Origin of the sequence: Microbacterium sp. MM2322 (assembly GCF_964186585.1) — a bacterium.
Classification (GTDB): domain Bacteria; phylum Actinomycetota; class Actinomycetes; order Actinomycetales; family Microbacteriaceae; genus Microbacterium.
The window spans coordinates 1868095-1983437 of record NZ_OZ075067.1; the positions used below are offsets into that span (position 1 = coordinate 1868095).

Annotated in this window: 100 protein-coding genes and 1 tRNA gene (2 of these 101 only partly in view); 58 read left to right on the forward strand and 43 right to left on the reverse strand. The window is 70.4% G+C overall.

Annotation, left to right across the window (positions count from 1 at the left end; genetic code table 11):
• The 3 genes from ABQ271_RS09180 to ABQ271_RS09190 all read right to left on the reverse strand — a co-directional run.
• Positions 1–141 carry the 5' end (the start) of a ribose-phosphate diphosphokinase gene (locus ABQ271_RS09180; protein ID WP_349308469.1) on the reverse strand. 897 nt of this gene lie to the left of the window's left edge, so only the first 141 of its 1038 coding nucleotides appear in the window; it begins with the start codon at positions 139–141; its stop codon lies beyond the left edge, outside the window.
• Positions 113–1588, reverse strand: a complete 1476-nt coding sequence (glmU, locus tag ABQ271_RS09185; RefSeq protein WP_349308470.1) for a bifunctional UDP-N-acetylglucosamine diphosphorylase/glucosamine-1-phosphate N-acetyltransferase GlmU — start codon at positions 1586–1588, stop codon at positions 113–115. Before glmU ends, ABQ271_RS09180 begins: the two co-directional genes overlap by 29 nt.
• A gap of 1 nt (position 1589) precedes the next feature.
• Positions 1590–1661 (reverse strand) — tRNA-Gln (locus tag ABQ271_RS09190).
• A gap of 81 nt (positions 1662–1742) precedes the next feature.
• Here ABQ271_RS09190 and ABQ271_RS09195 point away from each other — a divergent pair.
• Positions 1743–2240: a MarR family transcriptional regulator gene (locus ABQ271_RS09195; protein ID WP_349308471.1), complete on the forward strand. Its 498-nt coding sequence runs from the start codon at positions 1743–1745 to the stop codon at positions 2238–2240.
• Between the two features lie 13 nt (positions 2241–2253).
• Complete coding sequence (locus ABQ271_RS09200) at positions 2254–3168, forward strand: pseudouridine synthase (RefSeq protein WP_349310884.1); 915 nt, start codon at positions 2254–2256, stop codon at positions 3166–3168.
• Positions 3169–3186: 18 nt separating this feature from the next.
• Here the strand turns inward: ABQ271_RS09200 and ABQ271_RS09205 are convergent, their stop codons facing one another.
• The 6 genes from ABQ271_RS09205 to mgrA are packed head-to-tail and all read right to left on the reverse strand — an operon-like array spanning position 3187 to position 9250.
• On the reverse strand, positions 3187–4995 hold the full coding sequence (locus ABQ271_RS09205; RefSeq protein ID WP_349308472.1) for an ABC-F family ATP-binding cassette domain-containing protein: 1809 nt from the start codon (positions 4993–4995) through the stop codon (positions 3187–3189).
• A gap of 57 nt (positions 4996–5052) precedes the next feature.
• Complete coding sequence (locus tag ABQ271_RS09210) at positions 5053–5568, reverse strand: hypothetical protein (RefSeq protein ID WP_349308473.1); 516 nt, start codon at positions 5566–5568, stop codon at positions 5053–5055.
• A 19-nt stretch (positions 5569–5587) separates the two neighbouring features.
• Positions 5588–5902, reverse strand: coding sequence for a hypothetical protein (locus ABQ271_RS09215; protein ID WP_349308474.1), 315 nt, complete (start codon positions 5900–5902; stop codon positions 5588–5590).
• 2 nt (positions 5903–5904) lie between these two features.
• Positions 5905–7215, reverse strand: coding sequence for a GNAT family N-acetyltransferase (locus ABQ271_RS09220; RefSeq protein WP_349308475.1), 1311 nt, complete (start codon positions 7213–7215; stop codon positions 5905–5907).
• A 38-nt stretch (positions 7216–7253) separates the two neighbouring features.
• Entirely contained in the window at positions 7254–8180 is a 927-nt protein-coding gene (locus ABQ271_RS09225) for a 4-(cytidine 5'-diphospho)-2-C-methyl-D-erythritol kinase (protein ID WP_349308476.1), read from the reverse strand.
• Positions 8177–9250 (reverse strand): L-glyceraldehyde 3-phosphate reductase, encoded by a 1074-nt coding sequence (gene mgrA / locus ABQ271_RS09230; RefSeq protein ID WP_349308477.1) that lies wholly within the window; start codon positions 9248–9250, stop codon positions 8177–8179. Before mgrA ends, ABQ271_RS09225 begins: the two co-directional genes overlap by 4 nt.
• Positions 9251–9344: 94 nt before the next feature.
• Here mgrA and ABQ271_RS09235 point away from each other — a divergent pair, with 94 nt between their 5' ends.
• Positions 9345–10913 (forward strand): stealth conserved region 3 domain-containing protein, encoded by a 1569-nt coding sequence (locus tag ABQ271_RS09235; RefSeq protein WP_349308478.1) that lies wholly within the window; start codon positions 9345–9347, stop codon positions 10911–10913.
• On the opposite strand, the gene ABQ271_RS09240 is transcribed toward ABQ271_RS09235, so the two are convergent.
• The 10 genes from ABQ271_RS09240 to hemE all read right to left on the reverse strand — a co-directional run bounded on the left by ABQ271_RS09240 (position 10873) and on the right by hemE (position 21398).
• On the reverse strand, positions 10873–11787 hold the full coding sequence (locus ABQ271_RS09240; protein WP_349308479.1) for a phosphodiesterase: 915 nt from the start codon (positions 11785–11787) through the stop codon (positions 10873–10875). The two genes, ABQ271_RS09235 and ABQ271_RS09240, sit on opposite strands and share 41 nt — an antisense overlap.
• Positions 11788–12051: 264 nt before the next feature.
• Complete coding sequence (gene rsmA, locus ABQ271_RS09245; protein ID WP_349308480.1) at positions 12052–12891, reverse strand: 16S rRNA (adenine(1518)-N(6)/adenine(1519)-N(6))-dimethyltransferase RsmA; 840 nt, start codon at positions 12889–12891, stop codon at positions 12052–12054.
• A gap of 166 nt (positions 12892–13057) precedes the next feature.
• Positions 13058–14365 carry a glutamate-1-semialdehyde 2,1-aminomutase gene (hemL, locus tag ABQ271_RS09250; RefSeq protein ID WP_349308481.1) on the reverse strand — a complete coding sequence of 436 codons (1308 nt, stop codon included), beginning with the start codon at positions 14363–14365 and terminating at the stop codon, positions 13058–13060.
• A complete protein-coding gene (gene hemB / locus ABQ271_RS09255) occupies positions 14362–15357 on the reverse strand; it encodes a porphobilinogen synthase (RefSeq protein ID WP_349308482.1) in 996 nt (331 codons plus the stop codon). Before hemB ends, hemL begins: the two co-directional genes overlap by 4 nt.
• Entirely contained in the window at positions 15354–16061 is a 708-nt protein-coding gene (locus ABQ271_RS09260) for a uroporphyrinogen-III synthase (RefSeq protein ID WP_349308483.1), read from the reverse strand. The genes hemB and ABQ271_RS09260 overlap by 4 nt, the downstream gene beginning before the upstream one ends.
• 62 nt (positions 16062–16123) lie before the next feature.
• Positions 16124–17038, reverse strand: coding sequence for a hydroxymethylbilane synthase (gene hemC, locus ABQ271_RS09265; RefSeq protein ID WP_349308484.1), 915 nt, complete (start codon positions 17036–17038; stop codon positions 16124–16126).
• Positions 17035–18264: a ferrochelatase gene (locus ABQ271_RS09270; protein ID WP_349308485.1), complete on the reverse strand. Its 1230-nt coding sequence runs from the start codon at positions 18262–18264 to the stop codon at positions 17035–17037. The genes hemC and ABQ271_RS09270 overlap by 4 nt, the downstream gene beginning before the upstream one ends.
• Complete coding sequence (gene hemQ, locus ABQ271_RS09275; RefSeq protein ID WP_349308486.1) at positions 18261–18944, reverse strand: hydrogen peroxide-dependent heme synthase; 684 nt, start codon at positions 18942–18944, stop codon at positions 18261–18263. The genes ABQ271_RS09270 and hemQ overlap by 4 nt, the downstream gene beginning before the upstream one ends.
• Positions 18934–20295, reverse strand: a complete 1362-nt coding sequence (locus ABQ271_RS09280; protein WP_349308487.1) for an FAD-dependent oxidoreductase — start codon at positions 20293–20295, stop codon at positions 18934–18936. Before ABQ271_RS09280 ends, hemQ begins: the two co-directional genes overlap by 11 nt.
• Positions 20280–21398 (reverse strand): uroporphyrinogen decarboxylase, encoded by a 1119-nt coding sequence (gene hemE, locus ABQ271_RS09285; RefSeq protein WP_349310885.1) that lies wholly within the window; start codon positions 21396–21398, stop codon positions 20280–20282. The genes ABQ271_RS09280 and hemE overlap by 16 nt, the downstream gene beginning before the upstream one ends.
• A gap of 62 nt (positions 21399–21460) precedes the next feature.
• Between hemE and ABQ271_RS09290 the strand changes: the two genes are divergently transcribed.
• Together ABQ271_RS09290 and ABQ271_RS09295 are read left to right on the forward strand one after the other, a co-directional pair.
• A complete protein-coding gene (locus tag ABQ271_RS09290; protein WP_349308488.1) occupies positions 21461–22732 on the forward strand; it encodes a glutamyl-tRNA reductase in 1272 nt (423 codons plus the stop codon).
• The gene (locus ABQ271_RS09295; RefSeq protein ID WP_349308489.1) at positions 22729–23766 is read left to right on the forward strand and encodes a LacI family DNA-binding transcriptional regulator; all 1038 of its coding nucleotides are present in this window, start codon (positions 22729–22731) and stop codon (positions 23764–23766) included. The genes ABQ271_RS09290 and ABQ271_RS09295 overlap by 4 nt, the downstream gene beginning before the upstream one ends.
• On the opposite strand, the gene ABQ271_RS09300 is transcribed toward ABQ271_RS09295, so the two are convergent.
• The 3 genes from ABQ271_RS09300 to ABQ271_RS09310 are packed head-to-tail and all read right to left on the reverse strand — an operon-like array spanning position 23745 to position 27267.
• Positions 23745–24638, reverse strand: coding sequence for a TatD family hydrolase (locus ABQ271_RS09300; RefSeq protein ID WP_349308490.1), 894 nt, complete (start codon positions 24636–24638; stop codon positions 23745–23747). The genes ABQ271_RS09295 and ABQ271_RS09300 overlap by 22 nt on opposite strands.
• Positions 24635–26203: a methionine--tRNA ligase gene (gene metG / locus ABQ271_RS09305; RefSeq protein WP_349308491.1), complete on the reverse strand. Its 1569-nt coding sequence runs from the start codon at positions 26201–26203 to the stop codon at positions 24635–24637. The genes ABQ271_RS09300 and metG overlap by 4 nt, the downstream gene beginning before the upstream one ends.
• 50 nt (positions 26204–26253) lie before the next feature.
• Positions 26254–27267 carry a LacI family DNA-binding transcriptional regulator gene (locus tag ABQ271_RS09310; RefSeq protein ID WP_349308492.1) on the reverse strand — a complete coding sequence of 338 codons (1014 nt, stop codon included), beginning with the start codon at positions 27265–27267 and terminating at the stop codon, positions 26254–26256.
• A 183-nt stretch (positions 27268–27450) separates the two neighbouring features.
• Here ABQ271_RS09310 and ABQ271_RS09315 point away from each other — a divergent pair, with 183 nt between their 5' ends.
• From ABQ271_RS09315 to ABQ271_RS09330, 4 genes are all read left to right on the forward strand, one after another.
• Positions 27451–29472, forward strand: a complete 2022-nt coding sequence (locus tag ABQ271_RS09315; protein ID WP_349308493.1) for a beta-galactosidase — start codon at positions 27451–27453, stop codon at positions 29470–29472.
• A gap of 142 nt (positions 29473–29614) precedes the next feature.
• Complete coding sequence (locus ABQ271_RS09320) at positions 29615–30862, forward strand: maltose ABC transporter substrate-binding protein (protein WP_349308494.1); 1248 nt, start codon at positions 29615–29617, stop codon at positions 30860–30862.
• Between the two features lie 65 nt (positions 30863–30927).
• Complete coding sequence (locus ABQ271_RS09325) at positions 30928–32535, forward strand: ABC transporter permease subunit (RefSeq protein WP_349308495.1); 1608 nt, start codon at positions 30928–30930, stop codon at positions 32533–32535.
• Positions 32535–33467, forward strand: coding sequence for a sugar ABC transporter permease (locus ABQ271_RS09330; protein WP_349308496.1), 933 nt, complete (start codon positions 32535–32537; stop codon positions 33465–33467). The genes ABQ271_RS09325 and ABQ271_RS09330 overlap by 1 nt, the downstream gene beginning before the upstream one ends.
• Here the strand turns inward: ABQ271_RS09330 and rsmI are convergent.
• Positions 33457–34287, reverse strand: coding sequence for a 16S rRNA (cytidine(1402)-2'-O)-methyltransferase (gene rsmI, locus ABQ271_RS09335; protein ID WP_349308497.1), 831 nt, complete (start codon positions 34285–34287; stop codon positions 33457–33459). The two genes, ABQ271_RS09330 and rsmI, sit on opposite strands and share 11 nt — an antisense overlap.
• A gap of 23 nt (positions 34288–34310) precedes the next feature.
• Between rsmI and ABQ271_RS09340 the strand changes: the two genes are divergently transcribed.
• From ABQ271_RS09340 to hrpA, 12 genes are read left to right on the forward strand one after another with little or no spacing between them, the layout of a single operon-like run.
• Entirely contained in the window at positions 34311–35903 is a 1593-nt protein-coding gene (locus tag ABQ271_RS09340) for a phospholipid carrier-dependent glycosyltransferase (RefSeq protein ID WP_349308498.1), read from the forward strand.
• A gap of 26 nt (positions 35904–35929) precedes the next feature.
• Complete coding sequence (locus ABQ271_RS09345; protein WP_349308499.1) at positions 35930–37033, forward strand: FHA domain-containing protein; 1104 nt, start codon at positions 35930–35932, stop codon at positions 37031–37033.
• Positions 37030–38187, forward strand: coding sequence for a serine/threonine-protein kinase (locus ABQ271_RS09350; RefSeq protein WP_349308500.1), 1158 nt, complete (start codon positions 37030–37032; stop codon positions 38185–38187). Before ABQ271_RS09345 ends, ABQ271_RS09350 begins: the two co-directional genes overlap by 4 nt.
• Complete coding sequence (locus ABQ271_RS09355; RefSeq protein ID WP_349308501.1) at positions 38188–44133, forward strand: Ig-like domain-containing protein; 5946 nt, start codon at positions 38188–38190, stop codon at positions 44131–44133. It begins immediately after the preceding gene.
• A 39-nt stretch (positions 44134–44172) separates the two neighbouring features.
• Positions 44173–45165 (forward strand): MoxR family ATPase, encoded by a 993-nt coding sequence (locus tag ABQ271_RS09360; RefSeq protein ID WP_349308502.1) that lies wholly within the window; start codon positions 44173–44175, stop codon positions 45163–45165.
• The gene (locus tag ABQ271_RS09365; protein WP_349308503.1) at positions 45162–46511 is read left to right on the forward strand and encodes a DUF58 domain-containing protein; all 1350 of its coding nucleotides are present in this window, start codon (positions 45162–45164) and stop codon (positions 46509–46511) included. The genes ABQ271_RS09360 and ABQ271_RS09365 overlap by 4 nt, the downstream gene beginning before the upstream one ends.
• Positions 46508–48991 (forward strand): transglutaminase domain-containing protein, encoded by a 2484-nt coding sequence (locus ABQ271_RS09370; RefSeq protein WP_349308504.1) that lies wholly within the window; start codon positions 46508–46510, stop codon positions 48989–48991. Before ABQ271_RS09365 ends, ABQ271_RS09370 begins: the two co-directional genes overlap by 4 nt.
• 57 nt (positions 48992–49048) lie before the next feature.
• A complete protein-coding gene (locus tag ABQ271_RS09375; protein ID WP_349308505.1) occupies positions 49049–50245 on the forward strand; it encodes a DUF5684 domain-containing protein in 1197 nt (398 codons plus the stop codon).
• Positions 50242–51093 carry a protein phosphatase 2C domain-containing protein gene (locus ABQ271_RS09380; protein WP_349308506.1) on the forward strand — a complete coding sequence of 284 codons (852 nt, stop codon included), beginning with the start codon at positions 50242–50244 and terminating at the stop codon, positions 51091–51093. The genes ABQ271_RS09375 and ABQ271_RS09380 overlap by 4 nt, the downstream gene beginning before the upstream one ends.
• The gene (locus tag ABQ271_RS09385) at positions 51086–51523 is read left to right on the forward strand and encodes a hypothetical protein (protein ID WP_349308507.1); all 438 of its coding nucleotides are present in this window, start codon (positions 51086–51088) and stop codon (positions 51521–51523) included. Before ABQ271_RS09380 ends, ABQ271_RS09385 begins: the two co-directional genes overlap by 8 nt.
• Positions 51523–52269: a hypothetical protein gene (locus ABQ271_RS09390; protein ID WP_349308508.1), complete on the forward strand. Its 747-nt coding sequence runs from the start codon at positions 51523–51525 to the stop codon at positions 52267–52269. Before ABQ271_RS09385 ends, ABQ271_RS09390 begins: the two co-directional genes overlap by 1 nt.
• 60 nt (positions 52270–52329) lie before the next feature.
• A complete protein-coding gene (hrpA, locus tag ABQ271_RS09395) occupies positions 52330–56202 on the forward strand; it encodes an ATP-dependent RNA helicase HrpA (protein WP_349308509.1) in 3873 nt (1290 codons plus the stop codon).
• Position 56203: 1 nt separating this feature from the next.
• On the opposite strand, the gene ABQ271_RS09400 is transcribed toward hrpA, so the two are convergent.
• Positions 56204–57547, reverse strand: a complete 1344-nt coding sequence (locus tag ABQ271_RS09400) for a M20/M25/M40 family metallo-hydrolase (RefSeq protein WP_349308510.1) — start codon at positions 57545–57547, stop codon at positions 56204–56206.
• A 48-nt stretch (positions 57548–57595) separates the two neighbouring features.
• On the opposite strand from ABQ271_RS09400, the gene ABQ271_RS09405 reads away from it, so the two are divergent.
• Positions 57596–58576: a Gfo/Idh/MocA family oxidoreductase gene (locus ABQ271_RS09405; protein ID WP_349308511.1), complete on the forward strand. Its 981-nt coding sequence runs from the start codon at positions 57596–57598 to the stop codon at positions 58574–58576.
• Between the two features lie 21 nt (positions 58577–58597).
• On the opposite strand, the gene ABQ271_RS09410 is transcribed toward ABQ271_RS09405, so the two are convergent.
• Positions 58598–58960, reverse strand: coding sequence for a PLD nuclease N-terminal domain-containing protein (locus ABQ271_RS09410; RefSeq protein WP_349308512.1), 363 nt, complete (start codon positions 58958–58960; stop codon positions 58598–58600).
• 105 nt (positions 58961–59065) lie between these two features.
• On the opposite strand from ABQ271_RS09410, the gene ABQ271_RS09415 reads away from it, so the two are divergent.
• The 8 genes from ABQ271_RS09415 to ABQ271_RS09450 all read left to right on the forward strand — a co-directional run bounded on the left by ABQ271_RS09415 (position 59066) and on the right by ABQ271_RS09450 (position 67648).
• Complete coding sequence (locus tag ABQ271_RS09415; protein WP_349308513.1) at positions 59066–59932, forward strand: NYN domain-containing protein; 867 nt, start codon at positions 59066–59068, stop codon at positions 59930–59932.
• A 56-nt stretch (positions 59933–59988) separates the two neighbouring features.
• Positions 59989–61170: an ROK family transcriptional regulator gene (locus tag ABQ271_RS09420; protein ID WP_349308514.1), complete on the forward strand. Its 1182-nt coding sequence runs from the start codon at positions 59989–59991 to the stop codon at positions 61168–61170.
• Positions 61167–62219 carry a substrate-binding domain-containing protein gene (locus ABQ271_RS09425; protein ID WP_349308515.1) on the forward strand — a complete coding sequence of 351 codons (1053 nt, stop codon included), beginning with the start codon at positions 61167–61169 and terminating at the stop codon, positions 62217–62219. The genes ABQ271_RS09420 and ABQ271_RS09425 overlap by 4 nt, the downstream gene beginning before the upstream one ends.
• Positions 62220–62230: 11 nt before the next feature.
• Positions 62231–63070 (forward strand): ATP-binding cassette domain-containing protein, encoded by an 840-nt coding sequence (locus ABQ271_RS09430; protein ID WP_349308516.1) that lies wholly within the window; start codon positions 62231–62233, stop codon positions 63068–63070.
• The gene (locus tag ABQ271_RS09435) at positions 63067–64254 is read left to right on the forward strand and encodes an ABC transporter permease subunit (RefSeq protein ID WP_349308517.1); all 1188 of its coding nucleotides are present in this window, start codon (positions 63067–63069) and stop codon (positions 64252–64254) included. The genes ABQ271_RS09430 and ABQ271_RS09435 overlap by 4 nt, the downstream gene beginning before the upstream one ends.
• A 161-nt stretch (positions 64255–64415) precedes the next feature.
• Positions 64416–65507, forward strand: coding sequence for a substrate-binding domain-containing protein (locus ABQ271_RS09440; protein WP_349308518.1), 1092 nt, complete (start codon positions 64416–64418; stop codon positions 65505–65507).
• Between the two features lie 87 nt (positions 65508–65594).
• Positions 65595–66383, forward strand: coding sequence for an ATP-binding cassette domain-containing protein (locus ABQ271_RS09445; RefSeq protein ID WP_349308519.1), 789 nt, complete (start codon positions 65595–65597; stop codon positions 66381–66383).
• The gene (locus tag ABQ271_RS09450; protein WP_349308520.1) at positions 66380–67648 is read left to right on the forward strand and encodes an ABC transporter permease subunit; all 1269 of its coding nucleotides are present in this window, start codon (positions 66380–66382) and stop codon (positions 67646–67648) included. The genes ABQ271_RS09445 and ABQ271_RS09450 overlap by 4 nt, the downstream gene beginning before the upstream one ends.
• Positions 67649–67714: 66 nt before the next feature.
• Here the strand turns inward: ABQ271_RS09450 and ABQ271_RS09455 are convergent, their stop codons facing one another.
• Entirely contained in the window at positions 67715–68095 is a 381-nt protein-coding gene (locus tag ABQ271_RS09455) for a hypothetical protein (RefSeq protein ID WP_349308521.1), read from the reverse strand.
• A gap of 60 nt (positions 68096–68155) precedes the next feature.
• On the opposite strand from ABQ271_RS09455, the gene ABQ271_RS09460 reads away from it, so the two are divergent.
• Positions 68156–69286, forward strand: a complete 1131-nt coding sequence (locus tag ABQ271_RS09460) for a methyltransferase (protein WP_349308522.1) — start codon at positions 68156–68158, stop codon at positions 69284–69286.
• A gap of 3 nt (positions 69287–69289) precedes the next feature.
• Here ABQ271_RS09460 and ABQ271_RS09465 read toward each other — a convergent pair whose 3' ends face one another.
• Genes ABQ271_RS09465 through ABQ271_RS09475 form a run of 3 tightly spaced genes read right to left on the reverse strand, consistent with a single transcriptional unit; the run spans position 69290 to position 70625 of the window.
• On the reverse strand, positions 69290–69751 hold the full coding sequence (locus tag ABQ271_RS09465) for a DUF3817 domain-containing protein (RefSeq protein WP_349308523.1): 462 nt from the start codon (positions 69749–69751) through the stop codon (positions 69290–69292).
• 35 nt (positions 69752–69786) lie between these two features.
• A complete protein-coding gene (locus ABQ271_RS09470) occupies positions 69787–70170 on the reverse strand; it encodes a hypothetical protein (protein ID WP_349308524.1) in 384 nt (127 codons plus the stop codon).
• Between the two features lie 29 nt (positions 70171–70199).
• The gene (locus ABQ271_RS09475; RefSeq protein ID WP_349308525.1) at positions 70200–70625 is read right to left on the reverse strand and encodes a MarR family transcriptional regulator; all 426 of its coding nucleotides are present in this window, start codon (positions 70623–70625) and stop codon (positions 70200–70202) included.
• Positions 70626–70769: 144 nt separating this feature from the next.
• Here ABQ271_RS09475 and ABQ271_RS09480 point away from each other — a divergent pair, with 144 nt between their 5' ends.
• The 4 genes from ABQ271_RS09480 (at position 70770) to ABQ271_RS09495 (ending at position 74701) form a co-directional block, all read left to right on the forward strand.
• The gene (locus tag ABQ271_RS09480; protein WP_349308526.1) at positions 70770–72017 is read left to right on the forward strand and encodes a hypothetical protein; all 1248 of its coding nucleotides are present in this window, start codon (positions 70770–70772) and stop codon (positions 72015–72017) included.
• On the forward strand, positions 72017–72499 hold the full coding sequence (locus ABQ271_RS09485; protein WP_349308527.1) for a hypothetical protein: 483 nt from the start codon (positions 72017–72019) through the stop codon (positions 72497–72499). Before ABQ271_RS09480 ends, ABQ271_RS09485 begins: the two co-directional genes overlap by 1 nt.
• Positions 72500–72600: 101 nt before the next feature.
• Entirely contained in the window at positions 72601–73716 is a 1116-nt protein-coding gene (locus ABQ271_RS09490) for an aromatic ring-hydroxylating dioxygenase subunit alpha (protein WP_349308528.1), read from the forward strand.
• Between the two features lies 1 nt (position 73717).
• Entirely contained in the window at positions 73718–74701 is a 984-nt protein-coding gene (locus ABQ271_RS09495) for a PDR/VanB family oxidoreductase (RefSeq protein ID WP_349308529.1), read from the forward strand.
• Here ABQ271_RS09495 and ABQ271_RS09500 read toward each other — a convergent pair.
• The 3 genes from ABQ271_RS09500 to ABQ271_RS09510 form a co-directional block, all read right to left on the reverse strand.
• Positions 74694–75263 carry a PadR family transcriptional regulator gene (locus ABQ271_RS09500; RefSeq protein ID WP_349308530.1) on the reverse strand — a complete coding sequence of 190 codons (570 nt, stop codon included), beginning with the start codon at positions 75261–75263 and terminating at the stop codon, positions 74694–74696. The genes ABQ271_RS09495 and ABQ271_RS09500 overlap by 8 nt on opposite strands.
• 46 nt (positions 75264–75309) lie before the next feature.
• Positions 75310–75996 (reverse strand): helix-turn-helix domain-containing protein, encoded by a 687-nt coding sequence (locus ABQ271_RS09505; protein WP_349308531.1) that lies wholly within the window; start codon positions 75994–75996, stop codon positions 75310–75312.
• Positions 75997–76086: 90 nt separating this feature from the next.
• Positions 76087–76860, reverse strand: coding sequence for an SDR family NAD(P)-dependent oxidoreductase (locus ABQ271_RS09510; RefSeq protein WP_349308532.1), 774 nt, complete (start codon positions 76858–76860; stop codon positions 76087–76089).
• Between the two features lie 220 nt (positions 76861–77080).
• Between ABQ271_RS09510 and ABQ271_RS09515 the strand changes: the two genes are divergently transcribed.
• Genes ABQ271_RS09515 through ABQ271_RS09550 form a run of 8 tightly spaced genes read left to right on the forward strand, consistent with a single transcriptional unit; the run spans position 77081 to position 88669 of the window.
• Complete coding sequence (locus ABQ271_RS09515) at positions 77081–77524, forward strand: DUF3237 domain-containing protein (RefSeq protein WP_349308533.1); 444 nt, start codon at positions 77081–77083, stop codon at positions 77522–77524.
• Between the two features lie 39 nt (positions 77525–77563).
• A complete protein-coding gene (locus tag ABQ271_RS09520) occupies positions 77564–79123 on the forward strand; it encodes an ABC transporter substrate-binding protein (protein ID WP_349308534.1) in 1560 nt (519 codons plus the stop codon).
• A gap of 20 nt (positions 79124–79143) precedes the next feature.
• On the forward strand, positions 79144–80571 hold the full coding sequence (locus ABQ271_RS09525) for an amidase (RefSeq protein ID WP_349308535.1): 1428 nt from the start codon (positions 79144–79146) through the stop codon (positions 80569–80571).
• Positions 80571–81590: an ABC transporter permease gene (locus ABQ271_RS09530; protein ID WP_349308536.1), complete on the forward strand. Its 1020-nt coding sequence runs from the start codon at positions 80571–80573 to the stop codon at positions 81588–81590. Before ABQ271_RS09525 ends, ABQ271_RS09530 begins: the two co-directional genes overlap by 1 nt.
• Complete coding sequence (locus tag ABQ271_RS09535) at positions 81583–83265, forward strand: dipeptide/oligopeptide/nickel ABC transporter permease/ATP-binding protein (RefSeq protein WP_349308537.1); 1683 nt, start codon at positions 81583–81585, stop codon at positions 83263–83265. The genes ABQ271_RS09530 and ABQ271_RS09535 overlap by 8 nt, the downstream gene beginning before the upstream one ends.
• Positions 83258–84097 (forward strand): ATP-binding cassette domain-containing protein, encoded by an 840-nt coding sequence (locus ABQ271_RS09540; RefSeq protein WP_349308538.1) that lies wholly within the window; start codon positions 83258–83260, stop codon positions 84095–84097. The genes ABQ271_RS09535 and ABQ271_RS09540 overlap by 8 nt, the downstream gene beginning before the upstream one ends.
• A 41-nt stretch (positions 84098–84138) precedes the next feature.
• Positions 84139–87009, forward strand: a complete 2871-nt coding sequence (locus ABQ271_RS09545) for an aminotransferase (protein ID WP_349308539.1) — start codon at positions 84139–84141, stop codon at positions 87007–87009.
• Positions 87010–87049: 40 nt separating this feature from the next.
• Positions 87050–88669 (forward strand): amidohydrolase, encoded by a 1620-nt coding sequence (locus ABQ271_RS09550; protein WP_349308540.1) that lies wholly within the window; start codon positions 87050–87052, stop codon positions 88667–88669.
• Here the strand turns inward: ABQ271_RS09550 and ABQ271_RS09555 are convergent.
• On the reverse strand, positions 88656–89126 hold the full coding sequence (locus ABQ271_RS09555) for a MarR family winged helix-turn-helix transcriptional regulator (protein ID WP_349308541.1): 471 nt from the start codon (positions 89124–89126) through the stop codon (positions 88656–88658). The two genes, ABQ271_RS09550 and ABQ271_RS09555, sit on opposite strands and share 14 nt — an antisense overlap.
• A gap of 88 nt (positions 89127–89214) precedes the next feature.
• Here ABQ271_RS09555 and ABQ271_RS09560 point away from each other — a divergent pair, with 88 nt between their 5' ends.
• The 4 genes from ABQ271_RS09560 (at position 89215) to ABQ271_RS09575 (ending at position 93141) form a co-directional block, all read left to right on the forward strand.
• On the forward strand, positions 89215–90144 hold the full coding sequence (locus tag ABQ271_RS09560; RefSeq protein WP_349308542.1) for an SDR family NAD(P)-dependent oxidoreductase: 930 nt from the start codon (positions 89215–89217) through the stop codon (positions 90142–90144).
• Positions 90145–90149: 5 nt separating this feature from the next.
• Positions 90150–91055 (forward strand): amidohydrolase family protein, encoded by a 906-nt coding sequence (locus ABQ271_RS09565; protein WP_349308543.1) that lies wholly within the window; start codon positions 90150–90152, stop codon positions 91053–91055.
• A complete protein-coding gene (locus tag ABQ271_RS09570) occupies positions 91052–91504 on the forward strand; it encodes a MaoC family dehydratase (RefSeq protein ID WP_076708053.1) in 453 nt (150 codons plus the stop codon). The genes ABQ271_RS09565 and ABQ271_RS09570 overlap by 4 nt, the downstream gene beginning before the upstream one ends.
• 107 nt (positions 91505–91611) lie before the next feature.
• Entirely contained in the window at positions 91612–93141 is a 1530-nt protein-coding gene (locus ABQ271_RS09575; RefSeq protein WP_349308544.1) for a long-chain fatty acid--CoA ligase, read from the forward strand.
• On the opposite strand, the gene ABQ271_RS09580 is transcribed toward ABQ271_RS09575, so the two are convergent.
• A complete protein-coding gene (locus tag ABQ271_RS09580; RefSeq protein ID WP_349308545.1) occupies positions 93107–94405 on the reverse strand; it encodes an MFS transporter in 1299 nt (432 codons plus the stop codon). The two genes, ABQ271_RS09575 and ABQ271_RS09580, sit on opposite strands and share 35 nt — an antisense overlap.
• A gap of 331 nt (positions 94406–94736) precedes the next feature.
• On the opposite strand from ABQ271_RS09580, the gene ABQ271_RS09585 reads away from it, so the two are divergent.
• Positions 94737–95252 (forward strand): hypothetical protein, encoded by a 516-nt coding sequence (locus tag ABQ271_RS09585; protein WP_349308546.1) that lies wholly within the window; start codon positions 94737–94739, stop codon positions 95250–95252.
• A 136-nt stretch (positions 95253–95388) separates the two neighbouring features.
• Here the strand turns inward: ABQ271_RS09585 and nrdF are convergent, their stop codons facing one another.
• Genes nrdF through ABQ271_RS09605 form a run of 4 tightly spaced genes read right to left on the reverse strand, consistent with a single transcriptional unit; the run spans position 95389 to position 99209 of the window.
• On the reverse strand, positions 95389–96366 hold the full coding sequence (nrdF, locus tag ABQ271_RS09590) for a class 1b ribonucleoside-diphosphate reductase subunit beta (protein WP_060915403.1): 978 nt from the start codon (positions 96364–96366) through the stop codon (positions 95389–95391).
• A 30-nt stretch (positions 96367–96396) separates the two neighbouring features.
• The gene (gene nrdE, locus ABQ271_RS09595) at positions 96397–98496 is read right to left on the reverse strand and encodes a class 1b ribonucleoside-diphosphate reductase subunit alpha (RefSeq protein WP_336126391.1); all 2100 of its coding nucleotides are present in this window, start codon (positions 98494–98496) and stop codon (positions 96397–96399) included.
• Positions 98497–98534: 38 nt separating this feature from the next.
• Positions 98535–98972: a class Ib ribonucleoside-diphosphate reductase assembly flavoprotein NrdI gene (gene nrdI, locus ABQ271_RS09600; protein WP_349308547.1), complete on the reverse strand. Its 438-nt coding sequence runs from the start codon at positions 98970–98972 to the stop codon at positions 98535–98537.
• Positions 98973–98975: 3 nt separating this feature from the next.
• Positions 98976–99209, reverse strand: coding sequence for a redoxin NrdH (locus tag ABQ271_RS09605; protein WP_036312128.1), 234 nt, complete (start codon positions 99207–99209; stop codon positions 98976–98978).
• 455 nt (positions 99210–99664) lie between these two features.
• On the opposite strand from ABQ271_RS09605, the gene ABQ271_RS09610 reads away from it, so the two are divergent.
• On the forward strand, positions 99665–100870 hold the full coding sequence (locus ABQ271_RS09610; protein ID WP_349308548.1) for an MFS transporter: 1206 nt from the start codon (positions 99665–99667) through the stop codon (positions 100868–100870).
• A 15-nt stretch (positions 100871–100885) separates the two neighbouring features.
• Here the strand turns inward: ABQ271_RS09610 and ABQ271_RS09615 are convergent, their stop codons facing one another.
• Complete coding sequence (locus ABQ271_RS09615; RefSeq protein ID WP_349308549.1) at positions 100886–101290, reverse strand: pilus assembly protein CpaE; 405 nt, start codon at positions 101288–101290, stop codon at positions 100886–100888.
• Positions 101291–101342: 52 nt separating this feature from the next.
• Here ABQ271_RS09615 and ABQ271_RS09620 point away from each other — a divergent pair, with 52 nt between their 5' ends.
• From ABQ271_RS09620 to ABQ271_RS09640, 5 genes are read left to right on the forward strand one after another with little or no spacing between them, the layout of a single operon-like run.
• Positions 101343–102116: an alpha/beta hydrolase gene (locus tag ABQ271_RS09620; protein ID WP_349308550.1), complete on the forward strand. Its 774-nt coding sequence runs from the start codon at positions 101343–101345 to the stop codon at positions 102114–102116.
• A complete protein-coding gene (locus tag ABQ271_RS09625; RefSeq protein ID WP_349308551.1) occupies positions 102098–103270 on the forward strand; it encodes an acyl-CoA dehydrogenase family protein in 1173 nt (390 codons plus the stop codon). The genes ABQ271_RS09620 and ABQ271_RS09625 overlap by 19 nt, the downstream gene beginning before the upstream one ends.
• A 41-nt stretch (positions 103271–103311) precedes the next feature.
• Positions 103312–104583, forward strand: a complete 1272-nt coding sequence (locus ABQ271_RS09630) for a DUF445 domain-containing protein (protein ID WP_349308552.1) — start codon at positions 103312–103314, stop codon at positions 104581–104583.
• Between the two features lies 1 nt (position 104584).
• Positions 104585–105463 (forward strand): arginase family protein, encoded by an 879-nt coding sequence (locus tag ABQ271_RS09635; protein WP_349308553.1) that lies wholly within the window; start codon positions 104585–104587, stop codon positions 105461–105463.
• Positions 105460–105942: a histidine phosphatase family protein gene (locus ABQ271_RS09640; protein WP_349308554.1), complete on the forward strand. Its 483-nt coding sequence runs from the start codon at positions 105460–105462 to the stop codon at positions 105940–105942. Before ABQ271_RS09635 ends, ABQ271_RS09640 begins: the two co-directional genes overlap by 4 nt.
• Here ABQ271_RS09640 and hutI read toward each other — a convergent pair.
• From hutI to hutH, 3 genes are read right to left on the reverse strand one after another with little or no spacing between them, the layout of a single operon-like run.
• Complete coding sequence (gene hutI, locus ABQ271_RS09645; protein ID WP_349308555.1) at positions 105929–107089, reverse strand: imidazolonepropionase; 1161 nt, start codon at positions 107087–107089, stop codon at positions 105929–105931. The genes ABQ271_RS09640 and hutI overlap by 14 nt on opposite strands.
• A gap of 1 nt (position 107090) precedes the next feature.
• Positions 107091–108800 (reverse strand): urocanate hydratase, encoded by a 1710-nt coding sequence (gene hutU / locus ABQ271_RS09650; RefSeq protein ID WP_349308556.1) that lies wholly within the window; start codon positions 108798–108800, stop codon positions 107091–107093.
• Positions 108797–110350, reverse strand: a complete 1554-nt coding sequence (hutH, locus tag ABQ271_RS09655) for a histidine ammonia-lyase (RefSeq protein ID WP_349308557.1) — start codon at positions 110348–110350, stop codon at positions 108797–108799. The genes hutU and hutH overlap by 4 nt, the downstream gene beginning before the upstream one ends.
• A 52-nt stretch (positions 110351–110402) precedes the next feature.
• Between hutH and ABQ271_RS09660 the strand changes: the two genes are divergently transcribed.
• The 4 genes from ABQ271_RS09660 (at position 110403) to ABQ271_RS09675 (ending at position 115203) form a co-directional block, all read left to right on the forward strand.
• Positions 110403–111176 carry an IclR family transcriptional regulator gene (locus ABQ271_RS09660; protein WP_349308558.1) on the forward strand — a complete coding sequence of 258 codons (774 nt, stop codon included), beginning with the start codon at positions 110403–110405 and terminating at the stop codon, positions 111174–111176.
• 170 nt (positions 111177–111346) lie between these two features.
• On the forward strand, positions 111347–113179 hold the full coding sequence (nhaA, locus tag ABQ271_RS09665) for a Na+/H+ antiporter NhaA (protein ID WP_349308559.1): 1833 nt from the start codon (positions 111347–111349) through the stop codon (positions 113177–113179).
• 9 nt (positions 113180–113188) lie between these two features.
• Positions 113189–114835 (forward strand): FAD-dependent oxidoreductase, encoded by a 1647-nt coding sequence (locus tag ABQ271_RS09670; protein WP_349308560.1) that lies wholly within the window; start codon positions 113189–113191, stop codon positions 114833–114835.
• A gap of 23 nt (positions 114836–114858) precedes the next feature.
• Positions 114859–115203: a UBP-type zinc finger domain-containing protein gene (locus ABQ271_RS09675; RefSeq protein ID WP_349308561.1), complete on the forward strand. Its 345-nt coding sequence runs from the start codon at positions 114859–114861 to the stop codon at positions 115201–115203.
• A 4-nt stretch (positions 115204–115207) separates the two neighbouring features.
• On the opposite strand, the gene ABQ271_RS09680 is transcribed toward ABQ271_RS09675, so the two are convergent.
• On the reverse strand, positions 115208–115343 hold the end of the coding sequence (locus tag ABQ271_RS09680) for a YbaK/EbsC family protein (RefSeq protein ID WP_349308562.1). The gene runs 341 nt beyond the window's last position; the window shows 136 of its 477 coding nt (coding positions 342–477); the start codon falls outside the window, past its right edge; the stop codon is at positions 115208–115210.

Below are 115343 nucleotides of genomic sequence, written 5' to 3' on the forward strand. Positions count from 1 at the left end.
GGAGATAGCGACGTCTCCGGAGAGCTCTTCGTGCGAGCGGCCCGACGCGACGACGAGGCGCTTCTTGGTCTTGGCCACCAGTCCCGGCGCGATTCCGCGCTCGGTGTCGAGGTCAACCGTGTGCTGCTTCTTGCGACCCATCGCCAGCTTCCTGTGCGGACCGGGCGCGAGCGGCGGCTTCTGCCGCTCCCGTTCCCGGTCGATTGTTCTCGACCCACCCCGCGACGTTCCGCTGGGGGGCGATGCTGAGTGCGAGGGCGCCGGCCGGAACATCCTTGCGGATCACGGCTCCCGCACCCGTCTTCGCGCCCTCACCGATCCTAACGGGCGCGACGAACACGTTGTGCGAGCCGGCGTGGACCTCGTCGGCGATCTCGGTGCGGTGTTTGGTGATGTCGTCGTAGTTGGCGGTGATCGCCCCCGCGCCCAGGTTGACGTTTCGCCCGATCGACGTGTCGCCGATGTACGAGAGATGCGGCACCTTGCTGCCCTCGCCGATCGTCGAGTTCTTGGTCTCGACGAAGGTGCCGATCTTGCCGCGTGCGCCCAGTTCGGTGCCCGGGCGCACGTACGCGAAGGGTCCGACGGTGGCACGGGCACCGATGACGGCGAGCGTCGCGTCGGTGCGGGTGACGGTCGCACCGACTCCCACTTCGCAGTCGACCAGGCTCGTGTCGGGCCCGATCGTGGCGCCCTCGGCGACGGTCGTGGAACGCAGGATGTGGGTGTTCGGGAGCACGGTGACGTCGGGCGCGAGCGTTGCGGTCACGTCGATCCAGGTCGTCGCGGGATCGAGGACGGTGACGCCCTCGAGCTGCCACCGACGGACGGTGCGGGCGTTCAGCAAGCGGCCGACCTCGGACAGCTGCACCCGGTCGTTGACGCCGTAGGTCACCGTGACGTCCTTGGCGACGGATGCCGCGACCCGCCCGTCCGTGCGACGCACGAGCGCGACGATGTCGGTGAGGTACTTCTCGTTCTGGGCGTTGTCGTTTCCGACCTGCGGCAGATGCTCCCGGAGGATCGCGGCCGTGAAGACGTACATGCCGGCGTTGACCTCGGACACGGCTGCCTCGTCGGGCGAGGCATCCTTCTGTTCGACGATGCGGGCGACGCTGCCGTCGCTCTCGCGGATGATGCGGCCGTAACCGGTCGGGTCGTCCAGCACCGCCGTCATGAGCGTCGCCTCGGCCTGGGCAGCCCGGTGTCCCGCGACGAAAGCGTCGAGCGTATCGAAGTCGGCGAGCGGGCTGTCGCCGCTCAGGACGAGGACGTCGCCGTCGAAGCTGCCGAGCGCGTCGAGCGCGACCTCGACGGCGCGACCGGTGCCGGGAACCTCGTCCTGATCGACCACGACGACCTCGGGCGCGATGCCGAGGACGGCATCGGCGACCAGGTCGCGCTCGTGGCGGACGACGACGACGACGTGCGCGGGAGCGAGGTCGCGGGCGGTGTCGAGCACGTGGCCGACGAGCGGGCGTCCGCCGATGCGGTGCAGCACCTTGGGGAGGGAGGACTTCATCCGCGTTCCCTGGCCTGCGGCGAGGATGACGACGGCGAGGCGGGAGTCGAGCGCGTTCTCGGTCATGCTCCGCCGCCAGGATTCGAACCTAGACCTCACAGCTCCAAAGGCTGTCGTGCTGCCATTACACCACGGCGGACCGCGGCCGTCCGGGGTCCGGCAGCCGCCCGACAAGTCTGCCATGCGGTCGACGCTCCGCTCGCTCTGCGATGATGAGGAGATGGCCCCCGAACACGATGAGGTCGACCGGATCGTGAGCGCGTGGATCGCGCAGCGGCCCGATCTGGACTTCTCCCCCCTCGAGGTGCTCTCGCGCGTGGACCGGCTGTCCCGCCACCTCGATCGCGCCCGTCGGGAGGCGTTCCACCGCAGCGACCTGGAGCCGTGGGAGTGGGACGTCCTCTCCGCGCTTCGTCGCGCCGGCGAGCCGTACACGCTCAGCCCCAAGCAGTTGCTGCAACAGACACTCGTCTCGAGCGGCACCATGACGAATCGGATCGACCGGCTCGTCGAACGGCGCCTCGTCGTGCGTGCGGCGGATCCCGGCGACGGCCGAGGGGTGCTCGTGACCCTGACCGAGGAGGGGCGGAACCGCGTGGATGCCGCCATCACCCGATTGGTGGATGCCGAGGCGGAACTCCTCAGCCAATTGTCCCGAGCCGACCGCGACCGGCTCGCCGGGCTGCTGCGCAAGCTCAGCCTCGGCTTCGACGTCTGAGCCCGAGATGGCGATGCGCGCCCCCCTGCCCGTCCGCGACGGGGTCGGACCCACGCGGCTCCGCGTGCCGCGGACGGGTCCGTGGGCGACGATCGCGGACTATGTGACCGGGCGATTCGATCACATCGACCCGGAGATCCTTCTCAGCCGCTTCGACCGAGCCGAGGTCGTCGCGTTCGACGGCACGCCCCTCACGCGCGAGACCGCGCTGGGTGCCGAGGATTTCATCTGGTACTACCGGGAGCCCCCCGACGAACCCGACATCCCGTACGAGGTCACGGTGCGCCACGTCGATGACGACCTCCTCGTCGTCGACAAACCGCACTTCCTTCCGACGACTCCCGGAGGCGGATTCCTCCGCAACTCCGCGCTCGTGCGGCTCCGTCAGCGGTTCGACAATCCCGATCTCACGCCCATCCACCGCCTCGACCGCGCGACCGCCGGGCTCGTGATGTTCTCCGTCCGCCCGGCGACCCGTGGGGCGTACCAGAAGCTGTTCGCCGACCGCGTGGTCGACAAGGTCTACGAGGCGGTCACGTCGATCCCCGGGGCTGGGATGCCGGAGCTCCCCCTCACCGTGCGCTCGCATCTCACGAGCACACGTGGGAGCCTCCGCGCCGTCGTGCACGAGGACCGGGAGCCGAACGCTGAGACGCGCGTCGAGGCGATCCGCATCGGGGCGACAACCGCGCATCTGCGGCTGCACCCGCGGACCGGACGGATGCACCAGCTGCGCTCCCACCTCGCGGGGATCGGTCTCGGCATCCTGGGCGACCGCTTCTACCCCGACCTGCTCGACGAGGCACCGGACGACCCGGACCGCCCCCTGCAGCTGCTGGCACGCGAACTGCGCTTCGTCGACCCGCTGAGCGGGCGACCGCGCGAGTTCACGACCGGGCTGGAGTTGCGCGAAGCCGCTCGGGTCTGAGAGGTCAGGCGCCTCGGATCAGCTGAGCTGCTCGCTGAGCTCGAACCAGCGGTCCTCGGCCTCGGAGACCTCGGTCTCCATCGCCGTGATCCGCTGCATCTTCTCGCCGAGTCCCACGTAGTCGTTCTGATCGTGTTCAGCCAGCGCCGCCCGCGCGGTCGCGATCTGGTCGCTCAGCTTCCTGATGCGGCGCTCCAGGCTCGAGACCTCCTTCTCGGCCGTGCGGCGATCGGCTCCGGAGAGAGCGGATGCCGTCGGTGCCGCGGCATCCGTCGTCTGACCGACTCGGGCCGTCGCCCCGGTCGCCTGCGGGTGGGCTGCGCGGAGGCGGAGGTACTCCTCGATGCCGCCGGGGAGGTGGCGGAGCCCGCCGCCCATGACGGCGTACTGCTGGTCGGTCACGCGCTCCATGAAGTAGCGGTCGTGGGAGACGACGATGAGCGTGCCCGCCCAGGAGTCGAGGAGGTCCTCGATCGCGGCGAGCATGTCGGTGTCGAGGTCGTTCGTCGGCTCGTCGAGGATGAGGACGTTCGGCTGGTCGAGGAGGATCAGCAGTAGCTGGAGGCGGCGCTTCTGCCCGCCGGAGAGGTCCTTCACGGGAGTGGAGAGCTGGGCCGAGGCAAAGCCCATCCGCTCGAGGAGCTGACCCGGGGTGAGCTCCTGCGCCTTGGATCCGGCGCCGAACGTGTACGTCGTCCGGAGCCCCGACACGACGACGCGCACCGGCTCGTTCAGGTGCGGATCGAGCTCGTCCATGCGCTGCGTGAGGGTTGCGACCTTGACGGTCTTGCCGTGCTTCACCCGACCGCTCGTGGGTTGCACGGCGCCGGAGACGAGGCCGAGGAGCGTGGACTTGCCGGCGCCGTTGACGCCGAGGATGCCGGTGCGCTCCCCCGGTGCGATGCGCCACTCGACGTCGCGCAGGATCTCACGGCCGTCGTAGGCGACCCCCGCGTCGAGGAGGTCGACGACGTCCTTGCCGAGGCGGGCGACGGCGAGAGACTGCAGCGAGACGCGGTCGCGGATCTCGGGGACGTCGGCGATGAGCTCGTTCGCGGCATCGATGCGGAACTTCGGCTTGGTCGTCCGCGCGGGGGCGCCGCGGCGCAGCCACGCGAGCTCCTTGCGAGCGAGGTTCTGGCGACGCGCCTCGATGGTGGCGGCCTGCCGGTCGCGCTCGACGCGCTGCAGGATGTAGGCGGCGTACCCGCCGTCGAAGGGCTCGACGATGCGGTCGTGGACCTCCCACGTCTTCGTGCACACCTCGTCGAGGAACCACCGGTCGTGGGTGACGATCATGAGTGCGCCGGAGGACGCGGCCCAGCGACGCTTGAGGTGCTCGGCGAGCCACGAAATGCCCTCGACGTCGAGGTGGTTGGTGGGCTCATCGAGGGCGAGGACGTCCCAATCGCCGGCGAGCAACTGTGCGAGCGCGACGCGGCGGCGCTGGCCACCGGAGAGCGTGCCGATGGCGGCATCCCAGTCGAGGTCCGACAGCAGCCCCGACAGGACGTCGCGGATCCGGGGGTCGCGAGCCCACTCGTGCTCGGGGCCGTCGCCGACGACGGCGCGTCCGACGGTGAGGTCGTCGGGGAGGACGTCGGTCTGCTCGAGCACGCCGATCGTCACGCCACCGCGAACGGTCACGCGCCCCGAATCGGGTTCGCGTCGGCCCGCGAGCATCGCCATGAGACTCGACTTGCCGTCGCCGTTGCGTCCGACGATGCCGATGCGATCGCCTTCGTCGACGCCGAGCGAGACGCCCTCGAAGACGACTTTGGTCGGGTATTCCAGGTGCAGGGCTTCAGCCCCGAGAAGATGTGCCATCGTCTCCAGGCTACGCGGCGACCGGACACCCCCTGTGCCGCCGGTGAGGACCAGAGATCATCGACGCATCCAGATGCGCCGGAATGGCGGCGCGAAAGCGAGGACGGCGACGAGGACCGCCGCCGCAACCAGCGTGAACGACCCTGCCTCGGGCGCCCAGGGCGAATCGGCAGTGATGCCGAGTCCGACGACCAACCACGCACCGAGCGTCCCCACCGTCAGAAGGACTCCGATCGTCGTGGTCGCGGCGGCGCCGCGCGGCGAGACATTCCCGCGCAGGACCACCGCCACCGCGGCGACCGCGCACAGCATGACGAGCATCAGCCCGAGGAAGGCAACGCCGAAAAGCACCCCGACGCCATCGACCTCGCCGCTCTCGCCGTTGCTGTTTCCCCCGCCGAACAGCGTGCCGAGCTGGAAGAGCGTGATGACCTCGTCGTCCTTCTGGAAGGACCGGACGGTCACGAACGGGAGAAAGAGCGACACGATCAGCAGAGCCTCCGCGGCGAGCGCGGGCAACAGGAGCACGGCCTTCTCGACCGTCGCGATGCGTTCGTCGATGCGACGGAGCACACCTGTCAGGTTCGGATCCTCAGGCACTGTGTCCCCTCTCGATATCGGCACGGCCGACGCGCCGGTTGTGATGCGCGATGGCAAGGAAGCCGGCTACGGCCACCGCCAGGGGCAGCACCACGATCCAGGGGCCGTGCTGCGTGCTCAAGAGTACGGCCGAGAGCACGGACATGCCCGCGCCGATCGCCCGGGAGAGGATCGAGCCCCGAGGCACGACCTCCGTGTCACGGTTGCAGGGAACCGTCCGATCCGAATTGGCCCGGAGGGTCGCCCACAACGACCACACCAGCAAAGCGGCGCCGACGCCGAGGGCGACCCACCCGAGAATCACCACGATCAGTACCAGAAGCTCAGTCGGGGCGACGTGGTCGAGGCGAACACCCGCGCGATGCGGTGCGGGTCGTCGGTCTCGATCCGCCCGGCGCGGGCGAGAGTGACCGGCGAGACACCGCCGAGGATCATCGCCGACAGTTCGGCCACCCCCACGCGGACGAGCGGAATCCCGAGCGGAGGCTCATCGACGACGTCGACGCCGGGGGCTCCCCCGGCCGACAGGACGAAGGTGCCGTCGGCGATGCCGAGCGGGTCGGTCACTTCGAGCGCGATCACGTCGTCGACGTCGTACCGGCGTGCTTCGAGGGTCGCCGGGACATCGAGGATGCGGAGGTAGTGGTGATCCTTGGTGTGGATGCGGGCGGCCCGCTTGTTGTCGAGCATCCACCAGAGCGGCTCGTCGAGCGAAAGCTCGCTGGCGCGGACGGTCCCGACGAGGTCCAGGGACAGCAGGAACCGCCAGAGCCCGGCGTAGGCCGCATCCGTCGCCGCGACGACCCGCGAGACCGTCGCGGTCGAGGCGGACCAGTCGTCGTCGTCCTCGGCGATGCTGTAGATCGCGACGCCCTCGACCTCGCCTTCCGGAGAGCGGTACTGCACGACGCGCAGCTTGTCGGCCTTCTCGGCATCCGGTCGCGTTCCGAATGTACGGTCCCAGTGCCCGCCGGGCATGGCGATCTCGCCGGGAGTGGTCAGTCGGATGCGCTCGTGCAGCGCTGTCGCGGCATCCCGTCCCTGCTCGCGGGTGATGTAGTCGATGCGCCCCGGCGCCTCGGGTCCGACCCAGCCGGTGCGGCGGGTGGCGATCTCCCACGAGGTGGCGGCGACGGCGGGGGCGAAACCGAATCGGCCGTAGATCCCCGACTCGCTGACCGTGAGGCCCGCGATCGGGAAGCCGAGGGCGGCGGCCGTCCGCAGTTCGCCGCGCATGAGAGTGCTCAGGATGCCGCGGCGCCGGTGCGTCGGCGCGACGGTCACCGCGCTGATGGCGCACATCGGCACCGCCGCGTCGACCGCCAGGGTCACCTCGGTCCCCCACGACGCGAAGGTCGCGACGGGAACCTCCGCCTGCACTCCGGCGGGGTCGTACACGCCCACCTTGCGGCGGTAGCCGCTGCGCGCGAACGACTCGGTGTACTGCGTCTCGGTGGGCTCCCCGTCGAGGAACCCGCGCGCGACGGCATCCTGCCATCGATGCGCACCGTCGCGGTCGTCGTCACCCACGCGGGCGGCCCGGAGTCCGCGGGCCTCGAACGCCGCGGTCAGGTTCTCGTCGAGCGCGGCCGAATGGAACTGGTCAGCAAGAGAGCTCATTCCTCCAGGCTATGGGGATGTGCCGACACTCCGCGAGGTCAGATGACGCGGGCGCCGGCAACCGGCCCGGTGACCGCGTGAACCTGGTGGCCGGATGCGGCCAGGCGCTCCGCGATCCGCCGGGCGTGCCCGTCGTCGGTGGCGAGGAACGCCGTCGTCGGTCCGGAGCCCGACACGAGCCCGCCGAGTGCTCCGGCCGAGGCCCCCTCATCGAGCAGGATCGCAAGGTCCGGCCGGAGATGGACGGCTGCGAGCTGCAGGTCGTTGCGGATGGCGGCGCCGAGGGCCGCGGCATCCCCCGACCGAAGAGCCCACAGGATGGCCGGATCAACCGATGGCAGCGTGCGGTCGGGAGCGATGTCGGCCTCGGCGCGGAGGTGATCGAGGGTGCCGTAGACCTCCGGGGTCGACAGTCCCCCGCCATCCGAGACCAAGACCCACGAGAACGATCCGCGGCCGAGCGCCGGAGCGAGCTCGTCGCCTCGGCCGGTGCCGACCGCCGTGCCGCCGAGGAGCGCGAACGGGACGTCGGCGCCCAACTGGGCCGCGAGCGCGTGCAGGTCGGATGCGGTGAGACCGCCGTCGACGAGTTCGTTGACCGCGACGAGGGCTGCGGCAGCGTCAGCCGAGCCACCGCCCATCCCGCCCGCGACCGGCACTCCCTTATGGATCTCGAGACGGATGCCGCCTTCCCAGCCGACGGCATCGGTCACCAGTCGGGCGGCGCGCAGCGCGAGGTTCGATTCGTCGAGCGGAACCCCCGACACGTCGACGTCTCCGCTGACCGAGAGAGTGGTGATCTCAGCGTGCGACGCCCAGACATCCTCGAACAGCGACACCGCCTGATAGACGGAGGCGACGTCGTGGTAGCCGTCGTCGCCGACGGGACCGACCTCGAAGAAGAGGTTGATCTTGCCCGGCGCGCGCACGTGCACGCGCCGGGACGTGTCGAGGGGAAGACTCACGCGTTGGCCGAATCGGCCCACAGGTCGACGTCGATCGCACCGGACAGCTGATCGATCCGGGCCAGCTCGTCGTCGTCGAACGGGGCACCGTCGACGGCTGCCAGGTTCTGGTCGAGCTGCTCGGGGCGGGATGCGCCGATGAGAGCCGAGGTCACGACCTCGTCTCGGAGCACCCACTGGATCGCCATCTGCGCGAGCGTCTGACCGCGCTCTTTCGCGATGTCGTTCAGCGAGCGCAGCGTGTCGAGGGCCTTCTCGCTGAGCCGGCCGTCGGGCAGCGAGAAGCGACTCTGCGCGCGGTCGGCGCGGCCATCGCCGAGGTATTTGTCGGTGAGGAGGCCCTGCGCGAGCGGCGTGAAGGCGATCGCGCCCATCCCAGCCGTCCGGAGCGAGTCGGTGAGACCGTCTTCGACCCAGCGGTTGAGGATCGAGTAAGAGGGCTGGTGGATGATGAGGGGCGTTCCGAGGCTCTTCGCCACGGCTACCGCCTCCTCCGTGCGCTCCGCGCTGTAGGAGGAGATGCCGACGTAGAGCGCCTTGCCCTGACGAACGAGGGTGTCGAGGGCTCCGATGGTCTCCTCGATCGGCGTCACCGGGTCAGCGCGGTGCGAGTAGAAGATGTCGACGTAGTCGACGCTCATGCGCGTCAGCGACTGCTCGGCGCTTGCGATCAGGTACTTACGGGAACCGTAGTTTCCGTACGGCCCCGGCCACATGTCGTAACCGGCTTTCGACGAAAGGATGAGCTCGTCCCGGTAGGGAGAGAAATCCTCCCGCATCATGCGACCGAAGTTGACCTCAGCCGACCCGAACGGCGGGCCGTAGTTGTTGGCCAGGTCGAAATGGGTGACGCCCCGGTCGAAGGCGTGCCGGAGCAGAGTACGCTGGTTGTCGAAGGGGATGTTGTCCCCGAAGTTCCACCAGAGTCCCAGCGAGATCGCCGGCAGATACAGGCCGCTCGAGCCGACCTGGCGGAAAGCCCCCGCATCGTAGCGGGAGGACGCCGCCTGATAGGGGCGGTGGGTGTCGCCATTGCGCGATGGGGGGAAACGGTCGGCGTAATCGGTCATCCTCCCAGGCTAGCGATCGCAGACACCGGAAACGTCGGCGAAACGACCGACGCTTATTCTTGCTCGACCGAAGACGCACATCGAAGGAGAACATATGGCGCGACTGACTGCATTGCCGTCCGAGGGTGGTTCCTGGACCGCGCTCCTCGAACGCGAGGACATCGTCCTCATCGGAGGCATGCTGCATCTGCGCCATGACGACACCACTCCCGAGCAGGCTCGCATCGCCGACCTGCTGCTGATCGCCGATTCGCTGTCGGATGCCGGCATCCCGCATCTCCTCATCCGTCACTCCGGCTCCGTCCCCGGTCTCGTGGTCGACCTCGTCCACCGCAGCCGTGCTCTTACCGCGCTCGCGGATCAGGCCGTCACGGAGCCGCTCTACGCGAAGGCGAAGGGCGGCACGCCCGTGCCGTTCGGCGAGCTGCGCCTGCGCGCCTCGGGCCCCGCCTCGGTGCGCGTGTTCCGTCCCCGCATCGCGGGCGAGCTCCGCTACGGCGCCGGCAACGGCGTCCGCGTCGAGTTCTGGCGCTTCGGCGAAGAGCTCGTCGAGGCTCCGCACGCGAACGACCTGACTCGGCGCGTGTTCGCCGCCGAGGACATCGAACCGGGCACCGTTGAGCGGTACGGTCGCACCTGGCAGACCGTGCAGGGCATGTTCGACCCGCACCCGGCCGAGATCACCCACGAGATCGACATGGTCTTCTCATGGGTCGACGGCTCCTCCTCCGAGTTCCAGCGTCAGCGGGCAGCGCAGCTGTCCGAGTACGTCGTCGGCGACGGCGACGACGGCCCGGCGCGTTTCCGTCACGTCGACGAGCTGCGCTACGCGCTCCGGAGCGTTCACATGTACGCGCCGTGGGTTCGCCGCATCTTCATCGCGACCGACTCCCCCGCCCCGGCGTGGCTGCTCGACCACCCGAAGGTCACGATCGTCCGGAGCGAGGAGTTCTTCGAGGACACCTCGGTCCTGCCGACGCACAACTCGCACGCCGTCGAAGCACAGCTTCACCGCATCGAGGGTTTGTCGGAGCACTTCCTCTACTCGAACGACGACATGTTCTTCGGTCGTCCGCTGTCCCCCGAACTGTTCTTCTCCCCCGCGGGCGTCTCGTCGTTCGTGGAGTGCGAGGTCCGCATCGGCACCGGTCCCCGTCGCGTCGCGCGGAGCGGGCACGACAACGCGCTGCGCCACAACCGCGAGCTTCTCCGAGAGCGCTTCGGACGAACGATCGTCCGCGACCTCGAGCACTGCGCGGCGCCGTTGCGCAAGAGCGTCATGTTCGAACTCGAGCAGGAGTTCCCCGAGGAGATCCGGCGGACCGCGGCATCCCGCTTCCGCTCCGCGACCGACGTGTCGGTGACCAACTGCCTATACCACTACTACGCGCAGTTCACGGGGCGTGCGATCGCGTCGACCGCGCCGCGTGTGCGGTACTTCCAGACGACGCAGGCCGCGTCGCTGCGACGGATGGAGCGCCTCGCCGAGCGCGGCGACGTCGACATGTTCTGCCTCAACGACGGCGGTGACCTCGAGGTCCCCGAGGCCGTGCGCGTGCGGGCCGTGACGGGCCTCCTGGAGCGCCTCTTCCCGATCCGCGCCCCCTGGGAAGACCCCGCCGTCAGTGCAGCGCCGGCACGCTCGATCGAGCTGCACGCGTGACCGAGCCGGTGACGCCTGCCTTGCGCAGGCGTCGCTGAGCCTCATCCGGGTCGATGTACTCGAGCGGGCGCGGCACGTCGATCGGAACGACCGAGTGGACGACCGTGTCGTCGTAGACGTGGACGAGGTTGTACGCCTGCGCGCCGTCCTGCGGACGCGTGCCGCCGACCGGAACGGTGAGGTCCTGGGCGTAGCAGGTCGATGATGCGACGGAGACGGGGATTCCCGCGAACGTCGCGAACGTCGAGTAGTGCAGGTGTCCGGCGATGATCGCGCGCACATCGCTGCCGCGGAGGACGTCGGCCAGCCGACGCTGATCGCGCAGCTCGACGCTGGCCGCCAGCGGCAGGACGCTCGGAACCGGCGGGTGGTGCATGGCGAGCACGGTCCCCAGCGGTGCCGGAGTCGCCAGCACGCCGCGCAGCCAGTCGAGCTGAGCGTCGGACAGCTCGCCGTGGTGGTGGCCGGGGACGCTGGTGTCCAGCGTCACGATGCGGAGGCCGTCGAGCTCGTCGACGCGGTCGAACGGCGCCGTCGGGTCTGCGGGCGCCTCATCGAGCAGGTGCGCTCGGAACGCACCGCGATCGTCGTGGTTGCCCATGACCCACATCAGGCGCGCCCCGAGTCGCTCGGCGAACGGCTCGACGAGTGCGCGGATCGCGTCGTAGGCGGCGGCCTCCCCCAGGTCGACGAGGTCGCCCGTGAAAACGATCGCATCGGGAGCGACGCCGCTCGTCTCGATCGCGTCGAGTGCTGCGGTCAACGACGCTTCGCCGTCGACGCTGTTGAAGAGACGGGGTCCTGGACCGCGCAGATGCGTGTCACTCAGGTGGAGCAGGATCCGTTCGGCGGCCGGGTGCTCGGCGCGGCGCATGGTCACTTCTTCCGTCAGTGCAAGGGCTCGGGTGCCCTCGCCTTGCATCCAAATGTTACCGGCATGTTTCTGGAACGGGTGATGAACGACGCGCGAACTCGCTGAAAACCGCTGCGACGGCGTACGAGGGGGCGGTTCGCGAGGAGATGACGGATGCCGAGGGCCGAATCTCGGCATCCGCTCCTCTGGAGGCGTCATCTCCTCGGGAAGCTCCGCGCGTGGCCGGCTGGTGGGGCGGACGGCGCGACGGCGGATGCCGACGATTCAGACGCGGGCGATGCGGACGAAATCCTCGATCGTCAGTTCCTCGCCGCGGGCCGTCGGCGCGACCCCGGCACGCTCGAGGATGTCGCTCGCGGAAGCGGACGAGCCGCCGAGCACGGTGGACAGCGCCTGGCGGAGCATTTTGCGGCGCTGCTGGAACGCGGCGTCGACGATCGCGAAGGTGCGGAGGCGCTCCGCTTCGGTGCCGCGGGGCTCACCACCCCGCTGGAATCCGACGAGCACGCTGTCGACGTTGGGGACGGGCCAGAAGACTTGACGAGAGACAGTGCCGGTCAGTCGCCACGCGCCGTACCAGGCGGCCTTGACGCTCGGGGAGCCGTAGATCTTCGAGCCCGACGGAGCGGCCAGCCGCTCGCCGACCTCGGCCTGCACCATGACCACGCCGCGTTGGATCGATGGAAAGTGCTCCATGAAGTGCAGGAGGACGGGGACGCTGACGTTGTACGGCAGGTTCGCGACGAGGACGTCGGGGTCACCGGGGAGCTCCGTGACGCGCAGCGCGTCCTCTGCGACGACGGTGAGCGCGCCGTCGGGCACGCCGTGGGCGGCAGCCGTCGCGGGCAGCCGCTCCGCGAGCCGGTGATCGATCTCGACCGCGGTGACCGGTGCGCCCGTCTCGAGGATCGCAAGGGTGAGCGACCCCAGGCCGGGACCGACCTCCACGACACGATCGGCCGCAGTGACGCGCGCGGCGGCGACGATCTTCCGGACCGTGTTCGCGTCGACAACGAAGTTCTGCCCGAGCTTCTTGGTCGGAGTGACGTCGAGGTCGGCAGCGAGAGCGCGGATCTCGGAGGCTCCGAGGAGGGTGACGGGCATGAGTTCCAGCCTAGTTGCGCAGGACGCGGCCGCCCGCGGGCTGCGCCGGGGCATGCCGCATGCACGATCGGTGGTGCGGAACGCACCTCGTGGGGCCTCTGAGGCGGGACCGGCCGAGTCGGTCGTGCGACTGCACCCGCCCCGGGCGGCACCGGCACCCGGCGGGCTAGCTCCCCCGCGCCGCCTCCGCCGCCGCGGGCAGGGCGTCGACGATGCGGGCGATCGCCGCATCATCGTGGGCCGCCGTGACGAACCATGCCTCGAATGCCGACGGCGGCAGCGAGACGCCGGCCTCGAGCATCGCGTGGAAGAAGCGGCCGTAGGCGTCGGCATCCTGCGAGGTCGCGGTCGCGTAGTCGGGCACGCCACCGACGACACTCTCGCCGAAGAAGATGCTGAACAGCGTCCCCGCCCACTGCACGACGTGGGGCACGCCCGCCTCGGTGAGCGCAGCGGATGCCGCGTCCGCGACGGTGTGCGCGACCGAATCAAGCGTGCGGTACACCGCGTCGTCGGCGTGCGTGAGGGTCGCGAGACCCGCGGCGACGGCGACCGGGTTCCCCGACAGCGTGCCGGCCTGGTAGACGGGACCGGTCGGGGCGAGGAGGTCCATGATCTCGGCGCGTCCGGCGACGGCGGCGACGGGGAGCCCGCCGCCGATGACCTTGCCGAACGCGATGAGATCGGGGACCACGTGTTCGCCGGCGGCATCCAGGACGCCGGCGTAGCCCGACCGCGAGGAGCGGAAGCCGGTGAGGACCTCATCGCTGATGAGAAGTGCGCCGTTCCGGTGCGCGATGTCTGACAGGAACGCGGTAAAGCCCGGCGCCGGCGGCACGACACCCATGTTCGCGCCGGCGGCCTCGGTGATGATCGCGGCGATCTTGCCCTCGTGGGCGCGGAACAGCTCCTCCACAGCGGCGCGGTCGTTGTACCCGATGACGAGCGTCTGCGCGGCGATCGGCGCGGGGACACCGGCCGATCCGGGCAGCGCGAGCGTCGCGAGACCCGAGCCGGCCTGAGCCAGCAGGCCGTCGGAGTGGCCGTGGTAGTGCCCGGCGAACTTCACGAGCAGGTCGCGCCCGGTGGCCGCGCGCGCGAGGCGGATCGCGGTCATCGTCGCCTCCGTGCCGGTGGAGACGAGACGGATCTTCTCGGCAGCCGGAACGCGCGAGCGGATCTCCTCGGCGAGCTCCGTTTCGGCCGCCGTCGGCGCGCCGAACGAGAGCCCGCGGCGGGCGGCCTCGACGACCGCCTCGATCACGGCGGGGTGCGCGTGCCCGAGGAGGGCGGGCCCCCAGCTGGCGACGAGGTCGACGTAGTCGCGGCCGTCGGCATCGGTCACATACGCGCCCTGCGCGGACACCATGAACCGCGGCGTCCCGCCGACCGACCCGTAGGCCCGGACGGGCGAGTCGACGCCGCCGGGGATCACTCCGCGGGCGCGGTCGAACAACTCCTGGTTACGGCTCATGCGAGTTCCCTTCCGGCGCGCAGCCAGTGCGCGACCTCGATGGCCCAGTAGGTGAGGATGACGTCGGCCCCGGCCCGGCGGATGCCGACGAGGCTCTCGCCGATGGCCCGCTCGCGGTCGATGAGGCCGGCCGCGGCGGCGTGCTCGATCATCGCGTACTCCCCCGACACCTGATATGCCCACACCGGCACGTTCGAGCGGTCCGAGACGCGGGCGAGCACGTCGAGGTAGGGCATGGCGGGCTTCACCATGACGACGTCGGCGCCCTCGGCGATGTCGACGAGGGCCTCTTCGACTCCCTCGCGTGCGTTCGCCGGGTCCATCTGGTAGGTCCGGCGGTCGCCCTGCAGGGTCGACTCGACGGCGTCGCGGAAGGGGCCGTAGAAGGCGGAGGCGTATTTGGCCGAGTAGGCGAGGATCGCGACGTGCGCGAAGCCGGCGGCATCCAGCCCTGCGCGGACCGCGGCGACCTGGCCGTCCATCATTCCGGACAGTCCCAGCACGTCCGCGCCGGCGCGCGCCTGGGCGACACCCATCTCGGCGTACACCTCGAGCGTCGCGTCGTTGTCGACCGAGCCGTCGGCGGCGAGCAGGCCGCAGTGGCCGTGATCGGTGAACTCGTCGAGGCAGAGGTCCGCCTGCACCGTGAGGCGTCCTGCAGCGGCGCGAGCGGCGACCGCGATCGCACGGTTGAGGATGCCGTCGGGATCGGTCGCGCCGCTGCCGACCGCGTCGCGGACCGCGGGCACGCCGAAGAGCATGATCCCGCCGATGCCCGCCGCGGCCGCCTCGTCGACGACGTCGGCGATCGCGTCGAGCGGATGCTGCGACACCCCCGGCATGCTCGCGATCGGCTGCGAGGAGGTGATGCCCTCCTTCACGAACACCGGCAGCACGAGCTGCGAGGGGACGAGGTGATGCTCGGCGGCCAGGCGGCGGAGTGCGGGCGTGCCGCGCAAGCGGCGAAGGCGACGTGTGGGGAACGAGGTCATGAGTGCTTCTCCAAGGGAACGCGGGCGTCGAGCTCGGCGATCAGCGCGTCGATGCTCTGGGTCTGGGCGGTGTGGCCGACGGCGAAACCGAGGACCGCGGCATCGCGCGTCGTCCCCGGTCCGATCGAGGCGACGAGGGTGGATGCCGGGAGCTGTCCCACCTGGCGGCGGAGCTCGCGCCCCACGCTCAACGAGGTGAGGAGCACGACGTCGATGTCCCCCGACCGGAGGCCCTCGACGACGGCGGGGTCGAGATCGACGCCCACGGTGCGATAGGCGATGCAGACGTCGACGGCGAACCCGCGGACCTCGAGTTCATCGCTCACGACGGCCTGGGCGAGATCACTCCGGACGACGAGGGCGCGGCCGGTCGCGGCGGGAACGCGGTCGGCGCACCACTGCGTGACGAGGGCCGTCGCCGACGACGCGCCAGCCGGGACGAAGTCGACCTCCCACCCGGCATCGGCGACGGCGCGGGCGGTCGCGCGGCCGACGGCGGCGATACGAGTGGTGGCGGGGATCGCGACGTCGTGCTGACGGAGCTGCTCGACGCTCGCGGCACTCGTGACGAACAGCCACGCATACGCACCGTCGGCGAGGGCGGCGAACGCGCGGTCGCGCGCCGCGGTGTCGCGCGGCGCTGCAGACGAGATGAGCGGTGCGAGGACTGCCTCGGCGCCGCGGGAGTTCAGGTCGGCGCGCACGCGCTCCCCCCATCCCCCGGCGCGGGGAACGAGCACTCGGGCACCGCGCAAGCCACCGCCGGTCATCGCGACGACCCGGCGAGATCGGCGAGGTCGGCGGCACCGCCCTCGAGGAGCTCGGCGACGACGTCGGCCGCAGCGGCATCGATGTCGACGTGCACGTCGAGCTGGCGGGACGCACCGACGGATCGCCCACCGTCTTCGGCGTAGACCTGCGCCACCAGCGTGACGACGTCGCCGTGACGCTCGGCGTCGATCGCGACGGGAGCGGCGCAGCCGGCTTCGAGGCGGCGGAGTACGGCCCGCTCGAGGTTCGCGGCGAGGGCCGTGTCGGCGTCTTCGACGAGGCGCACGGCGGCGGCGACCTCGGCATCCCCGTCGCGCACCTCGACGGCCAGAGCGCCCTGCGCGGCGGAGGTGGGCCAGTCGAGCACCTGGGTGATCGCGGCGTCGCGCCCGATGCGGCGGAGCCCGGCTTCGGCGAGGACGATCGCGTCGTACTGGCCGTCGGCGACCTTCCGGAGCCGGCTGTCGACGTTGCCGCGAATGCCCTCCACCACCAGGTCGGGGCGACGCGCGAGCACCTGCGCGACGCGACGCGGCGACCCCGTGCCGACGCGCGCGCCCGAGGGCAGCTCGTCGAGCGTCAGGCCCTCGCGGGAGTGCAGGATGTCGCGCTGCGAGGCGCGAACGGGCACAGCCCCGACGACGATCCCCTCGAACGGAGCCGTCGGCAGATCCTTCATCGAGTGCACGAGGAAATCGCACTCGTTCCGCAGCAACGCGTCGCGGAGAGCCGTGGCGAACACACCCGTCCCACCCATCTGCGCGAGCGGACCGGTGAGGATGTCGCCGTCGCTCGTGATCGGAACGAGTTCGACCTCACGACCGGATGCCGCGGCCACGGCATCCGCCACGTGCTGCGACTGGGTCGTCGCCAGCAGGCTCGCCCGCGTTCCGAGGCGCAACGCGGTCACGGTGCGACGCCCGAGAGCGCCGGCTGGAAGCCGAGACGCTTGTTCTCGCAGCAGCCGGGGCGACACACGTCGTACCAGGGTCCCAGGTCGGTCACGGCGGGGCGGTCGGCTGCGGGCGTGCCCTTCAGCCGCTCCTCGACGAGGTCGACGAGACCGGCGACGTAGGTCGGGTGGGTGCTGGGGGTCGCGGTGCGGACGGCGATGAGACCGAGCTCCTCCGCCGTCTCCATGGCCTCCGTGTCGAGGTCCCACATGACCTCCATGTGGTCGCTCACGAACCCGAGCGGCACGATGAGGACGGCCTTGCGCCCGCGGCCGGGCAGATCCTGCATCGCGTCGTTGATGTCGGGCTCGAGCCACGGCACCTGCGGCGGGCCGGAGCGGCTCTGGAAGACGAGTTGCCACGCGCCGGGGAAGCCCAGACGCGACACGATCTCCTGGCCGACGGCGAGGTGCTGGGCGACGTACGCGCCGCCCGGTCCGAAGCCGCGCTCCGGCGGGCCCGAACGGTCGGCGTCGGAAGTGGGGATCGAGTGCGTCGAGAAGAGGATCTCGACCTCGCTCTCGAGGTCGGTGACGCCACGCTCGGCGAGCTCGGCGATGCCCGCGCGGATGCCGTCGACGAACGGGGCCACGAACCCGGGGTGGTCGAAGAACTGCCGGACCTTGTCGATCTGGATGTCGGTCTGGTGGCCGGTAGCCTCAACGGCGTCCGCGAGGTCTTCGCGGTACTGGCGGCACGACGAGTACGAGCTGTACGCGCTCGTCGCGATGGCGAGGAGCTTGCGCCGCCCGTCGGCGAAGGCGGAATCGATCGCGTCGGTGACGTACGGCATCCAGTTGCGATTGCCCCAGTAGACGGGCAGCTCGAGCCCTCGAGCCGCGAGTTCGGCGTCGAGCGCCGCCTTCAGCTCGCGGTTGTGCTCGTTGATGGGCGACACCCCGCCGAAGTGACGGTAGTGATGCGCGACCTCTTCGAGTCGCTCGTCCGGGATGCCGCGGCCCGACGTGACGTTGCGGAGGAACGGGATGACGTCGTCCTGGCCCTCGGGCCCACCAAAGCCGAGGAGGAGGATGCCGTCATAGGCGACGGGGATCGTGGCGTGCGGGTCCCCCGCCTGCGCTCCCTCGGTGGCGTTCGGGATGACGGCGCCCTCGGCCACGACCGTGCGCGTCGCGCGCGGCGGCTTGGGACGGAACTCTCCGCCGATGTTCTCTGCACTCATGACAGCACCTCCGCCAGTTCGTCGATCTCGATCCGTCGTCCCGTGTAGAACGGAACCTCCTCGCGCACGTGGCGACGGGCATCCGTCGCCCGGAGCTCGCGCATCATGTCGACGAGACTGATGGGGTCGTCGCTCTCGAGGGGCAGCAGCCACTCGTAGTCGCTGAGGCCGAAGGTCGACACCGTGTTCGCGACGACGTCGCGGAAGACGGCGCCCTTGCGGCCGTGCTCGGCGAGCATGCGCGAGCGGTCCTCTTCGGGGAGCAGATACCACTCGTAGCTGCGGACGAACGGGTACAGGCAGAGCCACCCGCGGGCGTGCTCGCCGCGGAGGTAACCGGGGACGTGACGCTTGTTGAACTCCGCCTCGCGGTGCACGCCCATCGCGCTCCACACGTTGGTGAAGGAGGCGAGCGCCGCGGTCCGGCGCAGCTGGCGGAGCGCCTTCTGCAGGGCGGCGGGGTCTTCGCCGTGCAGCCAGATCATGAGGTCGGCCTCGGCGCGCATGCCGGTCACGTCGTAGAACCCGCGGAGCGTGACACCGTCGGCGGCGAACCCGTCGGCGACATCCCGGACGGCCTCCAGGTCTGCCGGTGACGGCGTTCCGGTGCGCGGCCGGGGACCCGCGAGGATCGCGAACAGGGTGTAGCCGAGGCCGGGGACAGTCTCGTCAGCGGACATGACGTGCTCCTTCGGAGGGGGTCGGATGGGAGAGGAGATCGGAGGCGAGTGCACGCGCGTGCGGCACGACCGAGGCGAGCCCGGTTCCTGCCGCGACGGCTCCCGCGAGTCGGATGCCGTGGGTCGCCGCAGCCTCTTCGACCGCCGCACGGACAGGCGGCGTCGCGACGGCGTCGGGCCACGCGACGGGGACGATGCGGCGGATATCGGCCGGCGAGACCCGCACCCCGGTGAGGGTGCGGACGGCGGTCGCGACACCGGCGGCATCCGTCAGCTCGTCGTGGCGGCCGTCGTGCGCGGACAACCGCACGAGGTGCGTGCCGGCGGGGAGGGCGGCGGACGCCCACTCCCACTTCGCGTCGACGTGCGTGAGGGCTTTCGCCGCGCTGTCGACGTCGGGCGCGGCGATGACGCCCGAGCCGATCGGGAAGGCGTCGAGACCGTCGGCGACGATCTCGGTGACGACGAGCCCGACGGGCGGGGCCGGGGCGACCTCGACCTGCAGCAGCCGGGCGGCGGCGGTCGGTCCCGTCGCGATCACGACAGCCGCGGCCGACAGCGCCTCGTCGTCGAGTTCGACGCTCGTGCCGGTCACCGCACGGACGGGCGTGCCGGTGCGGATGACGGCGCCCGCTCGGAGGGCGGCTGCCTCGAGTTCGGCCGCGAGACGCCAGAGTCCGCCCTCGACGCCGCGGACGGCGGAACCGGCGCGGACAGCCGGGGCCAGGGCGCCGACGGCGTCGGTCAATGAGCCGAGCGCCTGGGCCTTCTCCCAGAGCACGGGGTGGAGCGCGGACAGGCGCACGGAGTCCGCGCTCTGCGAGTACACGCTCCGGCAGAGCGGCTCGACGAGGCGGGCGGTGACCCGCGGTCCGAACCGGGTGGTCGCCAGCTCCGCGAGGGAGGGCTCGTCTCCCGCGGACAGGGGAATCAGCCGCTCCCGCGCTGCGCGACGGGCGCCGCTGCGGCCGAGGATCCGGACGACATCGGGGGCGAGGGGGTCGGCGGGCAGGCCGACGAGCGCGCGACGCGGCAGCGGGGCACGGTCGACCCGGCCGGAGCGGCGGCGGAAGGCGACGTGCGCCCCCGCCGGTGCAGGCTCGACGAGCTGGACGGGCAGACGCGCGTCGGCGACGAGGTCGGCGACACCCGTGGTCCGCGTGGCGAAGGATTCGGCGCCCAGGTCGGCGTCGACGCCGGCGACAGTGCCGCGGCGCAGCATCCCCCCGGCGCACTCCGACGCCTCGACGAGGACGACGTCACGTCCCGCGCGAGCCAGCTCCCACGCGATCGTCAGGCCGGCGATGCCGCCGCCGACGATCACGACGTCGTGGCTCACGGCGCCCGCCACTCGTGGACGGTGCGGACCACCGCCGAGAGCGCGTCGGGGTCGGTCTCCATGGGAACGCCGTGGCCGAGGTTGAAGACGTGGGCGCGGGCGGCGAGCCCATCCTCGAGGATCCGCTGGACCTCGAGGGTCCGCACCTCCTCGGGGGCGAACAGCATCGCCGGGTCGAGGTTTCCCTGCAGGGTCAGGTCGCGGCCGATGCGGCGGTGCGCGTCGCCGAGGCGGACGCGGTAGTCCACCCCGAGCGCATCGATATCGGGCGTCGCCATGTCGGCGAGGATCTCGCCGGTGCCGACGCCGAAGTGCACGAGCGGCAGGCGGTCGACGCCTTCGGGAAGCGGCAGCGACCGCGCGTGATCGAGCGCGGCAACGGATGCCGGGAGCACCGACGCGCGGTAGTCGTCGGGGTTCAGCCCGCCCGCCCACGAGTCGAAGAGCTGACCGGCGCTCGCCCCCGCCTCGATCTGCAGGGCGAGGAAGCGACCGGTGACCTCGGCGAGCCACATCGTGAGGTCGCGCCAGGCGGCCGGGTCCTCGTGGATGAGGCGCCGCGCCGCGAGGTGGTCCTTGGACGGCCCGCCCTCGACGAGGTAGGCCGCGAGAGTGAAGGGGGCACCGGCGAAGCCGATGAGCGGCAGCGGCTCACCGCGTTTTTCCGACTGATCGGCGAGCATCGCGGTGGTTCGGCCCACGGCATCCGCGATCGCCTCGCCGCGCTCGGTCACGAGTGCCGGGTCGATCGCGACGGTGCGCGCGATGTCGGCGGCGGTCCGCAGCGGCTGCGAGAACACCGGACCGCGGCCCGCCGCGATCTCGACGTCGATGTCCAGGAGCGCGAGCGGCACGATGATGTCGCTGAAGAAGATGGCCGCATCGACGCCGTGACGGCGCACCGGCTGCATCGTGATCTCGCTCGCCAGAGCGGGATCGAGGCACGCCTCGAGCATGGTGCCCTGCGAGCGGAGCGCACGGTACTCCGGCAACGAACGACCCGCCTGGCGCATGAACCAGACGGGGGTGATGTCGGGGCGATCGCCCAGGAGTGCACGGACGAGTCGGGACTCGCGAGTGCGTGCGGCGACGAGAGGGTGGCTGAGGCCGGGAATGATGAACTCCTCGAATCGGTTAATCGATATACTAGTCGCGATCCAAGGGGGTTCTCCGCACCGTGCTCGTCTGCCTCACCGCGCATCAGCGCTCCACGCCGTTCGATTCTCTCGAGCGGCTCTCGACGGTCGGCGACGACCTCGCTGAGCGGCTTTCCGCGGTGCACGATTCGGTCCGCGGGGCTGTCGTCCTCGCCACCTGCAACCGGTTCGAGGCGTACTTCGACCTCGCTGAAGAGGCCGACCTCGCCTCCCCCGTCCCAGCGATGGATGCCGCCATGGAGGCGATCGCGGGAGCCGCCGACATGGACTACCGCTCGCTCCGTGAGAACGTCGACTTCGCCCACGGCAACCAGGTCGCCCACCATCTCTTCACCGTCGCTTCCGGTCTCGACTCCGTCGCGGTCGGCGAAGACGAGATCGCCGGTCAGGTGCGTCGCGCTCTCGAAGCAGCACGCGGTCGTGGTCTGACGACCGCGTCGCTCGAGCACCTCTTCCAGCGCGCGACCGAAACCTCCCGCGCCGTGAAGAACACGACGCGCCTCGGCGAGTCCGGCCGCTCGCTCGTACGCCTGGCCGTCGACCTCGTGAGCTCCCGCGTCGACTGGGCGACCGCCCGCGTGCTCCTCGTCGGCACCGGTCGCTACGCCGCCGCAGCCCTCGCCGCCCTCCGCGCCGTCGGCGCCGTCGACATCCGCGTGCACTCCCGCTCCGGCCGGCAGCGCTTCGCCAACCGCGAGCACCTCGTGCACGTCAGCGCCGACGACTACGCCGCCGAGGCCGCCGCCGCCGACATCGTCGTCACCTGCACGGCGACGACCGACACCTTCGCACTCGACGCCTTCTCGCACGCGACGGCGCGGGCGGGCAGCACGCAGGCGCAGGTGGTCATCGACCTGGGGCTCCCCCGCAACGTCGACCCGGAGATCGCGCTCCTGCCCGGTGTCGAGCTCCTCGACCTCGAGACGATCCGCCTCCACGCCCCCGTCGACGAAGCCGAAACCGTCGGTCAGGCGCGCGAGATCGTCCAGGCCGCGGCCCAGCGGCACGCGGCCGCGCGGCGCGTGCACGAGGTCGCGCCGTCGGTCGTCGACCTCCGCGGATTCGTCCACGGCGTCCTCGACGAGGAACTCACCCGCGCCCGCCGCCGCGGCGACTCCCCCGAGGTCGAAACCGCTCTCCGCCACTTCTCCGGCGTCCTCCTCCACCAGCTCATCGCCCGCGGGCACACGCTCGCCTCGTCGGGTGCGGGGACCGAGTGGGCCGATGCGATCCGCACGGTGCTGCCGGGTGCGGGCGTGGGCGTCTCTCCGGACCGAGGCGAGCAGCCGTGAGTCCGAGCGTCACGCTGAAGGACATCGCGCGCGCCGCAGGCGTGTCGACGGCGGCCATCAGCCAGGCGCTCAACGACCGCGGCAGCATGCGACCCGAGACGCGCGAGCGCATCAAGGCGATCGCCGCCGAACTCGGCTACGTGCCCAACCGTCATGCTGCCGCCCTCCGGAGCGGGCGGACCATGACGGTCGGCTTCGTCATGGTCGACGACCCCGAGAGCGACCGGCGCGGCGAGCTGCAGCGGGCGCGCAAGCTCATCTCCCTCGTCCGGGCATCCGCGGCGCACGGTTTCACCGTCACCGTCCTCCCCGACTCCAACCCTGACCTCATCTCGGGAACGACCCTCGATGCCCTCTACGTCCCCGATGCCCGCGGGAACCAGCCGCTCCTCCACGCAGCCATCGCCCGCGGCATCCCGATCGTCGCGGACGACCAGTTCGTCGACGGATCGCGCGGTCTCAGCATCCGCACGGGTTACGACGCCGCCGTCCGAGCAGGCCTCGACGAACTCGAACGTTCCGGCGCGCAGCGCATCGTCTTCCTCACCGAGGAGGGCGGCGCGCCCCGCGACGAGATCGGCCGCGCCGCGTACGAGATCTGGAGCTCGGTGCGGGGCCGCGAACCGCTCGTGCGGACGGTCGACGCGTCGCGCCGCAGGCTCCCCCGCCTGCTCACCGAAGCCGTCGCCGGCGGCGCGGACGCGATCTTCGCCGGCGCCGAGGACGGCCCGGACGTCTACCTGCAGCTCGAGGAGATGCGCCTCGTCATCCCGCGCGACGTGCAGCTCGTCGCCCTCTGCACGACGGACTGCGCCGTGAACCGCCGCCTCGGCGTGACGCACGTGTGCATCCGTCCGGATCTCGCCGCCGAGGCGATGTTCGAGACCCTGCCCGCAGCACTCCTCGACGACGGCCCCCGTGTGGTCGACCTGCCGTGGGAGCTCGTCCCCGGCTCCACGACGCGCCCCCCGCTGACGATCGGATCACCGAGAAAAGCACGGCCCCGGAAGACTCAGTCGCTGAAGGCGCCGTAGACCTCAAGCGTGTTCGCCGCGAGCTGGGCGCAGAGTTCGTCGAGCGCGATGCCGAGTTCGGCCGCCATGAACCGGACCGTGACCGGCACCAGGTACGGCGCGTTGGGACGACCGCGATGCGGTGTCGGCGTGAGGAACGGCGCGTCGGTCTCGACGAGGATCCGCTCCCGCGGCGTCACCGCCAGGGCATCACGGAGATTCTGCGCGTTCTTGAACGTGACGTTGCCCGCGAAACTCAGCCAGTAGCCACGCTCCGCGCTGTACCGCGCCATGTCGGCGTCGCCCGAGAAGCAGTGGAAAACGGTCTGCTCCGGGGCGCCGACGCGCTCGAGGGTCTCGAGCACGGCGTCGTGCGCGTCGCGGTCGTGGATCTGCATCGCGATGCCGTGACGCTTGGCGATGTCGATGTGCGCCTCGAAGCTCTCCACCTGAGCGGGGATGCCGGCCTCATCGGTCCGGAAGAAGTCGAGACCGGTCTCCCCCACCGCCCGCACGCGGGGCTCGGCGGCGAGCTCGTCGATGACGGCGATCGCCTCGTCGAGGCGGCCGGCTTCTTTGTAGGCCGGCGCTTCGTTCGGGTGGATCGCGACGGCGGCCAGCACGGCAGGGTGGGATGCCGCGGCCCAGGCCGACCAGCGGGAGGAGTCGATGTCGCCGCCGGCTTGCACCACGCCGATCACCCCGACCTCGGCCGCTCGGGCGAGCTGCTCGTCGAGACCGCGCGGCTCGTCGCCGTCTTCGATCTCGAGGTGCGCGTGGTTGTCGTAGACGGCGACGGGCAGCGGCTCGGGCGCATCCGGCCAGCGGACGTCTCGCGCGGACTGCTCGCGCTGGCGGACGTAGCCGCTCGGGTCAGCGGGGCCGGTCGTCATGCGGTCTGCTCGACGCGCGGGAAGAGCGGCGCAAGCGTGCCGACCCTGCTCCCGGCGGGGAGCTGACCCCACGTGCCCGCCTCGCGGAGCGGCTGCGCGGTGAGCTCACCGGGAGCGCCGAGAGCGTCCCAGAGCGTCGCGGTCGACTTCGGCATGACCGGCGAGAGGAGGACCGCGAGGGCCCGGAGGCCCTCCGCCGCCGTGTAGAGGACGGTCGAGAGCCGTTCGCGGTTCGCCTCATCCTTGGCGAGCGCCCACGGCTCGTTCTCGGTGATGTAGCCGTTCAGCTCGTCGACGATCCGCCAGATCGCGGCGATGGCCTCGTCGGGGCGGAAGGCGGTCATCGCGGCATCCGCTGCCGTCGCGGCGTCCGCCACCGTCCGCTGCACGCGGAGGTCGATGTCGGTGGGCGAGCCTGCGGCCGGCACGACGCCGTCGAAGTAGCGCCCGATCATCGCGACCGTGCGAGAGGCGAGGTTGCCGAAACCGTTGGCGAGCTCGGCCTGGTAGCGCGCGGAGAGGTCCTCCCACGAGAACGAACCGTCCTGGCCGAAGGCGATCGCCGACAGGAAGTAGAACCGATACGCGTCGGAGCCGAACACGTCGGTGATCTCGGTGGGAGCGATGCCGGTGAGCTTCGACTTCGACATCTTCTCGCCGCCGACGAGCAACCAGCCGTGGGCGAAGATGCCCTTCGGCACCTCGAGCCCGGCGGCCATCAGCATGGCGGGCCAGATGACGGCGTGGAAGCGGAGGATGTCCTTGCCGACCACGTGGTACGCCGGCCAGCGGCGCTCGAACTCGGCCTGGTCCTCGCCGTACCCGACGGCGGTCGCGTAGTTGAGGAGGGCGTCGACCCAGACGTAGATGACGTGGGAGTCGTCCCACGGCACGCGGATGCCCCAGTCGAACGCCGAGCGGGAGATCGAGAGGTCCTTGAGCCCGGACCGGACGAAGGAGATGACCTCGTTGCGCGCGGAGTCGGGACGGACGAAATCGGGCTGCGTCTTGTACAGCTCGAGCAGCCGGTCCTGGAACTCGCTGAGCTTGAAGAAGTAGTTCTTCTCCTGCAGGAGCTCGAGCGGCTTCGAGTGGATGGCGCAGACCTTGAGCCCTTCGAACGGGCCGGTGCCGTCGACGATCTCGGCCTCGGGCTTGAACTCCTCACAGCCCACGCAGTAGAGCGCTTCGTACTCGCCCGCGTAGATGTAACCGCTGTCGTAGAGCGCCTGCACGAACTTCTTGACGCGCTCCTCGTGACGCGGCTGCGTCGTCCGGATGAAGTCGTCGTTGGCGACGTCGAGGGTCTTCAGGAGCGGGAACCAGGACTCCTCGACGAGCTTGTCGACCCACTCCTGCGGGGTGACGCCGTTCGCCGTGGCGGCACGGAGCATCTTCTGGCCGTGCTCGTCGGTACCGGTCAGCATCCAGGTGTCGTCCCCCGACTGGCGGTGCCAGCGCGCGAGAGTGTCCACCGCCACCGACGTGTACCCGTGCCCGATGTGGGGCAGATCGCTCGGGTAGTAGATGGGGGTGGTGATGTAGAAGGAGCCGCCGGAAGTCACCTGGCGATTCTACGGGCGACGAAGCGGGCCCTGCCGTTCATGACGAGCGCTCAGGCGCTCCCGCGCCGGACGAAGGTCGTCGGCAGCACGATCGACTCGCCCGGACCGCCGTCGACGACGTCCAGCAGCACCTCGACCATGCGCCGGGAGATCTCCGACCACGGCTGCCGCATCGTCGTCAGCGGTGGATCCGCCGTGGCCGCAAGCCCCGAATCGTCGAAGCCCGCGACGGCGACATCTTCGGGGACCCGTCTCCCGGCCTTTCGGAGAGCGGCGATCGCCCCCACCGCCATGACGTCGGATGCCGCGAACACGGCGTCGATGTCGGGGGCCCGCTCGAGAAGACGAGACATGGCGGCCTCGCCCGCTTCGCTCGAGTAGACGTCCTGTTCGACGAGCGCGGGGTCGAAGTGCTCGCCCATCTCGTCACGGAAACCGACCAGGCGGTACCGCCCGCCCGGGGTGTCGTCGGGGCCGGTGATCACGGCGATGCGTTCGTAGCCGCGACCGAGGAGATGGCGGGTCATCTCGCGCGCCGACGCCACCTCGTCGACGGACACGGTCGGAACGTGCGCGCGGTCGCCGAGGGGCACCCCGGAGCAGACCGTGGGGACGCCCGCCGAGGTGAGCGCGGCGAGGAGCGGATTGGACTCGTGCGACGAGATGAGCAGCACGCCGTCGACGTGGCCCGCACGGACGTAGCGCTCGATGTTCTCGTACTGCGACGGATGCTCGGCGATGAGGAGCACGAGGGTCATGTCGCGCGCGGCAAGAGCCTCGGTGGCCCCGCGGAGCAGGAGGGCGAACGTCGGGTCGGCGAACAGCAGATGCTGGGGTTCCGTCAGCAGGAACGCGACCGAATTGGCACGACCGGTGGCGAGTGAGCGCGCCGCATGGCTGACGGTGTACCCGGTGGCCTGGATCGCCTGCTCCACGGCGACCCGGGAGTCCTCCGAGACCCATCGACCGCCGTTGATGACCCGCGAAACGGTGCCGTGCGACACGCCCGCGACCTCCGCGACATCGCGGATGGTGGGGCGCCTGCGCTCGGAGGGGAGGACCACGCGCTGACTCTATACCTCCGGTGCAGTGGCTCAGGACCAGACCTGGGACCGGTCACAGTTCGATAACAGGCGCGACCCGCGGCGCCGCATCCTGCGTAGAGTCGACACCAACCTGTTACCGGTCCCAGCCGTCATCGCACGCGTCATGGGACCCCGCCCGATCAATGAGGATGGCACCGCAGCATGACGACCCCCGCCTGGCCGCGACTGGACGGCATCGCCTATGGCGGTGACTACAACCCCGAGCAGTGGCCCCGCGAGGTGTGGGACGAGGACGTGCGCCTCATGCGCGAGGCCGGCGTCACCATGGTGAGCATCGGCATCTTCTCGTGGGGCCTCCTCGAGATTCGCGAGGGCGAGTTCGACTTCGCCTGGCTCGACGACATCATCGCCCTCCTCCACGAGAACGGCGTGGCCGTCGACCTCGGCACCCCCACGGCCTCTCCCCCGGCGTGGTTCTTCGCGCAGTACCCCGATGCTCGCGCCGTCACGAAGGACGGCGTGCCGATGGGCTTCGGCGCGCGCGGCATGGTGTCGCACTCGGCGCCCGAGTATCGCGCCGCGATCGCCCGGATCGCCGGCGCCCTCGCCGAACGCTACGGCGACCACCCGGCCGTCGTCCTCTGGCACATCCACAACGAATACGGCGTTCCCGTCGGTGAGGACTTCTCCCCCCACTCCGTCCGCGCCTGGCGTCTCTGGCTGCAGGTGAAGTACGGCTCCGTCGCCGGCCTCAACGCCGCATGGGGCACGGCCTTCTGGGGTCAGCACTACGAGGAGTGGGACCACGTGGGCGCCCCTGCCGCAGCCCCCTCGACGATCAACCCCGCGCAGAAGCTCGACTGGGCCCGGTTCACCGACGAGATGCTGCGCGAGTGCTTCCGCATCGAGAAGGCCGCGATCCGTCAGCACGCGACGCAGCCCATCACGACGAACTTCATGGCCAACCAGCACCACGGTGTCGACCTCTGGGCCTGGGCCGACGAGGTCGACGTCGTGTCGGACGACCACTACCTGTGGGCAGCCGACGTGGAGGGTGAGATCGGTCTCGCGATCGCTGCCGACCTCAGCCGTTCCGTCGGCGGCGGCAAGCCCTGGATCCTGATGGAGCACTCGACGTCGGCCGTCAACTGGCAGCCGCGGAACGTCGCGAAGCGCCCGGGCGAGATGGCCCGGAACTCCCTGAGCCACTTCGGCCGGGGGGCCGACGGCATCCTCTTCTTCCAATGGCGGGCCGGACGCTCGGGCGCGGAGAAGTTCCACTCCGCGATGCTCCCCCACGCCGGCACCGAATCACGCGTGTTCCGCGAGGTCGTGGACCTCGGCGACAAGCTCGGCCGCCTGGCCGAGGTACAGGGGTCGCGCGTGGAGGCCGATGTCGCGGTCCTGTGGGACTTCGAGTCGTTCTGGGCGCAGGACCTCGAGTGGCGCCCTTCCGAGGACGTCAGCCACGACGAGCGCATCCGTGCGTTCTACGAGCGCCTCTGGCGCGACGACGTCACCGTCGACTTCGCGCTCCCCGGCCACGACCTCTCGCGCTACCGCCTGGTGCTCGTCCCGTCGCAGTACCTCCTGAGCGCTGCGGACGCCGCGAACCTGACCGCCTACGTCGCGCAGGGCGGGACGCTCGTCGTCTCGTTCTTCTCCGCGATCGTCGACGAGAACGACGCCGTCCACCCCGGTGGGTACGGTGCGCTGCTGCAGGACGCCCTCGGCGTCCGCGTCGAGGAGCACCTCCCGCTCCGACACGGCGACGTCGCCGGCATCGCGCTGGGCGACGAGCGGTTCCCCGCCGATGTCTGGCAGGAGGATCTCGTCGTCACCACCGCCGACGTCCGTGCGGTCTACACCGGTGGCCCCGCCGACGGCCTTCCCGCCGTGACCCGCAACGTGCACGGCGACGGTGTCGGCTGGTACATCAGCACACGACCGGATGCCGACGGCCTCCGCGCGATCATGCGCGAGGTGTACGCGGATGCGGGCATCGACCTCCCGGCGACGCCCGACGGAGTCGAGACGATCATCCGCCGCAGCCCTGACGCGGACTACCTCGTCGCCATAAACCACGGCACCGAACAGGTGTCGCTCGAAACCTCCGGAACCGACCTGCTGACGCAGGCCGACATCCGGGACACGCTGGTGTTGGCAGGAGGCGACGTAGCCGTCGTCCGCCTGGCGCACACAGCCCACCGAGGCGATCGATGACCGATCACTTCGCGACGGGACACCGTCGAACGCACTGAGAGAAAACCGTCGCAGCCACCCGGCCGCGGCGATCACACACCGGTCGTGACGGCGCGACCTCCCAGAGGCCCCGCCGGATCGACCACACCCGGAAGGAAGATCCATGCGCAAGATGGGTATCGGCATCGCCGCACTGGCGGCCGGCTCCCTGCTGCTGGCCGGTTGCGCCGGCGGCAGCGGCAACAACACCCCGGCTCCGGCGGAGTCTGAAGGTCCGATCGACGCGAGCGGCGTGACCCTCACCGTCTGGACCGACGCGAACCGCGAGCCCGCGATCGAAGCGGCGGCGAAAACGTTCGAAGACGAGACCGGCGCGAAGATCGAACTCGTCCAGAAGAACTTCGACGACATCCGCACCGACTTCACCAACCAGGTGCCCACCGGGGAGGGTCCTGACATCACGATCGGTGCGCACGACTGGCTGGGCGGCCTCGTGCAGGCCGGTGTCGTCTCGACGGTCGACCTCGGCGAGGCCGCATCGAACTTCGAGAAGGTCGCGACCGACGCATTCACCTACGACGGTCAGAGCTATGGTCTGCCGTACTCGCTCGAGAGCATCGCGCTCATCCAGAACACCGATCTCGTCGGGGAGGACGCGCCTGCCACGTTCGACGACATGATCGCCGCGGGTAAGAAGTCGGGCGCAGAGCGTCCGTTCGTCATCAACACCGCCGGACCGACCGGCGACGCGTACACGATGTACGGCCTGCAGACCTCCTTCGGTGCGCCGGTGTTCGTGCAGGACTCGTCGGGCTCCTACACGAAGGAGATCGGCATGGGCGGCGAGGCGGGCACCGCCTTCGCCACGTGGCTCGGAGAGCACGGCGAGAAGGGCTCGGGCGAGATCTCGACCACGATCGACTACGACACCAACAACGAGCTGTTCGCCTCGGGCAAGGCCGCGTACACGATCCAGGGCCCGTGGGCGGTCAAGGTGCTGACCGATCAGGGCGCGAAGATCAAGGTGAACCCGATCCCCTCCGCCGGCGGCGAGACGGCATCCCCGTTCGTCGGCGTGCAAGGCTTCTACATCAGCGCCGAGAGCAAGAACGCCCTCGTCGCCCAGGAGTTCCTGACGAAGTACCTCGCCACCTACGACGCGCAGAAGGCCCTCTACGAGGCCGACCCGCGCATCCCGGCCTGGACGGATCTCGCCGAGGAGGTCTCGTCCGACCCCGTGATCGCCGGCTTCGCCGCCTCTGCCAAGAACGGCGTGCCCATGCCGAGCATCCCTGAGATGGGATCGGTCTGGGACCTCTGGAACGCCGCTCAGGTGCAGGTCATCAAGGGCGCGGACCCCTCCGGGACGTGGACCAAGATGGTCGCCGACCTCGAGAAGACCATCGGCTGACCGACTTCCGGGGGTGAGGCGTCTCGCCTCGCCCCCGGAAACCATCTTCTCGAGAGGAAGACGACATGACGGCTCTGCAGAGCCCCACCCTGCCGGAAGAGGCACCCCCGCCCACCGAGTCCCATGCCCGCCGCTGGTCGGGTCTCGGGTGGGGATTCATCGTCAAGCTGGTCCTGATGGGCCTCGTCAACGCGGTGGGCCTGCTCGGCATCGTCGCCGCGTTCCAGGCGGAATCCTGGATCGTGTTCGGCGTCGCCGTCGCGCTGCTGCTGGCGGCGGACGTCGTCTACTTCACGAAACGCGCGCTCCCGCTGAAGTACCTGCTGCCGGGCCTGTCGTTCCTGCTCATCTTCCAGATCTTCATCTTCCTGTACACGGGCTACATAGCCTTCACGAACTACGGCGCCGGCCACATCGGCTCGCAGGAGCAGGCCGTCGCGGCATCCCTCGCCCAGGGCGAGCGTCGCGTCGAGGGCGCACCGACGCTCCCCCTCACCGTCGTCGAACGCGGCGGCGAGCTCGGCTTCGCGGTCGTCGAAGACGGCGAACTGCTCGCGGGATCCGCGGATGAGCCGCTGAGCGTCGTCGGCCCCGCCCCGGCATCCGGTGCAGCCACCGACGTCCCGGGCTGGACCGTCGTCCCCCGCAACCAGATCATCGGCGACCAGGCGACTCAGCAGGCGGTCGTCGACCTGCGCGTGCCCGTCTCGGACGACCCCAACGACGGCTCCATCCGCACCCGCGACGGGTCGAGCGGTGCGGTGTACCTCTCGACCATGACGTGGGATGCCGAGGCGCAGACCATCACCGACAGCGCGACCGGCCTCGTCTACACCGCCAGCCCCACCGGCAACTTCGTCGCGGACGACGGAACCGCTCTTCCCACCGGCTGGGTCGTCAACGTCGGCTTCGACAACTTCGTGAAGCTGTTCACCGACCCGACGATCCTCGAGACCTTGGGAGTCGTCACCGGGTGGACGTTCGTCTGGGCGGTCCTGTCGGTCCTCATCCCCTTCGCGATGGGATTGATCTTCGCCCTCATCTTCAACGACCCGCGGGTGCGGGGGCGGAAGGTGCTGCGGACGCTGTTCATCCTCCCGTACGCCTTCCCCGCGTTCATGTCGGCGCTGCTGTTCCGCGGCATGTTCAACGCGGAGTTCGGCGTCATCAACGAGTTCTTCTTCGGAGGGGCGAACATCGACTGGCTCGGCGACCCGTGGCTCGCCCGCGGCGCCGTCCTGTTCGTCAACGTGTGGCTGACGTACCCGTATTACTTCCTCGTCTGCACGGGCGCCCTCCAGGCGCTGCCGCAAGACGCGCTCGAGGCGGCTTCCATCGACGGCGCGGGCCGGTTCCGCCAGCTCCGCGCCATCATCCTGCCGCTCGTCCTGGTCTCGACGGCGCCGCTGTTGATCTCGTCGTTCGCGTTCAGTTTCAACAACTTCACGATCATCTACATGTTCAACAACGGTGGGCCGGCGATACCCGGGGCGCCCTACGCGCTCGGCTATTCGGACATCCTCATCTCGGCGATCTACGACATCTCCGGGGTATCGGGCGGTAAGGCCGATTACGGCCTCGCCAGTGCGCTGTCGATCCTCGTGTTCCTCGTCGTGGGCATCGTCTCCGCCCTCGCGTTCCGTCAGACCAAGAAGCTCGAGGAGTACCAGTGATGTCCGCTCCCTCCACCCCGGTCACGACCCGGACGATCACGACGGGCTCTGCGCGCGCCGACCGCACCTCCACGCGGCGGCCCGCTCAGCGCAAGCGCTGGCTGCTGGAGGTCGGCTGGAAGTACCTCGTGGCCGCCGGTCTCCTGTTCTACGCGATGTTCCCGCTCGTGTACGTCCTGTCGGCCTCGTTCAACCCGGGCGGCTCGCTGTCCGCGGCGAACGCGCTCTTCTCCGTCATCGACATCGGCAACTACACGGCGCTCGGTGAGACGAGCTATTGGGCCTGGTACGCCAACACGCTCATCGTGGGCGGCGCATCGGCCGCGGGCGCTGTCCTGATGGGCGCCGCCGCCGCATACGCGTTCTCGCGGTTCCGGTTCGCCGGGCGACGCATGAGCCTGACGGCGCTCCTGATCGTGCAGATGTTCCCGCAGGCGCTCGCGTTCGTCGCGATCTTCCTGATGCTGCTGGCCCTCGGCGAGGTGTCCCCCGTCCTGGGCCTGAACTCCAAGATCGCCCTCATCTGCGTCTATCTCGGCGGCGCGCTGGGAGTGAACACGTTCCTCATGTACGGGTTCTTCAACACGATCCCGATGGAGATCGACGAATCGGCGAAGATCGACGGCGCGACCCACGCGCAGATCTTCTGGCGCCTCATCATGCCCCTCGTCACCCCGATCCTCGCGGTCGTGGGGCTCCTGGCGTTCATCGCGGCGTTCGGCGACTACATCATCGCGAAGATCGTGCTCGTCTCGGAGGACAACTGGACCCTCGCCGTCGGGATGTTCCAGTGGGTCTCGAACCAGCTGGCCAGCAACTGGGGATTGTTCGCCGCCGGGGCGATCCTCGCGGCGGCGCCGGTGCTCGCGCTGTTCCTGTCGTTGCAGCGCTACATCGTCGGCGGCTTGACCGCCGGGTCCGTCAAGGGCTGAGCGGCTTCTTCGCCGCGACAGCCGCACGGTAGAGGTCTCGCGAGGGCAGTCCGGTCTCTCGCGAGACCTCACCGGCGGCATCCTTCAACCGCACGCCCGACGCCACGAGGGCCTGCACCTGGGCGACGGCATCCTCCTCGCTGACGGCTCGGACGCTCGCCCCCTCGACCACCACGACGATCTCGCCGCGGACGCCCGGTGCGGCCCAGGTCGCGAGCTCGCCGAGCGGGCCGCGGACGACCTCCTCGTGCAGCTTCGTGAGCTCGCGGCAGACGGCCGCGCGGCGGTCGGCACCGAACGCCTCCGCCATCGCGGCGAGAGTCTCCGCCAGGCGCGACGGAGCCTCGAAGAAGACCATCGTCCGCGCTTCCGAGGCCAGTGAGCCGAACACCGTCCGCCGGTCCCCCGCCTTTCGAGGGGCGAAACCCTCGAACGTGAACCGGTCGGTCGGCAGGCCGGCGAGCGCGAGCGCCGTGATGACCGCGCTCGGTCCGGGGAGCGCCGTCACGTCGACACCGCGCTCGACGGCCTCGGCGACCACCGCATAGCCCGGATCGCTGACCGTCGGCATCCCGGCGTCGCTGAGAAGGAGGACGTCTTCCTCGGCGGCGAGCGCGACGAGCTCGGCGGCCCGCTGCTTCTCGTTGTGGTCGTGGAGCGCGATCAGGCGCGGCCGGTTCGCGATTCCCAGCGCCTGCAGGAGGCGCTGCGTGGTCCGGGTGTCCTCGGCGGCGACGATCGTCGCCTGTTCGAGGGCGGTGCGGAGGCGACCCGTCGCGTCGCCCAGATTTCCGATCGGAGTCGCGGCGAGGATCAGCACCGCCCCAGCATAGGCTGGTCGCCGTGAGCTCGACCGTGGAACCGCTGCTGCCCGCGGTTGCGCCACGGCCCCGTCTCGACGCTCGCATCGATGCCTGGCGGAGCCGGATCGTCGCCGTCCCCGCGACGTCCTGGGTCGCCCCGCTCCTCGTGACGCTCCTCGCCGGCATCCTGCGGTTCTGGAACGTCGGCCATCCGCACGCGATCGTCTTCGACGAGACGTACTACGTGAAGGATGCCTGGAGCCAGTGGAACCTCGGCTACGCCGCCACGTGGCCCGATGAGGCGGACCAACGCTTCGCGGCGGGCGAGACCGACATCTACACGCGCGAGCCGAGCTTCGCCGTCCACCCGCCGCTCGGGAAGTACCTGATCGGCGCGGGCATGGCCCTGTTCGGACCGACGTCGTCCTTCGGATGGCGCTTCGCCGTTGCGCTCGCCGGTACGCTCACCGTCCTCGTCCTCTATCTCATCGCGTGGCAGCTGACCCGTTCCGTCGCCTTCAGCACCGTCGCGGGGGGGCTCCTCGCCATCGACGGGCTCGCGATCGTCATGAGCCGGGTGGCGATCCTCGACATCCTCCTCACCTTCTTCGTGCTGCTCTCGGTCTGGTTCGCCCTGCTCGATCGGCGGCGTCACCTCGACCGCCTCGCCCGAGCCATGCTGCGCCGGGATGCCGCGGGCCGTGTCCCGTGGTGGGGCGCGGTGCTGTGGTGGCGGCCGTGGCTGTTCGCCGCGGGCATCGCGGGCGGGGCGGCGTGCGGCGTCAAGTGGTCGGGTGCGTGGGTGCTCGCCGCTCTCGGGCTCTACGCCGTCGTCAGCGACGCCCTCGCCCGTCGCCGCCTCGGCGTCTTCTTCTGGCCGGCGGATGCCGTCCGCCAGGGCGCGGTGTCGTTCGTGCTGCTCGTGCCGGGCGCCGTCCTCGTCTACCTGTCCTCGTGGATCGGGTGGCTGACGACCGACGGCGGCTACGGACGGCACGCGGTGGACGGCACCCCCGCACAGGGATTCTGGTCGTGGGTGCCCCTGCCACTCCAGAACCTCTGGCACTACCACGAGTCGATCTACACCGCGACGGCGGAGATCACGTCATCCCACCCCTACGCGAGTCCCGCCTGGCAGTGGCCGCTGCTGCTCCGGCCCACCTCCATGTACGTCGGCAACACCGCGGACGGGACCGACGGCTGCGCGAGCGCGCGAGGCTGCATCGAGATCCTGTATTCGATGCCGAACCCGCTGCTCTGGTGGCTCGGCGTGATAGCCGTCCTGTGGCTGGCCGTTCACGGCGCCCGCACCCGCGACTGGCGAGCCGGGATCGTCCTCGTCGGCGTCGCAGCGACATATGTGCCGTGGCTCTTCTACCCGAGCCGAACGATCTTCCAGTTCTACACGGTCCTGACTCTGCCCTTCATGGTGCTCGCGTTGACGTTCGCGCTGCGGGCGCTCTGGGGTTCGGGGCGCGTCGAGACGCCGCGTCGGATCGCGGGACGGCGGGGCGTGCTCGGCATCCTGGCACTGATCGTGGCGCTGTCGGTGTTCTGGTACCCCCTGTGGGCGGCCATCAGCGTGCCGTGGGAGTTCTATTGGCTGCACAACTGGCTCCGCGGATGGGTCTGAGCACCGCCCGTCAGTAGGCTGAACACGTGTTCCGATACCCCACCCCGACGCTCGCCGCCGAGGCGGGGTATGCCATCGCCGGCGACCGGTTCGCCATCCTGCTCGGTCCCGGCGTCGCCGAGGGCGTCATCGCCCGCCTGTGGAACGCCGCGGCCGCCGAGACCGCCGTGCTCGAAGACGTCCTGAGCGTGCTCGTGGCCGGCGGCATCCACGACCTGCCCGACTTCGCCGTCGCCGAGTTCCCCGACGACGACACCCAGCCGGTGCGCGTCGCCGTCCGCGGCACCGCCGTGGTCGAGACCTCCGACCGCACGCGGGTGTCGGGCGCCGACGCGCGGACCTGGATCGAGACGGCGCTCGCGGGGGCCGTCGGCATCCGCCTCGTCCTTGAAACGGGAAGTCCCGGAGGCGACCTGCTCCCCCTCGGGCTCGGTGCCACGCGGGCCGACGAGCTCTCGTGGGGACGGCCCTTCCCGGCCGGCCGCGAGCCGGAGGCCGACGTCACCCCCGCCGCCGAGGGCGAGGCTCCGCCGGGAACGCTCGCCCCCGTGACCGTCGCCGTGCCGGTCGTCGCACCCTCCGTCGCCCCCGCGCCGGCGCCGTCGACCCTCCGCGGCGAGGAGATCGACGTCCTCGAGACCATCTCCGTCGACCGCAGCCTGTTCGCTCGTCCCTATGACGACGACGAGGAACTCGAGCTTCCCGACTTCCTGCGCGAGGACGACGTCCACGAGGTACCCGACGACCGCACCCTCTTCGGCTCGCGCCGCTCGAGCGCCGTCGCGGCCTACGGCCTCCGCCTCCCCGGCGGGCGGACCGTGCCGCTCGACCGGCCCGTCGTCCTCGGCCGCGGCCCCCGACCCGGAAAGCACCCCGGTGCGCGGATCGAGCAGGTGGCCTCGCCGCACAAGGAGATCTCGGGAACGCACCTCGAAGCCGTCCTCGACGGAGCGACGCTCGTCGTCCGAGACCTCGATTCGACCAACGGCACGATCGTCCGGCCTCCGACGGGCGCGGCGGCGCTCCTTCGCAGCGGCGCTGCCTCTCGTGTGCCGCTCGGGACCGAGCTCGACCTCGGCGACGGTGTGACGGCCGTCTTCGACACGCTCGATTCCCCGACGGCGGGATGACCGTCCGCGTGTCCAGCAGGCTCCCCTCCACGCCACCCGGACTCTCCGGGTTCACCTATGTCCGTCCCCTGGGTGCGGGCGGCTTCGCGGACGTGTTCCTCTTCGAGCAGAACCTCCCCCGACGCCCCGTCGCCGTGAAGGTCCTCCTCGAGGACGTCGTCGACGAGAACGTCCTCCGCATGTTCAACGCGGAAGCCGACGTCATGGCCCGGCTGAGCGCGCACCCGTCGATCCTCACGATCCACGAAGCATCCGTCTCCGCCGACGGACGGCCGTACCTCGTCATGGAGTACTGCCCGACCTCCTTCACCCACCGCTACCGCCGCGAGGAGATCCCCGTCGCGGAAGTGCTGCAACTCGGGGTGAAGATCGGTTCGGCCCTCGAGACCGCGCATCGAGCCGGGCTCCTGCACCGCGACATCAAGCCCTCCAACATCCTGGTCACCGCCTTCGGGTCGCCCGTCCTCTCGGACTTCGGCATCGCCACGGCCGTCGAGGCCCGCCCCGACACCGAGGAGGTGTTCGCGATGTCGGTGCCCTGGTCGGCGCCCGAGATCGTCGACGAGCGGGTGTCAGGATCGATCGCAGCGGAAGTCTGGAGCCTCGGCGCCACCGTCTACTCGCTCCTCGCCGGCCGCAGCCCGTTCGAGCGCCCCGGCCGCGGCCAGAACACGCGCGAACAGTTGAAGGCCCGCATCCGCAAAGCGGCGTACACCCCCATCGGTCGCGCCGACGTCCCGACCGAACTGGATGCCGTCCTCGCCCGCGCCCTGCACCGGGACCCGTCCGCGCGCCACCCCTCGGCCGCCGCGTTCGCCCACGACCTGCAGCTGATCCAGCACCGCATGGGCGTCCCCCACACTCCCCTCGAGGTCGCCGTGGACGAGTGGGCGGCAGCGGGAGCGGCCGTCGACTTCGCCGACGACCGGCCGCGCGGTCCCGTCCGCCCCGCGCTCGCGTACGCATCCGCACGCCCCGAGCGGCGCCGGCCGGCACCGCAGCGCCGTCCCGATGAGGGAACGATCCTGGCGGGGGCGGAGCAGGAGTCCCGGATGACGCGCGGCGCGATCATCGCGCTGACGGTCGGCGCGGGGGCGCTGGTGGCTCTCGCCGGAGCGGTGACGACGTTCTTCCTCCTCGGCGGGGCGGGCTGAATGGCGCGCGGCACCGGAGAGACGCCCCGGGTACGACGGTCGACGTGGATCGGCGCAGGCGCCGTGACCGCCGTCATCGCCGTCGTCGGGACGCTCGCGGTCGTCTGGCCCGGCTACGACGCGCAGCAGACACCCGTCGACGACCCGACGGTCTGGGCGCTGCAGACCGGCTCCGGGAGCGGCTACGCCCGCGTCAATCTCGACCTCGGCGAGGTCGACACGGTCAAGCAGGTCGTCAACGGCACGCAGGTCGCCCAGACCGCCGACCGGTTGTTCGTGTTCAGCGAGGGCGGGTCGGCGTTCTCCGACGTCGACCTCGCCCAGCCCGCCGACCTCACCGGTGAGGACGAGGATGCCTCGGCTCCGACGCCCGCGGGAACCGTCGAGATCGTTTCGGCCGGCGACGCCATCGTGTACCGCACCGAAGGGGGCGGGGTCTTCGGCGCGACCCTGTCGAGCGGAGGCGCGGCATCCCCCATCGACCCGTACGCCGAGATCGAACGCACCTCGGACGAGCAGGCGCCGCGGTTCTCGGCATCCGCCGTGGCCGTCGACGCGGACGGCATCGTGTACGCCTACTCCGCCGCCGAGAAGGTGATCGTCCGCGCCGACGCGGCCACGGGGCGCATCCTCGACCAGGAGGAGACACCCATCGCCCCCGTCGATGCGCAGCTCAGCGCGGTCGGAGGGCGGTGGGTCCTCTACGACGTCGCGACGGGCGATGTCGCGATCGCGGATCGCGACGACGTCGTGCCGACGACGCCGACGACCGGCGCCCTGCTGCAACGCGCCGCGACGGGCGGGGACGGCGTCATCATCGCCGATCCGAGCGGCATCACCCGGGTACCGCTGGACTCCGGCGGCGCCGAGCGGCCGCTCGATTCCGCCGGTCTCGGCACCCCCGCCGTCCCGATGCCGGCGGGGAGCACGGTCCACGCCGCGTGGCTCGGCGACGGCCTCGGCGGAGGGACTCTCTGGTCGAGCGCACGCCCCGGCGAACGGACGCCGCTCGACTACGCCGGCGCGGACATCGGTGACGCCGTCGATCCGGTCTTCGTCGGCAACGGCTCGCGCCTGGCCCTGAACGACCGCGGGTCCGGCTGGGTCTGGCGCGTCCCCGACGGCGCGCTCATCCCGTCGTCGCAGCAGTGGCGACCCGAGGACACGAGCGAGGCCGCGCCCGACACCGACGACACCGTCGAGCGGGTGCTCGAGCCCCAGCCTCCCGTCGCCGTCGACGACGAGTTCGGGGTGCGCGCCGGATCCGTCGCGCTCCTGCCCGTCCTCCTCAACGACCACGACCCCAATGAGGACGTCCTCAGCATCGACGTCGGCGGATTCGACGGGGTGGATGCCGCCTTCGGCACCGCGACCGTGACGGGAGCCGAGCAGCAGGTCGCACTCAACGTCGCACCGGACGCCACCGGCACGACGACATTCCGCTACCGCGTCACCGACGGCACATCCGCCGGTGGGCGCCTGTCGGAGTTCGCGACGGTCACGGTCCGGGTCGTGCCCGAGGAGGACAACGCGGCCCCGGTCTGGTGCGGAGTCCCCGGATGCCTCGCCACGTGGCCGGCCCTCTCGGTCGCTCCCGGCGGCACCGTATCGGCGGACCTCCTGCGCGGCTGGGTGGACCCCGACGGCGACCCCGTCTACCTCGCCGGCATCGAGGGCGCTCCCTCCGTGGGGACCGCGACGACCTCTCCCGAGGGCGAGTTCACCTACCAGCACCCCGACCCGAGCGCGACGGAGGCTGCCAGCATCCCCGTTCCCGTCATCGTCTCCGACGCCCGGGGCGCGACGACGACGCAGGCGGTGACGGTGCAGGTCACCCCCAGCCCCGAGCTCGCCGCCGAGTCGTTCGCCGTGACGGGCGTCGTCGGCGAACCCCTCGACGTGGACTTCACCCCGTACGTGACGGGCGCGGCGGGACCGCTCACCCTCGGGTCGCTCGTCGCGCTCGATGCGGACCGCGCGACCGTCACACCGAACCCCTCGACTCTTCGCATGAGCTTCGTTGCGAGCGAAGCGGGGTCCTACGTGGTGCAGTACTCCGTCCGCGACGGCGTGGGCGAGGCATCCGCCATCGTCCGTGTCACCGTCCGCGATCCGGAGGACACGGTCGTGACGACGCCGCCGTTGACCGCGTTCGTCCGCCCCGGCGAGGATGCGACGATCGACGTGGCATCGGCCGCCGCGAACCCCGCGGGGCTCGTGCTCCTGCTCGACGACATCCGTCCCGACAGCGACCCGACCGCGTCTCTCAGCGTCGACCTGGTCGGGCAGAGCCTGCTCCGTGTCAGCGGTACCACCGACGACGGCACCCCGGGACGCCTCGGCGTCGTGCGGTACCGGCTCACCGACGGCGGTCAGGATGCGGCGGGCGCAGAGGGCGAGGTGACCGTCATCCTCCTCCCCGCGGGCTCGGCGGAGCAGCCGATCGCGGTCGACGACGCCGTCACCGTTCGCGGCGGGACCCAGGTCGACATCCCCGTCCTCGACAACGACCGCACCCCGACCGGAGCGCTCATCGCGCTCGACCCGTCGTCGATCGTGAACGAGACGGGCGGCGGGCTCGCCTTCGCATCGGGACGTGTCCTCCGGTATCTGGCGCCGCGCGACGCGGGAACCTATGCCCTGACCTACACGATCTACCGGCTGGGCTTTCCCGAAGTGACCGACACCGCTCGGGTGACGATCACCGTCACGGGTGGCGACGACAACCGCGACCCGATCCCCCGCACCCTCGTCGGACGGGTCGTGGCGGGGCAGTCGGTGACCATCGGCTTCGATCGCTACGCGGTCGATCCCGACGGCGACGACGTCTCGCTCGACACCATCACGACGCAGCCCGCGCAAGGCTCGGCGACCATCTCGGCGGATGGGCAGTCGATCGTGTACTCGAGCCGCGAGGGCGTGTCGGGTCAGGTGCGCTTCGGCTATCAGGTGAAGGATGCCCGTGGCCGGACGGGCGTCGGCGAGGTCCGCATCGGCGTCATCGCCCGCCAGAGCGATCCGAGCCCGGTCACGTTCAGCGACTACGTCCAGGTGCAGGCCGGGACCGACAGCACGGTCGTCGTCCGCCCCACCGACAACGACGTCGACCCGTTCGGCAGCCCGCTCGAGCTCACCGATCTCGTTCCGAACGCCCCCGAAGCGAGCCCCGAGTTCGCGGCGCTGGCCGATCGCGTCACCGTCCAGGACGACAGGGTGACCATCGTGGCGGGGACCGCGCTCGGTACCTTCTCGTACTCGTACGAAGTCGCCAACGGGGACGGCGACACGGCTATCGGCCTGCTCGTCGTGAAGGTGGTCCGCGACCCCGTCCCCGACCATCCGGTCGTCGCCGACACCGTCCTGACGATCGAGGACCGCGACCGGTTCCCCGCCGGGGTGGACGTCCTCAGCGGGAACGTCGCGTGGGACGCGGGCGACCCCTCCGCACTCACCCTCCGCCTCTGGGGCGACCCGGGGGACCTCCGTGTCTCGGGGTGGAAGGTCTCGGGCGAGCTTCCGAAGAAGACCCGCCTCATCCCGTTCGAGGTGACCGGCACCGCCTACGACGGCACGGAGGTGACGACCTACGGCTTCCTCCGCGTGCCGGGGACGGACGAGATCCGGCTCACTCTCCGCGCCGGTATCGAGCCGCTCCGGGTCGCGGAGGGCGAGAGCGTCGACGCCGACCTCTCCGATCTGGTCGTCCTCCCCGACGACGCGACCCTCGTCGTGGATCGCAGCGGCACCAAGGCCGGCGGCGCGCGGAAGGATGCCTCGTGCCGGGTCGTGTCGGGAAGCACCATCCGCTACTCGGCGGGCCGAGGGGCGCCCTGGTCCGATTCGTGCATCGTCGCGGCACGGCTCGCCGGCCAGGAAGAACCCACCTTCCTGACGCTCGGCGTCGCGGTCGACGCCGAGACGCCGCAGCCGTCGTTGCGGAGCGCCTCGCTCGGAGTCCGTCCCGGCCAGACCCAGACCTACGACCTGACCCGCATGGTGCGCTGGGCGGGAGTCGCCGACGAAGAGTCCCTCCGATTCGACATCGCCTACACCGGCGACCAGTTCGAGGTCACCGCGAAGGGCTCCGTCGTGACCGTGTCGGCGAGGGATGAGGCGCGTCCCGGACGCGAGGAGCAGGTGAGCGTGTCGCTCCCGAGCCACCCCGACGCGAGCGCGACGAGCCTCGTGCTCACGGTGGGGCCGTCGCCCTCCGTCCTCCCCCGCGGCGGGTCGGCGGTGAAGACCTGCTCGCAGTCAGATGGTCAGTCCTCCTGCACCATCGGGGTCGTCGGAGCGGACGGCGAAGTCAACCCGCTCCCGGGTACGCCCCTGCGGGTCGTGCGGGCGGCGAGCGCGGGCAACTGCGCGGGAGTCCGATTCACGCCGGCCGGCGACCGCGCCGTCCGTGCCAGCTGGAGCTCGGACGCCGAAGGCGCGGCACGCTGCGCGGCGACGTTCGTGGTCGAGGATGCGCAGGGCCGGCAATCCAGCGGCGACCGCAACGGCTCGATCGTCCTCGACCTGCGCGGTCTGCCCGCGAACCCCACGCGTCTCGAGTGGACGTCGTACACCGAGAACTCCGTGAGCCTGCGGGTGACCTCGGATGCGGGTTCCTACCCGACGGTCCAGGGATACCGGATCACGTCGGGCGGGCGCGAGGTCGCGACCTGCCCTGCCTCGGGCGTCTGCGCGCCGATCTCCGCGCCCGTCGGCGAACAGCGCGTCTACGAGGCTCGCGCCGTCAACGACGTCGGCTCCTCGCGGGGCGTCGTCCGCACCCAGGCGTGGGCGTACCGGCCGCCGTCCCGCCCTGCCGCTGCGAGCTTCGTGCCCGTGCCGAACGGACGCGACGGCGGGCTGGCCACCATCACCGTGACGGGGCTCGACGACACGACCGGGAGTGTCCGCCTGTCGGGCGGTGTCGCGGGGAGCGAGACGCAGCCGGTGCGCGGCGGCTCCGCGACGTTCACGGGATACCGCGTGGGGTCGAACACCCCCCAGAACCTCACCGCCACACCGCTCACCGAGTTCGACCTGCCGCGGATCGCCGGCGGTTCCAGCGAGGGCAGGTCGCTCGACGTGCGTGCCCACGGCGTCGGCGCTCCCGGCATCGAGCTGACGCAGACGACGACGTCCGATTCGATGACGGTGACCGCGCGGGTGACCGCGGAAAGCGCCGACACGGCGGCGCTGTTCGGCTTCAGCGATGCGTCGGCGGATCGCTGCACGCCCGACTCGCGCGACGCGCAACGGACCTTCCCCGCGGAGGCGTTCCAGGAGAAGACGGTGTACGTCTGCGTGACGAGCACGTACGACGGGCAGGACGGGTTCGGGGTCACGACCGACCAGATCACCGCCCGTCCGACCGGCGCCGTCGCGGCTCCGCAAGAGCTCACCTACACGGTGTCCCCCACCCCGACTCCTCGCCCGGGAGGCGGATTCGTCTACAGCGCGAGCGATCACAGCGACCCGGGCCGGCCTCCGTTCGAGGGTGCGCGTCTGCAGTACCTCCTGAACGGCGACGTCGTCCGCTCCTTCACCCCCCGCGCCAACGAGGCGCAAGACCGGTGGAGCGCGAGATGGTGCGACACCTTCCTCGGCCTCCCCGGCGAGTGCTCCGACCCCACCCCGATCGTCCCTGCCCGAGGGAGCGCCGCCTGGCCCGTGGCCGTGGCGACGGACGATCTGCCCGCATGCCGGTCCGACGAGGCGGCGCCGGACTGGTTCCCCCGCGGAATCGGCACCGATGTGGCATCCGTCGACACGAACGTCACCGAGGGATCCCTCGGACCGGAGCGCGTCGACTACACCATCCGGTGGATGGGCGAACTGCGCGAACTCGACCCGCTCACCGTCGGGGTCGATTGTCGACAGGTCGAGCCGACCCCCACGCCGACGCCGACCCCCACGCCCACCCCGACGGAAACCACCCCGCCGGCACCCTGAGTGTCGCCGCCCGAGCACCCGTCCCCCGAGAGGAACACGATGACGATCACCCAGGAGCAGAGCGCCTGGTTCGCCGAGACCTTCACCACGCTCGTCGACAATGTGGAGCAGGTCGTGCTCGGTAAACGCCACGTGATCGAGCTGGCCTTCACGACGATGGTGTCCGAGGGGCACCTCTTGCTCGAGGACTACCCGGGAACAGGGAAGACCTCGCTGGCCCGCGCGATGGGGCGCTCGGTTCAGGGGACGAGCTCCCGCATCCAGTTCACCCCCGATCTGCTTCCCGGCGATGTCACCGGTATCACCGTGTACGACCAGCGCCGCGGGGAGTTCGAGTTCCACCAGGGTCCGATCTTCGCGAACGTCGTCCTCGCGGACGAGATCAATCGCGCCTCGCCGAAGACGCAGTCCGCCCTCCTCGAGGTCATGGAGGAAGGGCACGTCACGGTCGACGGCATCACGCGGGATGTCGGGGTTCCGTTCCTCGTCGTCGCGACCCAGAACCCGGTCGAGCAGGCCGGCACCTATCGGCTTCCCGAAGCCCAGCTCGACCGCTTCCTCCTGAAGACATCGCTCGGCTACCCCGACCACGCCGCCACCATCCGGATCCTCGAGGGATCGGGCGAGGCGCCGCGCGAAGTCACCCCGGTCATCACGCCGCAGGGCGTGGTGAGCATGGCCGACATCGCGCGCGGCGGCTACCTGCATCCGCTGGTCCTCGACTACATCGCGCGCCTCGTCGACGCCACGCGTCGCGCTCGCGAAGTACGCCTGGGAGTCAGCGTGCGAGGGGCGCTCGCCCTGACGAAGGCGGCGCGCACCTGGGCCCTCGCGCACGGGCGCACCTACGTCACACCCGACGACGTCAAGGCACTCGCCGTCCCCGTGCTCGCGCACCGCCTGATCCTCGACCCCGAGGCCGAGTTCGACGGCGTGACCGCCGAGGCGGTCATCGGGCAGGTCCTCCTCGACGTCGTCCCACCCTCGCAGCAGGAGCGCATGAGCGAACGCGGTCAGCGAGAGAACGTGTGAGCTCGTCCACCGAGTCCCGCCTCACCCGTACGTCGGCAGCGACGGGGTACACCCGCACGAGCATCGGCTCGGCGCGCTCCACGACGGTCCTCGCCGTCCGCGGCGTGCAGGGATGGCGGCGTCTTCGGCGAGCCGGCGCCCGGGCGGTGCGCGGCGTCGCCGACACCGTCTCGCCGGCCGGATGGATCGTCGTCGGCATCCTGGTCGTCGGTCTCGCGTGCGGACTCGGATTCGGCTGGCTGGAGTTCGCGGTCGCCGGGGGTGCGGCCCTCCTCCTGCTCGCCCTGTCGGTCCCGTTCCTGTTCGGTGCCCGCGCCTACCAGGTCGCCCTCCGGCTCGACCACGACCGCGTCGTGGCCGGAACGCCGGTCGAAGGCGCGCTCGTCGTCACGAACGTCGGTCGCCGCACAGCGCTCCCCGGCCGGGTCGACCTGCCCGTCGGCGACGGGCTCGTCGACGTGAACGTTCCCCTCCTTCGCCCCGGCCACGAGATGTCCGAGACGGTGGTGATCCCGACGCTCCGGCGCGGCATCATCACGGTGGGCCCCGCCCGCACCGTCCGCGGGGACCCCCTCGGCATCCTGACCCGCGAAGCGACGTGGCAGGAGACCCACACCCTGTACGTGCACCCGGTGACGACAGCGCTCCGGAGCACCGCGACGGGTCTCATCCGCGACCTCGAGGGCAGCCCGTCCCGGACGATCGTCGACGCGGACTTCTCCTTCCACGCCCTCCGCCCCTACGTTCCGGGCGACTCGATGCGACAGGTCCACTGGAAGTCGACGGCGAAGACCGGCGCGATGATGGTCCGCCAGTACGAAGAGACGCGTCGGTCGCGCATGATCCTCGCTCTCGGACTCGGCGGCGGTGAGTACGCCGACGACGACGAGTTCGAGCTCGCCGTCAGCGCCACCGCATCCATCGGCGTCCGCGGCATCCGCGACGGGCGGGACGTCGACGTCGTCGCCGGAGCCGAGATCCCCGAGTTCGAGCGCGGGCGGATGCGGACGCTCCGCACCCTGGCGACGGTCTCCGCCCGGACGCTCCTCGACGACCTGGCCGGCATCCAGCGGGGCGAGAACCCGAGCCCGCTGCGCGACGTGGCGACGCTCGCCTCGGGACGTCACGCGGATGCCTCGATCGCCTTTCTCGTCTGCGGGTCGACGCTGACCCCCGCTCAGCTGCAGAGCGCGGCTCTCGCCTTCGGCAGCGAGGTCGCCGTCGTCGCCCTCGTCTGCGCGCCGACGGCGACCCTCGGCATCCGTCGGCTGGGGAGCATGACCGTCGTCTCGATCGGTCTGCTGGAGGACCTCCGCCAGCTTCTCGCCAGAGGGGGCCAGTCGTGACGCTTCCCGCTCCTCGCCGCCGCGACCTGCGCGGCCGCCGCGCCGCGCCATCGCGTGCCGGCTTCTTCCTCGGTCAGGCGATCGTCGTCGATCTGATCCTCGCCGTCGGAGCCGTCGCTGCGTGGCCGATCTACCGGAGCGCGGCGTTCGTCGTCGCCGTGTCGGCCGGCATCGCCGCGGGCCACGTCGTCGCGGCCGTGGGTACCCGGTGGCGATGGTCGGGATGGTGGGTCGCGCTCACCGCGCTCGGCGCGTACGTGGCCCTCGGGGTCCCCGTCGCCGCGACCGGGTCGGTGACGTCCGCCGACGCCGCCCTTCGCGCCCTCGTCGACGTCGCGACGGCACCGGTCACCGGGTGGAAGGACCTGCTGACCCTCGAGCTCCCCCTCGGCAGCTACCAGGCGACCCTGGCCCCCACGCTCCTCCTCTTCGTCGCGTGCACCGTCGCCGCGCTGTCGATCGCGTGGCGCAGCACGAGATGGTGGATGCCGGCGGTCCCCGTCGCGCTCCTTCCCACCGTGTTCGGGGTCGTCTTCGGCGCACGCTCACTCGCCGCACCCCTCGCGCTCGGGCCCGTGACCATTCGGCCCGAGACCCTCGTCGGGGTGGCGGCGGTCGCCGGGGCTCTCATCGCGGTCGTCTGGCGGAGCGCGCACGATCGCCGCCGCGCGCTCGCGACGGCCGCCGCGGCGACGGGTCTGCTCCGGAGCGCCGGCGGGAGGCGTCGGGGCGCGATCGCCCGCGCGGCCACCGCGGCGGGGATGGTCGTCGTCGCGACCGCCGCGGCCGCGGTGTGGGGGCCGTGGGCCCTCGCCGACCAGCCGCGCGAGGTGGCCCGGAGCGTCGTCGCGCCCGTGCTCGAACTCGAACGCGCGCCCAGCCCGCTCGCGGCCTACCGCGCCTGGTTCACCGACGAACGCTACGACGAGACGCTCTTCACCGTCACCGCTCCCCCCGGCATCGAACGCGTCCGGCTGGCGACCCTCCCGTTCTACGACGGGCGGACGGTGCGCGCGATCGATCCGGATGCCGGCCCCGCCGACCCGGCCACGGCCTTCACGCGCGTGCCCTCGAGCCTGGGGGACGGCACCGGGTCGATCGTCTCGGTTCGCATGGGCTCGGGCGCGGGGATCTGGGTCCCGACGGTCGGCGAGCTGCGCGCCATCTCCTTCGCGGGTCCCCGTGCGGCGGACCTCTCCGACGGGTTCTTCCACAACGCCGCGACGGGGGCCGCGATCGAGCTCGCCGATCCCGGGCTCGCCGAGGGCGACGCCTACGAGCTCAGCGTCGTGCCGACCGGGGCTGCCGAGCCGGTGGCATCCCTCACCCCCGCCCGGAGCGGTCCATCCTTGCCCGCCAGTGTCGTCCCCGCGTCGCTCACCGAATGGATCGAGACCCAGGACGCCGGAGCCGGGGGTGCGGCCCTCGAGACCCTGGTCGACCGGCTGCGCTCCCGCGGCTACCTGAGTCACGCGCTGCAACTGGCGGCGGGCGACACCCCTCCCTGGCTGCAGGGACTCGGCGACGGCGGCTTCCAGCCCTCCCGCGCGGGTCACTCCGCCGACCGGATCGGCACCCTCTTCGCCCAGCTGATCACCCGGCAGGCGGACACCCCCGGCGGATCCGACGCCGATCTCGTCGCGGCCGTCGGCGATGACGAGCAGTTCGCCGTCGCGGCGATGCTCGTCGCCGACCAGCTCGGGTTCGACGCCCGCGTCGTCGTCGGCACCCGCCTCGCCTCTGCCGAGGACCTCTCCGTCTGCGAAGAGGGCGTCTGCCGCGGCGGCGACCTCGCCGCGTGGATCGAGGTGCGGGATGCCGCGGGCCGATGGGTCCCGATCGACGTGACCCCGCAGCACGACAGCTTCCCGTCACCCGACCTCGAACAGCGCCGGGATCCGGAGAACCCGACCGACGTCCGCCGCGAGGAGGCGGAGCCGGTGCTCCCGGCCGACGCGTCTCCGGCCGACGGCGAGCGTCCGGAGTCGGGTGCCGTCGACGAGGAGACCGACCTGTCCGCCGTCTGGGCCGCGGTCCGCCTAGGCGGCGTCTCGCTGCTCGCCGTGATCGTCCTGGTCGGGCCGCTCGTCACGATCCTCGCCGTGAAGGCCCTGCGCCGTCGCGGACGCCGTCGGCGCGGCGACGTCGTCGATCGGTTCACCGGCGGGTGGGAGGAGTACGTCGACACGGCGATCGACCACGGATACGCCGCTCCCGCGCACCTCACGCGACAGGAGCTCGCTCAGGTGTTCGCCGCCGGCGAGGGCTCCGCCGCGGCGTCAGGGACGCGGTTGGCGACGTGGGCCGACCGGTCGGTCTTCGACGCGTCCCCTCCCCGCGCGGCCGAGATCGACGAGTTCTGGCGGATCGTCGCCGACGAGCGTTCCCGGTTCGCCGCCGAGAAGGGGTTCTGGGCGCGAGTGCGCGCACGGCTGTCGCTCCGCTCGTTGCTGCCGCGCCTACGGGCTTCGCGCAGATAGGGTGTGCGATGCGGGATCGAAGGAATCGATGACAGAGGACGTGGACTGATGCAGAGCGTGACGACGGAGAACACTCTCCTGGCCCCCGCAGGTGACGCGGCCGGAGCCCTCGCGGGCGTCGCCGCCGTGTCGGTGGTCGCTCTCCTCGTGCAGCTGCTCGCCGTCGCAGGCCTCTACGTCTGGACCTCCCTCGCGCTCGCCGCCGTCTTCCGCAAAGCGGATCGACCCGCCGGCCGCGCCTGGGTGCCGGTACTGAACCTGTGGACCCTGTTCGAGCTGGCAGGAATGAAGGGCTGGTGGGCCGCCGTGCTGGTGGGGGGCGGCATCCTCACCCTGATCATCGCCTCGGTGTCGACGACGCTTCTCGCGCAGTCCGCTCAGAACGTCGCCTTCGGTGGGGGCGGCGATGCATCCGCTGCGCTCCTGGCGGCGTCCGTCGTTCCGCTCCTGCTCTTCCTCGCCTTCTTCGCCGCCGTCCTCATCCTGATGCTGCGGATGATGGGGCCCCTCTCCCGCGGATTCGGGCGCGGCGGCGGATTCGCGGCCCTCGGCGCGATCCTCCTCCCCGTCTGGGCGTCGATCATCGGGTGGGGCTCCGCCCGCTGGCAGGGCGTCCCCCGCGGAGGACTTCCCCCGACGCCCTTCGCGGCGGAGCCGGCGACGGGCGATCCCGTCGCGGTTCCTGTGGACACGACGACGTTCGCCCCGCCGCCGCCGGCGTCCCCGGTGTCCATCCCCGCCGCGGCTCCTGCGTCTCCTGCGCCAGCGCCCGCCGCCGCATCGCCCGTCATCTCGCCGTGGTCCCCGCCCTCGGTGGCCCCCTCGGCGCCGATGGCTCCCCCTGTGTTCCCGCCGGCCGCGGCACCCACCCCGCCCCCCGTGGCGGACGCCGAGGTCGACGAACACACCGTCCTCGCCGCTCATCGCCGACCCGCCGCGACCCTGCGCCTGCCGACGGGACAGACGGTCGGGCTCTCGGCCGACGCCGCCGTCCTCGGCCGCCACCCCGCTCCTCCCGTCGACGCGCCCGACGCGCAGACCATCGCGGTCGACGACGCCACCCGCACGGTCTCCAAGACCCATGCCCTGCTCCGCCGCACGAACGATTCGTGGACGATCACCGACCTCTCCTCGACCAACGGCGTCATCGTCGGGGACGGCGACACCGAGATCGCCGTCGGCACTCCCGTCACCGTGACCGGTCGGTTCCTGCTCGGCGACGCGGAGTTCACTCTCGACGCGGGATCGCGATGACCGCTTCCGCCGAGCCGCTCCATCCGTTCGACGTCATCAGCGGCGCGCTCACCGACACGGGACTTCGTCGTCGCGTGAACGAGGACTCGCACCTCGCCAGCTTCCCGGTCTTCGTCGTCGCCGACGGAATGGGCGGTCACGAAGCCGGCGACCTGGCGTCGGCCGCCGTCGTCGACGCGTTCCGGGACTTCGTGGGCCGCAGCGACGTCACCCCCGAAGAGGTCGCCGACGCGGTCCGCTCCGCGCATGCGGCCGTGGGCGCGATCTCCCGCGGGACCACGCGCGGCGCGGGGTCGACCCTCACCGGCGTCGTCGCCGTGCAGCAGAACGGCGAGAACCGGTGGCTCGTCGTCAATGTCGGCGACTCGCGGGTCTATCGCCTGCTCTCGGAGCGCCTGGAACAGCTCACCGTCGACCACTCCATCGCGCAGGAGATGGTGGATGCCGGCCGTCTCGCGCGCGAGGACATGTCGACGTTCGAGGGGCGGAACGTCATCACTCGGGCCGTCGGCGGCGAGCACAGCCCCGCCGACTTCTGGCTCCTCCCGGTCGTCACCGGCGAGCGCCTCCTGGTGTGCTCGGACGGTCTGTCGGGAGAGATCACCGACGAAGCGATCCGCGCGGGCCTGCTCTCCGGCGCCTCCCCGTCGCAGACGACGGGAGCCCTCGTCGCGCAGGCGCTGGCGCACGGCGGGCGGGACAATGTGACGGCGATCGTGATCGACGTGGTGGGCGGCGGCATCCACCCCCGCCTCGAAGACACGACCGGGGGGTTCGTCTCGAGCGAACCGGCGACCGGAACGATCGAGGTCGAAACCGTGCCGTCGCGTCGGAGACGTCATGACTGACCCACTCGACGACCTCACGCGCCGCGTGCCGCGGAGCGCCGACCCCGACGACGAGACGCGCCTCGCCGGCCACCGGGCACCCGACGACGAGACGCTGATCGCCGATCGCCGGACGGACGAAGGCACGCGCGTGACCGAGCGTCGCGTCGCGAGGCATGCCCCGTCGACAGCGATCGCCCACGGGCGAGCCGATACGCCCCGCACCGCATCGGCACCCGGGGTACGGGTCTCGCAGTCCGTATACGTGCCGCGGACCGCCGCGGCGGCACCGCCCGTCCGGCGCGCTCCGGTGCCTCCGCCCGCGGCGACCCCGCGCGCACCGAGGCGACGCGCCCGCCGCGGCGGAATCGCGGTGGCCGCACTCGCGGGTGCGGTGGTCGTCGCGGGCGCCGCGTGGGGCATCTTCGTGATCTTTCAAGGGGGAATGTGATGGCAGAGGACATCGAACTGACGGCCGAGACCGAGGCCGCCGAGCTCGGAATCGAGTTCTGCGGGGAGTGGTTCCACCCGACACCGGGCGAAACCTTCTCCATCGGACGCGACGCCGACCTCGTGATCGACACGAACCCGTACCTCCATCGCCGGTTGCTCGAGATCGAATCGGGCCAGGGCTTGTGGTGGCTCACCAACACGGGACGATCGATCTCGGTCGCCCTCGCGACCGCCGACGGGGCCTACCAGGCGATGCTGGGCCCGGGAACGCGCGTCCCGCTCGTCTTCCCCGAGCTCGTCGTCATGTTCACGGCCGGGGCGTACACCTACGAGTTCACGATCCGCAACGGGGCGGCCAGGTTCACCGGTCGTGGATCCGCGGCCGACGAGGACGGCACCGATGGCGGCACGACGATCGGAGCCGTCCCACTGACCGCCACCCAGCGCCTCCTGCTCATCGCGCTCTGCGAACCGATCCTCCGCGGCGGGATGATGGGCTCGAGCCAGATCCCGTCGTCGGCGAAGGCGGCCGAACGTCTCGGCTGGCCGCTCACGACCTTCAACCGCAAGCTCGACAACGTGTGCGACAAGTTCGACCGTGAGGGCGTCCAGGGCCTTCGCGGCGCTGCCGGCAAGCTCGCGACGAATCGTCGTGCGCGCCTCGTCGAGCATGCCGTGCTCTCACGCCTGGTGACAGCGGCGGATCTTCCGCTGCTGGATGCCGCGCAGACCGCCGACCGCTGACCGCCCCCGCCTGACGCACGGGGGCCGCCGGCATCCGCCTGCGCGATAGCATCGAAGGCTGTGTCCGCACCCGCCCCCGTCATCTCGTATCCCCCGGAGCTGCCCGTCAGCGCCGCTCGGGAGGAGATCTCGCGCGCCATCGCGGAGAACCAGGTCGTCATCGTCGCCGGCGCGACGGGCTCGGGCAAGACGACGCAGCTGCCCAAGATGTGCCTCGAGCTGGGGCGCACCCGCATCGCCCACACCCAGCCGCGACGGATCGCTGCGCGATCGATCGCCGAGCGCCTCGCGCACGAGGTACAGGTGCCCCTCGGCGGGGCGATCGGCTACAAGGTCCGCTTCACCGACGAGGTGACGGAGGCCACGCAGGTCACGCTGATGACCGACGGCATCCTGCTGAACGAGATCCACCGCGACCGGCTGCTGCGGCGCTACGACACGATCATCGTCGACGAGGCCCATGAGCGCTCGCTCAACGTGGACTTCCTCCTCGGCTACCTCGCCCGCATCCTCCCGGAACGCCCCGACCTCAAGGTGATCATCACCTCGGCGACGATCGACCCGCAGAGCTTCGCCGCCCACTTCGCGGCGACGGCCCCCGACGGCGAACGCGTGCCCGCCCCGGTCATCGAGGTGTCGGGACGCACGTATCCCGTCGAGATCCGCTACCGCGCACACGACGACGAGTCCGAGGACGACGTCGACGGCCTGCTCGCCGCGCTCCGCGAGCTCGACCGCGAGCCCGACGGCGACGTGCTCGTCTTCCTTCCCGGCGAGGCCGAGATCCGCGATGCGATGGATGCCGTCCGCGGCCTCTACGCGAAGGATGCCCGTCCCACCGAGGTCCTGCCCCTGTTCGGACGGCTGTCGTCGGCGGAACAGCACCGCGTATTCGAGCCGTCGCACGTGGCGGGGGTCCGCCGCAGGATCATCCTCGCGACGAACGTCGCCGAGACGAGCCTCACGGTTCCCGGCATCCGCTACGTGGTCGACACGGGCACGGCGCGCATCTCGCGGTACAGCGTGCGGTCGAAGATCCAGCGCCTGCCGATCGAGGCGATCTCGCAGGCGTCGGCGCAGCAGCGTTCCGGGCGTGCCGGGCGCACATCGGCGGGCATCGCGATACGGCTCTACGCCGAGGACGATTTCACGGCGCGGCCCGAGTTCACCGAGCCCGAGATCCTCCGCACCTCGCTGGCGTCGGTCATCCTGCAGATGCTGTCGCTGGGCTTCGGCGACGTCACCGAGTTCCCGTTCCTCACGAAGCCCGACAGCCGCGGCGTGAAGGCCGCGGTCGAACTCCTCACCGAGCTCCGCGCCGTGGGCGGCCGCACCGGCGCGCTGCGTCTGACGAGCCTCGGTCGTCGCATCGCGCGACTGCCGATCGACCCCCGCTTCGCGCGGATGCTGCTCGAGGCCGAGAAGCTCGGCGTCTCGCGCGACGTGCTCGCGATCGTGTCGGGCCTGTCGATCCAGGACGTCCGCGAGCGCCCCGAGGAGCGCCGCGAGGAAGCCGACCGTCTGCACGCCCGCTTCGTCGACCCGACGAGCGACTTCCTCACGCTGCTGAACCTCTGGAACCACCTGCGCGAGCAGCAGCGCGAGCTCGGCTCGAGCGCGTTCCGCCGGCTCTGCCGCAGCGAGCACCTCAACTACGTGCGTGTCCGTGAGTGGTTCGACGTTCATCGTCAGCTCTCGACCCTCTCGCGCTCGGGTGCGCCGAAGGATGCCCCGCGCCAAGAAGCCGGAGCGGCCGATCCCGACGCGCTGCACCGCGCGGTCCTGTCGGGACTCCTCTCGCACATCGGCATCCTCGACACCCGCTCGGTCACGACCGATCCCGCGAAGAAGAACGCGCGCAAGCCCTTGCCGCAGTACCGCGGTGCGCGCGGCGCGTCGTTCGCCGTCTTCCCCGGCTCGGGGCTGCGCAAAGCCTCGCCCGACGCGGTCATGGCCGCCGAACTCGTCGAGACCTCGCGGCTGTTCGGCCGCACCGTTGCCGCGATCGACCCGGCGTGGGCGGAGGACCTCGCCGGCGACCTCGCGAACCGCAGTCTCAGCGACCCGCACTGGTCGAAGGATGCCGGCGCTGCCGTCGCGGCCGAGAAGGTGACGCTCTTCGGCGTCGAGATCATCCCGCGCCGTCGCGTCCAGCTCGCCCGTCGCGACCGCGACCTGGCGCGGGAGCTGTTCCTACGTCACGCGCTCGTCGAGGGCGAGTGGAACAGCCAGCACCTCGACAAGCGCCTCACCGCGTTCGAGCGTCGCAACGGTGAACTCCGCCGCCAGCTGGAGCGCATCGAGGAACGGGAGCGGCGCCGCGACATCCTCGTCGGCGACGAGGCCGTGTACGCGTTCTACGACGCCCGCATCCCCCACGACGTGTTCGACGTCCGCTCGTTCGAGACGTGGTGGCGCGAGACGCAGCCGCGGACGCCGAAGCTCCTCGACATGACCGAGGCCGACCTGCTCGGCGAGTCCGCCCGCACCGACGAGCGCGACTTCCCGACGCGCTGGCGTCAGGGAGACCAGGTGCTCTCGCTCGCCTACCGTTTCGAGCCGGGCGCTCCCGACGACGGCGTCAGCGTCGTCATCCCGCTCGCCCTGCTCGCGCAGGTGCGCCCCGACGGGTTCGACTGGCAGGTTCCCGGGATGCGGGACGAACTCGTCACGGGGCTCATCAAGGCCCTCCCCAAGGCCATCCGCCGCCACGTCGTGCCCGCGGCCGACTGGGCGACGACCCTCGGCGACGAGATCCGCGGGTCCGGCCCGGAGGACACCGACGGGCTCCCGGCATCCACTCTCCGTGCGGCCCTGGCCGCCCGGATCCAGCGCGTCGCGCACCAGCCTGTCACCGAGCGCGACTTCGACCTCGAGCGCGTCCCCGCCCACCTGACCGTCTCGTTCCGCGCCGTCGACCAGCGGGGACGCACCGTGGGGTCGTCCCGTGACCTCCGCGAGCTGCAGGACCGCCTCGCCGGCCGGGCGCGGGAGTCGGTGGCCCGCTCACTGGCGCCGCGGCGCGAGGCGACACCGACGGCATCCCCCGCCCGTGCCGTCGCCGCCGCGAGCGCTCCCCTCGAACGCACCGGCATCACGACGTGGGACGTGGGAGATCTTCCCGAGGTCGTCGACACGAAGGTGGCCGGCGGCGTCGTCCGCGGCTACCCCGCCCTCGCCGACGCGAAGGACGCCGTCACCCTCCGGATCGAGGCGACCCCGGAGCGCGCTGCGGAGCTCACCCGCGCGGGTGCCCGTCGGCTGCTGCTCCTCGCCGTCGCCTCCCCCACCGCCTACGTCATGGATCATCTGACGGCGCCCGAGAAGCTCGCTCTCGCCGCCTCGCCGTACCCGTCCGCGAAAGCCCTGATCGAGGACGCCCGCGTCGCCGTCGCCGACGCCGTCATGGGCGATGCCGTCATCCGCACCGAGGCCGCCTTCACGGCCTCGCGCGACGCCTTCTCCGCCCGGATCGTCGACGAGCTCTTCCAGACCGTCTCCCTCGCCGCCCGCATCCTCACCCTGCAGCGCGACGTCGAACGCGCCGTGAAGCAGCAGAACTCGATGACCCTGCTTGCCGCCCTCGGCGATGTGAAGGGACAGCTCGCGGGTCTCGTCCACCCGGGCTTCCTCTCGCGGACCGGCGTGGCTCGCCTCGCACACCTGCCCCGCTACCTGCAGGGGGCGAAGGAGCGCGTCGACGCCCTCTCCGACAACCCCGGCCGGGACCGGCAGCGGATGACCGAGTACGAGCGCGCTGCCGCGCTGTTCACGGATGCCGGGGGCACCCTCCCGCTCGCCGCGAACGCGCCCGCGCACCTGGTCCACGCGCGCTGGCTCCTCGAGGAGTTCCGCATCAGCCTGTTCGCGCAGCGACTCGGCACGGCGGAGCCGGTCTCGCTCCAGCGGATCTCGAAGGCCCTCGCGGGCTGAGTCAGCTCGCGCGCACGAGGTCGCGGTAGAACTCGATGCCGCGCAGCCACGATCCGACGCGGATCCGCTCGTTGTGCGAGTGGAGCGCTTCGCGCTCGCCCCGGGTCAGATGGAACGGCGTGAAGCGGTAGACGTGATCGCTGATCTCGGTGAACCACCGGCTGTCGCTCGCCCCGAGCTGGATGTACGGCGTCGGGAGGACGTCCGGACCGAGCGCCGACCGTGTCGCCGCCACGAGCCGCTCCCACGCCGCACCCGACCACGCCGAAACGGGCGAGGGCTCGGATGCCGAGACCACGTCGACCTCGACGAGCGGGTCGCCGACGACCTTCCGGATGCGGCGGACCGCCGACGCGGCCGTGTCGCCCGGCAGCAGTCTCACGTTGACGCTCGCCCGCGCCGACGTCGCCAGCACGTTGGCCCCGGTCGCACCCGTGAGCTCGGTGACCACCGCGGTCGTCCGGACGAGCGCGTTGAGCTCGGGGCCGAGGCGGGGGAAGACCTTCACCAGCACGCGCCCGGTCACCCCGATGCTCGCGAAGACGTGGCGGAGGGGGCCGGCGGTGTACGGGGCGACCGTCTCGAACATCGCGCGGACGGGTGCCACGAGACGCGTCGGGAAGGGTCGCCGGTGCAGCCGCAGCACCGCGCGGGCCAGCCGCGCGGTGGCCGGGTCGCGCGGGGGCGTCGACGCGTGCCCGCCGAGCTCGCGGGCGGTCAGGTGCACGGTCATGACCCCGCGCTCCGCGACCCCGATGACGGCGGTCGGGACCGCCACCCGCGGCAGAGCGCCCTCGACGACCGCGCCACCCTCATCGAGCACGAGCGAGGGCCGCACGCCACGGGCACGGAGCACCTCGACGATGGCCTGTGCGCCGTCTCCGGCGACCTCTTCGTTGTGCCCGAAGGCGAGGTACACGTCGCGCGTCGGGGTGAACCCCTCGGCGACGAGCGACTCGATCGCCTCCAGGATCGCGACGAGCGATCCCTTGTCGTCGACGGCACCGCGCGCGTGGACCTCGGCGGCATCGCCCGTGCCGACGAGCTCGGCGCCGAACGGGTCGTGGTCCCACTCCGCCGGGACGACGGGGACGACGTCGATGTGCGCCATGAGGACGAGCGGGGATGCAGCATCCGTCCCGCGCCAGCGGTACAGCAGCGAGTAGCCGGCGACCACCTCTCGATCGAGGGAGGCGTGCACGGCCGGGTACAGGCTCGCGAGCGTGTCACGGAATCGGACGAATGCGCTGCCGTCCGCCTCGGGATCGTCCGGGTCGAGGGACACCGTCGGGATCCGGAGGAGCTCGCGGAAGCGGCCGAGGGCGGAGTCGGGGGTGCGGGCCACGATCCGACTCTAGATCCGGTCGACGCGCGCCGCCGATAGGCTCGGGACATGACCGCTCTTCGATGGGGAATCCTGGCCACCGGTGGCATCGCGCACGCCTTCACCGCCGATCTGAACACCGCCGGCCTCACCGTCAGCGCGGTCGGATCCCGCCGGCTGGAGTCGGCGCAGGAATTCGCCACGACCTACGGCATCCCGCGGGCTCACGGCTCGTACGAGGAGCTCGTCGCCGACCCCGAGGTCGACATCGTCTACATCGCGACGCCGCACAGTCACCACCTGCCGGCCGCGGCCCTGGCCCTCGAGCACGGCAAGCACGTCCTGATCGAGAAGCCGCTCACCCTCGACGCGGACCAGGCGGTCGCGATCCGCGATCTGGCGGCGGACCACGGCCTCCTCGCGATGGAGGCGATGTGGACCCGGTACCTGCCGCACATGGTGCGCCTGCGCGAGATCCTCGCCGCCGGCATCATCGGCGAGGTGCGCGTCCTGAGCGCCGATCACACCCAGAATCTCCCGACCGACCCGGCCCACCGCTTGAACGACCTGTCGCTCGGCGGTGGCGCACTCCTCGACCTCGGCATCTACCCCGTGTCGTTCGCGTGGGACATCCTCGGCGAGCCCGACGAGATCCGCGCGTCGGGCCGGCTCGGTGAGACCGGGGCCGACACCGACGTGGCGATCTCGGTCCGCCACGCCTCGGGCGGAGTCTCCTCCCTCCTGACGTCCATGCGAGGTGCCGGCGCCAACGCCGCCCAGATCGTCGGGACGACGGGGCGCATCGAGATCGACGGCGTGTTCTACGCACCGACCTCGTTCCGCGTGTTCGACCTCGACGGCACGCTCGTCGAGGAGTTCCGCACCGAGATCGAGGGTCGGGGCATGCAATTCCAGGCCCTCTACGCCGAGAAGCTCATCGCCGAGGGGCGCACCGACAGCGACCTCCTGCCGATCGCCGAGAGCATTGCGATCATGGGGACCCTCGACGAGATCCGTCGTCAGATCGGGGTCATCTACCCCCGGTCGTGACCTCGAGGGTCCATCCGGACCTCAGGCCGTGCCGCCCTGTTCGCGACGCCGCCGCGCGAGCTCGGCGCGCAGCCGCTCCTCTTCGATCTCTCGCTCGAGGTCGGCGAGCTGCTCTTCCGTCGACCGCGCGTCCCGACGGTGCATGGGCGGTGCCGCCGGCTCCGTCGCCCAGGGTGCGAACTGCGGGGGTCGACGGACCTCCCGCTGCGGGTACTCGCGCCCGATGGCGAACCACAGCACCGTCCCGAGGAACGGCAAGAGGATGACGACGAACAGCCACACCGTCTTCGGCATGTGCTTCACAAGGCTCTGATCCCTCGTGATGATGTCGATGAGCGCGAAGATCATGCCCGCGAGCACGAGGAACGAGATCAGGTACGGCATGCGCCAGAGTCTATGAGTCAGCGGTGAAACGCCGCATCCCTTTTCCACCCCGCCGAGCGGGCGTTCCGGGAACACCTCGAGGGCACAAGCTGTAAGACTGGGGGGATGCCGGATTCCTCCATCCCCCGTGTCGCGGTCTACCTCGACTTCGACAACATCGTCATGAGTTGGTACGACCGGGTGCACGGGCGCAACAGCTATTCACGGGACCGGCAGCGGATCGCAGCCGACCCCGACGAGCAGGAGATCGCCGGCCGCCTCGCCGCGGCGATGATCGACGTGGGCGCGATCATGGACTACGCGGCATCCTTCGGCACCCTGGTCCTCACCCGGGCCTACGCCGACTGGTCGTCGCCCGTCAACGCGCTCTACCGGCAGCAGCTCGTCGCGCGCGCCGTCGACCTGGTGCAGCTGTTCCCGGCAGCCGCGTACGCGAAGAACGGCGCCGACATCCGCCTCGCTGTCGACACGGTCGAGGATCTGTTCCGCCTCGAAGACCTCACGCACGTCGTCATCGTGGCGGGCGACAGCGACTACGTCCCGCTCGCCCAGCGGTGCAAGCGCCTGGGGCGCTACGTCGTGGCCGTGGGGGTCGCCGGCTCCACCGCGAAATCGCTCGCTGCCGCGTGCGACCAGTTCGACGCCTACGACGCCCTCCCCGGTGTCGCCGTCCCCGAGCCCGAGCCTGCCCCCGAGACCGCGCCCGCGACGGGCCGCCGCCGACGCAAGGTCGCCGCCGACCCCGTGGGCGAGCTGCTCTCGCGCGCGCTCCGCCTCGAGCACGTCCGCACCGACGAGGAGTGGGTGCACCTGTCGGCGGTCAAGAACCTCATGAAGCGTATGGATCCGTCCTTCAGCGAGAAGGCGCACGGGCACCGCTCATTCTCGGACTTCGTCAAGGATCACCCGCAGATCGCCGAACTCGACGAGACGACCAACATCGTCCGGGTGCGCGCCGTCGAGAGCGCTTGACGGCTGCAGCGGCCGGATGCCGGTCGCCCGGCGCCCGAGCCCTGTAGGGTGGCCCCGTGGCTCGCCGGTCAACTCAGCCCGGATCGCAGTCCTCACTGCGAGAAGCGAATCGTGCACGATTGCTCGATTCGCTCAAGAGGCATGGGCGCTTGACGCAGATCGAGCTCGCCGGTGCGACCGGCCTGTCCCCCGCGACGGTGTCCAACATCGTGAAGGAGCTCACCGCTTCGGGTGTGCTCCACACCTCGTTCACGTCGCGCAGTGGTCGCCGCGCCACGCTCGTGTCGCTCGCACGACAGGTGGGCCTGGTCGCGGGCGCGCACTTCTCGACGCGCAAGCTGCACGTCGCCATCGCCGACGCGACCCGTTCCGTCGTCGCCGAGACGTCGCTCCCCCTCGCGCTCGATCACCGGCACGACGCCGAGCTCGATCGCCTCAGCCTGCTGTTGGGCGACATGGTCGAAGGCCTCGGCGGGTCGCTGTCCGACCTCCTCGCGGTGGGCCTCGCGATCCCCGCCCCGGTCGACCCGCGGACATCGATCATCTCCACGCCGGGCCTGCTCCCCGGCTGGGACGGCGTCGACATCGCCCGGAGCCTGTCTGCTCGGATCGGCCGCCCTGTCCACGTCGACAGCGAAGCGAATCTCGGCGCCCTCGCTGAAGCGCGAGAGGGCGCCGCACGCGGCGCGTCGTCATCGGTCTACGTCACGGTCGGCCATTCGATCAGCGCGGGGCTCCTCGTCGACGGCGAGCTGTTCCGCGGGGCGAGTGGCCGCACCGGTCAGATCGGGCACATGACGATCGACGAGCACGGCGCGCTCTGCCGGTGCGGCAACCGGGGCTGCCTCGAGACGGTCGCCGCCGGCCCCGCACTCCTCGCCGGGTTCAGCGACGCCGACGGCATCCATCGCCTCCGGGACCTCGTGACCGCAGCGGGCGACGGCGTCGCCGCGGCGCAGCGGACGATCGCGGATGCCGGCCGCCACATCGGCATCGCCGCAGCGAGCCTCTGCAACCTCATCGACCCCGAACGCATCGTGGTCGGCGGCGAGCTGGCGCGCGCCGGCGAGATCCTCCTCGCACCACTCCGTCACGCGCTCGAGCGCTCCGTCCTCGGCGGCGCCGTGCCCGAGATCGTCGCATCCGATTTTGCGGAGTGGGCCGAGACCCGGGGAGCCATCGCTCTCGCGCTCGACCACGTGACCGTCGACGCCGATCTGGTCGCGTTCCCCGCATGAAGCGAGTCATCTCCGCCGTCCTCGTCGCGGCGGCCTCCGCTGCCGCTCTGTCGGGCTGCGCCGTGCCCGACAACTCACCCGAGCGAACCACGATCGCGCTGCTCCTGCCCGACAAGAAGACGGCGCGCTACGAGACGTTCGACCGCCCCGTCTTCGAGAAGCGCATCGCAGAGCTCGGCGATGCGCAGGTGCTCTACACGAACGCCGATCAGGATGCCGCACGCCAACAGCAGCAGGCGGAGTCGGCCCTCGCCGCCGGGGCAGCCGTGCTCGTTCTCGATCCCGTCGACGGGCGGGCCGCGGCATCCATTCTGGCGGCGGCGACAGCCGAGGGAGTCCCGGTCATCGCCTACGACCGGATGATCGTCGGCGGCGGGAAGCCCGCCTACTACGTCTCGTTCGACAACGAGCGCGTCGGCGAGCTGCAGGCGGAGGCCCTCGTGACGGGGCTCGAGAAGGAAGGCCGCGCGGACGGCGGCATCCTCATGGTGCACGGGGCACCGACCGACAGCAACGCCGCGCAGTTCCGTGACGGCGCCCGCTCGGTGATCGCCGAGGCGGGACTCCACATCCTCGCCGAGTACGACACCCCCGACTGGAGCCCTGACAAGGCGCAGTCCTGGGTGGCGGGCCAGCTCGCCCAATACGGCGACGATGTCGCCGCCGTCTACGCCGCGAACGACGGCACCGCGAGCGGCGCGATCGCCGCTCTCCGAGCCGCCGACGTCACCCCTTTCCCGATCGTGACGGGGCAGGATGCCGAGCTGACCGCTCTCCAGCGGATCGTCTCGGGAGACCAGTACATGACCGTCTACAAGGCGATCCGCGAGCAGGCGACGATCGCCGCCGACGTCGCGACGGCTCTGGCCGCCGGGGAGCGCCCGAAGGGCGACACGACGATCGACGGCATCCCGGCCACCCTCCTGACCCCCGTCGCCGTCACGGTCGACGACATCGCATCCACCGTCGTCGCCGACGGCTTCTGGACGGTCGACGACATCTGCACGCCCCCCTACGCCGAGGCCTGCGCCGCCGCAGGCCTGGAATGAGAGCACTCCGCGTGAGCGTTTCCCCCCGTCGCACCGGCGACCATGTCCTTTCGATGCGCGGGATCGACAAGCGCTTCGGCGCGGTCCGCGCCCTGAACGGGGTCGACTTCCGCGTTCGCGAGGGTGAGGTCGTCGCGCTCGTCGGCGACAACGGCGCGGGCAAGTCGACGCTCGTGAAGGTGCTCGCCGGGGTGCACCCCGCGGATGCCGGCACGATCGAGCTCGACGGCGAGATCGTCCAGCTCTCCAGCCCCGCAGACGCGCAGGACCTCGGCATCGCGACGGTCTTCCAAGACCTCGCGCTCTGCGAGAACCTCGATGTCGTCGCCAATCTGTGGCTCGGCCGGGAGCTGCTCGAGCGCGGTCGTCTCGACGAAGTCGCGATGGAAGAGCGGACCTGGATGCTGCTGCGCGAGCTGGCGGCGAAGATCCCCTCCGTCCGCGTTCCGGTCTCGACCCTGTCGGGCGGTCAGCGCCAGACGGTGGCGATCGCGCGGTCGCTCATCGGCGAACCCCGCATCGTGATCCTCGACGAGCCGACCGCGGCGCTCGGCGTGGCGCAGACCGCCGAGGTGCTGAATCTCATCGAGCGCCTCCGCGACCGAGGGCACGGGGTCATCCTGATCAGCCACAACCTGACCGACGTCCTCGCCGTCGCCGACCGCATCGTCGTCCTCCGCCTCGGCCGCAACAACGGCGAGTTCGACGCCGAGACCGCGACGAGCGAGGTCCTGATCGCCGCGATCACCGGAGCGCTCGATTCGGCACGTCCCCTCCCGCCGGCCGACGAGCCGCGGGCCCCCGTCATCCCCCTCGCCGGGGCACGACGCCGCCTGGACGGCGAGCGATGAACCGCGAGGCGAGCATCGTGAGGCTTGCGATCACGCGGGTCCGGTCCGGCGATGTCGGACGGATGCCGGTGGTGCTGGCCCTCGTGGTCATCGCGATCGTCTTCCAGGCACTCAACCCGGTCTTCCTGACGAGCCGGCATCTCAGCGATTTGCTCATGCAGTGCGCCGCGATGGGGACGATCTCGCTCGGCATCGTCCTCGTGCTCCTCATCGGCGAGATCGACCTGTCGGTCGGGTCGATGTCAGGGGTCGCCGCCGCGATCCTGACGGTCGGAGGGGTGCAGTTGCAGTGGCCGTTCGCACTCGCGATCGGCGCGGCGATCACCGCGGGTTGCGTGGTCGGGGCGATCTACGGAGCCCTCCGAACGACGCTCGGGCTGCCGAGTTTCGTCGTGACCCTTGCGGGCCTCCTCGGCCTTCTGGGCGTGCAGTTGTGGGTGCTCGGCGATGCCGGTTCGATCAACCTGCCGTTCGACTCCTGGATCGTGCAGTTCGCACAGCAGATGTATCTCCCGGCGTGGCTGTCCTACGTCCTGTCGGCGGCGACGGCCCTGGCCTACACGGGAACGCTCCTCAGCCGCGCTCGGCGTCGAGCGGCGGCGGAGCTCGAGAGCACCCGCACGGCGGTCATCGTGGTGCGGGGCGCCCTGCTGCTCGTCGGACTCGTCGGCGGATCCTGGTACCTGAACCTGTCGCGCGGTGTCGGGCTCATGTTCGTCCTCTTCGTCGTCCTCGTCGTGGTGGCGCACCTCGCCCTGACCAGGACACGCTGGGGCCGGTCGGTGTTCGCGGTGGGCGGGTCGATCGAGGCCGCGCGACGCGCCGGCATCCGGGTCGACCGCGTCGTCTTGTCGGTTTTCATGCTGTGCTCGGCGCTCGCTGCCACGGGCGGCGTCCTCGCCGCGGCGCGGCTCGCCGCGGCGAATCAGAGCACCGGCGCGGCGGATACCAACCTCAACGCGATCGCGGCCGCGATCATCGGCGGTGCGTCGCTCTTCGGCGGACGCGGCTCCGCCTTCGCCGCGCTCCTCGGCGTCGTCGTCATCCAGGCGATCTCGTCGGGGCTGACCCTCATCAACCTCAGCTCGGCGGTGCAGTACATGGTCACGGGTGCCGTGCTCGTCTTCGCCGTGGCGTTGGATGCCGTCACCCGCCGCAGCCGCCTGGGCACCGGTCGCACGTAGCCCGGCGGCATCGCCGATCACCGCGTCGAGAGAGGTTCGGGCCGACCGTCGACGGTGACGAAAGCGTTATGTTCACATCTTGACTTCAATTCGTGAACACAACAAGATCGTCATCAAGCGCGAAGTAGCGCTCGCTCGATTTCACTGTCGAAAGGCGAACGATGAAGAAGTCCCTGTCCGTTGCAGCAGCCCTCGGGGCCGCCGCACTCCTCCTCGCCGGCTGTGCCAGCACCAGCACCCCGGCACCCGCTGGCTCGAGCGGCGGCGGTATGGCTCCCGCCGAAGCCGGCCGCGCGTGCGTCATCCTTCCCGACGCGGCGTCGTCGCCCCGCTGGGAGAACTTCGACCGCAAGTACCTCGACGAAGGCCTCAAGGGCGCCGGCTTCGAGGTCGACATCCAGAACGCTCAGGGTGACACCGCCAAGTACACGACGATCGCCGATCAGCAGATGACGCAGGGCTGCGGCGTCATGCTGCTCGTGGACTACAACGGCGCCGCCGCCGGCGTCGCCACTAAGGCGAAGAGCCAGGGCATCCCGGTCATCGCGTACGACCGCCCCTTCGCGGGCGCCGACTACTACGTGTCGTTCGACAACGTCGAGGTGGGCCGCCTCGAGGGTCAGACCGTCCTCGACGGCCTGAAGACGGCGGGCAAGGACCCGAAGACGGCCGCAGTCTTCTACATGGGTGGCGACCCCACCGACGGCAACGCCGCGATGTTCCTCAAGGGCGCGAAAGAGGTCATGGAGGCCGCGGGCGTCAAGCCCGTCGCCGAGCCTCCGGGGGTCTGGGATGGCGCGAAGAGCCAGACCAACTTCGAGCAGGCGCTGACCGCGAACGGCGGAAAGGTCGACGGCGTCTGGGCCGCCAACGACACGAACGCCGACGGCGTCATCAAGGTCCTCCAGGACCGCGACCTCAAGGGTGTCGCTGTCTCGGGCCAGGACGCCAACGTCGAGGGCCTGCGCAACATCCTCACCGGATGGCAGACCGCGACCGTCTACAAGCCGGTCAAGGACGAGGCCGAGGCCGCCATCAAGGTGGCGACGGAGCTCCTGAAGGGCGAGAAGCCCACCGCCGACCAGAAGCTCGAGGACGGCACGCCGTACATCTCGGTCACGCCGCAGCTCGTCGGCCCCGACACGGTCAAGGACGTCGTCGCCGCTGGTGACGCATCGGCCGCCGATGTCTGCTCCGGCGATATCGCCGGCGTCAGCCTCGCCGACAAGTGCACCGAGTTCGGCGTCGAGTGATCTGACGGGAGTGGGGATGCCGCCTCTCGCGGCATCCCCACTCCCCTATGTCTGCGCGACCCCCCTCGATTCCTCAGGAGAACCCGCATGAGCGAACCCATCATCGAACTCCGGCACGTCACGAAGTCCTTCGGCCCCGTCAGCGTCCTCAAGGGCGTCGACCTCCAGGTCCGATCGGGCATGGTGACCGCCCTCGTCGGCGACAACGGCGCCGGAAAGTCCACCCTCATCAAGGGCCTCGCCGGAGTGCAGCCCTACGACACCGGCCAGATCCTCATCGACGGCCAGGAGGAGTCGCTTCGCACTCCTCGCGAGGCCGGCGCCCTCGGCATCGAGGTCGTCTACCAAGACCTCGCGCTCTGCGACAACCTCGACATCGTCCAGAACATGTTCCTCGGCCGCGAAGAGATCATCGGAGGAACGTTCGACGAGGGACGGATGGAGAAGGATGCCTCCGACACCCTGCGCTCCCTCTCGGTGCGCACCGTCAAGAGCGTCCGACAGAAGGTCTCGAGCTTGTCCGGCGGACAGCGTCAGACCGTCGCCATCGCACGCGCCGTCTTGAAGAAGGCCCGCGTCGTCATCCTCGACGAGCCGACCGCCGCGCTCGGCGTTGCCCAGACCGAACAGGTGCTGAACCTCGTCCGCCGCCTCGCCGATCAGGGCGTCGCCGTGGTCCTCATCAGCCACAACCTCGCCGACGTGTTCGCGGTCGCCGACGACATCGCCGTCCTCTACCTCGGCCAGATGGTGGCGCAGGTCCCGACCGCCGGATCGAATCGCGACGAGATCGTCGGTTACATCACCGGAACGAAGATCCCGCCGGGCGTTCAGCTCGTCGGCACATCCACCATCCCCGTCGGAGGCGACGCATGAGCTCCAGCACCCGTACCGCGGCGGCACCCGACCCCGTCGTGAGCGACCTCATCGGCAGCGGCATCGAAGGCGGCGTCGGCGACCAAGTCAAGGCTTGGTTGCAGCGCGTGAGAGGCGGCGAAATGGGCGCCCTGCCCGCTGTCGGAGGTCTCGTCCTCCTCGTGATCCTCTTCAGTGTGCTCAGTGAGTACTTCTTCACGCCGATCAACTTCGCGAACCTCATGAGCCAGGCGGCATCCCTCGTCGTTCTCGGCATGGCGCTCGTCTTCGTCCTGCTCCTTGGCGAAATCGACCTCTCGGCCGGTGTCACCGGCGGCGTTGGCGTGGCCGCGTTCGCGGTTCTGAACGTCAAGTTCCAGTTCCCGTGGCCGCTGGCCCTCGCGATCGGCTTGGTCATCGGTCTCGCTACGGGAGCCCTGATCGGATTCCTTGTAGCGCGGGTCGGCATTCCCTCGTTCGTCGTCACCCTGGGGCTGTTCCTCGGGTACCAGGGGCTCGCGCTTCTGATAATTGGGCGGGGAGGAGTATACCCGATCCAGGCGCCCGAGCTCGTCGCGCTGCAGAACGGTCGACTGCCGATCTGGGGAGGCTGGGGCATGCTCGCCGTCATTCTGCTGATCTCGGGCGGTCTGTCGGTCTGGGACCGTCGCCGTCGCACACGGGCGGGCGTCCCGAACCGGCCGATGGCGCTGGTGTGGGCCAAGCTCATCGTCATCGCCCTTTTCGGCGGTGCCGCGGTATTCGTCCTGAATCTGAACCGATCGCAGTCGATCATCGCCATCGAGGGCGTCCCGATCATCGTGCCCGTCGTGCTGACGATCCTGTTCATCGGCACATTCGTGCTCGACCGCACCAAGTTCGGACGCTACGTATACGCCATCGGCGGCAACGCCGAGGCCGCACGTCGTGCGGGCATCAAGGTGCGGTGGGTGAAGTGGTGGTGCTTCGTCGCCGCCTCTGGCCTCGCCGTGGTGTCGCTGTTGTTCGCTCAGACCCGCGTCGGGTCGGTCGACGGCGCGGTGGGTCGCGACGTGGTCCTCTCGGGCGTCGCGGCGGCCGTCGTCGGCGGCGTGAGCCTCTTCGGCGGTCGCGGCCGGCTCATCCACGCCGCCATCGGCGCACTCGTAATCGCGGTCATCATCAACGGGCTGGGCCTCTTGAAAATGGATGCCGGCTTCAACCTGATCGTCACCGGCGGGGTCCTGATCCTCGCCGCCACGGTCGACGCGCTGTCTCGGCTACGAACCGGCGGGATGCGCACCTGATCGCCTCCTGACACGACGACGCCCTCGGCCTTCTCGGTCGAGGGCGTCGTCGTGCGTGCGGATGGGTCAGTCGCGGGTCGACCACAGCGCCCAGGCAACCAGCACGGGCTGGAACAGCAGACGACGCCAGCGGGCGGTGTCGCTGTCCAGCGAGAAGCCGTCGCGCTTGCCGAGCGCCTGCGCGACGTTGCCGGGGAAGATCGCCACGAAGAAGGCGGCGAGGATCACGCCGACACGACGACGCTCTTTGGGCAGTGCGACGAGCGCGGCACCCAGCATCATCTCCACCGCACCGGAGGCAACGACGACGCCGTCCTTGTCGATGGGGAGGGTGTCGGTGACCAGGTCGGGAACCTGCGCCTGGAACTCCTTGCGCGCCCAGAACAGATGGCTGAGACCGGCGAATACCATGGCGCCGGCGAGAGTCCAGCGAGCGATTGTCTTCATCCCCCGAGTATCCCCCGGCGTCGCCCCGTCGGGGGCTGCGCCCTCGCCTACGCTGGGGACGTGACGAGTCCCGCCCCGTTCCCCTTCGAGAGGCTCTCCCGTCGCCCCGACGTCGAAGGCCCCGACCTGGTGGCGTCGGATGCCGCCGACCGCCTCATCCTGGACGAATCAGCCGATCTGCGGGCCGGAGCGCCCGCCGGCTCGATCGCCGTCATCGGCGACACCCACGGGGCCCTCGCCCTCGCGGCGGCGCACGACGGCGCGCGGGACGTCCGCGTGCACCAGGACGCTCTGGCCGGAGAACGCGCGATCGTCCAGAACGCCGGCGCGCTCGGGCTGGGAGATCGTCTCCAGGTCGTCTCGCTCGACGCCGATGCGGTCCGGAGCGCACGCGTCGTTCTCGTTCGACTGCCGCGCTCGCTCGACGCGCTCCGAGACGTCGCAGCCCTGATCGCCACGCACGCGTCCCCCGAGGTCGTCGTGGTGGCGGGCGGCCGCCTGAAGCACATGACCCGAGCGATGAACGACGTGCTCGGCGAGCACTTCGGCCGGATCGACGTGTCGCTCGCGCGGCAGAAGTCGCGCGTCCTCTTCGCGCGCGACCCGCGCCCGACTCACGATCCCGTGCCCGCGTCGGGCCGCGAGGGCGATCTCGAGATCCGCGCCTTCGGCGGTGCGTTCGCCGGGGCTCGCCTCGACCACGGCACGCGGCTGCTGCTCGCGCATCTGCCCGCTGACCCCGCAGGTGGAGCTTCCGAGGATCCGCTCATCGACTTCGCGTGCGGGACGGGCGCGGTCGCCGCTCACCTCGCGCTCCGGCATCCCGATGCCGCCGTGTACGCCTCGGATCAGTCCGCCGCCGCGGTCGCCTCCGCCCGCGCAACGGTCGCCGCGAACGGTGTCGCCGATCGGGTCGAGATCGTCCGTGACGATCTGCTCTCGGCGCGACCCGCGGCATCCGCCTCGTTCATCGCGCTGAACCCGCCGTTCCACAGCGGGGCGGCGCTCACCGATCGGCTCGCGTTCCGGCTGTTCGCCGATGCGGCGCGCGTCCTCCGACCCGGCGGCGAGCTGTGGTGCGTCTGGAACTCGGGTATGGCGTACCGCGGCGACCTCGAGCGCCTCGTCGGGCCGACCCGTCAGGTTGCGCGGGACGCGAAGTTCACCGTGACGGTGTCCGCGCGTCGCTGACGCTCACCGTCCGCCGGGAGGACCGACGATCAGCAGGATCACGTAGAGCGCGACGACCGCCACGACGATGAGGGCGATCAGGATGCCGGCGTGCCGCAGGAACCAGCGCAGCAGTCGGTCGATCGGGCGCCGGTCCCGAGGATCCGCCGTCTCCTCGAGGCGCCAGTCCCCCGCGAGCCGGCCGCTCCGGCGCAGCCACATCTCGACGGGAACCGTGGCGTAGGGGACGACGGCTGAGCCGACGGCGAGCACCGACGTGCCGAGGCGCCACCGATTGTTCAGCGCGACGAGCAGCGCGGTCGCGCCGTAGGACAGGAAGACGAAGCCGTGGATGCCACCGCCGATGGTGACGGCGACGGCGGGGCCACCCACCGCGCGGACGATGAGCCCGCTGATGAGGAGCGTCCAGGAGAACACTTCGGCGATGGCGAGGATGCGGAAGATCGAGGCAGGGGTGCGGAACACACCTTAAGCCTACCTGAAGGATGCCGCGGCTCCGGTCAGCGTCGAGTGGACCACACCGCCCACGCCACGAGAACCGGCTGGAAGAAGAGGCGGACGAACCGCTTGGTGTCGGAATCCATCCCGGGGACGTCGCGGCCCGACCTCCAGTGATGGACGTTGCCGGGGAACACCGCGACGAAGAGTGCCGCGACCGCCAGACCCACGCGGCGGCGCTCCCGCGGGAGGGCGACGAGTGCGACGCCCAGCCCGGCCTCCACAACACCGGAGACGACGACGATCGTGTCTTTGTCTGTCCGGAACAGGCGCGTCGCCCAGTCCGGGACGGCGATCCGGAACCCGCGGCGGAGCACCGTGAGGTGCGCGACGCCGGCGGCCGTCAGCAGAACGGCGAGTGCGCCACGGGCGATGGCACGCAGCATCCCGCTGCGACGGACTCCCCCGCGACGCGTCACTCGATCACACCGGCCCGGATACCGCCGAGCGACTCCGCGACCCGAGGGAGCGACTGCGACAGCGATTCATCCAAGCGCTCCAACCGATCCTGCGCGTCACGCAGCACCTGGGCGCCGCGCTCCGTGACGCTCAGATCGCTCGCCGCCCCCGCCTGCGCGGTCGCGTCGGCGACGAGGCCGTCGTCGACGAGCGCATGAACGGCGGCATGAGCGGACTGCACGGTGATGCGCGATCGACGAGCGAGCTCGGAGAACGAGATACCGGGCTCGGCCCCGATGTGGCCCAGCAGGCCGAACTTGCGGGTCGAGATGCCGAGGTCACGCAACTCGGCGGCCAGCTGCGCCTCCCACGTCGCCGAAACGGCGAGCAACGCGATGACGGGACTGAAGCGCGGGGCCTCGTCTGCGGGGGTATCTGGCACGGCAGAAGTCTATGAGTCAGCCCCGGTCCGGGTCAGCATCCATCTCACCGCGATTCGCTCACCGCTCCGCCCGGGACGCAAGAGGATGAGGGGGTTCTCATCTGCGAAACATTCGAGGTCCCGCATCCCCGTATCATCAGCGGTATGCTGCGCGCGATCACCCATCCGGCCGCTGCGCTCGCCGCAGCCGCCGTGGTGTTCGCCGTTGTCAGCCACGCACCCGAGGCCGCCGGCGCCACTTCTCACCGGGATGCCGATCCCGTCCCCGCGCGCTCGACGCAGCACCTCCCCTCGGGAGACATCACGACGCTCTCGACGGGCCGGTTGGCGACGATGTCGCCCGCCGACCTGCAGCACCTCGCCGACCGGACCGCACCCACCTCGGCCACGTCGTGGTGGGGCGCCCTGCCCGCCGCAACGCAGGAGAACCTGACCCGCCACGCGCCCGATGTCATCGGATCCCTCGACGGCATCCCCGCCGACGCACGCGTGAGAGCGAACCGGCTCGGGGCGCGCGAGCGGCTGGGGCAGATCGACTCGATGTTGACCGAGCTGGTCTCGCAGCAGAGCGCGACGCCGACCGACGCGGCACTCGAGCCGCTCCGCCAGGAGCGCACGTATCTGGCGAAGGTCGTCATGGGGGCCGTGCAGCTCTACCTCTTCGCGCCCGGCCGAGGCGCCCTCGTGGAGATGGCAGGGGATGCCGCGGTGGCGACCCGCATCCTCTTCGTGGTGCCCGGGACCAACGCCTCCCTCCGCAGTTTCATGGTGGACGACCCGGTCACCTCCGTCGCGAACTGGCAGGTGAGACACGCCGACCCGTCGGCGCCCGTGCTCGCCTTCACGGTGCTCGCCGCGCCCATGCCACAGATCTCGATGGACCTCGCGTCGGGGCCGCAGAACAACACGATCGCCACGGCGGCGGGCGCGAACTACGCTCGCATCGTGAAGGGAATCCACGCCGCTTTCCCGGGGCTTCCGACACTGAGCTACGAACACAGCGCGGGATCCCAGGTCGGGAGCGCGGCCGAGATGGCAGGCGCCCGCTTCGACGCGCGGTTCCTCGCCGCAGGCGTCGGTGCGACCGACGGGTACACCACGACCCCGGGAACCGCGTACTACGCAGCGCAGGCGAAGGACGACATCAACCGCTACTACGCGGGCTTCCAGGTGGGCGACATCGGTTACGGCGTCGGCCCCGAGGACTTCTCCGGGATCACGATCGTCGACCCCGGCTTCACCGAGACGCAGACGGGCAATGTCACCGCCATGGTGTCGCAGGGCCTCACCCTCCACAATCGACTGTTCAGCGGCGACGGCTCGACGAACGGAACGGTCCTGAAAGACGTCCGACTGCTCCTCACCTCTCTCGCGCACGAGAGCGACGGCTGATGTCGTTCCGGTCCCTCGCGGCAACGGCGCTCGTCGGGACCTTCCTCTTCACCCTCACAGCCTGCGCTCCGGCTGACGCTCCGACATACGGCGACGTGCGCGCACAGGCGGAGGACGCCGTCACGGAGATCGTGGCGGCCCTACCGGAGGGCTCCACCTACACGGCTGCGGGCGACGCGACATCCACCGCATGCGGGACGGATGCCGCAGGTGCCGCTGGTCCCCGCGGCACCGCGTTCGCGACCGTCCAGGGCGAGGTCGCCCTCCCCGACGGCTCGGACGCCGCATCCGTCGTTGCGGATCTCCCGACCGCCCTCGGCGACGGCTGGGCGATGGAGCCCGTCGGCATCGACGTGGCCCTCGCCACGGCTCGACTGAATCGGGCGGGATCGGGCGTCTCCGTCGACGTGACCGAGCGCGCCGCTGAGGGGTCGGCCGCGCTCGAGATCCTCGCCGTGTCGCCCTGCGGCCGCGTCGACTGACAGCGGCCGGGACGCATCTCACAGGCGCGAGCCCTTGTGCGTTCGCCGCGTCCGCGATATCACTATCTACATAGGTAAATGACCTCGCACGAAGGAGTGACATGGTCGGTTCGACGACAGCGAAGATCTTCGACTTCCCCCGGAACGCCTGGTACGTGGCCGCGTGGGACTACGAGGTGGGCCGCAAGCCCCTCGCGCGCACGATCGCGGGGCAGCCGATGGCACTGTTCCGCACCGAGGATGGCGCCCCGATCGCCCTCGCAGACGCCTGCTGGCATCGCCTCGCCCCGCTGTCGATGGGCACCCTCGTCGGCCGCGACGAGATCCAGTGCCCGTACCACGGCCTCCGCTACGACTCCGCGGGCCGCTGCACGTCGATGCCGGCGCAGGAGACCATCAACCCGAGTGCCCGCGTCCCGGCCTTCCCCCTGGTCGATCGATACCGCTATGTCTGGGTGTGGCCGGGTGACGCCGACCTCGCCGACCCCGACCTCATCCCCGACATGCACCAGATGACGGATGCCGCCTGGACCGGCGACGGCGAGCTCATCCACGCGCCGTGCAACTACCAGCTGGTGCTCGACAACCTCATGGACCTCACCCACGAGGAGTTCGTCCACTCCTCGAGCATCGGCCAAGCGGAGCTCAGCGAGTCGGACTTCCTCACCAGCCACACCGACACGACCGTGACGGTGGAGCGGTGGATGCACGACATCGAGGCGCCGCCCTTCTGGCTGAAGAACATGCGCGATCGCTTCCCGGGCTTCTCGGGCCGGGTCGATCGCTGGCAGATCATCCACTTCGAAGCGCCCTCGACCATCCGCATCGACGTGGGCGTCGCCGAGGCGGGCACCGGTGCGCCCGAGGGAGACCGGAGCCGCGGCGTCAACGGCTACGTGATGAACACGATCACGCCCGAGACCGACCGCTCCTGCCACTACTTCTGGTCGTTCCAGCGCAACTACCGTCTCGAGAGCCAGCTGATAACGACGCAGCTCCGCAACGGCGTGCACAACGTCTTCGGCGAGGACGAGCGGATGCTGGCCGCCCAGCAAGCCGCGATCGACGCCAACCCGGGCTACGAGTTCTACAGCCTGAACATCGATGCGGGCGGCATGTGGGTGCGCCGCATCCTCGACGGACTCCTCGCGACAGAAGGCCGCTCCTCGGTCGCTCCGCCGAGCACCGCCGCAGCGCCGTCGACGTCGGTGGCGTGACGTGGCGAGTTCGCACACCGTCGTCTGGCAGAACGCTCGAGTCGAGGAGGTCTCCCCCGTCGCCGCACACGTGCAACGGATCGTGCTGCGACCCGATCGCGCGCGCCCGACGCCGCCCGGCGTGCACGTCGACGTCCGCCTCCGCCTCGCCGATCGCACGCTGGAGCGGTCGTACTCGATCGTCGAACCCGTCGGGGCGAACGGCGCCTTCGCCCTGAGCGTCTTCCGCTCCGAGACATCCCGAGGCGGGGCGGACGCCATGCACGCCCTCCGCCCGGGCGACACGGTCGAGGTGACCGAACCCCTGCAGGACTTCGCCTACCGCGGCGGACGCGACCCCGTCGTCTTCCTCGCCGGCGGCGTCGGCATCACGGCACTCGTGCAGATGGCGCGGGCCGCCCGCGGGAGCGGCAGACCGTACCGCCTCGCGTACTGCGGCCGGTCGGCCGCGGCCATGCCGTACCTCGACGACCTGCGTCGCGAGCACGGCGAGCTCCTGGAACCTCACATCCGTGAGGAGTCCAGCGGGCTCGACGTCGCCGCCTTCGTCGCGTCGGTCCCGCCCGCGGCGGAGTTGTACGTCTGCGGGCCGATCCGCTTGATGGATGCCGTCCGCCGCGAGTGGCTCGCGGCCGGGCGGAAGCCGGCCCAGCTTCGCTTCGAGACTTTCGGCAACAGCGGATGGTTCGCCCCCGAGCCGTTCACGGTCCGCATCCCCGCGACGGGAGTCTCCTGCCGGGTCAGCCCCGACCAGACACTTCTGGAGGCGCTCGAAGCTGCCGGTGTCGACGCCCTCTCAGACTGCCGGAAGGGCGAGTGCGGCCTCTGCGAGGCGCGTGTGTTGGGTCTGCAGGGCCGCATCGACCACCGCGACGTGTTCTACAGCGAACGCCAGCGGGATGCGGAGTCGAAGATCTGCGTCTGCGTCTCACGCATCGTCGGCCAGGGCGGCGAGTCGCCGGAGATCGAACTGCTCCTCAGCTGAGAAGCGCGATTCCCTCTTCCGCCCAGGCGATCTCGGTGCGGGCGCGCGCGACGAGCCCCTGATAGGTGTGCCGTTTGAACGCGATCGTCCGGGCGCGGTCCGACTCCGCGGTCACCGCGAGTCGACGGACGAGCATCGGGTTTCGGAGCGCGTCGATGTTCGACAGCTCCTCGACCCACCGATCGTGCTCGTCCCGCCACACCGCGATGTGACGTTCGTAGAACGCGCGGGCGGACCCGTCGTCGACGGCCTCGAGGTAGGCGGCCTTCAGGTGGGCGACATCCTTCGTCCTCTGATACTCGAGAGGAGCGTCGAGCCAGGCGACGAATGCCCGGTCGCCCTCGGGTGTCGCCTCGTACAGTCGCCGGGTCGCCCGCGGACCGCGCGGTGCCTCTTCGGCACGAATGAGACCTTCGGCCTCCATGCGCCGCAGCTCGGGGTAGATCTGTGAGTCGGGGGCGTACCACACGTGACCGACCGAGAGGGAGAACTGCTTCTTGAGGTCGTACCCCGACATGGGTCCGACCCGCAGCAGTGCGAGCAGCGCGTAGCGCAGTCCCATGGCTCCCCCTTCTGGCGTCTTCCGAAGCCTACTGAGGGGGCGAGGCTCAGGCGCGGACGCCCTCCGGGGAGTCGCGCGTCACCAGGTCCAGAGCGGCGAGGTACATCTCGAGCTGTTTCGCGAAGACCTCCTCGTAGTTCACGAGCGCCAGGTCCGCCTTGGCCGCCTCGGCATACGGGAACTGCGAGGGGTCGGCGGGGGCGTAGATCTGGATCCACCCTTCGGCGACTTCGCGCGCACCGGCATTCGCGAGCCGCGCGCCGTGGGCGGCGGCAGCGCCGAGGACGGTGGTTGCGTACACCTGGTACTGCACGACCGCGGGCCGACCGCGGACACCGGCGACGGCCAGAGCTCGAAGGATCCACTCGACCGCCCGCAGCTCATTCATGCCGTTGGTGACCGTCGTGAGCGCGATCGCGGCCGCCGCCGGATGCGCGGCCGCCGTCCGCCACGCGCGCCACGCGAGGTCGGTGAGGTCGGCACGCCAGTCATCGGTCGGTTCGTAGCCCTCGAGCGAGATCCCATCGAGGTGATCGGCGACAGCCTCCACGAGGTCGTCCCTGCTGGCGAAGTGCCGGTAGACGGCGGTCGGCGAAGACTTCAGCTCCGCACCCAGCCGCGAGAACGTGAGCGCGGACTCCCCCTCGTCGTCGAGAAGCCGCATGGCTGCGGCGACGATCTCCGTCTGGCTGATCGACCCGCGCTTGCGGCGCGCTCGGCTGGGTTCGGTCATGCCGTCCTCCGATCCCGGGCCGATCGCCCTCGTCGACACATCATGTCCCCATAGTGAAGCACATTGACTATGCGGGGTACGACGACGGCATCAGACGGCGCGTTCCTCGTTGATCGAGTTCGCGCCGTCGATCACGAGCAGCTGACCCGTGATGTAGGACGCTCCCTCACTGGCGAGGAAGGCCACCGCAGCGGCGACTTCGAGAGGTGTACCCGACCGACCGATCGGCGTTGCGGCGCCCATCGACACTTCGTGCGCACTCGAGGAGGACGTCTGGATCCACCCGGGAGCGACGGCGTTCACCGTGACACCAGCTGCCGCGGTGTCGACGGCTGACGCCCGAGTCAGCCCGACCATCCCGGCCTTGGCCGCGTGATACGCGACGTCGCCCCGGTACGCCTGCACGGGACCCGAAAGCGACGCCACGTTGACGATGCGCCCGTACCCGGCCGCCCGCATGCCGGGGACGACGGCTCGCGTCATCCGCAGCGCCGTCGTGAGGTTCCGATCCAGCGGGGCCTGCCACTGCTCGATCGTGATGTCCTCGACGGATGCCGGCTCGTCCGGGTGGGCGAGCGAGGTCATGCCGGCGTTGTTCACCAGGACATCCGGTTCGCCGAACGCAGCGCGGGCCGCTCGCATCACGGCATCCACGCCGGCTGAATCGGTGAGGTCCGCGGCGACGCCGACCGCGTCGATCCCCTCTGCCCGGAGAGAAGCGACGCGGTCCTGGATGCGGTCGGTCGTCGAAGTGACGACGACACGCATCCCGGTCCGGCCGAGGAGGAGAGCCGCGGCGGCTCCGATGCCTTCGGCGCTTCCCGCTCCGGTGACGAGGGCGATCCGGTGGGCTTGGTCGGTCATGACGTTCCTTCGTTTCACGAGTTGAGCGTTCGTTGCACAAGATGGGACCCGCCACTTCCCCGTCGCACCCTCGTGATTCCGCGGGTGATGGAGGTCGTGTAACAACGGCGAGTCAGCGTCGTCACGGTTTAGTGAACGTTATTGACTAGCACGTCCACTATGGACATACTCGGGTCAAACGCGCAATGAGGCGCGGCATCCCGATCGGCTGGAGAGCTCGATGACCCCTGCTCCACCTGCTCCACCTGTACCGCCCGCCCTGCGGTTCAGCTTCCGCATCGTCGCGCGCGTCGACCCCGGCATCCCGCTGGAACGTCGCGGCGACGACGTTCTCGACTACATCCCCATCACCGGCGGACCGGTGTCGGGAGACGTCGAGGGCGAGATCATCCCCGGCGGCGCCGACTGGTGCGTCGCCCGCGCCGACGGCACCTACGACGTCGAAGCCCGCTACCTCATTCGGACCGCCGACGGGCACGTCATCGACGTGTACAACGTCGGCGTCGTCCGTCCGAGCACCGACGGTCCCGACTACTTCCAGTCCACGCCGCGCTTTCGCACGGTGGCCCCCGAGCTCCAATGGCTCACCCGGTCGATCTTCGTCGGACGCGCCCACGCCAGCGGCGAGGCCACGACGATCGACATCTTCGAAGTCCTGATCTGACCCGCAGCGCCCGACTGCGTCCCCCACGAGAGGCCCATCATGAACAAGAGGCACGCCGCCATTGCGGCATCCATCGTCACCGCCGTCGCCCTCACGGCGACGGGGTGCACCACCACCGCCAGCCCCACCGCCACCAAGACGGACACCATCCGGACGACGATCGACATCCCGGCGACGTTCGACCCCACCCTCAGCTCGTCGCTGCCCGACTTCCTCCTTGCGCGCACCTCGTACGACACCCTCGTGCGACGGGATGCCGGCGGTCTGGTCCCGGGCCTCGCGACGAAGTGGGAGTCGACCCCGACCGAGGCGACGTTCACGATCCGCACCGACGCGACCTGCGCCGACGGCACGAAGATCACGCCGTCCGTCGTCAAGAACTCGCTCGACTACTTCGCGCGCCCCGCCAGCGGCTCGACGCAGGTCGTCTACACGTTCGGACCGGGCAACACCGCTCCGAAGATCACCGCCGACGATGCGGCCGGCACGGTGACGGTCGCCGTGGACACCCCCTGGCCCTACCTCGTCGACGCCATGTCGGTCGCGAGCAGCGGCATCATCTGCCCCGCCGGCCTCACCGACTCACAGAAGCTCGCGCAGGGAACCGCGACGGGCGGCGAGTCCGGCCCGTACACCCTGACCTCGGCAGAACCGGGTGTGCGTTACGAGTTCACCCTCCGCGACGACTACACAGCCTGGCCCGACTGGTCCACCGACATCTCCGGAACGCCGGCGAAGAAGCTCGTCTACTCGGTCTCCCCCGATTCGACGGCGACGGCCAACCTGGTCCTCGGCGGCCAGCTCGACATCGGCAAGATCCAGGCGACCACGATGGACCGCTTCACGGGGCAGGCCGGCTACGACGTCGCGGTGAACCCCTTCTCGGACAGCTACCTCATCTTCAACGAGCGCGAGGGCAGCGTCTTCACCGACGAGGCGGCCCGTAAGGGCGTCATCGCGGCGATCGACCGGGCGATGTACGGCAACGTGACGTCGCTCGACACCGGAAAGGTCCTCACATCCCTCGCCGCAGAAGGCACCTCGTGCGTCGCGGACTCGAAGATCGAGATCCCCGCGCAGGATGTCGCCGCCGCCAAGAAGGCGCTGGCAGGCAAGACGATCCGCCTCGTCGCACCGACCATCGTCGGCCCGAACGGTGCGGGCAACGAGTACATCGCCGAGGCGCTCCGCGCAGCCGGCGCGACGGTGCAGCTCGACAACACCGACGTCGGCAGCTGGATCACGACCGTCGTCACCAAGCCCGGCGACTGGGACATGACGGTGTTCGCGGACCTCAACTTCCTCGGCTCGCTGGCCAGCCCCCTGCTCAACCTCACCGGACCCACGATCGACCAGGGCGGCACCAACTTCGGCGACGTGCAGAACGAGGGCGCTGAGGCGGCTTTCGCGGCGGCGAACACGGCGACCGATGACGCGGCTCGCTGCGCGGCGCTCGACGAGACCGTCGCGGCGCTGGTCGACCGCTCCGACACCCTCCCGCTCCTGAACGACGCCTTCATCTACGCGTCCCGGCCCGGATTCAGCGTCCAGATGCTCGGCGGGGCGTTGGACGACCCGATCTTCCGCATCAACGGCTGACCTCCTCGAAGGAAAGAACCATGATCTCCTCCTCCATCTCCGCGACGGAGCTCGCGCGACTCATCCGCTCGGGCGAGGTCTCCGCCGTCGAGACCGCTCATCACTACCTGAACCGACTGGATGCCGCCAATCCCGACGTCAACGCGATCGTCTGGATCGACCGCGACGATGTGCTCCGCCGCGCGCAGGAGTCCGATGACCGTCTCCGCAGCGGCGACACCTCGCGCCCCTTCGAGGGCGTGCCGATGCCGATCAAGGATCTCGTCAGCGTCAAGAATCAGCCGGTCACCTGGTCCTCGCTCGCCGTCACCGAGAAGCTGGCGGAGGAGAACGAGGTGACGGTCGACCTCATCGAGGAGGCGGGGTTCGTCCTGTTCGGCCGCTCGAACAGCCCGGAGTTCGGCGCGCTGACCGCCTCGGAGAACCAGCGGTGGGGCAAGACCCGGAATCCCTGGAACCTCGAGTACACCTCGGGTGGGTCGTCGGGTGGCGCCTCCGCCGCGGTGGCGGCGGACATCGCCCCCATCGCCAACGCCTCGGACGGCGGCGGGTCCATCCGCGTGCCGTCCGCGGCGACGGGGCTCGTCGGCCTGAAGCCCAGCCGCGGCCGCATCCCGAACGACATCCGGGCGTGGGAGCACTCGACCACCGAGGGTGCCATCACACGGACGATCGAGGATGCCGCCGGCGTCCTCGACACGCTCGCCAAGGTCGACCTCCTCGGCTGGTATTCCGCTCCTGCTCCCGCTCGTCCGTACCTGGAGGAGATCCGCAGCCCCAGTCCGCGCCTCCGCGTCGGGCTGCTGCTTGAGGCGCCCACGGGTGTCGAGGTCGATCCGCAGAACCGCGAAGCTGCCGAGATCACGGCCCGCGCGCTCGAGGCGCTGGGGCACCACGTCACACCGGTGTCGCCGTTCCTCTTCAGCGAGAGGGCCACCCGCGGCTTCGCCGACCTCATCATCAACGCCTCGACGTGGTCCTCCCCCATCGAGGACCCCGAGAAGCTCGATGCGTACATCAAGTACCGCTACGACCGGGCGACACTGTTCCACGCCGGCCAGTACGCGGAGATCGCCGCCCTCCTGCAGTGGGAGACCCGTCAGGTCGCCGCGCAGTGGGGCCGAGACTTCGACATCCTCCTCACTCCGACGACGGCCGTTCCGACGCCCCGGGTCGGGTCGGTGTACGACGAGGGCAACGAGGACCCGGCCGGCCCTCGACTCACCGAGTTCCGCACGATCTCCTTCACGGCGTTCTGCAACATCGCCGGGCTCCCCGCGATCTCCCTCCCCGTCCACATCGACTCCAACGGTGTGCCGCTGGGTGCGCAGCTGGTCGGCGGCCCCTACGACGAGGCGACCCTGCTGCGCGTCGGAGCCGAGCTCGAGCAGGTCTTCGACTGGCAGCACCGTCAGGCCCCGATGGTCGCCGCCGCCGGGGTCCGGTGATGGCGGGGGTCGATCTCTCGGTCATCGCCGACGCACCGGCGATGACCGCAGCGCGCCGGCTCGCGCGGAGCACGTGGGGCGGATTCGCCCTCCGTCGCTTCGGCGGACTGGTGCTCTCGCTGGCGCTGCTGGTCCTCCTGACCTTCCTGATCGTCCCACTCATCCCCGGCGATCCGGCCGTCGCCATCCTCGGCCCGAACGCCTCGGCCTCGGCCGTCGCGGCGCTGCGTGACAGGTTGAACCTCGACGACCCGCTCCCGTTGCAGTTCATCGAGTACCTGAAGGGGCTTTTCACCTTCGACCTCGGGCAGAGCTTCCGTTACAACACCCCGGTGACCGACACGATCGCGACCAAGCTGCCGTACACCGCGACGACCGCCCTGGGCGCCATCGCGGTCGTCATCGTGGTGTCGATCCCGGTGGGGATGGCCGTGGGCGTCCTCACCCGGGGTGGCCGCCGGCCCTGGCTCTCGGTCGGATTCGGCGCCATCGCGGGACTGTTCGCCTCGTTCCCGGCGTACGTCGCCGGCACCCTGCTGGTCGTCGTCTTCGCCATCGGGCTGAAGCTCTTCCCCGCCGGTGGGGCGGCGACACCCGACGCCTATGTCCTGCCGATTGCGGCGCTCGCCCTGGGACCGACCTTCGCCGTCGCCCGCGTCGTGGTCCAGGAGACCTACGGCGTGCTGCATCAGGACTTCATGCGGACCGCCCGCGGCAAGCGGCTCAGCGGCGCGCGGCTGTACATGCGTCACGCCCTGCCGAATCTGATGACGAGCACGCTGACCCTCACGGGACTCATCCTCGCGAGCATGCTCGGCGGCGCCATCGTCATCGAGACGGTCTTCAGCCTGCCGGGGCTCGGCCTCGAGGTCGTCCAGGCGATCATCTTCCGCGACTTCCCCGTCATCCAGGGCATCGTCCTGACGGTCGGAGCCCTCGCGATCCTCATCAACCTGCTGATCGACGTCATCCTCGGGCTGATCGACCCGCGCACCCTCGGAGGTTCGTCCCATGTCTGAACGACGCACCCGACGGATGCCGGTGTCTCTCATCGCGGGTCTGGCGATGCTCGGCATCCTGATCGTGCTCGCCGTCGTCGCTCCTCTCATCTGGGGTGAGAGCGCCACGACGGTGAGTCCGAACACCCGCATGGCCCCGTCGGCCGACCACCTGATGGGAACGGACGACCTCGGTCGCGACGTCCTCGCCCGCACCCTCGTCGCCACCCGCCTGACTCTCCTGATGGCGGCGGCGGCCACCGTCGGCTCGGTCGTGCTGGGCGTGCTCATCGGCGGTCTCGTCTGGGTCGCGAGCCGTCGGGTCCGGGAGTGGGTGCTGCGCATCGTCGACTCGACCGTCGCGTTCCCCTCACTGGTCCTCGCCCTCGTGATCGCCGCGATCCTCGGAGCCGGGATGGTGCCCGCGATCATCGCGATCGCGATCGCGGGCGTGCCGAGCTTCGCGCGCATCACGTCCAACATGACGGGCGCCGTCGCGACCCGGGACTTCGTCGGGACGGCACGCCTGCTCGGTGTGCCGCGCGTCGCGCTGTTCTTCCGGCACCTTCTGCCCAACATCTCAGGACCGCTGCTCGTCTTGATCGCGTCGAGCTTCGCGCTCACCCTCCTCGACATCTCGAGCCTGTCCTTCGTCGGCCTCGGTGTGCAGAGCCCCGACTTCGACTGGGGACGGCTTCTCAACGAGGGGCTGCCCGCGGTCTACGACCAGCCGCTGCAGGTCGTCGGTCCTGCCGTGATGCTCGTCTTCGCAGGCGTCGCGGCGATGCTGACCGGTGACGGTCTCGCAACGTGGCTCGATCCCCGCAGCTCTCACCACCGGCGGATGACGCGTCTGCCGGCCACGCCGCGCGGCACGTCGACGTCGCCCGATGCGCTCGTCGAGGTTCGCGGGCTCACCGTCCGTGCGCCGAACGGCACGACGCTCGTCGACGGCATCAACTTCGACATCGCACCGGGCGAGATCCTGGGCCTCGTCGGCGAGTCCGGCTCCGGCAAATCGATGACCGCGATGGCGCTCGCTCGGCTGCAGGCCGACGGCGTCGTCGTCGATGCGAGCGTGCTGCGCCTCGGTGACCTCGACCTGCTGTCGAACCGGCACCGCGGGCGGTTGGCGAAGGAGATCGGGCTCGTCTACCAGGACCCCGGATCGACGTTCAACCCGGCGCTGCGCATGTCCGCGCAGCTCACCGAGGTCGCCCGCGTCCACCTGGGGCTGTCCCGTCGCGCGGCCAAGGCCACGCTCATCGACCGGCTGACCGACATGCGGATCCGCGACCCGAAGACGGTGATGGATCAGCATCCCTTCCAGCTGTCGGGCGGGATGCTGCAGCGCGCCACCATCGCCTCGTCGCTCGTCACCGACCCGAAGCTGCTGATCGCGGACGAGCCGACGACGGCACTCGATGTCACCGTGCAGGCCGAGGTCCTCCGGGCGCTGCGCAAACTCAACCAGGAGCACGGCACCGCGGTCCTGTTCATCTCGCACGACATCGGTGTGGTCGAGGCGCTGTGCGACCGCGTCCTCGTTATGCGGCACGGCGCGATCGTCGAGCGCCTCGACGTCGAGGCGCTGCGGCGGCGCGAGGTCCAGCATCCGTACACGCGGGCACTGCTGGAGGCCACGCCCACCCTCACCATCACGCCCCGCCCACTCGAGGAGAGCCCCCGTGTCTGACACCCCCGAATCCGCGCCCGTCCTCCGGATCACGGGCCTCGACGTCGACCTCGGTTCGGGGCTGCGGACCGCCCGCGTGCTGACGCAGGTGAACCTCGACGTCGCGCGCGGCAGCGCGGTGGGCGTCGTCGGCGAGTCGGGGTCGGGAAAGTCGACGCTCGCGAAGACGATCATCGGTCTCCACCGCGCGACGGCAGGGTCGATCGTCTACGACGGCACCGACCTGACCACCGTCCGTCGGAAGGCCCTTCAGCCGCTCCGCCGACGCCTGCAGTACATCCCGCAGGATCCGTTCTCCTCGCTGGACCCGCGCCGGACGATCGGCCAGACCCTCGCCGAGGCGATCGACCCCGTCCACGCGCGGCTCCGCCGTCACCGGGAGAGGATCGTCGACGCCCTCGCCGCCGTGACGCTCGGCGAGGACACCGTGGACCGCTATCCGCACGAGTTCTCGGGCGGGCAGCGGCAGCGCATCGCCATCGCCCGCGCACTGGTCGTCGATCCCGAGGTCATCATCGCGGACGAGATCACGTCCGCGCTCGACGTCTCGACGCAGGCAGAGGTGCTGCGGCTGCTCGCACGCCTGCGTGCGGACCTGGGCATCACGATGCTGTTCATCTCGCACAACCTGGCCGTCGTCGAAGAGCTCTGCGATCACGTGATGGTGCTGCTCCACGGTCGCGTCGTGGAGGCGGGGCCGACGGCCGAGGTGTTCTCCGACCCGCAGGACCCCTACACCCGGACGCTCCTGGAGTCCGTCCCCGGAGGACCGGCCTTCGACGTCACCGCTCCGCTCCTCACGGCGCCCGTGCGGACCCTCTCGCCCCGGTGACCGGCGCATCCTCCCTCCCCACCCCCGTAACAGGAGCTGCAGTGACCGAGGTCTTCGACTACTTCGTACAGGTGGAACTGCCCACCCCGACCCTCGCCGACGACGAGGTGAGGCGACTGTTCGCGGCATCCTTCGGCGTCGAGGTCGACCTCCGTTCCCTCGGCAGCCAGCAGGACCAGAACTTCCGCGTGTTCGCCGTGGGCTCCGACGAGCCGCTCGGCGTCCTCAAGCTCAGCAACCCCGTCTTCAGCGAGGGCGAGATCGAGATGCAGGATGCCGCGGCATCCGTCGTCGCGGAGCGGGACCCGGCCCTGCGCATCCCGAAGATCGTCGCGGGCCCGCACGGCGCGATGTCGACGTGGTGGGACTCGTCGGAGGGACGCATCCACGCCCGCGTCATCGAGAACATCTCCGGCCGCACCCTGATGGGCTCGGACTACCTCTCCCCCGCTGTCGTGGAGCGCATGGGCGAGCTGTCCGCCCGCGTCAGCATCGCCCTCGCCGACTTCGCGCACCCCGCGAGCGGCCGCATCCTGCAGTGGGACCTCCGTTACGCCGCACGCGTCGTCGACACCCTTCTGCCGAGCGAACCCGATGCCGACGTGCGGAGCTTCGTCGAACGCGCCGTGAGTGACGCACGGAGCAGTCTCGACGCCGTCTCGGCCGACCTGCCGATGCAGGCGGGACACTTCGACATCACCGACGACAACATCCTGCGGCCGGGCCCGGGCCTCCTCCCCGACGCCGTCATCGACTTCGGCGACGTGGCGAAATCCTGGCGCGTGGGCGAGCTCGCCGTGACGCTGTCGTCGGTGCTCCACCACGACGGTGCCGACGCGACGAGCACCCTGCCCGCGATCCGCGCGTTCCACGCCCGCCGGCCGCTCGACGAGAACGAGATCGTCGCCCTGTGGCCTCTCGTGGTTCTCCGCGGCGCCGTCCTCGTCCTCAGCGGGCGCGCGCAGGTGCGTCTCGACGAAGACAACGCGTACGCCAGCACCGCACTCGAGCGGGAGTTCCGCGTCCTCGAGCGCGCGGCCGCCGCGCCGGTGCCGGTCGTCACCGAACTGATCCGCGATGCGCTCGCGCTCGAGCCCACCGGCGCGGCGCAGCCCTGGCAGGGCAGCCCCGTCGTCTCGCTCGGCGACGCCCGTGTCGAGCTGGATGCCGGGACCCTCTCGCCCCTCAACGACGACGGCGCGTGGCAACGAGCCGCCACCCTCGACGACGCTGCGCTGCGCGCGCTCGACCTCGGCGCGAGCGCCGTGACTCTGCCGGCGTGGCAGCCGATCCTCACGGGCTCGACAGTGCGGCCCCGGAACGAGGCGGCAACGATCCCCACGGGTGTCACGCTCTGGCTCGCCGCCCCCGCCCCGCTTCCAGCCGGCACCGTCTCCGACGGCGTCCTCACCTGGACGAACGGCGACGACGCGATCCGCATCTCCGGACTCCCGATGGATGCCGACGCCGCCACCCTCCCGGCGCGGACCCGCCTCTACGTCCAGCGTCACCGGGCGTCCGGGCCGATCCCGCCCGCGATGACGACCGCCGAGTACGCCACCGCCTGGCGGCGGGTCGCGGGAGACCCGTCCGCTGCGCTCGGGCTCGAGCCCGCGGCATCCGGAACCTCGTCCGCCGAGGTCCTCGAGCGCCGCCACCGGGTCCTCGCCGAGGTGCAGGAGCACTACTACTCGACTCCCCCGCAGATCGAGCGCGGCTGGCGCGAGCACCTCGCCGACGTCGACGGCCGGGTCTACCTCGACATGGTCAACAACGTCGCCTCGGTCGGCCACGCGCACCCGCACGTCGTCGCCGCGGCCACCCGGCAGATGCACCTGCTCAACACGAACTCCCGCTTCCACTACGGCGCGATCGCCGAGTACGCCGAGCGGATCGCGGCGAAACTGCCGGAGGAGCTCGACACGGTCTTCTTCGTGAACTCGGGCTCGGAGGCCACCGACCTCGCCGTGCGGCTCGCCATGGCGTCGACGGGTCGCCGCGACATCGTCGCGATGCGTGAGGCGTACCACGGCTGGACCTACGCGAGCGATGCCATCTCGACGTCGATCGCCGACAACCCGAACGCGCTCACCACGCGGCCCGACTGGGTGCACACCGTCGCTGCGGCGAACTCCTTCCGCGGCGAGCACCGGGGGGTGGATGCCGCCCGTTACGCCCCCGAGGCCGTCGCCGTGATCGACGCCCTGGCCGCTGACGGCCGCGCACCGGCGGGGTTCATCTGCGAGTCGTACTTCGGCAACGCCGGCGGTGTCGCCCTCCCCGACGGCTACCTGCAGGAGGTTTACGCGGCGATCCGGCGGCACGGCGGCATCGCCATCGCCGATGAGGTGCAGGTCGGTTTCGGCCGACTCGGCGAGTGGTTCTGGGGTTTCGAGCAGCAGGACGCTGTGCCCGACGTGGTGGCCGTCGCCAAGTCGATCGGCGGCGGGCATCCGATCGGCGCCGTCATCACCCGCCGTGACATCGCCGATCGCTACCGCACGGGCGGGTACTTCTTCTCCTCGACCGGCGGCTCGCCCGTCTCCGCCGTGGTCGGCATGGCCGTCCTCGACGTCATCGAGAATGACGATCTGCCCGGCAACGCGTACACCGTCGGCAGCCATCTGAAGCGCCGGCTCGAGGCGCTCGGCGCCGACCACCCCATCGTCGGACGCGTCCACGGGTCGGGGCTGTACCTCGGTCTCGAGTTCGTCCGCGACCGCGAGACCCTGGAGCCCGCGACGGCGGAGACCGCGGCGATCTGTTCGCGTCTGCTCGAACTCGGCGTGATCATGCAGCCGACCGGCGACTTCCAGAACGTCCTCAAGATCAAGCCGCCGATGGTCCTCACGCAGGCATCCGCGGACTACTTCGCCGATGCGCTCCGCCGCGTGCTCGAGACCGGCTGGTGACCCCTACGCCCATGTCCATCCCCGTTCCGGAGGTCACCTCGTGAACCGCACCGTCCTCACCCGCGCACGCATCCTCGACGCCGCCACGGCAGAGCTCTCGCCCGAGACGACGATCGTCATCGAGGGCGACACGATCGCGGCGATCGGCGACGCTCCCGCCGGTGGTCAGGCGATCGACCTCGGCGGCCGCGTCGTCGTCCCCGGCTTCGTCGACTCCCATGTCCACCTCGGGTGGCTCGGTGCCAGCCTGGCGAACGTCCCGCTGACCGACGCCGCCGACCTCGGCGAGATCCAGCGCCGGCTGGTCGCGGCGCGTGCAGGGCTCGACGAGGACGCGACGATGCTCGTCGGCAAGGGCTGGCTCTTCGACGCGGTCGACGGCGAGCCCACCGCCGCCATGATCGACGCCGTGGTCGACGACATCCCGGTCTTCCTCAACTGCAACGACATGCACTCCGTATGGGCGAACTCCGCAGCGCTCCACGCTCTGGGGGTGGATGCCTCGACCCCCGATCCCGCCGGCGGACGCATCGCGCGACTCGCCTCGGGCGAACCCGCGGGCATGCTCTACGAGCGCGCCGCCCACGAGATCGCGTGGGACTACATCGCGCGGGAGACGAGCGACGACGACCGGGTCGTCTCGGCGAAACGCGCGCTCGACGCCTTCGCCGCCGCGGGTGTGACCTCGGTCGTGGATATGGGGATGAACGGCGCGGACTGGCGTGCGCTGCAGACCCTCGCCGAGCAGAGCGGTGGATCGCTCCCTGTGCGTGTCAGCGCCCACTGGCTCGTCGCCGACGCCGGCGACGACGAGGGGAATCTCGCTCAGGTCCGGCGGGCGATGGCCGCGCGCGCGGAGTCGACGGAGTGGCTGGATGTCATCGGCATCAAGCTGATCCTCGACGGCACGATTGATGCGTGTACGGCTGCCATGCGGCATCCGTATGCCGACGGCAGCAACGACGACCTCCTGTGGGACGTCGACCGCCTGCACCGGGTGGCGACCGACGCGGATGCCGTGCAGTTGCGGCTGGCGATCCACGCGATCGGCGACCGCGCGAGTTCGATCGCGCTCGACGTGCTGGAGAGGGTCGTCGCCGAGAATCCGTCGTGGGATCGGCGGCCGCGGATCGAGCACCTCGAGGTGGTCGCCGACGAGACTCCCGCACGGATGGCCGCGCTCGGCGTCACGGCATCCGTTCAGCCCGTGCATGCCGACCCGGCGATCCAGTCGAACTGGCGGGCGGTCCTGGGAGACGACCGCGTGGAGCGGGGATTCGCGTGGCCGCTCTTCAGCGAAGCGGGGGCTCTCGTCGCCTTCGGCACCGACGCGCCGACCGCGCCGCACGAGGCGCTCGACAACCTCTTCGTCGCGACGACCCGTCGCTCCGCGCTCGACCCGAGCCTGCCGGCGAACCACCCGCAGTGGTCCCTCCCCCTCGATGCGGCGTTCCGTCACGCGACGATCGACTCCGCGGCATCCTTCGCCGTCGACGACCGGGTGGGCAGGATCGCGACGGGCTATCGCGCCGATCTGACGGTTCTCGACCGCGATCCCGCGGAAGCGGACGGATTGCGGGGCAACGCCGTCGCCCTGACGATCAACGCAGGACGCGTCGTCTTCACGGGCGAGGCCGCCGACCGGGTCACGGCTCGGTAGGGAACGCGACCATGCGGAGCAGACGAGCGAGTTCGACCCGCTCCGCGGCGCTCAGCGGCCGCAGGGACTCCTCCTCGGCGGAGCGCGCCGACGCGCGCGCTGCGGTGTACGCGGCGCGCCCCGCGTCGGTCGCGACGACGACGTTCGCCCGGCGGTCTCGCGGGTCGGATTCGCGGACGACGAGGCCGTCCCTCGCGAGGTCGTCGATGAGGGCGACGACCTGGCTCGGGTCGAGGCGGAGGAAGTCGGCGAGCTCGCGCTGCGACGGATGCTGCTCCGACACCGCGAGCGCGAGGACCGAGTACGACCGCACCCTCAGGTCGTGGGCAGCCAGGGCTGCGTTGCCGCGCGACTGCGTCGTCGCGCTCGCGCGGGCGAGTAGGAAGCCGAGGTCGTCGATGAGCGGACTGTCATCGAGCCCGGCCGACGGGGTCCCGCTCGTCGCCGCAGGTGTCATCCCGACACTGTAGCAAGCAGTGCGAATTCACAATCATTGACTTTCACAATGGTTGAGTGCAACCATGGTCGCGGACGAAGGAGTCATCATGACGCTCGAAGGAAAAGTCGCCATCATCACCGGCTCGGGTCGAGGCCTGGGCCTCGCCTACGCGAAAGAACTCGCCCGCCAGGGAGCGGCCGTCGTCATCAACGACGTCGACGAGGCCACCGCCGACGCGGCCGTACGCGAGATCCAGGATGCCGGTGGCCGCGCCACCGCTGTGACCGCCTTCGTGGGCTCGACCGAGACCGCCGACGCGCTCGTGGACGCCGCCGTCTCGACCTTCGGACGCCTGGACATCGTCGTGACCAACGCGGGCGTTCTCCGTGACACCGTGCTCTGGAAGATGAGCGACGACGACTTCGACACCGTCATCGACGTGCACCTGCGAGGCACCTTCACGACGGTCCGCGCGGCCGCCTCCTACATGCGGGCGAACGAGATCGCCGGACGCATCATCTGCATCGGGTCACCGACCGGCCAGCGCGGCAACTTCGGCCAGACGAACTACGCCGCCGCGAAAGCCGGCATCGTCGGCATGGTGCGGACGTGGGCGCTCGAGCTGAAGCGCGCCGGGATCACCGCGAACGCCGTCATCCCCGTCGCCGCGACCGCGATGACCGCGACGGTCCCCTACTTCGCCGCTGCCGTCGAGGCGGATGCCGCGGGTGAACCGATGCCGGCGTTCTTCCGCCACGATCTCGGCTTCGGGACGTCCGACGACGTCGCGGGCCTCATCACGTTCCTCGCCTCGGATGCCGCGGCGCAGGTCACCGGCCAGGCGATCGGCATCGGCGGTGACCGCATCCAGCTGTGGTCGCACCCCGAGCCCGTCGCGACGGCGTACCGCGAAGGCGGGTGGACGGCCGACGCGCTGGCCGACGGCTTCTTCGACGCCGTGGGCGACCTGCAGAGCGTCGGCGAGAAGTTCCCGGCCCTGCCCGAGGATCTGCAGCGGCCCGCGCCGACCGCCTGACGCATATGACCCGCTACGAGCAGGCGATCGACGTCGAGAGCCTCACCGCGATCGACGTGCACGTGCACATCGAGGTCGACGCCCACGGGCACGCGTCGTTGCCCGACGATCTCGCCGCCGCCGCGAGCAGGTACTTCGCCGCGGACGCGCCGAGGCCCGACCTCGACGGTGTCGCCGCGTACTACCGGGAGCGGCGGATGGCCGCCGTCGTGTTCACGGTCGATGCCGAGACCCACCTCGGTCACCCGCCGCTGTCGAGCGCGGAGATCGCCGAGGGCGCTTCGCGCAACAACGACGTCCTCATCCCGTTCGGATCCGTCGACCCGAACCGACCCGACGCGGTCGATCGTGCGCGACGCCTCATCGAGGACTCCGGCGTGCGGGGGTTCAAGTTCCACCCCACGGTGCAGGGGTTCGATCCGAGTGACGAGGCGCACTACCCGCTGTACGAGGCGCTCCAGGGCGCCGGGGTCGTCGCCCTCTTCCACACCGGCCAGACCGGGATCGGGGCGGGGATGCCGGGCGGTCGGGGCCTCCGGCTCGGACTGTCGAACCCGATGCTCCTCGACCCTGTCGCCGCCGACTTCGGCGACCTGCAGATCATCATGGCGCACCCCTCGGTGCCCTGGCAGGACGAGGCGATCTCGGTCGCGACGCACAAGCACAACACCTGGATCGACCTGTCGGGCTGGAGCCCGAAGTACTTCCCCGACCAGCTCGTGCGCGCCGCGAACTCGTTCCTGAAGCGCCGCATCCTGTTCGGCTCCGATTTCCCGCTCCTCACCCCCGACCGGTGGATGCGGGATGTCGAGACGACAGCACTCAAGCCCGAGGTGATGCCCGGCATCCTCCGCGACAATGCGGCACGACTGTTCGGCATCCTCCCCCATCACGACAAGGAGACGTCATGACCACCACCATCGCCTACGACGACATCGCCGGCCTCGCCGGCACCGACCTGGGGTGGTCGGATTGGCTGGAGATCACGCAGGAGCGCGTGAACGGCTTCGCCGACGCGACCGACGATCACCAGTGGATCCACACCGACCCGGAGCGCGCCAAGGACGGCCCGTTCGGCGCGGCGATCGCGCACGGCTTCCTCACGCTCTCGCTCGCCGTGTCGTTCTGGACCGAGCTCCTCGACGTCACCGAGGTGAGCACGAAGGTGAACTACGGACTCGACAAGGTCCGCTTCGTCTCGCCCGTCACGGTCGGCTCGCGCGTCCGGATGAACGCCGTGGTGGCCGAGGTGACCGAGGTGGCCGGCGGCTATCAGCTCGCCGTCGACCAGACGATCGAGATCGACGGCGGCACGAAGCCCGCCGTCGTCGCGCGCGGTCTGTACCGCTTCTACCGCTGATCCAGCTCTGCTGATCCGGTGCGGCCGGGCATCCCATCCGGTCGCACCACCCGCGGGCACCCGACGCCCGCCTTCTCAACGACGAGATCCCCCGGAGTGCGCACACCATGAAAACGCAAGGCCTCGGCGCCTGGCTCCCCCGCCGCCGTCTCCGTAATCCCGACCGGGTCGCCGTGATGTTCGGCGAAAACCAGCACCTCACCTATGCGCAGCTCGCCGACGGCGCGGAGCGCGTCTCTGCGGTGCTTGCCGAGCGTGGCGTCGGCGCGGGCGACCGGGTCGCCTTCCTGGGTGAGAACAGCCCCGACTTCCTCCTGACGATGTTCGGCACCGTGCGACTCGGCGCCGTGTTCGTCCCCGTGAACACCCGGCTCGCAGGCCCCGAGATCGCACACGTCCTCCGCGACAGCGGGGCCGTGGTCCTCATCCACGACCCGGGGTTCGATGCCCGACTCGATGAAGCGGCAGCCGAAGGCGTGACGCCGACCCACGTCATCCGCACGGGGGTGTCGGGTCGCGACGGGGCACCCGGCCTCGCGCGCGCGATCGAAACCGTCACGACGATACCCGCGTCCGTCTCCTCCGACGGGGACGCCCCGGCGGCGATCGTCTACACGTCGGGTACCACCGGACGCGCCAAGGGGGCCGTCCTCACGCACGACAACCTGACCTCCGTCGCGCTGAACACGATCATCGACTACGACGTCATGTCGACGGATGTGGCGCTGATGATCTCGCCGCTGTTCCACGTCGCCTCGCTCGGCATGGGGGCGCTGCCGATCCTGCTGAAGGGGGGCACGCTCGTGCTCGAGAAGGGGTTCGAGGCAGGGCGGGCGCTCGATCTGATCCAGCGTCACCGCATCACGATGATCTCGGGCGTCCCCACGACGTATCAGCTCATGGCCGACCACCCCGCGTGGGCCGACTCGGACGTGACGAGCCTTCGCACCCTCACGTGCGGTGGTTCCGCGGTTCCCGAGCGGGTGCTGGTCGCGTGGGAGGAGCGCGGCCTGTCGTTCTCGCAGGGGTACGGGATGACCGAGACTTCGCCCGGTGCGACATCCCTCTCGCCCGACAAGACCCGACTCAAGCAGGGCAGCGTCGGACTCCCCCACTTCTTCACCGACATCCGCATCACGGGCGAGGACGGCAGCGTGCTGCCGGCCGGGACCACGGGTGAGATCGAGATCTCCGGACCGAACGTGTTCCTCGGCTACCACGGGCTCGCCGAGGCCACGGCGACGTCACGGACGGCGGACGGCTGGTTCCGCTCCGGCGATCTCGGGTACGTCGACGACGACGGTTACCTGTACATCTGCGGTCGGTCGAAGGACATGATCATCTCCGGCGGCGAGAACGTGTACCCCGCCGAGCTGGAGACACTGATCAGCGGCATCCCGGGCGTCACCGGCGCCGCCGTGATCGGGGTGCCGCACGAGAGGTGGGGCGAGGTCCCGATCGCGATCGTGACCGTCGCGGACGGCGCCGCCGTCGACACCGACGCCGTGCGCGCTCACCTGGAGGGCAGGCTCGCTCGATACAAGCTCCCCAAACGGGTCGAGATCGTCGCCGACCTCCCTCGCACCGCCTCGGGCAAGGTCATCAAGGACGAGGTTCGCGCGCGGCTGGGGTTGTAGAAGCCGGGCGCCGACCGGCGAGCATGAGAACGCCGCCGATCATGAGCAGGACGATCGCCGCCGCCGCTGATGCGATCAGGGCGGGTCGCGCTCCCCAGGCGGTCACGCTGACAGCTGCACCGATCAGCACGCCGATGCGGAGAAGGCTCTCGACCGCGGTATCGAGACCTTCGACCCGCCCCAGGAACTCATCGTCGACCGATGTCTGGAAAAGGGTCGTCACGGCGACGTTGTAGGGCGCATTCGCGAGAGCACTGAGGGCGACGCCGATGAGGAGCACTGCGACGTTCGTGGCGGCGCCCATGGTCACCTGTGCGGCGGCGAACACCGCCAGACACGCGACGAACACGAACGACATCTGAGATCGACGGATGACGAAGCCCACGGTCAGCGCCGCCACGATCGCAACGACCCCGTTCCACGACAGCACGAGCCCCAGCACTTCGGTGGGGAGCTTCAGATCGTCGGACACCAGGAAGATGAGTGCGTACGCGTTGGTCCCCGCCGTGATCGTCACCCCGTATGAGGCAACGAGCAGGCCGAGCGCGAACCTCTGACCCATGAGGTATCGCGCTGCCGGGTGGATGCCGCGCAGCGTCGCAGACAGTTCGACGACGCCGCGCCGCATGCCGTCGGCGAGCCGCGTCGGTGGCCGCCCCTCGGCATCCGCTCGCCTCGGCAGGATGCGCGCGAACAGCGCCGCCGTCACGAGGAACGAGACCCCGTCGACGGCGAACGAGGGCGCAGGACCCCACAGCGCGAAGGCCCCCGCGCCGAGCGCAGGCCCGATGCTCGCGAGGGCCCAGGTGACCGATTCGAGGATGCCGTTGGCCCTCGGCAGAAGATCCTGTCGGACGAGTCGGGGGACGAAGACGAACGCCGACGAGGCGAAGAAGACCCCCGCGATGGCCGCTGCGGAAACCAGGATGGTCGAGTGGAGACCAGGCCCACCGACCGCCGCCGCGACGGCCAGCCCGAAGCTGAGGAACCCGCGGATCGCGGTGGTCGCGACGAAGACGGTGCGCAACTCGAACCTGTCCGCGACCGCTCCCGCCACGGGGGCGAGGAAGACCGCGGGAAGCACGGAGGCGAGCATCAAGGCCAGCCGGGCGCCTTCGCGGTCCGCGGCGCGCTCGAAGTACCAGAGATCGAGCGCGAGCACCCGGAACGAGTCGCCGATGTCCGACAACGCGACCGCCATCACGAACCCGAAGAACGTCAACGGCAGGCCGAAGGGGCCGACGCGCGTGCGGAAGGTGGTCACGATGACCCCACCGTACGAGGTCTGCTCACTCGCGCGCACGGATCCAACCCGATCTCAACCGGACTCCGAACGAATGACGTCGAGGCGCTCATCGCGGCTGGGCGCCGCCCACGGTAGACGTGGAGCTCACTGAGGGGATGAGCGAGCGCCGAGCGTCGCCGACACGCAACTCGTCGAGAGGGGTGTCGGTATCCCGGTAGAGCTGCGCACGCAACGGGCAGCGTGCGCAGCCAACCGGTGTCGAGGCTGATCCTCGGTGGTCGCACCGCGCTTGTAGTGTCAGGGTGAACGCCCACGCGTGGGGCCGCGAGACATTCAGGGGGTACTGAGGATGACCGTCAAGGAACAAGACGCTGCAGCCCGGACTCCGTTCGCCTTCATCGACGTAACGGTGCACACGTTCACGACCTGGGGCCTGTTCTCCGCCGCCGCGGTCATCTACTGGGGTGTCGAGCTGAGCAGTCAGTCCGGCCCGCCCAGCCTGACGGTTTTCATCTCCAGCCTCACGCTCGTCACGTCCCTCGCCCTCGTGTGGGTCGGTTCACCACTGGCCTGGCTGCTCGGCCGGATCCTGCAGAACGTCTCCCGAAAATGGACCCATCTCGCTGCGTTCTGGGCGCTGGGGACAGCGGCATCCGTCCCCATTCTGTGGCTGGGCTCGGCTTTCACTCCGTACGAGAACACCTCGCAGGCGGTCTTCTGGATTCTCGGTGCCGCAGTGCTGAGCGGCCTGTGCTCCGCTGCCGGTCGCGCCATCGCGTTCGCCGCGCGCCGTCGTCGCGAGAAGCGCGCGCTGATCCCCGAGCCCGAAGACGTCCTGTGGGACGACGCCACGAGGGTGCGATGATCACCGAGACCCCCACGGAGCACTGCTGGTGTGCCCCGGTCGCCCGGCGCTAACGACGAAGACCCCCGGCATCCGCTCTCAGAGCAGGGCCGGGGGTCTCACGTTGTGTCAGCAGCTCACCCGCTGACCGTGAGACTCAGAAGTCCCAGTCGTCGTCCTCGGTGGCGACGGCCTTGCCGATGACGTACGAGGAGCCCGACCCGCTGAAGAAGTCGTGGTTCTCGTCCGCGTTGGGCGACAGGGCCGACAGGATCGCCGGGTTCACGTTGGTGACGGTCGCGGGGAACATGGCCTCGTAGCCCAGGTTCATGAGCGCCTTGTTCGCGTTGTAGTGCAGGAACTTCTTGACGTCCTCGGTCTGGCCGATGCCGTCGTAGAGGTCCTGCGTGTAGTGCACCTCGTTGTCGTAGAGCTCGTAGAGCAACGAGAACGTGTAGTCCTTGAGCTCGTCGCGCTCGGCCTGGCTGAGCGTCTCGAGTCCGCGCTGGAACTTGTAGCCGATGTAGTAGCCGTGCACGGCCTCGTCGCGGATGATGAGGCGGATGATGTCGGCCGTGTTCGTCAGCTTCGCCTTCGACGACCAGTACAGCGGCAGGTAGAAGCCCGAGTAGAACAGGAACGACTCGAGCAGCGTCGAGGCGATCTTGCGCTTAAGGGGCTCGTCACCGCGGTAGTAGTCCATGACGATGCGGGCCTTCTTCTGAAGGTTCTCGTTCTCGGTGGACCAGCGGAACGCGTCGTCGATCTCGGGCGTCGAGGCGAGCGTCGAGAAGATCGACGAGTAGCTCTTCGCGTGCACCGACTCCATGAACGCGATGTTCGTGTAGACGGCCTCCTCGTGCGGGGTGATCGCGTCGGGGATGAGCGAGACGGCGCCGACGGTGCCCTGGATGGTGTCCAGGAGCGTCAGGCCGGTGAACACGCGCATCGTCGTCTGGCGCTCTTCGGGGGTGAGCGTCGCCCACGACTGGATGTCGTTGGACAGCGGCACCTTCTCGGGCAGCCAGAAGTTGTTGACGAGGCGGTTCCACACCTCGAGGTCCTTGTCGTCCTGGATGCGGTTCCAGTTGATGGCCTGGACCGAGCCGAGGAGCTTCAGGGGTTCGGGAGTCATGTCTTTTCCTCTATCGAATCTCGGACCGGGTCAGAGCATGCACGAGACGCACTCGGCCATGTCGGTGCCCTCGAGCGCCATCTGACGGAGGCGAATGTAGTAGATCGTCTTGATGCCCTTGCGCCAGGCGTAGATCTGCGCCCGGTTGATGTCGCGCGTGGTGGCGGTGTCCTTGAAGAACAGCGTCAGCGACAGGCCCTGGTCGACGTGCTGGGTGGCAGCGGCGTACGTGTCGATGACCTTCTCGTAGCCGATCTCGTACGCGTCTTCGTAGTACTCGAGGTTCTCGTTCGTCATGAACGGAGCCGGGTAGTAGACGCGGCCGATCTTGCCTTCCTTGCGGATCTCGATCTTCGACGCGATCGGGTGGATCGAGCTCGTCGAGTTGTTGATGTACGAGATCGAGCCGGTCGGCGGGACCGCCTGCAGGTTCTGGTTGTAGATGCCGAACTGCTGGATGGATGCCTTCAGCTCGAGCCAGTCCTGCTGCGTCGGAACGTGGATGCCCTCGAAGAGCTCCTCGACGCGGGCCGTCGCCGGCTTCCACTCCTGCTCGGTGTACTTGTCGAAGAACTCGCCGCTGGCGTACGTCGAGTCCCAGAACCCGTCGAAGACCTGACCGCGCTCGATGGCGATCTTGTTCGAGGCCTGCAGCGCGTGGAACAGCACGGTGTAGAAGTAGATGTTCGTGAAGTCGACACCCTCCTCCGAGCCGTAGTGGACGTGCTCGCGGGCGAGGTAGCCGTGCAGGTTCATCTGACCGAGGCCGATGGCGTGCGACTTGTCGTTGCCGTCCTCGATGGAGCGGACCGACCGGATGTGGCTCTGGTCGCTGACCGCGCTGAGCGCACGGATGCTGGTCTCCACCGTGCCGGCGAGGTCGCGGCCGTCCATCGCCAGGGCGATGTTCATCGAACCCAGGTTGCAGGAGATGTCCTTGCCGATCTGGTCGTACGAGAGGTCCTCGTTGAACGTCGTCGGCGTGTTGACCTGCAGGATCTCCGAGCAGAGGTTGGACATGTTGATCCGACCCTTGATCGGGTTGGCCTTGTTCACCGTGTCCTCGAACATGATGTACGGGTAGCCCGACTCGAACTGGATCTCGGCGAGGGTCTGGAAGAACTCGCGCGCCTTGATCTTCGTCTTCTTGATGCGCGCGTCGTCGACCATCTCGCGGTACTTGTCGGTGACGGAGATGTCGCCGAACGGCACGCCGTAGACCTTCTCGACGTCGTACGGCGAGAACAGGTACATGTCCTCGTCGTTCTTGGCGAGCTCGAAGGTGATGTCGGGAACGACGACGCCGAGCGAGAGGGTCTTGATGCGGATCTTCTCGTCCGCGTTCTCACGCTTGGTGTCGAGGAACTTCATGATGTCGGGGTGGTGCGCCGACAGGTACACGGCTCCGGCGCCCTGACGCGCACCGAGCTGGTTGGCGTAGCTGAAGCTGTCTTCGAGGAGCTTCATGACGGGGATGATGCCCGACGACTGGTTCTCGATCTGCTTGATCGGTGCACCCGCCTCGCGGATGTTCGACAGGAGCAGGGCGACACCGCCGCCGCGCTTGGAGAGCTGGAGGGCGGAGTTGATGCCGCGGGCGATCGACTCCATGTTGTCCTCGATGCGGAGGAGGAAGCAGGAGACGAGCTCGCCGCGCTGCGCCTTGCCGGCGTTGAGGAACGTGGGGGTGGCGGGCTGGAAGCGGCCCGAGAGGATCTCGTCGACGAGCTTGTTCGCGAGGTCCTCGTCGCCGGCGGCGAGCGCGAGAGCGGTCATGACGACGCGGTCCTCGAACCGCTCGAGGTAGCGCTTGCCGTCGAAGGTCTTGAGCGTGTAGCTCGTGTAGTACTTGAACGCGCCGAGGAACGTGTCGAAGCGGAACTTCGCCGCGTACGCGCGGTCGTGGATCTGCTGGATGAACTCGAACGGGTACGCGTCGATGACGGCGCCCTCGTAGTACTCCTTCTCGACCAGGTAGTCGAGCTTCTCCTTCAGCGAGTGGAAGAAGACGGTGTTCTGGTTCACGTGCTGCAGGAAGTACTCCCGTGCGGCGCGCTTGTCGGCGTCGAACTGGATCTTCCCGTCCTCGCCGTACAGGTTCAGCATCGCGTTGAGTGCGTGGTAATCCATGCCCTCGAAGCGAACCTCCGTCTTGAAGGCCTTGTCGGTCACTGCAGCTTCCACCAGTCTTCCAATCCGCCGCTCACGCGGTCGACGTCCTCAGGCGTGCCGAAAACTTCTAGCCGATACAAGTGCGGCACACGACACTTGCGGCTGATGATCTCTCCGGCGAGGCAGAACGACTCGCCGAAATTGCTGTTTCCCGCGGAGATGACTCCGCGGATCAGGCTCCGATTGCCCTCATCGTTGAGGAAGCGGACGACCTGCTTGGGTACCGCGCCCTTTTCTTCTCCTCGACCCTGGCCTCCCCCATAGGTGGGGGTGACCAGGACGTACGGCTCATCGATGTGAAGAATGCCGTCGGAGGAGTGGATCGGGATGCGGCGAGCCGGCATCCCGAGCTTCTCGATGAACCGCGCGGTGTTACCCGACACGCTCGAGAAGTAGACGAGCAGCGGCACGTTCGTCATGACGGCCGCGCTCATCGGTCAGACCAGACGAGACGCGAGCTCGTCGATCTTGTCGGGGCGGAAGCCCGACCAGTGGTCCTCGTCGGTGACGACGACCGGCGCCTGGAGGTAGCCGAGCGACTTGACGTGCTCGAGCGCCGCCGGGTCCTCGGAGAGGTCGAGGATCTCGTAGTCGATGCCCTTGGAGTCCAGCGCGCGGTACGTCGCGTTGCACTGAACGCAGGACGGCTTCGTGTACACGGTGATCGCCATCTGTGACTCTCTCTCGTCTGTGTGGACCCGTCGGTGCGGGGTCCGTCTGGTGGGGGAAATCTGTCTGCAGGATGCGGGCGTGATCCGCCCGTTCGCCTGGTTCCGACGGGTTGGGGCCTGCCGGGAGCTCAATACTACATATGGGTACGGACACCAGGAAGCACCACAAGGGCTAGTAGTTACATCCGTGTAGTTTTTCCGCATCCCTCCACAGATACAACACAGGTTGTCCACCGATTCATCCCCAGTTTCGGAACTCGGCAACCGGATCGAAAAGGCCAGGATTCCGGCCGAAACCGCTCGCGCCTCGGCAGGTTGTCCACAGGCAGGACGTTACGGGTGACTTCCGACATCGCATCCGTGCCGAAACCACCGTCCGGGCGTGTCGTCGGCGTGTCGCGGCGCGGCTCCGACACGACATCTGGAACGTCGGTCCCCGGCAGTACGGTGGAGGGGTGGCGGGATACTCGGAGCTCCTGCGCGCACCCGGGGTCGCGCGCATCATCGCGGCACAGTTGACGGCACGATTCCCCAGCGGGATGACGAGCCTCGCCGTCCTCCTCCACGTCGAGCAGTCCACCGGGTCCTACGGCTACGCGGGCATCGTCCTCGCCGCCGTCTCCATCGGGCAGGCGATCTCCGGCCCGGTCACGAGTCGCTGGATGGGCGTGTGGGGAATGCGCCGCGTCCTCACGCTCACCGCCGCCGTCTGCGCCGCCGCCGTCCTCGCCCTGGCGATCAACCCGTTCGGGATGGTCGGTTTCATCGTTTTCGGCTTCATCGCCGGTATCGCGAACCCTCCGGTGCAGCCGGCCGTCCGCACGATCTACCCGAAGATCGTGACCTCGCGGCAGCTGACTCCCCTCTTCTCCCTCGACGCGAGCCTGCAGGAGATCATCTGGATCTTCGCTCCCGTGCTCATCACGCTCGTCGCGACGCAGGTGGGCACCGTCCCCGCGCTCTACCTGATCGTCGTCATCCTCATCGGCGGATGCACCTGGTTCATCGCCTCCCCCGAGGTCGGACGCGTCCGCATCCCCCGCAGCCGCCGCGGATTCGGACGAGTTCTCGGCAAGCCCGTGGTCCTGCTGTCGACGGTCACCGGCTTCCTCCTCATCGGTGCGTGCGCCGCCGTCGAGGCGGGCGTCGTGGCGACCTTCGGGCACGAGGGTCTCCAGGCCGGCATCGTGCTGGCCGTCTTCGCCGTCGGCAGCCTCGCCGGCGGACTCGGCTTCGGACACATCCCGATCGGGCGCTGGGCGATGGCGCGGCGGCTCACGATCGTCGCGGTCGGCGTGACCCTCGTCATCATCAGCCTGAACGCCTGGTGGATGGGCGCATCCCTCTTCGTCGCGGGGCTCGGCATCGCGCCCGCCCTCGCGGTGATGTTCGCCATCACGAGCGCGAGCGTGCGATTCAGCGAGACGGCCGAGGCCTACGGCTGGATCGGCACCGGCCAGCTGATCGGCGCCGCCGCGGGTTCCGCGGTCGCGGGCTTCTTGATCGACGGCGTCGGCTCGGTCGGGGCCTTCATCGCGGCGTCCGGGTTCGCCGTGGCCGGCGCGGTCGTGGCCGTCGTGTGGGTCCGCGGGTTCCCCGATCTGCGCGGCCGGGACGCGAGCCCCATCCCCGACACCGAGCCGGTCCCGCTCATCACCTGAGCGAGGCGGCGTGTCTCACGCCGCGCGACGCAGCAAGAAGAGAACTGCCTGCGCATAGGCGTCCGCGGGCTGCGGGTGCCGGAAGACGTGGGATGCGGCATCCACCTCGATCTCCACCTCGTGGATGTCGGGGAGGCGACGAAGCGCGCGGAACGTGCCGCGGAGCATCTCGCGCAGCTGCGCCTCGGAGGGCAGCCACAGCGCGTCCTCGAGCGCGACGGAATCGAGCGCCCACTCGGTCGTGCCGTTGAAAGCGAGCAGATCGCCGGTGGGGTAGCTGCGCGCTTCCACCGTCATGTCGCTGACGGTGTAGACGTCGGCCTCGAACTCGGGTTCGTCGAGTTGAAAGCGGTCGCCGGAACGAGGACGCCAGATCAGGCCGCTCGCGCGCAGCTCGCGTGCCAGGTCGGTGGAGATCATCCCCCCATCCTGGCCCGGCTCGAGAGGGTGGGGCGCGTCCTAGGCTGGGAGCATGCCCTCACCGGTCACGCTCCCGCGCCTGAGCTGGGGCGATCCCCACGCCGAGCGCCACGCTCTCCTCGTCCATGGACTCGGATCGAATGCCGCCCTCATGTGGCGGTACGCCGTGGCTCTGGCCGACGCCGGATGGCGCGTCGACGCGGTCGACCTGCGCGGTCACGGCACCGCCCCGCGTGCCCTCGACTACACGATCGACGCCTACGCGGAGGACCTCCGGCACACCGGGCCCGCCGGCGACGGGCCGTGGGATCTCGTCCTCGGCCACTCTCTCGGCGGCGCGGCGGCCACGGCGGCGAGCGCGACGACCCCCGCCTGGACCCGCCACCTCGTCCTCATCGACCCGGCCATCCACCTCGCCGACGCCGACCGCGAGATCGTCCGGGCGAGTCAGCAACAGGCTTTCGCCGACACGTCCGCGGCCGCGGTCCGCGCCGCGCACCCCGACTGGCACGACCTCGACGTCGAGCTGAAGGCCGTCGCCGCCGCGCAGGCGAGCCGGTACGCGGTGGAGCAGACGAGCGAGCAGAACGCAGCGTGGGACGTGCGGGATGCGGCATCCCGCCTCACCGTGCCCACCCACGTCATCGGCGGCGATCCTGCGGTGTACTCGATCTTCACGGGTGCTCTCGCTGCGGAGGTGCTGCAGAACCCGGTCGTCACGATGTCGATCGTCCCCGGCACGGGGCACTCGCCGCATCGGGATGCTCCGGATGCCGCCGCGCACGCGCTCCTCGACGCGGTCGACGCGTGGGGACGCCGACCGTGAGCTTCGACCCCGCCGCGTACCTGCCGGACGACCTCCTCGCGCGCATCCGGTCGCGGGCCGCCGCGGTGGACGCCGAGAACGTCTTCCCCGACGAGGATCTCGCCGAGCTCCGCACTGCGGGCTACCTCGCGATCCTCGTCCCCGCTGAGCACGGCGGGGCGGGGCTGGGGCTCCGCGAGGCATCCATCCTGCAGCAGCGCCTCGCGGGCGCCGCTCCCGCGACAGCCCTCGCGATCAACATGCACCTCGTCTGGACGGGCGTCGCGAAGGTCATGTCGGACCGCGGCGACGACGCGCTCCGGTTCCTGCAGGAGGGCGCCGCACGCGGCGAGGTGTTCGCGTTCGGGATCAGCGAGGCGGGGAACGACCTCGTCCTCTTCGGGAGCGACACGGATGCCGCGCCTCGCCCCGACGGCTCGTACGCCTTCACGGGCACCAAGATCTTCACCTCGCTCGCGCCGGTGTGGACGCATCTGGGCCTCCACGGCCTCGACACCTCGAACCCCGAGGATCCTCGCCTCGTGTTCGCCTTCGTTCCGCGCAGCGACGCGATCGTCACGCGCGACGACTGGGACACGATCGGGATGCGGGGCACCCAGTCGCGGACGACCGAGCTCCACGGCGCGGTCGCGCCGGCGGATCGGATCGTGCGGAAGCTCCCCGTCGGGCCGAGTCCCGACCCGCTCGACTTCGGGATCTTCAGCGTCTTCGAGATCCTGCTGGCCTCCGTCTACACCGGGATCGCCCGGCGCGCACTCGACCTCGCCGTCGGCACGGCGCGGTCGCGTACCTCGAAGAAGACGGGGCGGACGTACAGCCAGGACCCCGACATCCGGTGGCGCGTGGCCGACATGGCGCTCGCGTACGACGCCCTCCCGGTGCAGGTCGAGACCCTCGCGGCGGACGTCGACGCCCTCGTCGATCACGGTGCGATGTGGTTCCCGAAGCTGTCCGCGATCAAGCACCGCGCTGTCGTTGCGGCGAAGCATGTCGTCGATGAGGCGATGCTCGTCGCCGGCGGCTCCTCCTTCTTCACGAGGAACGAGCTGAGCCGGCTGTACCGCGACGTGCTCGCCGGGATGTTCCACCCCTCCGACCCCGAGTCGGTGCACAGCGCCCTCGCCAACGCGTGGTTGGGCCCGGTCGAGCCGTGAGCCGCCGCGGCCTCTGAGGAGCACCGTGGCAGGATGGCCGAATGGCCCGCATCCCGTACGGCTCGCTGAGCACCGCTGATCAGCAGCGGTACCGCGGGCTCCGCACCATGAAGGCGGTCGCCCTCGGCGCCCTGATCTTCATGGCGATCATCTTCGTCATCGCGTTCATCCTCGAGAAGGACATCTCCGGCTGGGGGTACGTCCGCGCGGCAGCCGAAGGCGGCATGGTCGGTGCGCTCGCGGACTGGTTCGCCGTGACGGCGCTGTTCCGTCATCCCCTCGGCATCCCGATCCCGCACACCGCGATCATCCCGAAGCGCAAGGACGAGATCGGCCGCACCCTCGGCGAATTCGTCGAGACCAACTTCCTCGAGGGCGGCGTCGTCCGCCAGAAACTCGAGTCGACGAACATCGCGCGGACCGCGGGTGCGTGGCTGCAGGACCCCGCTCATGCGAAGACGGTCGCCGCCGAGGCCTCGACGATGGCCTCCGGCATCCTCACCGCCCTCAGCGACGACGAGGTGCAGGACCTCATCAGCGACCTGGCCCACGAGCACCTGCTGAGCCCGTCGTGGGGACCTTCGCTCGGCACCTGGCTGTCGCGGGTGGTGGATGCCGACGCCCACCGCGGCGCGGTCGACTTAGGCGTCGACAGCATCGCCCGGTGGCTCGACGCGAACCGCGAAGCCTTCGACGGGCTCGTGTCACGCCGACTGCCGTCCTGGGTGCCGTCGGTCGCGATGCGCCTCGTGGACGACACGGTCTACCACGAGGCGACGAAGTTCGTCGCCGCGGTGCAGGCCGACCCTGATCACCCCGCGCGGAAGGCTCTCGACCAGTACCTCGAGCGCCTCGCCGAGAACCTGCAGCACGACCCCGAGACGATCGGACGCCTCGAGGGCGCGAAGAGCGCCGTCTTCGACAGCCCGCGCGTCCGCACCCTCGCCGCCGATGCCTGGAACACCGCGAAGACCGGCCTGCTGCGCTCACTCGCCGACGAGGACAGCGCGCTCCGCCGCCGCGTCACCGCCGCGCTCGGTGACCTCGGAGATCGGCTGGCGACCGACACGGCGCTGCAGCAGCGGGTCGACAAGCGCATCGCGGATGCCGCCGTGTTCCTCGTCGATCGGTACCGCCATGACATCGCGTCGATCATCACCGACACGGTCGAACGCTGGGATGCCGATGAGACGAGCCAGAAGATCGAGCTCCAGGTCGGCCGCGACCTGCAGTACATCCGCCTGAACGGCACGATCGTCGGCGCTCTCGCCGGGCTCGTGATCTTCACCGTCGCGCACCTCCTCCTCCCCTGACATGGCGCTCTCGTCGGACCCACTGTGGCCTCGCGCCGGAGACTGGCCTGCGCCCGACGGGCGAGTGGATGCCGCCCTCCTCGGCCTGCCTGCGTTCCGCACCTCGCTGTCGCCGACGGGCGCGCACGCGACACCGGCCGCCGTCCGCGAAGCGCTCCGCCGCTTCAGCCCCACGCTGCTCGGGCCTCCCCCCATCGATCTGAACGAGGCCCTTCGCATCGCGGACGCGGGTGAGGTCGACGACCCCGATGGGCCCGAGGGCGAGACCCGCGTGCGCGACCGGGTGGGCGAGCTCCGCGCCCAGTCGGACCTCGTGATCGCGCTCGGGGGCGACAACTCCGTGACCTACGCGACCGCGCAGGGCGCCGGCGTCTCGGGCCTCATCACCCTCGACGCGCACTTCGACCTCCGCGACGGGGTCTCCAACGGCTCCCCCGTCCGCCGACTCGTCGAGGACGGACTCGACCCACGGCGCATCGTGCAGATCGGCATCGCGGACTTCGCGAACTCGGTCGCCTATGCGCAGCGTGCCGCGGACCTCGGCATCACCGTCATCACGCTCGACGACGTCCGACGCCGCGGCGCCGAGGACGTCATGATCCAGGCTCTCGCCATCGCGGGATCGGCCGGCGCCGTGCACCTGGACATCGATGTGGACGTCTGCGACCGCTCCGTCGCGCCGGGATGCCCGGCATCCGTCCCCGGGGGACTGGAAGCGTGGGAGTTGCGCGCCCTCGTCCGCGCGGCCACCGGCGACCGGCGCATCGTCAGCGCCGACATCGTCGAGGTCGATGCGACAGCGGATGCCGCTGACGGCCGCACCGTCAGACTCGCCGCGCTCTGCGTCCTGGAACTCCTCGCCGGAAGGGCACTCGCATGATCACTCTCATCCTCGTCCGTCACGCCAAGAGCGACTGGGCCACCGGCCAGGACGATCACGAACGTCCCTTGAACGACCGCGGCCGCCGGGACGCCCCGGTCATGGCGCGGCGTCTCGCGGCGACCGGCGTGCGGCCCGCCCGCATCCTGTCGTCCACCGCGGTGCGCGCACGGACGACGGCGCAGGTGTTCGCGGAGTCCCTGGGCGTCACGGTCGATACCGACGAGGGCCTCTACGGCGCCGCCGGCTCGCGCCTGCTCGACGCCGCCGCCGCGAGCGGCGCGACCGACATCATGGTCGTCGCGCACGATCCCGGGATGACCGTGCTGGCCGAACGGCTCTCGGACGGCGGCATCGGTGCGATGCCGACGTGCGCGGTCGCGACGTTCTTCTGGGACACGGACGACTGGGACGTCGCCACCGCCGTGCCGCCCGCCCGCTGGAACATCGACACCCCGCGAGCGGTCAGCGCGGCCTGAGGACCTCACCGCCGCGATAGACGCGGTTCACGAGCGGCACACCGGGTCGGTAGGCCAGGTGTCGGCGGCTCGGCGCATCGAGCACGACGAGGTCGGCGCGCGCGCCGACGCCCAGGTGTCCGACCTCGTCACGGCGGAGCGCGCGGGCTCCCCCGGCCGTCGCCGCCCAGACGGCCTCGCCGACCGTCATCCCCATCTCGCGCACCGCGAGGGCGATCATGAGCGGCATCGAACTCGTGAAGCACGAACCCGGATTGCAGTCGCTCGCGAGCGCCACCGTGACCCCGGCGTCGATGAGCCGCCGCGCATCGGGGTACGGCTGCCGCGTCGAGAACTCCACCCCCGGGAGCAGGGTCGCGACCGTCGTCGACCCAGCGAGGGCCGCGATGTCGGCATCCGTCAAGTGGGTGCAATGGTCGACGGATGCCGCGCCCAGCCGCACCGCGAGCTGCACGCCCGGTCCCTCGCCGAGCTGGTTGCCGTGCACCCGGACGCCGAGGCCCGCGTCCGCGCCTGCCCGGAGGATGCGCTCGCTCTCGGCCTCGGTGAACGCTCCGCGCTCGCAGAACACGTCGACCCAGCGGACGTGCGGGCGGGTGGCCGCCAGCATCCCGGTGCAGACGAGGTCGACGTACGCGTCGCGTTCCGCACCCTCGGGAACGACATGCGCCCCGAGGTACGTGACCTCGTCGGTGACCTCCGCAGCCAGCCGCGCGAGGCGTTCCTCCCCTGCCGTCGTGAGGTCGTAGCCCGTCTTCACCTCGAACGTCGTCGTGCCCTGCGCGTGCAGTTCGGCGACGAGAGCGGCGAGCCGCGTCCGCAGCTCGTCATCGGTGGCCGCGCGCGTGGCCGCGACGGTCCGGCGGATGCCGCCCGCGGCATACGGAACCCCCGTCATCCGCGCCTCGAATTCATCGGCGCGGTCGCCGGCGAAGACGAGGTGGGTGTGGCTGTCCACGAACCCCGGGATCACGGCCCGACCGGCGAGGTCGACGACATCCTCGGCGTCGGGCGCGTCGGGCGCGGGCCCCCACCACGCGACGCGTCCACCCTCGATCAGCAGCGCGGCGTTCGCGATGGTCGCGGTCGGGTCCGCGGCATCCGCGTTCGTCGTGAGCTCGGCGATGCCGGTGAGGAGGGTCGCCACGTCAGGCGTCCAACATCGGGACGTTCAGGCCGCGCTCGCGGGCGACCTCCTTCGCCCGGTCGTACCCGGCGTCGACGTGGCGCATGACACCGGTGCCCGGGTCGTTGACGAGGACGCGGGCGAGCTTCTCGGCGGCGAGCGGTGTTCCGTCGGCGACGGTGACCTGGCCCGCGTGGATCGAGCGCCCGATGCCGACGCCGCCGCCGTGGTGGATCGACACCCACGCCGCACCGGATGCCGTGTTGAGCAGCGCGTTCAAGAGCGGCCAGTCGGCGATCGCGTCGGAGCCGTCGGCCATCGCCTCGGTCTCGCGGTAGGGGCTCGCAACAGACCCGGCGTCGAGGTGGTCACGGCCGATCACGATCGGTCCGGACAGCTCACCCGACGCGACCATCTCGTTGAACCTCAGCCCCGCGAGGTGCCGCTCCTTGTAGCCGAGCCAGCAGATCCGCGCCGGCAGCCCCTCGAAGTGGACCTTGTCAGCGGCCTTCTCGAGCCAGCGGTGGAGCGCAGCATCCTCGGGGAACAGCTCCGCGACTGCGCGGTCGGTCTTCGCGATGTCCTCGGGGTCCCCCGACAGCGCGACCCAGCGGAACGGGCCCTTGCCTTCCGCGAAGAGCGGACGGATGTAGGCGGGGACGAAGCCGGGGAACGCGAACGCCCGGTCGTACCCGCCGAGCTCGGCCTCTCGACGGATCGAGTTGCCGTAGTCGAAGACGGCGGCCCCGGCATCCTGGAACCCGACCATCGCCTCGACGTGGCGCGCCATCGACTTCCGCGAACGCGCGGTGAAGCGCTCGGGGTCGGCGGCGGCCTCGGCCTTCCACTCCTCGAACGCGACACCCGACGGCAGGTACGCGAGCGGGTCGTGCGCGCTGGTCTGATCGGTGACGATGTCGATCGGGATGCCGCGGGCCAACAGCTCCGGGAACACGTCGGCCGCGTTCCCCACGACACCGATCGAGCGCGCCTCGCCGGCGGCTTTCGCGGCCAGCGCGCGCTCGATCGCGGTGTTGAGGTCGTCGGTCTGCTCGTCGAGGTAACCGTGCTCGACGCGGCGACGGAGGCGCGATTCGTCGACGTCGACGACGAGCACCGCTCCCCCGTTCATGGTCACCGCGAGCGGCTGGGCGCCGCCCATGCCACCCGCGCCGCCGGTCAGGGTGAGCGTGCCGGCGAGCGAGTCGCGTCCGAGCGAGGTGGCGACGGCGGCGAAGGTCTCGTACGTGCCCTGCAGGATTCCCTGCGTGCCGATGTAGATCCAGGACCCTGCCGTCATCTGGCCGTACATCGTGAGGCCGAGGTGCTCGAGGCGGCGGAACTCCGGCCACGTCGCCCAGTCGCCGACGAGGTTCGAGTTCGCGATGAGCACGCGGGGCGCCCACTCGTGCGTCCGGAAGACGCCGACCGGCTTGCCCGACTGCACGAGGAGCGTCTCGTCGGGCTCCAGCTCGTCGAGGGTGCGGACGATCGCGTCGTACGCCTCCCAGGAGCGGGCCGCCTTGCCGGTGCCGCCGTAGACGACGAGGTCCTCGGGATGCTCGGCGACCTCGGGATCGAGGTTGTTCATCAGCATCCGTTTGGCCGCTTCGGCGCCCCAGCTCTTCGCTGTTCTTTCGACGCCTCGCTCCGCTCGGACGCTGCGGCTCAGGGCTGTGCGCTCGCTGCCGCGCGCGGCGCGGATCGTGCGGGTCGTCGTGGTGTCGGTCATGCGTGATCTCCTTCGATCGATGCGAACGCGGTGCGGGCGATGTCGCCCGAGATGACGAGCTGGGTGGCCGCCTCGAGGTCGGGCGCGACGAAGCGGTCGGGCCCCGGCCCCTCGACGACGGTGCGGACGAGGGTGCGCACCGACCCGGTGACCGGCGCGGGCTGCAGCGGCGCGCGCAGGTCGAGGGCGCGGCATCCCGTCACCACCTCGATGGCGAGGACGCGAGCGAGCCCGTCGACGGCGCGGCGGAGCTTGCGGGCGGCGGCCCAGCCCATCGACACGTGGTCCTCCTGCATCGCCGACGACGGGATCGAATCGACGGATGCCGGCACGGCCAGACGCTTGAGCTCCGACACGATCCCCGCCGCGGCGTACTGCGCGATCATCAGCCCGCTGTCGACGCCGACCTCGTCGGCGAGGAACGGCGGCAGCCCGTTGCTGCGGGTGCGGTCGAGGGCGCGGTCGGTGCGCCGCTCGGAGATCGACGCGACGTCGGCGACGGCGATCGCCAGGAAGTCGAGCACGTACGCGACGGGGGCGCCGTGGAAGTTGCCGTTCGACTCGACGCGACCGTCGGGCGTGACGACGGGGTTGTCGACCGCCGAGGCCAGCTCACGCTCGGCGACCATCCGGGCGTGGTCGAGGGTGTCGCGCGCGGCCCCGTGCACTTGCGGCGAGCACCGGAGCGAGTACGCATCCTGCACGCGCGTGCAGACGGCGGGGTCGCGGTGACTCGCGACGATCGGCGAATCCGCGAGCGCGCGGCGGAGGTTCGCAGCCGAGATCGCCTGACCCGACTGCGGGCGGAGCGCCATGAGGTCGGCGGCGAACACGGCGTCGGTGCCGAGCTGGCTCTCGACCGAGAGGGCTGCGGCGAGGTCGGCGGTCGCGAGGAGCGTGTCGAGGTCGGCGAGGGCGAGCGACAGCATCCCGAGCATGCCGTCGGTGCCGTTGATGAGGGCGAGCCCCTCCTTCTCCTCGAGGACGAGGGGACGGATGCCGGCATCCGCGAGCGCTTCGGCGGCGTCGACCTTCGTGCCGTCCGCCGTGCGGACCGGGCCTTCGCCCAGGGCGGCGAGCGCGATGTGCGAGAGGGGGGCGAGGTCGCCCGAGCAACCCAGCGAACCGTACTCGTGGACGATCGGGGTGATACCCGCGTTGAGCATCGCCGCGTAGGTCTCGACGACGACGGGACGGACACCCGTGCGACCGGTCGCGAGGGTCTGCAGCCGCAGGAGGTGGAGGGCGCGGACGACCTCGCGCTCGACCTCCGGACCCGTTCCCGCGGCGTGGGAGCGGATGAGGCTCGCCTGCAGCTGTCGGCGTCGGTCGGGCGCGATGAACGTCGTCGCGAGGGCGCCGAAACCGGTCGAGATGCCGTAATGCGGCTGCGGGTCATCGGCGAGGCGCTCGATCAGCGCGCGGGTCTCCGCCGTGCGCGCGAGCGCGGCGTCCGAGACGGTGACGTGCGCGGCGTGGCGGGCGACGGCGACGACCTCCGTCGGGGTGAGCGGGGCATCGCCGAGGGTGACGGCAGTGAGGGTGGGCATGCATTGATTCCAGCGTGCGGCGAGTCTCGGCGGGAGGCGGTCGTGGCATCCTTTGTCTGTGATACCAGACAAGCCGCAAGTCCCCGCTGCGGATCAGACCCTCCGCATCCTCCGCTTCCTCGCTCACCAACGGGGGCCGGTCGCAGCGCAGACGATCGCGACGCAGCTCGAGCTGCCGCGCTCGAGCGTCTACCACCTGCTCGCCGCGATGGAGTCGCACGGCTTCGTCGTGCACCTGGAAGGCGACCGCCGCTGGGGTCTCGGCACCGCCGCGTTCGAGCTCGCCGGCGGATACGCGCGGCAAGAACCGCTCGCCCGACTCGGTCGTCCGATCGTCGCCCAGCTCGCCGACCGCGCCGGTGAGAGCGCGCACCTCGCGGTCATGACGGGGCGCGACGTGCTCTACATCGTCGAGGAGCGCGCGCCGAGGCGTCCGACCCTCATCACCGACGTCGGTGTGCGCCTCCCTGCGCACCTGACCGCCACGGGCCGGGCGATGCTGGCCGCACTCCCCCGCGAGCAGGTCCGCGCGCTGTTCCCGGATGCCGCTTCTCTCTCCGCCGAACGCACCGGCCAGGGCCCCCGCCGGCCCCGCGAGCTCGGCGAGCTGCTCCGACAGACCCGCGCCGACGGGCACGCGACGGAGGACGGCGAGGTGACCCTGGGGTTCCGCTCGATCGGTGTCGCCGTCCGCGACCACGCCGACTGGCCCGCCGCGGCCATCGCGATCACGTGGCCCGAGGACGCCCAGGTCGATCCCACCCGGCTCGCCGACCTCGCGATCGAGGCCGCAGCCGACCTCTCTCGCCGCATCGGACGGCGGTAGACGCCGCGAGCGACGTCGCCGTACCGGCTCCCTATCCCGCGGCCTGTCGACCGCAGGCGTGGTCGGCGGCAGCCGCCGTGGTCTGTCACGAGATCGTCACGCTCACCGGCTGACAGAACCCCGGCTGGGGGTGGAGACTGACTTCCGACCCGACCCCCTCCGGAGGATGCATGCCGCCGAAACTCGCTTCGATCGCGGACCATATCGGCAGGATGGGACGCACCCGCATGGGCGCGCTCCTGCTGCTGATCGCGACGGTTGCCGCGGTCGTGTGGGCGAACATCTCCTCGTCGACGTACAACGGGTTCTGGGACACGCACCTGATGATCGGGCTCGGCGACCTCCACCTGGACTTCACTCTGCACGCGCTCGTGAACGACGCGTTGATGGCGATCTTCTTCTTCACCGTCGGGCTCGAGGTGCGAAAGGAGTTCGCGATCGGCGAGCTGACGAGTTGGTCTCGCGCCGTCGTGCCCGTCGTCGCCGCGGTCGCCGGGCTCGCCCTGCCCGCACTGCTGTTCGTCCTCATCGCCGGTCCGAGTGGCAACGCGGATGCCTGGGGCGTCGTCATCTCCACCGACACGGCGTTCCTCGTGGGCGCCCTGGCCTTGATCGGGCCGCGCGGTTCGGGGCGCCTGCGGGTGTTCCTCCTCGCCCTCGCCGTCGTCGACGACATCGGTGCGCTCAGCATCATCGCCCTCGTCTACACCGACACCTTCACGCCGATGCCGCTCCTCATCGCGGCGGTCGGACTCGTCGGGATCTACCTCGTCCGCTACCTGCGCGGCGGCCGCGGCCCCATCTACGCGACCCTCGCGGTGATCGTGTGGCTCGCCTTTCTCGCCTCGGGGGTGCACCCGACGCTCGCGGGCGTCGCGATCGCCCTCCTCGTGCCGGTCTACCGCCCCGATCGCCGCGACGTCGAGCACGCGCTCGAACTCGCCCGCACGTTCCGGCAGTCGCCGAGCACGGAGTACGCCCGCGCCGCCGCGAACAGCCTCCGCGAGTCGATCTCGATCAACGAACGGCTGCAGACCGCCTACGCGCCCTACGTCGCGTACGTGATCCTGCCGCTGTTCGCGCTCGCCAACGCCGGCGTCTCGCTCAGCCCCGAGATCCTCGCCGCCGCCGCAGCGTCTCCCCTGACCTGGGGCATCGTGGTCGGGCTCGTGGTCGGCAAGCTCGCCGGCATCTGGGGGTCGACCGCCCTGCTCAAGGCCCTGAAGATCGGTGATTTCGGGCCGGGCCTCTCGCTCGACCGGATCGGCGGCGGCGCAGCTCTCGCCGGAATCGGGTTCACGATCTCGCTGTTCATCATCGATCTCGCCATCGAGGACCCCGACGCGCAGAACGAGGCGCGCGTGGGGGTGCTCGCGGCATCCGTCCTCGCGCTCGCCCTCGGCACCGTGCTCTTCCGCATCGCGGATGCGCGGAGCCCGGAGGAGGAGGTCGGCCAGACGCTCGTCCGCCCGGTCGACGCGCGTCGCGATCACATCTACGGGTCGAGCGACGCTCCGTACGAGATCGTCGAGTACGGCGACTTCCAGTGCGGCTTCTGCCTGAAGGCGTCGGGGTCGATTCAGGAGGTCATGGACGAACTCGGTCCGAACCTCCGCTACGTCTGGCGTCACGCTCCGCTCACCGTGCAGCATCCCAACGCCCTCGCGGGTGCGGAGGCTTCGGAGGCGGCGGCGAAGCAGGGCAAGTTCTTCGAGTTCGAGCGCGGTCTGTTCGCCGACCAGGACAACCAGCTGCCGTCCGACATCGTGCGCCTCGCCGCACGGCTCGGGCTCGACGTGCCGAAGTTCGAACGCGACCTGACCGCGCCCGATGTCGCGAGCCGTGTGCGCGACGACATGTTCGACGCGGAGGCGATGAACATCCACTCGGTGCCGACGTTCTTCGTCAACGGCCATCGCCACACCGGCCCCTACGACGCGCAATCCCTCATCCGCGCACTGCAGTCCGAATCCGACGCCCCGGCCACCCCCGCTCCCCGATAGGTTGTCGCCATGACGGACGAGAACGCTCCCACCGTCCTGGACGCCATGATGGCGCCGGACCTCTCCGACGAGCACTGGAGTCGTGTCGTGGACGCTGCCGTCCCGCAGGACGTGGAGGTCGGGGACTACGTCTTCCGCACCGGCGAGGCCGGCTACGACCTGGTCTTCGTCGAGTCCGGCGAGGTCGAGATCGTCCGCGATGCTCTCCGCTGGGTCGGCGAGGCGGTCATCACGACGGTCGGTCCCGGCCGGTTCGCGGGCGAGCTCGGCATCCTCAACGGACAGAGCGCCTTCCTGTCGGCACGTGTGACGAAGGCGGGCCGCGTGCACCGACTCTCTCGCGCCGCGCTCCGCGAGCTCATGAGCGAGGACGACGAGCTCTGCGACCTCATCCTCCACGCGCTGTGGGCGCGACGCGAGTCGCTCCGCAAGGGACCGGCCGCGATGACGCTCAAGTTCGTCGGAACGACGACCTCGAACGACTTCCTGTCGCTCCGGCGCTTCGCCGAACGGCTCGACCTCGTCCACAAGGCCGTCGCGATCGCCCCGGACGAACTCGACACACTCGGCACGCACGAGGTGGCCGCCGAAGACCTTCCCGTCGCCTACGTCCAGGGCGAGGCGATCCCCCGCGCCACCCCCGGTCTGTTGGCGGAGCGCCTCGGCCTCAGCTATCAAGCCCAGTCCGACGAGATCGTCGACCTCGTGGTGGTCGGCGGCGGTCCCGCGGGCCTCGCCGCGGCGATCTACGGAGCATCCGAGGGTCTCAGCACCGTGCTGCTCGACGCGGTCGCGCCGGGCGGGCAGGCGGCATCCACCTCGCGCATCGAGAACTTCCTCGGCTTCCCCTTCGGAGTCAGCGGCGGCGACCTCATCGGCCAGGCCGTCCTGCAGGCACTGAAGTTCGGTGTCCGCGTGTACGCGCCGTGCGAGGCGGTCGCCCTCACCCAGATCGGCGCCGATCTCCTCGACGTGACCCTCGCCGACGGGCGCATCATCCGAGCCCGCAGCGCGATCGTCACGTCGGGAGCGGCGTACCGTCGTCTCGCCCTCGACCGGTGGGAGGACTTCGAGCGGTCGGGTGTCTACTACGCCGCGACTCCGCTCGAGCTCCGCCAGGTGCAGGGCAAGCCCGTCGTCGTCGTCGGCGGCGCGAACTCGGCGGGACAGGCGGCACTGTATCTCGCCGCGCACGGCTCCCCCGTGCACCTCGTGATCCGCGGCACCGACCTCCGCACGCGCATGTCGAGCTATCTGGCCGACCGGCTCGCCGACGATCCGCGCGTGCGGGTGCACACGGCATCCCAGGTCACCGGCCTCGATGGCGACGGGACCCTCGAGTCGGTCACGATCGACTCGGCAGGATCCGTCGACGCGCGCGGGCTCTTCTGCTTCATCGGCGCCGACCCGGCCACGTCGTGGCTGCCGACCCTCGACCGCGACAGCGGAGGGTTCGTCCGCACGGGCACCGATGTGGCCGTGCAGTCGATCGCCCAGTGGCGGGACCTCGGCCGGGAGCCGTTCCCATTCGAGACGTCGGCGCCGCGGGTGTTCGCCGCCGGCGACGTCCGGCGCGGCTCGATGAAGCGCGTCGCCGCCGCCGTCGGCGAGGGCTCGAGCGCTGTCGCCTCGGTGCACCGCGCGCTGGCCTTTTGACACACCATCACCAGGAGGACGACATGAGCTCGGACATCGACACCAACGCCGCCCCCTCGGGGACGGGATGCCTCGAGTGCGAGGCGCAGGGCGGGTTCTGGGTGCACCTGCGCCGCTGCGCGTCGTGCGGCCATGTGGGATGCTGCGACACCTCACCCGAGCAGCACGCCACCGCGCATTTCCACGAGACCGGGCACCGGCTCGTGCAGAGCTTCGAGCCCGGCGAGGACTGGTACTGGGACTACGCGGACGAGACGATGTTCGCGGGTCCCGAGCTCGCCCCGCCCACGAGTCACCCCGCGGATCAGCCCGCGCCCGGGCCGCGCGGTCGCGTGCCGGCGAACTGGCGCGACCTCATCCACACCTGAGCGCTCAGACGACCGACACGACCCGTCCGCCGGTGAGCCGGACGAGGTCGTCGAAGGTCATCGGGAACACCGTATGCGGAGTGCCGCCTGCGGCCCAGATCTCCGGATAGGTCGCGAGGTCCTCGTCGACGAGGGTCTCG

Bases quoted from the DNA above. Each gene is read 5' to 3' on its own strand.
- glmU (WP_349308470.1), bottom strand. From the start codon at position 1,588: ATGACCGAGAACGCGCTCGACTCCCGCCTCGCCGTCGTCATCCTCGCC.
- ABQ271_RS09195 (WP_349308471.1), top strand. From the start codon at position 1,743: ATGGCCCCCGAACACGATGAGGTCGACCGGATCGTGAGCGCGTGGATC.
- ABQ271_RS09200 (WP_349310884.1), top strand. From the start codon at position 2,254: ATGCGCGCCCCCCTGCCCGTCCGCGACGGGGTCGGACCCACGCGGCTC.
- ABQ271_RS09205 (WP_349308472.1), bottom strand. From the start codon at position 4,995: ATGGCACATCTTCTCGGGGCTGAAGCCCTGCACCTGGAATACCCGACC.
- ABQ271_RS09220 (WP_349308475.1), bottom strand. From the start codon at position 7,215: ATGAGCTCTCTTGCTGACCAGTTCCATTCGGCCGCGCTCGACGAGAAC.
- mgrA (WP_349308477.1), bottom strand. From the start codon at position 9,250: ATGACCGATTACGCCGACCGTTTCCCCCCATCGCGCAATGGCGACACC.
- ABQ271_RS09235 (WP_349308478.1), top strand. From the start codon at position 9,345: ATGGCGCGACTGACTGCATTGCCGTCCGAGGGTGGTTCCTGGACCGCG.
- ABQ271_RS09240 (WP_349308479.1), bottom strand. From the start codon at position 11,787: ATGCGCCGCGCCGAGCACCCGGCCGCCGAACGGATCCTGCTCCACCTG.
- rsmA (WP_349308480.1), bottom strand. From the start codon at position 12,891: ATGCCCGTCACCCTCCTCGGAGCCTCCGAGATCCGCGCTCTCGCTGCC.
- hemL (WP_349308481.1), bottom strand. From the start codon at position 14,365: ATGAGCCGTAACCAGGAGTTGTTCGACCGCGCCCGCGGAGTGATCCCC.
- hemB (WP_349308482.1), bottom strand. From the start codon at position 15,357: ATGACCTCGTTCCCCACACGTCGCCTTCGCCGCTTGCGCGGCACGCCC.
- ABQ271_RS09270 (WP_349308485.1), bottom strand. From the start codon at position 18,264: ATGAGTGCAGAGAACATCGGCGGAGAGTTCCGTCCCAAGCCGCCGCGC.
- hemQ (WP_349308486.1), bottom strand. From the start codon at position 18,944: ATGTCCGCTGACGAGACTGTCCCCGGCCTCGGCTACACCCTGTTCGCG.
- ABQ271_RS09300 (WP_349308490.1), bottom strand. From the start codon at position 24,638: ATGACGACCGGCCCCGCTGACCCGAGCGGCTACGTCCGCCAGCGCGAG.
- ABQ271_RS09315 (WP_349308493.1), top strand. From the start codon at position 27,451: ATGACGACCCCCGCCTGGCCGCGACTGGACGGCATCGCCTATGGCGGT.
- ABQ271_RS09320 (WP_349308494.1), top strand. From the start codon at position 29,615: ATGCGCAAGATGGGTATCGGCATCGCCGCACTGGCGGCCGGCTCCCTG.
- ABQ271_RS09325 (WP_349308495.1), top strand. From the start codon at position 30,928: ATGACGGCTCTGCAGAGCCCCACCCTGCCGGAAGAGGCACCCCCGCCC.
- ABQ271_RS09330 (WP_349308496.1), top strand. From the start codon at position 32,535: ATGTCCGCTCCCTCCACCCCGGTCACGACCCGGACGATCACGACGGGC.
- ABQ271_RS09350 (WP_349308500.1), top strand. From the start codon at position 37,030: ATGACCGTCCGCGTGTCCAGCAGGCTCCCCTCCACGCCACCCGGACTC.
- ABQ271_RS09355 (WP_349308501.1), top strand. From the start codon at position 38,188: ATGGCGCGCGGCACCGGAGAGACGCCCCGGGTACGACGGTCGACGTGG.
- ABQ271_RS09360 (WP_349308502.1), top strand. From the start codon at position 44,173: ATGACGATCACCCAGGAGCAGAGCGCCTGGTTCGCCGAGACCTTCACC.
- ABQ271_RS09380 (WP_349308506.1), top strand. From the start codon at position 50,242: ATGACCGCTTCCGCCGAGCCGCTCCATCCGTTCGACGTCATCAGCGGC.
- ABQ271_RS09385 (WP_349308507.1), top strand. From the start codon at position 51,086: ATGACTGACCCACTCGACGACCTCACGCGCCGCGTGCCGCGGAGCGCC.
- ABQ271_RS09390 (WP_349308508.1), top strand. From the start codon at position 51,523: ATGGCAGAGGACATCGAACTGACGGCCGAGACCGAGGCCGCCGAGCTC.
- ABQ271_RS09405 (WP_349308511.1), top strand. From the start codon at position 57,596: ATGACCGCTCTTCGATGGGGAATCCTGGCCACCGGTGGCATCGCGCAC.
- ABQ271_RS09410 (WP_349308512.1), bottom strand. From the start codon at position 58,960: ATGCCGTACCTGATCTCGTTCCTCGTGCTCGCGGGCATGATCTTCGCG.
- ABQ271_RS09415 (WP_349308513.1), top strand. From the start codon at position 59,066: ATGCCGGATTCCTCCATCCCCCGTGTCGCGGTCTACCTCGACTTCGAC.
- ABQ271_RS09425 (WP_349308515.1), top strand. From the start codon at position 61,167: ATGAAGCGAGTCATCTCCGCCGTCCTCGTCGCGGCGGCCTCCGCTGCC.
- ABQ271_RS09435 (WP_349308517.1), top strand. From the start codon at position 63,067: ATGAACCGCGAGGCGAGCATCGTGAGGCTTGCGATCACGCGGGTCCGG.
- ABQ271_RS09440 (WP_349308518.1), top strand. From the start codon at position 64,416: ATGAAGAAGTCCCTGTCCGTTGCAGCAGCCCTCGGGGCCGCCGCACTC.
- ABQ271_RS09445 (WP_349308519.1), top strand. From the start codon at position 65,595: ATGAGCGAACCCATCATCGAACTCCGGCACGTCACGAAGTCCTTCGGC.
- ABQ271_RS09450 (WP_349308520.1), top strand. From the start codon at position 66,380: ATGAGCTCCAGCACCCGTACCGCGGCGGCACCCGACCCCGTCGTGAGC.
- ABQ271_RS09455 (WP_349308521.1), bottom strand. From the start codon at position 68,095: ATGAAGACAATCGCTCGCTGGACTCTCGCCGGCGCCATGGTATTCGCC.
- ABQ271_RS09470 (WP_349308524.1), bottom strand. From the start codon at position 70,170: ATGCTGCGTGCCATCGCCCGTGGCGCACTCGCCGTTCTGCTGACGGCC.
- ABQ271_RS09480 (WP_349308526.1), top strand. From the start codon at position 70,770: ATGCTGCGCGCGATCACCCATCCGGCCGCTGCGCTCGCCGCAGCCGCC.
- ABQ271_RS09485 (WP_349308527.1), top strand. From the start codon at position 72,017: ATGTCGTTCCGGTCCCTCGCGGCAACGGCGCTCGTCGGGACCTTCCTC.
- ABQ271_RS09490 (WP_349308528.1), top strand. From the start codon at position 72,601: ATGGTCGGTTCGACGACAGCGAAGATCTTCGACTTCCCCCGGAACGCC.
- ABQ271_RS09500 (WP_349308530.1), bottom strand. From the start codon at position 75,263: ATGGGACTGCGCTACGCGCTGCTCGCACTGCTGCGGGTCGGACCCATG.
- ABQ271_RS09505 (WP_349308531.1), bottom strand. From the start codon at position 75,996: ATGACCGAACCCAGCCGAGCGCGCCGCAAGCGCGGGTCGATCAGCCAG.
- ABQ271_RS09510 (WP_349308532.1), bottom strand. From the start codon at position 76,860: ATGACCGACCAAGCCCACCGGATCGCCCTCGTCACCGGAGCGGGAAGC.
- ABQ271_RS09515 (WP_349308533.1), top strand. From the start codon at position 77,081: ATGACCCCTGCTCCACCTGCTCCACCTGTACCGCCCGCCCTGCGGTTC.
- ABQ271_RS09520 (WP_349308534.1), top strand. From the start codon at position 77,564: ATGAACAAGAGGCACGCCGCCATTGCGGCATCCATCGTCACCGCCGTC.
- ABQ271_RS09525 (WP_349308535.1), top strand. From the start codon at position 79,144: ATGATCTCCTCCTCCATCTCCGCGACGGAGCTCGCGCGACTCATCCGC.
- ABQ271_RS09530 (WP_349308536.1), top strand. From the start codon at position 80,571: ATGGCGGGGGTCGATCTCTCGGTCATCGCCGACGCACCGGCGATGACC.
- ABQ271_RS09535 (WP_349308537.1), top strand. From the start codon at position 81,583: ATGTCTGAACGACGCACCCGACGGATGCCGGTGTCTCTCATCGCGGGT.
- ABQ271_RS09555 (WP_349308541.1), bottom strand. From the start codon at position 89,126: ATGACACCTGCGGCGACGAGCGGGACCCCGTCGGCCGGGCTCGATGAC.
- ABQ271_RS09560 (WP_349308542.1), top strand. From the start codon at position 89,215: ATGACGCTCGAAGGAAAAGTCGCCATCATCACCGGCTCGGGTCGAGGC.
- ABQ271_RS09565 (WP_349308543.1), top strand. From the start codon at position 90,150: ATGACCCGCTACGAGCAGGCGATCGACGTCGAGAGCCTCACCGCGATC.
- ABQ271_RS09570 (WP_076708053.1), top strand. From the start codon at position 91,052: ATGACCACCACCATCGCCTACGACGACATCGCCGGCCTCGCCGGCACC.
- ABQ271_RS09575 (WP_349308544.1), top strand. From the start codon at position 91,612: ATGAAAACGCAAGGCCTCGGCGCCTGGCTCCCCCGCCGCCGTCTCCGT.
- ABQ271_RS09585 (WP_349308546.1), top strand. From the start codon at position 94,737: ATGACCGTCAAGGAACAAGACGCTGCAGCCCGGACTCCGTTCGCCTTC.
- nrdF (WP_060915403.1), bottom strand. From the start codon at position 96,366: ATGACTCCCGAACCCCTGAAGCTCCTCGGCTCGGTCCAGGCCATCAAC.
- nrdE (WP_336126391.1), bottom strand. From the start codon at position 98,496: ATGGATTACCACGCACTCAACGCGATGCTGAACCTGTACGGCGAGGAC.
- nrdI (WP_349308547.1), bottom strand. From the start codon at position 98,972: ATGAGCGCGGCCGTCATGACGAACGTGCCGCTGCTCGTCTACTTCTCG.
- ABQ271_RS09605 (WP_036312128.1), bottom strand. From the start codon at position 99,209: ATGGCGATCACCGTGTACACGAAGCCGTCCTGCGTTCAGTGCAACGCG.
- ABQ271_RS09615 (WP_349308549.1), bottom strand. From the start codon at position 101,290: ATGATCTCCACCGACCTGGCACGCGAGCTGCGCGCGAGCGGCCTGATC.
- ABQ271_RS09620 (WP_349308550.1), top strand. From the start codon at position 101,343: ATGCCCTCACCGGTCACGCTCCCGCGCCTGAGCTGGGGCGATCCCCAC.
- ABQ271_RS09630 (WP_349308552.1), top strand. From the start codon at position 103,312: ATGGCCCGCATCCCGTACGGCTCGCTGAGCACCGCTGATCAGCAGCGG.
- ABQ271_RS09635 (WP_349308553.1), top strand. From the start codon at position 104,585: ATGGCGCTCTCGTCGGACCCACTGTGGCCTCGCGCCGGAGACTGGCCT.
- ABQ271_RS09640 (WP_349308554.1), top strand. From the start codon at position 105,460: ATGATCACTCTCATCCTCGTCCGTCACGCCAAGAGCGACTGGGCCACC.
- hutU (WP_349308556.1), bottom strand. From the start codon at position 108,800: ATGACCGACACCACGACGACCCGCACGATCCGCGCCGCGCGCGGCAGC.
- hutH (WP_349308557.1), bottom strand. From the start codon at position 110,350: ATGCCCACCCTCACTGCCGTCACCCTCGGCGATGCCCCGCTCACCCCG.
- nhaA (WP_349308559.1), top strand. From the start codon at position 111,347: ATGCCGCCGAAACTCGCTTCGATCGCGGACCATATCGGCAGGATGGGA.
- ABQ271_RS09670 (WP_349308560.1), top strand. From the start codon at position 113,189: ATGACGGACGAGAACGCTCCCACCGTCCTGGACGCCATGATGGCGCCG.
- ABQ271_RS09675 (WP_349308561.1), top strand. From the start codon at position 114,859: ATGAGCTCGGACATCGACACCAACGCCGCCCCCTCGGGGACGGGATGC.